This window comes from Rhizobium sp. CFBP 13726, assembly GCF_014841925.1.
Classification (GTDB): Bacteria; Pseudomonadota; Alphaproteobacteria; order Rhizobiales; family Rhizobiaceae; genus Neorhizobium; species Neorhizobium soli.
Map to the genome: position 1 here is coordinate 172,080 of NZ_JACYUU010000004.1, position 115,343 is coordinate 287,422.

The window sequence follows — 115,343 nt, forward strand, 5'->3', positions numbered from 1 at the left end:
ATCCAGAAAATGCCCGATATTACGTCCTTCACCAACGCCTGGGACCCGAGACTGATGGCCAGACCCAAAATGCCGGCGCCGGCTATGATGGGAGTGGTGTCGACCCCTAAAACCGACAGGGTCACCAGCGAGAAAATCGATCCGATGAGCCCCAGCAAGACTACACGAAGGATCGGCAGAACCGTTGTCATACGCGCAAGGTGCAACTCCGCGTCTTCCAGCGAGGTGAGAGCCTCCTTCGGCATCATGCGCGACTCTACCCATGCGTGGGTAACCGCGGCGAGCACGGCAGCGAGCACCAGCACCATAAGCGAAAAATTGATCTGCCGAGAGTATCGCGGCCAATCCTGTTGCGGGATGACCGCAAGCGTGCCGACCAGCCAGTACTCGACGATCAGCCTGAGGATGACAGCTGCCGCCAAGGCATCGATCACCACCCGCACCACGAACAGTCGACGCATCACCTCGGGCTTGCGCGACAGCTGGATCGAGAGGGCGATCGAGCGATCGAAGGCCAGCGCCAGCATAAGGGCGATCGTTGTTCCCTTGATCCCCTGGTACAGGTCAAACTGCTGCATCAGCCAGCCCCATATCCACAAGCCTGACACCAGCAGGATCATCCAGGCGGCGACCATGTGTAGCAGCGGCGTCAGGCCGTGCCGGCGCAGAAGATGCAGCAATCGAAGAGCCGCCGCCGTCATGGCAAACGCGCCGAGTATCGCCAGCAGCCGCACCGAGTTCGGCGGCATGCCGACGCGGGCGGCTGCTGCCAGAAGGCACACCATCAGGTATCCGCACGCCAGGATCACGGCGCTTCGCCGAAGTCCTTTTTCCGCTCCGCTCTCGTCCAGCGGCAGAAGCCGCAATTGAGGAGTACGGGGCGAAAAGACAATGCCGAGAAAGGTAATGGCAGACAGCCAGTAGATGACGGAAACGAGAAACTCCCTGGCAAAGCCATCCCCGAGCGGATCGGCGCTCAGCAGTCGAACGGCTATTGCGCGCCCCACCGCGATGGCGGCCAGCAATGGCACAAGGCTCCAGGCCGTCCGTTTCAAGACGGCGAGGAATGGGACGCGTTCGCGCGCGGCAGCCTCGCGTCGGCCTCTCAGACCGTAACTGCTGAGCAGAAAAATCAGCATGACGACACCGCCGGCGCCAAGGCTGAGGGCAAGAACCCTGGGCGCCGAGGTCATGGACACCGTGCCCGCCCATAACAGTTCCTGATCAAGATGTGGCAGGGCGAGCGCCGTGTCCACCAACGCCGTCTCGAGACGATCGAAGACCTGCTCTGCGCTGACGATCCAGTCCGCGACGTTGACGACAGACTGATCGGGGGCCGGGGACGGGCCTGTTGCAGTCGCGGAGACGTCCATCGTGCCAGTCCCGTTCGCACTTGCAGAGAAACTACGGCTCGCCGGGCAAACCGGCCTGGCGAGCAACCGATAGTTTCAACCATTAGGTGCGTTTAAGATGCGCATCCACCCCATGTTCATGGCGTATTCGCGGCACCGGAAACGGGCATGATGGGGTCAAGCCGGTATCCGTCGGCGCAGTTCAGAATCCGGGAGACATTCGCCATGAAACATCGCCCAAATGGTTTCAAGGCCGCATTGGCCCTTACCTATCTTGCCGTGCTGGCAGCGCCAATTTTCACGGCCGCGCCGGCGGCGGCCGTCGTGTATTGCAACGCCGTCGGCGTCCCAAAAGGCTGCGTGGTGCGCCCCCCGGCCGCGGTGGTCGTCTACTGCACGGCGCCGGGGGTTCCGCTTGGTTGCGTGGCGCGTCCCGTGGCAAGGACCGCGATCTATTGTACTGCTCCGGGCTTGCCAGTTGGCTGTGTCCGCAGGCCGGGCGTTCGCGCACCCGGTCTCGGTGTCGCGCCGGTCAATCGTGGTGGCCCGAGGAACCGTCTCGGCATCAGATAGTCCAGGCGATGGAAGTGTCTCCGCGCTCGGTTCCTATGACCTTATCCGCGCGCTCCCCGCTGGCATCAGCCCCCTTGGGTGGCTTCGGGGAAGTCGGCGGGTAGCAGCAGCGAGACCGTTGTGCCGAGCGGTGCGCTTGTGACGGACAAGGTCACATCGCAGAGGGCTGCGCGCTTTTTCATGTTGAGCAAGCCTCGGCCCTGCACCGTCCCGGCCCCATTCACCGCATCGACCGCAAAGCCGCAACCGTTGTCCCTGACGGAGATCTGGCCCCTCGCGTCGCCGTCGGGGCCAGGTATGGTCTCGATCATGATCGTCACGATCGATGCGCCCGAGTGTTTGATCGCATTGGTGACAGCTTCGTCAAGCAGCCTGATCACCTGGATAACGTGCCTTGGACGCAGGCCCGGATAGACGGGAAGTCCGTGTGACGACTGTACGCTCCAAACCAGCTGCATGTCGTGGGCGCGCAACTGGCCTGATATCCGCTCCCTCCAAGAACCAAGGGCAAGCATGAGGTCGCCATCGATCTCTTCCATTGCGTTGATGACCAGACGAAGATCGCGCAGCGCAGCGCGAGCGGCATCTCCGATTGTATTCGTTGTATCTCTCGGCTGTTCGGCAAGAGCGACGATGCTGACGAGTTGCCCGCCCAACCCGTCATGCAGGTCCCGCATCAATCGCGTCCGCTCCGAGGCCAAAGCCGCCGCCCTTGCGCGTTCTTCTTCGCGGGAAAAACTTGCCCTGAGCTTGACCTCGGCCTCCGATACTTGCTTCACCAACCGGTCGGCGAAACTGTCGGCATCATTCAAAGCCTGGACGAAACGCCAGGTCAGCCAGACTCCGATGACGATCAGGACGATCGAATAACCGAACCAGCCGATAAAGATCCGTTCACCCGGAAGGAGCCGGCTGACCGTCAGGATATCGTTCAGGGCGCATCCCAGCATGACTGAGAATACAGGCGCCATTATCAGCGCCTTTCGGTTTCCGCGCAGAGCTGCGTTGCCCAAAAGGAGGCAAGCAACGGCGGCGCAGAGAGCAATCGTTGGTGGCCCTAGCGGCAGGAAGATGGCGTGAAGTAAATCATGCTGTCCCGTAAGGCCCGCAAAGGCAATGATAATGCCCGGTACGAATGTAAGATGAAGCCATCGCGGTGGCGGCATGTCGATGAAGCGCACGATGAAGTGCAGAACCAGCGGCGCTTGCGTAACAACGGCAGCGCCGACGAGGCCGAGCGTCTGTGGTGATGCTGGCATCGAGACGAAATACTGAAAAAAACCGATCAGCATGGCGAGCGCAAGCAGCCCATAGCTGCGATCGTTCCGGCGGTTGATCCAGATCAGGCCGAGGATCGCTCCCAATGTCGCCTGTCCGGCAACAAGGATGAGGGGCAGGGTCTCGAACATGATCGACCGCTGATCGTGAACCGGTCTCAGGACCTTGTCCGGACCGGCATAAACGCTGTCCAGATAGCCGCCGACCGGCCCCCATGTGACGAGGTGAATGATCAGCTCATTGCGCCCCTCATGCAGCAGGCTTTCCGGAATCGTCGCTATGGCGGACGTATTGCGGTCGGGTCTGCGGCTCATAACATTCCGGTGCGTATCGTGGATCATTGAGCCGTTGACCTCGAATTGTACGCCCGTGGTAAAGCGCGGCACGAAAATGCTCCATGCCAGATCTTTCTGTGTGGTCGGTCCTTCGAGTGAGACGCGATAAATCGCGGAGGAGGTTGCATCTTCGGAGACGGGGCGAAAGTCCGGGAGGTCCACAGAACGGAATTGGCCTGTCGCGTCTTGAAGCTCAACGCCGCTCAGTTCATAGACCGCGGGAGGCAAGGGCGGGCCGATTTGGCGGGCCAGGATGCAAAGGACGATGATGACAGGTTGCAGCGCCAGGTACAGCAGCAGCCAGCCGATCCTGCCACGCGGTCGAGCCATCCTTCCAACTTGGTGAGCGGCAGCTTTCATCCTAAAGCTTTATCAAGCCCTGCTGCAAGGCTTCGAATACGGCCTCACCGCGGGTATTCACCTCGAGCTTGCGATAGATGTTCTTTATATAGCCGGGAACGGTCTGGCGCGAAATACCCAGATAATCCGCGATGTCGGCGTAGCTGAAACCCTTGGCGATGCCCCACAGAATGTCGATTTCGCGCGCTGTCAGCTTGGCGGTATTCAAGTCCGTCCCGACGACGGGATCCTTGACGCCTTGGGTCCGTTTGACGATGAAACGGGCTATCGAGGCCGAGATTGGCGAGTGGCCCCGCATAAGATCGCGCACCGTGTCGGCGATGTCGGTCAGCAGAGCGTCCTTCAGCAGATAGCCGTTGGCACCGAGTAAGATAGCCGAAATGACGCTTTCTTCATCGCCCAGGATGGAGATGACCAAGATCTCGGTGGTCTGGCTATGCTGCCGGACGTCGCGGATCAGGTCCATGCCATGGCCATCGGGTAGCTGGAGGTCAGTCAGAAGCACATCAGGATAACCAGACCCCAGCACTTGGCGCGCCTCCGAGAGCGTTCCCGCCTGAAGAACCGAAAATGCGGAAGCGTCGGACAGGCCGTCAGCGATACGCTGACGTGTTGGTCCATCGTCCTCGACGATGACAACGGATATAGGTCCGGCTCTCTCCGTTTGGGTGTTCAAGATAACACTCGCTTTCAGGCCTCGGCTTGGCCAGAAAGGATTATTGAGCAAATTCCCAAACCGCGCCAGCCATGAACATGGGGGTGTGGCGGGTCAAAATTGGCGGACCGCAAGGGGAAAATGCGGAGAAGAAAGCCGCAGCGGAAAAACAACGGTGCCAGCTGCGCTCAGCCAAACGGGCCAGAACGATTTCTGCAAGCCGTCGGACGCGGCCACCCGGCTCAAGAGCGTGGTTACGCTTGTCGCCATAGGCATCAATCATTCAATCCGACTGTCCGTTTCCGCATCGAACAGATGAATGTGTTCCTGCTGAAAATTTAATCCGACGGTTTGACCGCCGGTTATTGGAACCCGCCCATTTACGACGACGACACATTCGGGCGTCGTTGCCGTTGTGACGAAGGTCGTTGACCCTGTCGACTCGACCAAGGCCACTGGTGCCTCCAACAAACCCTTGCCGTCTTCGGCGATGGTAAGATGTTCGGGCCGCAGACCGACGACAAGATTTCGATTGGCCGGAATGGTTCGGTCGAGACCGATCGTCTGTGGCCGGCCAAGATCCAGGATGAGGCTTCTTCCATCCGGTCCTGTCGTTGCCGGAATGAAATTCATGGCCGGCGATCCTATAAATCCGGCAACGAAACGGTTGACCGGTCGGTCATAGAGTTCAAGCGGCCGGCCCTGTTGCTCGATCACGCCTTGGCGCATGACCACGACGTGATCAGCCATTGTCATCGCTTCGATCTGGTCGTGCGTGACATAGACCGAGGTCGCGCCAAGCCGGTCATGCAGTGCCCTGATTTCCTTGCGCATATGGACACGCAGGGCGGCGTCGAGGTTGGACAGTGGCTCATCGAACAGAAAGGCCTTGGGATTGCGGATGATGGCCCGGCTCATCGCGACACGCTGCCGCTGTCCGCCCGAGAGTTCGCGGGGATAGCGATGCAGCAGGTCCGACAGGCCGGTAATGGCGGCCACGTCCTCTGCCGCCTTCTTCGCTTCTGCCTTCTTGGTGCCGCGAATGCGCAGGCTATAAGTGAGGTTTTCCTCAACCGTCATATGCGGGTAAAGCGCATAGGACTGGAACACCATGGCCAGATCCCGCTTGCGGGGTGGTACATTGTTCATGCGGTCGCCGGCAATAACCAGGTTTCCTTCGGAAATCGATTCAAGCCCTGCGAGGGCGCGCAGAAGCGTTGATTTGCCACATCCGGACGGTCCCACCAGGGCGACGAAAGCGCCTTTGCGAATGGTGAGGTCGATGTTCTTCAGCGCGTGATAGGCACCGTAATATTTGTTGACGCCCGACAATTCGATTTGATTGGTCATTTGAGAGCTCCCGATGTGAGGCCGGAAACGATGCGGCGCTGCAGAAGGACGAAGATGGCAAGGATCGGGGTTACGTACATCGTTGCGTACGCCATGATGTTGTTCCATTCGCTGGTGTTTGGACCCATGAACGAGTTGAGACCGACACTTGCGGGCTGCAATTCGATGTTCTGGATCATCGACTTCGAATAGACGAACTCGCCGAATGCCTGCATGAAGATGAGGATGGCGCTGACAAGGATACCGTTACGGGCAAGCGGGAGCACGATGTTGAAGAAGGCACCGATGCGCGAATTGCCATCGACCAATGCGGCCTCCTCAAGCTCCATCGGCACAGCCATGAATGTCGCCCGCACGAGAACCACGAAGAACGGCATGCTCTTTGCCGCTATCGCCAGGATGACGGCAAAGCGCGGGTAGTCCAGCAAACCGACTTGGGAGAACCCGACGAAGATCGGCGTGATCATCAGCGATGCGGGCAGAACCTGCAGCATCAGAATGAGGAACAGGCCCACATCCACCCAGCGGTTACGGTACCGCGCCAGTACATAGGCACAGCCGGTACCGAGAACGGCGATGAGCGCCACCGATCCAAAGGCGATCAGCGTTGAGTTCCACAGGTAACGGCCCATGTTCCGGCTTTCCCAGACATACGCGAAGGTGCTCCACTGCGCTGTCGATGGCCAGAAGCTGGGCGGAGTGGCAAACATCTCCGAGCCCGTTTTCAGAGCTGTGACGTACATCCAGTAGAGCGGAAACAGGTAGATCGCCGCCATGATGATGGCGATGGCGAGCATCAGGCGGTTTCGGTTGGTTTCAGTCATCCGCGCACCTCATGACGGGTCGAGCGCACATAGACGATAGCCGCAAACATCACGAACACGGTCATGATGACCGAGATCGTCGCACCTTTGCCAAAGTCGTATTGCCGGAAGGAGAGGTCCCAGGCCCAGTATTGGGCGACATTGGATGAGTTGTTCGGCCCGCCATCCGTGATTGCCGCGAACAGATCGAACTGTTGCAGTGTGAAGATAAGCCCGAGCGAAATGATCGCGCCGATGGTGGAGCGCATCATGGGCAGTGTGATGGTCCAGAAGCGCTGCCAGGCGTTTGCACCGTCCAGCTCGGCTGCTTCATAGAGATCGCCGGGTATGGCGGAAAGACCGACGGACAGAAGGATCATATTGAACGATGTACCAAGCCAGATATTGGCGAGCACGACCGCCCAGAGCGAGAAATTGGGGTCTGAGCGCCAGAAGATATTGCTGTCGATCAGGCCGCTTTCGCGCAGAAAGAAGTTCAGGACGCCAAAGTCCCCCGAGAGTATCCAGTTCCAGATCGCGCCGACGACCAGACCCGGCATGACCCAAGAGACCAGAAACAATCCACGAAGCCACGATGATCCCGGAAAGTTGACCCAGAAAAACAGCGCAAGGCCAAACCCGATGAGAAACTGGCCAGCGATCGAGCCGACCACGAAAATGACGGTGTTGAAGAGAATAGGCAGGGTTTCGGGCTGCTTGAACAGATCGATGTAATTCTTGAAGCCGACGAATGGCCTGATGATGCTTCCCAGACTGAACATGTCCACTTCCTGAAAGCTCATCAGGATATTGTAGAGCAGGGGCAAGCCCGCAAGAATGAACAGGAAGGCAAAGGGAACTCCGACCAGGCCAATGTCGAAGCCGCGGCCGTCCGTGATGCTGGAAAGTATCCTTTTCATGGAAACCCCATAAGATCCGGTGTGGAGCTGTCCGCTCTTGATGAACGAGACAGCTCCTTCCGGGAGGAAAAGGTGGATGGCACGAGTGCCATCGGCTCCTGAGAAAGGCAGTCCTGCCTCAGCCTTCGATAAGCTTGATCTTCTCTGCAGCCTGATCGAGCGCGGCCTTAGGCTCCATCTGTCCGGTCAGCGCCGCCTGGACGGCATCTTGAATTGCCTTGGAAATCTTCGGCCATTCTGGCGAAGGGCCGCGTGGCTTGGCATATTTCAGCTGTTCCACGAAGGTCTTGAGGGCCGCATCCTTGAGCGCATTTCCGGTCGGCGGGATCGGCAGGTCGGAACGGGCAGGGATCTGGCCGAAATCCTTGTACATGGTGACGTCTTTGGAGGCGAAAAACTCAAGCGCCTTGAACGCCTCTTCCGGATGTTTGGTATTGGAGAAAATCGCCCAGTTGTAGTCGCCCATAGCGGAAGAGCGCTCGGCACCTTCCTGCGGCACCGGCAAGAGCGCGGTTCCCCAGTCAAACTTGGCATCGGTCACCATGCGGTCGATTTCCCAAGGTCCGGATATCGCCATCGCCGCATTGCCCGCATTGAAGGTTGCCGTGGAATCCCACTGGCTGCGCGTCAACGTGTCCGGAGATGTCATTTTGCCGTCGAGCAATTGCTTCCAGATCGTCAGCGCCCGGACAGCCCCATCACTGTTGATGGACTTGTAGGTGGCGCCGCCCATCTGTGCCCAGGGCAGGAACTGGAACGTGCCTTCCTCATTGGCTTTGGCCGAGAAGGTGATGCCGTAAACATTCTTGGATGGGTCGGTCAGCTTCTTGGCGGTCTCGAGCAACTCGTCCCAGGTCTGCGGCGGCTTTTCCGGATCCAGACCAGCGGCCTTGAACAGGTCCTTGTTGTAATAAAGCGCGATCGTATTGGTCGCTTTCGGCACGCCGTAATATTTTCCGTCCCAGGTGGCGGAGGCGAGCGGGCCGGGAAAGTAGTTTTCCGGCTTGATCGTGCTTGAACCGGCAATCATGTCGGTGAGGTCCAGAAATGCCTTGCGGGACGCAAACATGGCATGATTTGGATTGTCGATTGCGATAATGTCAGGTGCTTTACCGGTCGAATAGGCTCGCATCGCCTCGCTGACCACATCGTCGAACTGAATCTGGCGATATTCGATCTGGATGCCGTTCTTCTGCGCGTTGAATTCCTTGATGAGATTGGGGGCGGGCTGAATGTCTCGGTCGAGCGACCATAGCGTCAGCTTGACGTCTTCTGCCTGAGCGCTGAGCGCAAAGAGCGATGCAGTTGCTGCAAACGCCGTAGCGATGGCGATCGTATATGTTCGGATACCCATTTTGTCCTCCTTTGTGGTTCTCCGGAATGCACTTTCGCGCGGCGCGGCCTCCTCCTTGCCGCGCCAACATTGAACGATCTAAACCGGGTCGACGACGAAATCGCCGCCGCGCGCCTGTTTCAGGTGATTGAGACCGTGAACCTGTCCGGTCATCTCCAGCCCATCCCGATAGACCGGGTCGTGCCAGCCTTCGATGTCGATGGAGCCGGACCAGCCCGCCAGTCGCAGCTCGGAGATGATGTCCGTCCAGTTGCTGTCGCCGAAACCGGGTGTGCGCATCAAAACGAACGGATGTTTGCCGAAAATGCCATGTTCGCGAATGACGTCCCACCGAATGGTCGCATCCTTGCCGTGGACGTGAAAGATCTTCGAAGCCCATTTGCGGATCTGCGGCAGTGGGTCGATGAGGTAGACCATCTGATGGCAGGGTTCCCACTCAAGCCCGATATTGTCATCGGGGGTCTCGTTGAACATCAGCTCCCAGGCATCCGGATTGTGAGCGATATTCCAGTCGCCCGTCGCCCAGTTGCCGTCCATGGCGCAGTTCTCAAAAGCGATTTTCACACCCTTGTCCGCCGCCCGCTTGGCCAGCTCACTCCAAATCTGCTTGTAACGTGGAAGGCTGTCGGGCAGGGGCTTGTTGCGGATGCGGCCAGTAAAGCCGGCAACGCACGTCGCTCCAAAATGGTGGGCGTTGTCGATGCAATCCTTCCAACCCTGCAACGTCTGAAGGTCCATGTCGGTCTCTTCGAGCGGGTTACCGAACATGCCAAGTGTCGACATCGTAATGTCGCGATCTCCAATCGCCTCGCGGCAGCGCTTGCCGAGCTCGGCAATGTCCTGACCATTGGTCGTCTGCCAGAAAAAGGGCTCGAAACTTTCAAACCCCATGTCGGCGATCTGCGAAATGCGTTCTGCAGCCTGCCCCTTCGAGGCGCTGACCATGGTGCCGATGCGAATGGATTTTTCCTGCTGGTTGATCAATGTCACGGTCCCTATGCTGAAATGTCGACGGATTGGCCCGACTTGGCGCTTTCGATGGCGCCAAGCACCATGGCCAGACTTTTGATATTGTCGTGGTTGACTGTTTCGGGTTCGCGCCCGGTGCTGATGGCATCGAGGAAATCGGCGATCACGCTGGCGTGGCCGTGGGTTTCCTCGTCTCTGGCAGGGGCAGGGACGTCGATTGACGTAAAGCCCGGGAGGAGGCCGGGATCGTTCCCGGCAACGGCAGCCCTAAACGTATCTTCGCCATCCCAGGTCAGCATGCCTTTCGAGCCGACAATGCGCCACGCGCTTTCCCAGCTGGTGCGCTCGCCTTCGGCACACCAGGAACCTCGATAGGTAAAGACCACATCGTCCGAGAAACGGAAAATCGCATTGGCCGCAGCGCCATGGGCGTACCATGAGCCGGTCGGATTGGTTTCAACGCAATAGACCGAGAGGGGCGCCTTGCCGGACACGAAACGCGCTGCATCAAACGTATGGATCGCCATGTCGAGGAGCAGGACATTCTCCATCTCTTCTCGAAAGCCACCGAAATGTGGGCCGAGGAAGAAATCGGAATGAATGCCCGTGACCTCGCCGATCGCGCCGCTTTCGACCAGACGACGCATGCGGCGGACGCCTGCAATGAAACGTCGGTTCTGAACGACGGCATGAATACGACCCGCTGCGCTGGCGGCACGGCGCAGATCCTGCGCTTCCTCCATGGAGGTTGCCATCGGCTTTTCGCTTAAGACGTGGCAGCCATGGGCGAGGCCGGCGCTGACCACCGAATGGCGAGCGTTGGGGATGACGACATCCAACAGGATGTCTGGCCTGGTCTCCGCGAGAACAACTTCCAGATCCGTCCCGATAACCGCTTGTTGAAGGTTGAATTCGGTTGCAAGCGCCTCAGCTGTCGCTCGGTCGAGATCAACGAGGCCAACGATTTCTATGGCATCTTTGATGTGGGGCGTGTCCCGCACCGCCCGGAGCCAGCCTTTGGCCATAGCTCCGCATCCACACAAAACAGCATTGTATGTCACTGGTATCCTCCTCCTTACGGAAACCGAAACTCCTCTTCCGATTTTCCGTAAACGTTTACGGTAGTATGGACAGGAGACAGAATTTGTCAATATTGTTTTGGGCGACGCATTCGGGTCCGCGGAAAGGCAGTTCATGAAGGGCATTCGCCAGCTGGCAAATTATCTAGATATATCAATAGGAACTGTGTCCCGCGCCTTGAACGGGAAGGCGGACGTGAATGAGGAGACGCGGCGCCGGGTTCTCGAAGCGGCCACCAGATTGGGCTATGTCGCCAACCAGTCGGGGCGTTCTCTGCGCAAGGGTTCGACAGGCGTCATCGGCTTTATGATGCAGACGGGACCCGAAATTACAGGCCAGGGCGACACGTTCTTTATGAGTGTCTTTGACGGCGTGCAAACCGTCCTTGCCCGTCACAAGCTTGATCTCGTCGCGCTGCTGTGTTCATCCGACCAAGACCCGGACGCCTATCTTCAGCGCGTCGTCGCGCGTGGCTTCGCGGATGCTGTCATTCTCTCTGCCACCCGTCTCCACGATGCGCGTTTCGAACTGCTCGCTCGCCACAATATTCCCTTCATCACCTTGGGGCGAAGCCAGACCGATGTCGGCCAGCCTTGGATCGATCTGGATTTCGAGGGCATGGCGGAGGTCGCCATCGAGCGGCTTGTGAAAAGCGGTCACCGGCACATCGGCCTGATCTGGCCGAATGGTGATCTGAACCTCGGCCATCTGTTCGTTCACCGATCTCAGGAGGTTCTTGCCCGGCACAATCTGTCGCTTTCGCCGGAGCACATTTTTCGTGCCACGCCGAGCGAAACGGGTGGCTATGGCGTGGCTCGTCAGATCATGGACTGCGAAACCCGTCCGACGGCTGTTGTCCTTGTCAACGAGACGTTGGTGACCGGGCTCTACCGTGGGCTGGAAGAGGTCGGGCTGATGCCCGGCAAGGACATCGCCATCATCGGGCGGCAGAGCCCGCAGGCCCAGTTTCTCAAACCAAGCCTGACCTGCTTCAGTCTTTCTCTTCGCGATCTCGGCATAAGCCTTGCCGAGGGTCTGTTATCTGTCATGCCGGAATACAAGCTGCACTACCCTGATGCCGTCAAACGTTTGGTATGGCCCATGGACCTGATTGAAGGTGAGAGCAGCTGAGAACTGCCGCCTCTGTAGATCGGGTCGTCGATCCAAGCCAAACCAAGCAGTGGCGGTAGAATAGACAGGCGCGACGCCAATCGCGTTATGACAGACGCGAGGCGGAAGGTCGGATTCTTAGGGCACGCAGGGCGTTGAGGATGACGGCGATATCGATGATTTCCTGAAACAGTGCTCCTTGCACCGGCGTCAAATACCCCGCTGCGGCGAGGATCATCGCGCCTACCGATAGACCGATGCCCGCAAAAACACTCTGTAGCGCGATCCGTCGACAGGCGTGCGCAATCGCGATGCCCTCCACAATCCTGTCGAGCCTCTCGACCAACAGAACCGCATCGGCCGACTCGATGGCGGCAGCTGAGCCATGCGCACCCATGGCAAGTCCGATATTCGCTGCAGCAAGGGCAGGCGCGTCATTCACGCCATCGCCGATCATCATCACCGGCGCGCGTGTCTTTTCATCCTTGACGATGTCGATCTTTTGGCCTGGCGAGAGGTCGGCTCTGACCTCATCGAAAGGCAGGCCGGCGGTGATTTGGCGTGCGACAATCGCGCGGTCGCCCGTGGCCAGAATGATCCGCGTTACCCCAATTGCCTTGAAACCGTTCAACGCCGAAGCAGCTCCCGCCCTGAGTTGATCCGAAAACAACAAGATGCCGGCAAATTTCCCGTCGATCGCGACCGCTGCGGCGATGGTTCCTGGTGTGTGTGCGTCGTTGATTTCAACGCCGTAGGCCGAGGCGATGAAGTTGATGCCACCGATGGCAACCTTTCTGTCGCCAACCGTCCCGGCAATTCCTTCGCCGGGTTCCTCGCTCACCTGTTCCGGCGAAACAAGGCTCAAGTTCCGGGCATGCGCTGCATCAACCAGCGCCTTGGCGGCCACGTGACTCGATGCCTGATCGAGCGAGGCGACGAGGCGCAGACACTCGTCCTCTGGCCAAGATGTAGAAATTTCTCGCAGGGTCGGTCTGCCATCGGTCAGCGTCCCTGTCTTGTCGAGCACCAGCGTCCGGATCATGCTTAGCTCTTCAAGGATTTTTGCCCCCTTGATCAGAAGACCGGAGCTTGCCGCCCTTGAGACACCAGCAGCCCAAGCGATCGGTACGGCGAGGATGAGTGGGCAGGGTGTTGCGACCACGAGGACAGCGACGGACCTGACGGGATCCCCGGAAATCCACCAAGCCAGCAAAGCGATTGCGATTGTGACGGTCAGGAAGACCAACGCATACCGGTCTGCCATGCGGGCCATCGGCGCCTTGCTCTGCTGGGTCGCCTCAACAAGCTTCAAGATGCCCGCATAGGTACTGTCGGAGGCTGCTTTTGTGGCGGTCATATTAAAGAGGTCACCGACATTGGCGGCCCCGCTCATGACGATATCGCCCGGGCGTTTCTTGGCAGGCAGCGGTTCGCCTGTCAGTGCGGACTCGTCAAGAACAGCCTCCCCGTCGTTCACGGTACCGTCGACCGGCACCAGATCGCCACGCCGAACAACAAGGCAGTCGCCAACTGCTATGGAATCGACTGACACTTCCTCCATCTGGCTTTCACGGCGCCTCGTTGCCACATGAGGTGCACGCGAAAGAAGCGCGGTCATCTCCCGTCGGGCTCTGCCCTCGGCGACATTCTCGAGATATTGACCGCCGGAATACATCAAGGCCACGATCGTCGCCGCAAGGTATTCGCCAAAAAGAAGGGCTCCGCCCATGGAGAGAAGCGCGATGACATCCAGACCGATTTCACCGGCGCCAATCCGCGCGATGATCTGGGCAACGAGGGCGACCATGACAAGGCCGGTCGCAAGCGCCAGCGATGTGACATAGAGATCCTGAAATCCGCCGTGCCAGGCGATCAATCCAATTGTCAGCCCGATGATCGGGGCCGCGACGAGAAGGGGCCGTAACGGCCGGAGCCAGTGTTCCAGGGGCATAGTCATCCTCGTCTTCAAGCGCCTGTTGTTAAGGCAGGGGACCGTCACCGGGATCCGCTACCAGGGACCGATCGCATGATCAGGATTGCAATCTTAGATTGTGGTATTCCCACCCCGGTTGCCGCCGAGACGATCTGTATAGGATCGACCGGGTCAGCGACGCGGGAACGTGCTGGACGGACCAAGCCCTGAACCACGAGAACCATCGGGCGCGCGACGGCCATGAGGCCGTCAACGCGCCGGACGGAACGAGAGGCCCGACCGCAGCCGATGCGCCTAAGGTTCGGAGACTGTGCGTGACAGCCGCTCATCGGGCCATGAATATCGGAAAATCCGAAGATTCCAGCAAGGTTGCCGTCACACCGCCGAAGATACGTTCATGCAGCCGCGAATGGCCGTAGGCTCCCATGACGATCATGTCGCAGCCGGTCTCCAATGCATGCTGCGTGAGAATGTCCTCCGTTGCTCGGCCGCCGCTCGCCAGCTGTTCGACGACAACCTTTATGCCATGTCGCGAGAGAAATGCGGCAACGTCTGCGCCAGGCTCGCCCCCGTTTTTGAAGTAGGCACCATCCGGATCGACGAGAACGACATGCACGGCATCGGCTCGTTTCAGAATATCCAGTGCGTCCTTGGCGGCTGTTGCGGATTCCGCTCTGGAATTCCAGGCGAGAAGAACATTTTTGGGCGGAAAAGTGATGTTGCCCTTGGAAGGGATCAGCAGGATCGGCGTGCGGGCGTCAAAGGCTGCAGCCGAGACCACAAGACGTCGCAACCCTCTTTCGCGCCGGACGCTGTTGCCGAGAATGACGAGGTCGGCATACATGGCGCGTACGCCGATATTGCTCTGAAGGATGAAATTGTCGTCGTAAAAGTGATCGATATCAAAGGAAATGGCGCTCTGGCTGCACAGCGCCTCGGCGGCCGTCTTGACGTTGACCAGCGCCTTTATCTCTTCCTGCCGTTGCTCAAGCCAGGCGGTCCCCACGGGATAGTCGGACGTGATCGGTTGCAACGCCGTGCCGATGACCATGATCGAAAGATGCGCGTCTGACTCAATTGTCAGCTCGATGGCCTTGGCAATATCGGCGTTGGCGCCGTGTTCACCGACGACAGCAAGAATAGTTTTGAACGACATGGTTGGCTCCATCATTTCAGAGGTCTTGGATGAAGCAAGCCTAGAAGCCTCGGAAGAGATGGCGATGATCTTTGTCAATCGATGGGTACGAAAGCGCTTTCGGGAGACCCAACAGGTCCATTATCTTCAGACCGGCCTCGTCGCACGCGCGTTGCCCGGACTGGGGCGCTCGAAGCGGTGATCGTTGATGAAGATCAAGGACGGCCCGAGCCGCGGGTTTAACCTCCCGACAACGAGGGAGAAAAGACCATGCAGACCGTGCAATCAATCATGACGGCAGATCCGATTTCTGTTCACCCAGACGCCAAGATCTGGGAGGCGGCCGACACCATGTTGGATTGCGGCTTCAGCGGTCTGCCGGTAATCGATAATGACGAGCAGGTGCTGGGCGTGATCAGTGAAAGCGATTTCCTGCGACGCGGGGAGCTTCGGTCGCAGGCTTCGCCCGGGATATGGCGTAGGCTGTTTTCGTCACGCGGTGCGTTGGCGGAGGATTACGCGAAAGCTTTCGGGAAAGAGGTGAGCGAAGTCATGTCCTCGCCGGCGATCACGGTAGAGCCATGGATAACCGTCGAGGATGCCGCGAACCTGATGGGCGATCGCGGCATCAAACGCCTGCCGGTTGTCGAAAATAACAAGCTCGTCGGCATCGTCACGCGAGCCGACATCATGCGCACCCTGATCCGACAGATGTCAGCGTCCGCCGTCGATCGGATCGATGCGGATATCAAAGCCGGACTTGAGGCTGAATATGACCGGCAACGGTGGGGTGACACCATCACGGTGGCCGTCGACGCGACTGTGGTCACACTTGAAGGCAGGGTACTGGATGCACGCGAGAAGACGGCTGCGCGGGTCGCGGCTGAGAACACTCTGGGTGTCACCAAGGTGATCGATCAGATTCTGGTTGTCGGACTACCGGAGATGCCAGTCTCACCTCCAGGATTTTGAGCCGAACAGTGCCTGCGCAGGCGGACCGTACGAAATCGCTCGCGCATGGTCGTCTTCGTTTTGAGGGGCGGTCGCCGCCTACGCCTGCCTATTTGGACAACCGAAAGGCGTTGGACAAGGCAAACGTCGCGTCAGTGGTCCAGTGTCTCAACGCAGTTGGTTTCGAAAATCAGGCCGGCTACACCAGCAACGCTTTCTGCGACGACTTGCATGGCACGCCTTTGCGCAGGCGAGGGGACAGGGCCGAAGATCTCGACGATCGAATTCCTGACCTCAACTGTAAGTCGCTCTGGCTCGAGGCCGAGCTCCGAGCGCAGCCGCGTCAAAACTGCAAGCCGCAACGCGACATCTCCTTTTGCCACCGCATCGCGGTTTGCAGTCACGGCCCGTATGATATTGCTCCGACTGATGATCCCCACGAGCCTTTCCGACTGAAGAACGGGCAACCGTTTGATACCATGCGTCCTGACAAGCGCTGCAACATCCGCAAGCGATTGTTGTGGCGAGACGGAGATAACGTCCTTTGTCATGGAATCTGCCACGGTGGTGCCGTGCGCTCGCACGTAATTTTCGAAGAAACTATCGTCAGGGTCTTTCGGTGGAGACTGCGGGCCGAGATTGAAGACGCTCCGACTCAAGAGATCGCCTTCCGTCAGCATCCCGACGACTTGACCATCGTCGCTGATCACCGGCAGACCGCTGACCTTGTGATCGAGCATCAGCTGGATCGCATGTTTGATACTCGTGTTCGCCGACACGCAGATCGGCCTCTGTGTCATGAAGTCCCTGACCAACATCAAACAATCCTCTCGCAGCTTTTATTCACTTTGACAGATGCGATGCTGGAGACCTTTGATCTTGCGCAACGCAAGGCGCCCGAGACGCAGCCACTGCCGGAATTCACGCCTTCGCCCGTAACGCCGCCATAGGCCGGTCTAGAGATGCTGAAGCGCGTGTGCGCAGGATTGGCAGAACGGCGTGTGCGGGACGACGTCGAGACGTTGGTCGCTGATGGCATTGCCGCATTTGGCGCAGATACCGAAAGTACCTTCCTTTACCCGGTGAAGGGCGGCCTCGATCGCCAGCAGCTCCGTTTGCCCCGCCTCGCCGAGCTCATCCAGAACCTCGTCGTTGTTGCGTTCGACCGCACGATCGTCGTCGTCGCGATTACGAGGTTGTTCAAAGTCATGCTCGATTTTTTCGAGGCGCGTTTGCAGATACTGCTGTCGTTGGAGGAGGATCGCCTTGAACTTCGTCTCGCGCTGCTCCCGCTGCTCAAATGAGAATGTCGTCATCGTGTCCCCGAGTTTTAAGTGTGAGACCGGATATACTTCCACTCGCAGGAAAGGGCATTGATCGTGGTCAAGCGGACTTGGTGCTTCCGCTCAAAGCAGCCCGAGCGTGATAGGTCGGGCTGCTTCGTTTGATGCCCGGCCTCTTATCCGACCGTCTTGGAGGCTTTCCATTTCCAGTCGCGAATTTCCGGCATGTCCTCGCCATGTTCGCGGACATAGCGTGTGTGTTCCGCCAGCTTGTCCTCAAGCATCGCGATCACGCTGCCTGCCTTGTCCTTCAAACCGGGTACGCGTTCGATCGCCTCGATCGCGAGATGGAAGCGATCGAGTTCGTTCAGCACCGTCATGTCGAATGGAGTTGTCGTCGTGCCTTCTTCGATGAAGCCTCGAACATGGATGTTCTGGTGGTTGGTGCGTTTGTAGGTCAGCCGGTGGATGAGGTAGGGGTAACCGTGATAGGCGAAGATCACCGGCCTGTCGGTGGTGAACAGACGATCGAACATCTCGTCTGAGAGACCATGGGGATGCTGGTCCTGCGATTGCAGGGCGAGCAGGTCGACGACATTGACGACGCGGATGCTGAGTTCCGGGATCGCGTCCCGCAGCAGGCAAACCGCCGCCAGCGTCTCGAGCGTCGGCACGTCACCGGCGCAGGCCATCACCACGTCGGGTTCGACCGCACCGTCCTCGTTGCCAGCCCAGTCCCAGATGCCGATGCCGGCCTCGCAATGCCGGTTCGCTTCGTCCATTGTCAGCCATTGCGGTTCAGGCTGTTTGCCGGCAACGATCACGTTGACGCGGTCCCAGGTCTTGAGGCAGTGATCGCCGATCCACAACAGAGTATTGGCATCCGGCGGCAGGTAGATGCGCACGATATCCGCCTTCTTGTTGGCAACGAGATCGAGGAAGCCCGGGTCCTGGTGGGAAAAGCCGTTATGGTCCTGCCGCCAGACATGCGAGGTGAGCAGGTAGTTGAGCGAGGAGACGGGCTTGCGCCATGGCAGTTCACTCGACACTTTCAGCCACTTGGCGTGCTGGTTGAACATTGAATCGATGATGTGGATGAAGGCCTCGTAGCAGGAGAAGAGGCCATGCCTGCCGGTCAGCAGATAACCTTCCAGCCAGCCCTGGCAAAGATGCTCTGAAAGCACCTCCATCACCCGGCCGTCGCGGGACAGATGCACGTCGTAGGGCTCGATCTTCTCCATCCAGACGCGGTCGGTGACCGCAAAGACATTGCCGAGCCGGTTCGATTCCGTTTCGTCCGGACCAAAGATGCGGAAGTTCGAATTCGCGTCGTTGCGCTTCATTACGTCGCGCAGATACTTCCCGAGGATCTCCGTCGTCTGCACCATGTCGGCGCCCCGCGTCCTTACGGGAACCGCATAGTCGCGGATGTCGGGGACGATGAGTTCCTTGCGCAAAAGGCCGCCATTGGCGTGGGGGTTGGCACCCATGCGGCGTTCGCCGCCGGGCGATAGCGCCCGCAATTCCTCCTTCAGCCGGCCGTTGGCGTCGAACAGATCGTCCGGATTGTAGCTCCGCATCCAGTCCTCAAGGACCTTGCGATGCCCGTCGTCCTCGCGGCAGCCGGAGACCGGCACTTGATGGGCGCGCCAGAAACCCTCGACCTTCTTGCCGTCGACTTCCTTTGGTCCCGTCCAGCCCTTGGGGCTGCGAAACACGATCATCGGCCAGCGTGGGAAGCCTTCGGACACCGTACCGTCGCGGGCTTCGGCCTGTATCGTGCGGATGCGATCGAAAACCGTCTCGAATGCCGCAGCCATCTGCCGGTGCATATCGGCAGGCTCATGGCCCTCCACGAAAAACGGTTCGTAGCCGTGTCCGCGGAAAAGGTGCTCGATGTCTTCGTCGGCCATGCGGCCGAGAAGCGTTGGGTTGGCGATCTTGTAGCCGTTCAGATGCAGGATCGGCAGCACCGCACCGTCGCGGGCGGGGTTCAGGAACTTGTTCGACTGCCAGCTTGCGGAAAGCGGTCCGGTCTCTGCCTCGCCATCGCCGACGACGCAGGCGACGATGAGGTTGGGATTGTCGAAGGCTGCGCCATAGGCATGCACCAGAGCGTAGCCGAGTTCGCCGCCTTCATGGATCGAGCCCGGGGTTTCCGGGGCCGCATGGCTCGGAATGCCGCCAGGGAAGGAAAACTGCTGGAACAGTTTCCGCATACCTTCGGCATCCTCGGAGATGTCCGGATAGATTTCGCTATAGGTGCCCTCGAGATAGGTGCTCGCCACCATGCCGGGACCGCCATGGCCGGGTCCGCAGACATAGATCATGCTGAGATCGCGGTTGCGGATCATCCGGTTGAGATGCGCATAGATGAAGTTGAGCCCGGGCGTCGTGCCCCAGTGGCCGAGCAACCGTGCCTTGATATGCTCCGGCTTCAAGGGCTCCTTTAACAGTGGGTTGTCGAGAAGATAAATCTGCCCGACGGAGAGATAGTTTGCCGCCCGCCAATAGCGGTCGATGAGCGTCAGCTCCTCGGTGCTGATCTCGGGCGTGACGGGCAGGTTGTTACGTAGCTGCATCTTCTTGCTCCTTTGAAAGGGCGAGTGATCGAAAATTACTGTCGTGACTGGGAGCGACGCCTCCGGGGTGCCGTCAGGTGGCGGGATGTTCCCTCGCGCGAAAAACGGACAGGCACTCCTCTGCGATCATCTGTTCTTCATCCGTAGCGATGACATGAAGGGCAACGCGGCTTGCCGCGGTGCTGATCGTGGGCGCGTTGTTTTGATTGGCCGAACCGTCCAGATCTACGCCCAGCCACAAAAGCTGATCTGCAATACGCCTGCGGATCTCCGGTTGGTTCTCGCCAATGCCGGCGGTGAAGACGAGGCCGTCGAGCCCGCCGAGCGTGGATGCAAGCCTCCCGACCTCGCCGGCGATCCTCAGTGTGAAGAGATCGATTGCCTCCCGCGCTTCTTCACTGTCGTTCTCCAGGAGCTCGCGCGTATCGCCGCTAAGGCCTGAAACACCCAGCAGGCCGGACTTGTGGTAGAGCATGTCCTCCACGTCTTCGACCGACTTGCCGAGCGGCCCCAGAAAATGCAGCAGCACACCGGGATCAAGCCAGCCGGGTCGCGTTGCCATCGGGATTCCGTCCAGCGTCGAAAAGCCCATGCTGGAATCGCGGCTGAGACCGTTTTCGATGGCGCAGAGGCTGGCGCCGCTGCCCAGATGGGCGATGATGACCTTGCCGTCCGCAATACCGGGCGCCTTGGCGGCCAGTGCACCGGCGACGTAGCGATAGGACAGTCCATGGAAGCCGTACCGCTTGATGCCCTCGTCATGATAGGCGCGCGGAATTGCGAGACGCCGCACGAGGTCGGACTGTGTCGCATGGAAAGTCGTATCGAAGGAGCCGGTCTGGAATACATCAGGGCGCAGGTGCCGGACGGCTTCGATCATCCGCAGCGCCTGGGGCTGATGGAGTGGCGCAAGTGCCGTCAACGACCGAACCTTCGCAACAGTCGCGGTCGTCAGTTCCACGGGACCGTCGAAGACGTCGCCGCCATGGACGATGCGGTGACCGGCGGAGGTGACGGCGTCGAGATTGAAATGGGCACTCAGTTCCCCGAACACCTTGTCCATCAGGCCGGCAAGATCGTCGCCGGAAGCGCCTTCCAGCGACAGTTCGAACTGCGCCGGACCTTCCTTGAGATGCAGCGACACGGGGTCGCTTGCAAAATCGACCACGGCTTTGCCGATCCGCTCAGGCCTTTCACCGTCCACCCTGAAGATGCCGATTTTCACGGATGAAGATCCGGCATTGAAGGTGAGGAGAAGCTTGTCCGTCATAAAGGCGTCCTTGTTTCACGTCCTCTTGCAGCCCGCGGCTCGACACGGCGCTGTAATGGCAATCATTCAGTAGTCCTGCGACCGCATGGCTGGGCTTTGGGGCCGCGTGTTCAAAACGGTCGTTCTCGGTGGCTCGCCTCCGGTAACTCTTTCACCCGGAATGGTGCGGCTCTCATTGATAAAGCGCAATGCAACGGGGCGTTGATCGTCGAGCCATTGCGGGTCAGGCGTTTGTGGCGAAGCAGATGTTGGCAGAGGACCAGTTGAAGACCGTCGCCTGATTTCCGAGCAGGCATGCCTTCCAGGTTCATCGGGCGAATGGATAAGCACATCCTTGCGCTCTCCTTCCATCTTCACGCTACGCGCTGAAGAAGGCGCTTCAGCGTCCATATTGCGTCTTTCTTCACCCGCGCTGACCCTTCGACATCTGCAGTCGTTGCGTTGACCGCCGTCAATGCAGGCTCAGCCGGTCCACCAAAGATTATCGGTGCAACGGGGGGATGGAGATGGATGCGGACTATACGGTCAGTGCACTTCGAGCCTCGGACGTTGCTCGTGCTTACACAATTGTTCGGCATCTCTTTCCGAACATTGATCTTGCCGAGTGGCAGGCAGCGACTTCCACAGAAGACCTCCGGAGAAATTGGCTTACTGTAATCGACCCGGCAGGGGTTGTCCGCGGGATTTCCCTGGTATTTGTCAACCCGCAAAGTGGCTTGAGCAAACAGCTGGAAGTTCCTGTTCTCGCGTCCGTAAGTCTCCTCAATGAGCACAGTGTGGCAGGGCGCTTGTTGGAGTATGCGAAACGCCGCGCTGCAGAGGAAGGTTGCAATCGCATCCACGTCTGGCCCGTCGCCAAAACCGACCACTGGCTTCTGGGCGACACCTCGACTTTCAAGGTGCCGCGGGCCGGTTTAACGTATGACCTATCGCCCTCTAAGCAACCTTCGCCACGCTGACGCGTGCGGCGAACATGTAGCCGACGCCCCGGATGGAGCGAATTATTTGCGGCTGTTTGGGGTCGATCTCCACCTTGCGCCGGATCCGGACGATTTGAGCGTCGATTGCCCGATCATAGGCATCGAGATGGCGCCCTTTTGTTTCCTCTAGCAAGAAATCTCGCGACAGCACGCGTCCTGGATGGGCCACAAAGGCAGCAAGGAGGTCGTATTCGCCTGTTGTCAGATGGATACCTTCGCCATCCGCTGATGACAGCTCGCGTCGCGTAAGGTTCAGAGCCCAGCGGTCGAAATGGACGATCTTGTCGGTCTCTTGCTGCTCGGAAGGTTGCACGTTTCGCCGGCGCAGAATGGCTTTCAGCCTGGCGTGCAGCTCCCTGAGGTTAAACGGCTTCGCGAGATAGTCGTCGGCGCCCATCTCAAGCCCGATGATCCGGTCCACAACGTCATTTCGACCGGTCAGCATGATGATCGGGGTATCGGACGCCGCTCGCACCTCCCGAACAAGATCAAAACCATCGGCCCCTCCGGGCAAAGAGACGTCCAGCAGGATGAGATCGACCTCCGTGTGCGCAAGTTGCAGGCGCATCTCCTCACCGTCCTTGGCCTCGCTGGTTAAATAGCCCTCTTCGTTGAGATATCGCTTCAACATTTGAGTGATCCTCACATCATCATCGACGATGAGGATGTGAGCTGTCGCAGGATTTTGCCGCGCCATTATCCCCTCCTGTTACAATGTGTTACGCAATTCCATAGATTGTCACGGAAACAGCATCCGCCCGTCACGCCACGCGAGTCAACTGCGCGCATCGAGATTGGAGGCACGGTTATGCTCAGTACAACTCAGAATTATGAAAGTGGGACGACTGCTCTTCACGCAGTCCATCACCAAACCAGCCTTCACAGCCTGTTCTGCAAGCAGCCGTTTGAACATTTGACAGCGGGAAAAGCGCTTTTCTTTGAGAGCGACGATGCGGTCGATGTTTTCGAAATTCTCGAAGGTACCTTGAGGATTTTTCGGATCATCGCCGACGGACGGCGCGTGATTACCGGCTTCCTCTATCCAAACGATATCGTCGGCATCTCGCTTGGCGGGCGTTATCTCTACAGTGCCGAGGCGGTGACGTCTGTAACCCTTAGGCGATTGTCACGACGCCGGTTCGATGCAGCGGTGACCGAGAGTGATCACTTGCGCCCACAGCTCTTCGCTCTGGTCTCCGACGAGATGGCGGCAGCGCAGGATCAGATGGTGCTCCTGTCATCCAAGAACGCGGAGGAACGCCTTTGTTCCTTTCTGCTGGCGACACTCCGGCGCCAAGCGGCTTCCTCAGGCAACCGGACCACGCTGGAGCTTCCCATGGGGAGGCAGGACATAGCCGATTACCTTGGACTGACAATCGAAACAGTCTCGCGCACCATGACAAAGCTCATCGGCAAGGGTGCCATCCAAATCGACGGTGTGGCGGCTCGAAACGCGATAACGATCTGCCGTCCGGTTCTGCTTGCGCAGATGGCCGGAGATGAAGATGATCGTTCCCGCGAGCCCCGGTTAACGATCGTCCGCGGGGGACGGTCCCACTGAGCGTGCGATCATGGGAAAGCTATGTCATATAGAGGCAGTCGAGATGAGCTCGAACGACAGCTTTCTGCTGTTACAGGCTTGCTGGATGCGGCAAACATCATTGTTCACGGAACGGATGGTATCATCCGCAGCTGGACTGCAGGATGCGAAAACCTCTACGGATGGTCACGCATCGAGGCCGTTGGCCAAGAGGTTCACGAGCTTCTCGGCACGCAGTTCCCTGAATCTGTTGAAGAACAACGAAACCGGTTCTTGGCTGCGCAGTCTTGGAGCGGCGAAGTCATTCATCACCACAAGGATGGCCGTCCTCTCTTCATTGCGACCCACTGGGTTCTTCTGTCGCCGCTGGGCTCGGCCGAGCAGGTCGTGGTCCAGACAAACAACGATGTCACGGCAATGAAAGTGATGCAGGAAACCGTCGCCGAGCGCGAGGCCCACCAGCTTTCTATCCTGGATACCGTTCCTGACGGGATGGTCGTCATTGATGAAGCGGGCATCATCTCGTCGTTCAGCGCGGCTGCGGAACGGCTGTTCGGATACAAGGCAGCAGAAGTCTGCGGACTGAATGTCAAGGTTTTGATGCCCGACCCCGACCGAGCGGCGCACGATAGCTATATTTCCAATTACCTGACGACCGGCGAACGGCGCATCATCGGATATGGCCGGGTTGTGACCGGACGACGCAAGGACGGCTCGACCTTTCCGATGGAGCTTTCGGTGGGCGAAGCAGCAACCCGCAACAAGCGGATCTTTACGGGCTTCATCCGGGACCTGACGAGCCGACACAAGATAGAGGAAGAACTGCGCCAATCGCAGAAGATGGAGGCAATCGGCCAACTGACCGGCGGTTTGGCTCACGATTTCAACAATCTTCTGACCGTGGTCAGCGGCAATCTGGAAATGATCGACAACAAGCTTGAGGATCCAAAGCTTCGAGTGCTTCTGCGTGAGGCGCAAAGCGCGGCAGATGACGGTGCCAAACTGACAAGCCAGCTTCTCGCATTCGGACGGCGTCAAAGCCTCAATCCGAGAACGGTGGATATAGGGCAACTCGTCGGCGGCTTTTCGGACCTGTTACGCAGAACCCTTGGAGAAGCCGTTGAGCTTCGCACGGTTATATCAGGCGCGGCCATCGAGGCTTCGGTCGACGGATCGCAGCTCCAGAATGCCATCCTGAATTTGGCGATAAATGCGCGCGACGCTATGCCAAAAGGCGGAAGGCTGACGATCGATATCTCCAGCGTCAAACTCGATGCTGACTACGCGAAAACCTATCCGTCGGTAAGGACTGGTGACTTTGTCTTGATCTCAGTAACGGACACGGGTTCGGGAATGACGGCCGAGGTTCGCGAGAAGGCTTTTGACCCGTTCTTCACAACGAAGGGCCTTGGTGCCGGGACAGGTCTGGGTTTGAGTATGGTCTACGGTTTTGCCAAGCAATCCGGTGGAAACATCCAGCTCTACAGCGAGCCCGGGCAGGGAACGAGCGTCCGGCTCTTTCTGCCTTCCGCCCGGTCAAAAGCTGACGAAGAGATCACGCATTTCGACACGGCAGAAACCGCTCCGTTGCCCCGAGGCCGGGAAAAGCTTTTGGTCGTCGAAGACGATCCGAGGGTGCGTCGAGTGGTGGTCGCACGGCTTGCAGACCTCGGCTACCAAATCATCGAGGCAGCAACTGGAATTCAGGCGCTCGAACTTCTCCAAAAGCACGATGACATCTCGCTCCTCTTTACCGACATCGTCATGCCAGGCGGCATGACAGGCAACGAGCTTGCGGATCAAGTGAGGATGGCAAAGCCGACGATAAAGGTTCTGTTCACGTCCGGATACGCCGAGCCAACCATCGCAGGTAAAGAACTGGCTCAGTCAGGACGATGGTTGCGGAAACCACATACTGCTCGGGAGCTCGCGACGGTCTTACGCGAACTTTTGGATTGACTCCCCTGAACACGGCGTCTGTTTTTCTTCTGCTTTCGCATACGCTTTGAATGATCGGTCTTTCACCCCGTGTAATTCTATCCGTGACCGCAACGGCTCCCGCGGATGAAGCTTTCCACGGCGACCGGCACGGTGTTCGGGCCGTCCGGAACGGGACGTCGTGGCGGCTGGGTCTCTCTACCTGATGCAATCGCAAAACGCTTCGAGACCGCGTCATGGCAGCGGAGGCAGGCGTTGGGAAATGACCCTGAGCGCCTTCAGTTCAATGTCAGCTTCGGCCTCTAGTCGATCATCCTGACAACCGAAGGAATGAAACGGTGCGTGTGAGACTGGAAGTCCCCGCACCAGGCGATCTCGATGATCAAACCCAATGCCCCGTCGACGCTCACCATCCGATCGCCCCATGCGACGTCTGAGACAACCACGATGGAAGGATCACCAATGACAACGTCTAGACCTCTATCATTTTCCGTATCTCAACGCGTCCTGCACTGGCTTACCGCTGCGCTCGTCACTTTCAACCTCGTCCTGCCCGATGGCATGAGCGACTGGAACCGGAGTATGGAGCGAGACGGGATGGCCTCTGCCGACCAAGTGGCAAGTGCCAATATTCACGCCTATGTGGGCGTTTCTATTCTGGCTCTCGTCGTTCTTCGCCTGATCCTCCGCTTCACCCGTGGCGTTCCGGCATCCCCGCCGCAGGAACCCCCGATTTTTCGGATGGCTGCCACAGCCGCGCATGCCGCGCTCTACATTCTGCTCGTCGCAATGCCGTTGACTGGCATGGCTGCATACTATCTTGGCTACGGCAGTGCAGGGGAACTGCATGCCGATGTCCTCAAAGTCGCCTTATGGGTGCTGATCTCCGGCCATGTGCTGGGCGCTCTTGTCCACCAGTTCTATTGGAAAACAAATGTTCTGCGCAGGATGACGACTGGCTAGAAGGCTGCGCCGGCCGACACAGGTGACGCCGGCCCCGGCTCACGCCCTCGGATAGACTCGCCTAGTCAATCAAACGGCCGCTCGAGAGAGGACGACGGCTGCGTGAAGAAGGCGGGCCCCTCTTTGGTCATGTAGATGATGTCTTCCAGGCGGACGCCGCATTCCCCGTAGAGTGCCAACATCGGTTCGTCGGAAAACACCATGCCTCGAGCAAGAGGTGTCTTGTTGCCGCGAACGATGTAGGGGTCTTCGTGCATGTCCATGCCGAGCCCGTGTCCGGTCCGGTGCGGCAGGCCGGGAACCTGATAGTCGGGACCGTAGCCGGCATCGGTCAGCACCTTGCGGGCGGCAAAATCAACCTCTTCGCAGGCGATCCCGATCTTTGCCGCGTCAAAGGCGGCGCGATGGGCTTTCTGTTCGAGCGACCAGATCTCGCGCTGCCGTTCCGTCGGCTCTCCGAAGACATAAGTGCGGGTGATATCAGAGCAGTAGCGGTGGATATGCGCGCCGAGATCGATCAGCACCATGTCGCCCGCCTTCAGCGTCTGCGCATAGGGAACGCCGTGCGGATAGGCGGTCGCTTCGCCGAACTGCGCGGCGGCAAAGATGTGTTTCATGCCGAGCTTGGCATGCGCAGCGGCAATGAAATCGGTGACTTCCGTTGTCTTCACGCCCTCGTAGAGACCTTCCCAGACGGCCTTGTGAACACGAAGGCTCGCGGTCATCGCGGCCTGGATGATCGCAATCTCGTTCGCCGACTTGATCTGCCGGCACTGGGCAATCAAGTCCTTGGCGCCGGTAACCGTCAGGCGGTCGCCGAGATGCGTGGTGATTGGGCTGGAAAATGCGAACGGCGTCGCCGGATCGAAGGCCAGAATGTTCCCGTCTGCGGCAAGGCTGCAGATCAGGTCAGCGACCAAACGGGCCGGATCCTCATGCTCCTCCCAGACCCCGATCTCGCCGGGGATCGTGATTAGCGTCTGGGTCTTCGGCTCCTCGAAGGCTGGGCTGATATAGATCGGAGCGCCGCGCGAAGGGATGATCGCACCATGCATGCGTTCGCTCGCCCCGAGCGTCATGGCGGTAAAATAGGTGAGGCTCGTCGATGTATCTAGATAGACCGCCTTGACGCCTCCGTCGCGCATCAGCCCCTGCAGCTTGGCTATGCGCGCGTTCAGTTCCTCCTTCGAGATCGGCGGAACCGCGGCAGCAATATTGTCAAAACCGGCAAGCGACTGTTCGAACGATATGTAGGCAGGGGCACTCATGCTGGGACTTTCCTGAAAGCGCTGTTCGGCGGGCGGGGCCTACGCGAGGGGTGAGATCTTTGAGCGTGCGCAGTTGGCGTAGCGGTAGCGTTGGGCGATGAATATGCTGCTGGCGACGGTCGTCAAGACTTTCGTTCGAATTGCCGGACGGGCTGACGACGAGGAGAGGATGCAGTAGTGCATGAATGACAGATAAAAACTTTGTGGGTGCCGGCATGGACGACAGCAATCAAAATCATGCGCTGGAGCGCAAGAGGGGATCCGGCGCGAGGCAGGTCTATGACCTCTTGCGGGATGAAATCCTTGATCTTCGCCTCGCCCCTGGAAGTGCGATCGACGAAGTTCAACTGGCAACGCGGTTCGGCATGTCGCGCACGCCGATCCGTGAAGCTCTGGTGCGGCTTGCCGGAGAGGGGCTGATCGAGACCCTGCCGAACCGGTCGACCATGGTGTCGAACATCGACTTTCTCGGCATGCACGCCTATTTCGATGCGCTGGGTTTGATGTACCGGGTCACGACGAGGCTCGCCGCGCAGCACCACAAGGCAGGTGACCTCGACAGCATTCGAGCTCATCAGGCAGAATTCAAAGCGGCTGTCGAAGCCCAGGACGCCTTGGCCATGATCGCAACCAATGCGGACTTTCACGCGGCGATCGCTGCGGCTGGCCGCAATGAATACTATGCGCGCTTCTTTGAGCGTCTGCTGGGCGAAGGGCGGAGAATGCTGCGTCTCTACTACCAATCCTATGATGATCGGCTGCCATCCCGCTTTGTGGACGAACACGAGGAAATCATCGCGGCGATCGAAGCGCGAGACGTGGAGGCCGCGGACAGGCTCGGCCGTGCTCACAGTGAGCAGATCGAAGCCCAGATCGAGCGGTTGCTGACCCGCCATGACAGGCTCGACATCCTCCTGTAGGTCATTGTATTTTTCTTGTCGACAAGATTGAAGAAGACGCTATGCTGCTCGTCGATAGGGACAGGGGCGCGTTTCCGTGCGCCGAAACGAAGGAGCTTCCCGTGACTGCAAGCATATTTTCGGGCGTCGTTCCGGCGCTGATGACACCGTGCACCGCAAACCGCATGCCGGATTTTGACGCGCTGGTCCGTAAGGCACAGCAGTTGATCGAAACGGGCATGTCGGCAGTGGTCTATTGCGGATCCATGGGTGACTGGCCCCTGCTCACCGATGCGCAGCGCATGGAAGGCGTCTCGCGTCTGGTTGAGGCTGGCATCCCCGTGATTGTCGGCACGGGCGCGATCAACTCCGCATCTGCCGTCGCGCTTGCCGCACACGCCCAGAAGGTCGGCGCAAATGGTCTCATGGTCATCCCGCGTGTTCTGTCGCGCGGCTCCGTGATCGCTGCCCAGAAGGCACATTTCAAGGCAATCCTGTCCGCGGCACCGGACCTGCCTGCGGTCATCTACAACAGCCCCTATTACGGCTTCGCCACGCGCGCCGATCTGTTTTTCGCGCTTCGCGCGGAACACCCGAACCTTGTTGGTTTCAAGGAATTCGGCGGTCCGGCCGACATGCGCTATGCGGCCGAAACCATTACCAGCCGCGATGACGACGTTTCTTTGATGATCGGCGTCGATACGGCCGTCTACCACGGCTACGTCAATTGCGGCGCAACCGGCGCCATTACAGGCATCGGCAACGTTCTTCCCAGGGAAGTGCTGCATCTGTGCAACCTCGCGAAAGCCGCGGCCACGGGTAACGCGGATGCACGCTTGCGCGCCAAGGAACTGGAAGAAGCGCTCGGCGTGCTTTCCTCCTTCGATGAAGGCCCGGATCTGGTTCTCTACTTCAAGCACATGATGGTCCTGAAGGGCGACGCAGAATATGCGCTGAACTTCATCGAAACGGACGTGCTCAGCGACAGCCAGCGCGGCTATGTGGAAGCCCAGCTGACGCTGTTCGACACCTGGTATGCCGACTGGTGCACGCTCCCTGGCGCTGTACAGACCTGCAAGCCCTGATCTTTGCGCTCGCGGGTAAAACGGTTCCTGTTTCCGCGACGATAAACGCCGTGGCCGTGTTGAACTCAACGCGGCCCCGGCACTGCGGTGATCAAAGTCATTGTTGCCCCGAAGATTTCCGGCCGCCAGTGAACCTGCAGGATTTCAAATCAACGCGCCCTGGAGCGTAAGCGCTGCCCGCACGTCGTCGGCCGAAACTGTGGTGCTCGAGGCGCGCAATGCTGCGGCAATGCCGGCTGCATGCCCTGTTGCGAAAGCGGTTCCCATCACCCGCAGCGAACCGTAGGCTGCCTGATCGGCCCCGGCGACGCGGCCCGCGAGGAAAAGATTGGATGCTCCGGCAGCCTCGATCGATCCCATCGGGATGTCTGCAAATCCTTCTCCCCCAAGATCGGCGAAACGAACTTTTCCAGGCGCCTCGTGAACTTCCATCGGCCAGGCCGCGCGGCCGATACCGTCTTCGCGCCGCTCGCCTTTTGCCAGGGCCGCGCCGGTCAGATCGTCGCGCGACCGTGGCCGGCGCGTTTCGCGGATGCCGATCTGCGGTCCGGTCGCCGCGATGAAGGCCTTTTCAAAGCCCGGTAGCTGCCGCAACAACTGAAGGTTTCGCCACGCTTCTCGTCGTGCCTGGCGTTCCGCTGATCCAAGACTTGCGCCGCTCAAACCGTCCGTGTCGAGGTCGATCGTCATCCACCAGTAGTCGTTCGATGTCGGAAGCCGCAGCATAACGCCCCCGTCTGCACGGTGAATTTGCGTATCGCCGCTCTCGTTGTGCCTTGCAATCAGGTCTGCCATCCGCGCCCGGTCGAATGAGACCCCTGGCGCTACTCCGCCGATGCGAACCGGCATGGAGGCCGGCTGAACCTTGTCGCCTGCCATGCTGTTGACTGTCATTTCGAACCCGGCGAGCGATGCGAGCGCTGCCTCGCCACTGGCATCGACGAATGCGGCGGCAGTGATCTCGTAGCAACCGGCGTGGTCAGTCACGGTGATTGCGGTCAGGCCGTCCGAGCCGGTTGCGACGGCTGTCACGCGAGAGTGCAGCAACACGTCGATACCGGCAGCGTCGGTCATCTGGTCGAAGCCGAACTTGATTGCCTCCGGATCCAGCATGACGATCCAGTTGCCGCTGCTCGACCTGATCGGCGCGACCTCCTGGCCGAGCGTGCCGAGGGTGTGCAAGAGATCCGCACCTATGCCGCGCACGGCAAAGACCGGTTCGGGGCCTTTCTGGTAGAAGCCGCAATAGGCGAGAACCAGAGAATTTGCGGCTGCGCCGCCGAGAAATCCGTACCGCTCGACGAGCAGAACTCGTGCGCCCGATCGGGATGCGGCCACCGCCGCGCTCATGCCGGCTGCACCGCCTCCGACCACCACGACATCATATCGACCACCACGCATAATGCTCATCCTATGGTTCTCAATAGATGATGCTCACTGCGGTTGCGAGCATAAAGGCGACGATAGGCGGCCGCGGGTATTGACGCCAATACAGTTTCCGAACCAGGGTATAACCCGGATTTATAGGACGGAGACCCGTGGCGGATGCCGAACCCCAAGCTCAAGGAACGGCAGATCGAGATTTTTCGGACGATCATGGCGACGGGTTCGCTGACGGTTGCCGCAAGACATCTCGGCGTTTCGCAGCCCAGCCTGTCGACCGCGATCAAGCGTCTGGAGGACCAGCTCGGCATCGCGCTGTTTGCCCGCATCTCCGGCCGGCTGGTCCCGACGCAGGAGGCCGAACTCATTCTTGCCGAGGTCGAGCATGTTCATCAGCAGTCGGAAATACTGTCCGATGTCATCTACTCGATTGCCCGGGGCGACGCGTCCACCTTCCGCTTCGGCTCCACGCCAAGCCTTGGCGCCCGGCTGATCCCGAAGGCACTGAAGCGCTTGCAGAAGCAAGGCACCGCCGGCACTTTCTACAGCGATTCCTTGTCGCAGCGCGATGTGCGTGACTACCTCCTCTTTGGCCAAGGGGCCTGCGTCGCGACGATCGCGGAGGTTAACGATCCGGTTATCCAGACTGTCCCGATCGCCACCGCTGGCCTGGTCTGCGTGGTGCCTGCTGGCCATCCGCTGGCAGGTAGACGGTCCGTCAGGCCAGCGGATCTTTCGGACGAACAACTAATTTCGTTTGGCGCGGCCACGACGCACGGTCTTCTGATCGATCAGACCTATCAGCGCTGGGGCGAGACGCGCAAAACGGCGGTCTACGTCCATTTTGTCGACGCCGCTCTCGCCTTCGTCTCCGAACGTATCGGCATCAGCGTTCTCGATGCCTTTTCGGCAATCGACTGCGATGTCCATGGGTTGGTGGCAATACCGATCGAAAACAGCGCCAGCGTTTCCGCCTATGTTCACGTCTGCGACCGTCGTCCAAGACAGAAAGGCGTCGACAGCCTGATCACCGCGCTCCGAGAAATCGCGGCAGCTGTGACAAACACGCAAGCAGGAGCGAAAACCGATGAGTAGACCGGCAAACGCCCTGTTCCCGGGGTTCAAGGACCGTCGCGTCCAGACGGCTGATGTCGATTTCGCCGTCCTCACCTCAGGCTCCGGCCCTGCCATCCTGCTGCTGCACGGCTATCCGGAAACCCGTTCGGCCTGGCACCGGATGGCGCCCGTGCTCGCTGCTTCCTATTCCGTGGTCGTGCCCGACCTGCCGGGTTACGGCGATAGCCGGGTCACCGGGACGCTCATGGATATGGGGTCCAAGCGCCGGATGGCGAAGAGCCTGCACGAGATGATGCGAGCCCTTGGGCACGACCGCTTCGTCGTCGTCGGCCACGATCGCGGCGGAAGGGTTGCCTATCGGCTCGCGCTCGATTTCGAGGAGGAGGTGCGCGCACTGGTTTCCGTCACCGTCGTGCCGACGCCGGAAATGTGGGAAGGGGCAGGCAAGGCTTTCGGGCTTGGCGCCTGGCACTGGTTCATGCTGGCGCAACCCGCACCGCTGCCTGAAACGCTGATGGCGGCCGATCCGCGTTTTCTTATCGACTTGACGCTCGCCAAGATGGCCGGCGACATCCGCCTGATCGATCCTGCGGCGCTGGAAGACTACCGGATGGCCTTCGACAGTGACGAGGTCCGTCATGCGATGTGCGAAGACTACAGGGCTGGCGCGTCGGTGGACGAGGCAGACGACCTTGCCGATCGCAACTCCGGTCGAAAGATACAGGCGCCGGTGCTGGTGCTCTCCGAACAAGGCCGGCTCTACGGTGGCGGACGCACGCCGCTCGACATCTGGGCTGACTGGGCGGTCTCGGTAGAATGCGAGGGTCTTCCAGGCGGACATCTGCTGCCCGAAACGGCGGCTGACCAGATGATTGAGAGGTTGCTGGCCTTCCTTGGGAAAATCACCGATGCCCGCTGAGAACGACGACCACCAGCACAGGGTGCCGGCCACCACCGACGGATTGCTGAGCCTGCGCCAGATGGAGGTTTTCCATGCGGTAATGCAGGCGCGTTCGATCACCGGCGCCTCCAAGGTTCTCACCATATCGCAACCGGCGCTCAGCCGCACGATCCGCCGGATTGAGGACCTGCTTGGAATCGCGCTTTTCGCCCGTGATCGTAACGGGCTGGTGCCGACGTCCGAGGCGCTGGAAATATACGCGGAAATCGATCCGTTGATCCGCCAGCTGACCGGTGTTGGAACGCAGATCGGCCGTATCGCGCGCGGCGAAACCGCCGTGTTTCGGGTCGGTTCGACGGCCAGCGTGGCGCGGGCGCTGGTTCCGCAGGCGCTGCGGACGCTCTCCGTCGAAGTGCCGGGTATCGAGTTGTTCTTCGACGTGCTGCCGGTCGACCAGATCGAGGAATATCTGATTACCGGCCGCGGTGAAGCGGTGGTGACGATTGCTTCGCTGGACCATCCGCTGATCGAAAGGGAACATGTCGGGCGCGTCGATCTGGTGGCCGTCATTCCCAAGAGCCATAGCCTTGCGGCCCGTCCCGTCATCCATGCAGCGGATCTTGCCGACGTCGATTTCATCAGCTTTGCCGCCGGGGGTGCCCATCAGACAATCGTTGATCGTTTCCTCAGCCGCGAGAAACTGAAGGTCAACACCCGTGCCGTTGCGCGCTTTTCCGACACTGCCTTGGCGCTGGCGAACGAAGCTATGGGTATCGTCCTTGTCGACTACGTCACGACTCTCGGCCCGGTTGGCAGCAATCTTGTCATCCGGCCGATCCACAACGCACCCCAGTTCTCGATATCCGTCCTGTGGAACCGTCGTCGCTCGCACTCTGCCAACCTGCGCAAACTGATCGAGATCCTCGCCGCACGACTGTCAGCCCTGCCGCCGCTGCCCTGAGAGGCCAGGTAACATGCTCTGAAGGCATGGGAGGCATAATCATTGTTTGTTGTCTTCTGGTGCGGTGAGTGGCAATGAGGGGCACTGGCGTAACGCAACGCCGTCCTTGGAGGAGGATAATCATGAAGTTTCAAATGAACCGCCGTCAGGCACTCATCGGCATGGGTGCACTCGGCAGCGCTGCGGCTTTTGGTCTGCCTGCACGGGCTGCAACCCGTAACCTCGCCGTGCTTCACCTTGCCAGCCACGCACCGAGCTTCATTGCCTTCGAGCGCGGCTACTACAAGGACGCAGGGCTGGACATCGAACTGAAGTTCTTCGAAGCAGCGCAGCCGATGGCCGTGTCAATCGCTTCGGGTGATGCCGACTTCGGCGTTACCGCGATGAGCGGTGGCTTGATCAGCCTCGCGCAAAAGGACGCCATCAAGGTTATCGGCGGCGCGCTGACCGAACAGAAGGGCGTTACCGGCGCGATTATCCTTGCGTCGAACAAGGCTTATGAGGCCGGTCTCACCGACCCTTCGAAACTGTCCGGCAAGAGTTTCGGCATCACAACGGCCGGATCCTCCTTCCATTTCATGGCGCACAAGATTGCCACAGCCAACAACATCAAGCTGTCCGACATCCAGCTGCGTCCGCTGCAGAAGCTTGGCGCAATCGTCGGCGCCCTGACCACGGGCCAGATCGATGCCTGGGCCATTCAGCCGAATGTCGCCAAGAAGATGATCCGCGAAGGCGCTGCCAAGCAAATCGGCCTCGTGTCGGACTACGCACCGGATTACCAGGTGACGACCGCCTTTACCTCGACCAAAAACGCCGCCAACGAGCGCGACATGACAGCGTCTTTCGTCAAGGCCTATTCGCGGGCGATCGCCGACTACAACGCTGCCTTCGTCGACAACAAGGCAGATGACGCCGAGCGCGACGCCCTGGCCAAGATCGTCCACAAATATGTGGAAAGCGACAGCCCATTCGAAACGGCCAAGCAGAACCTGATCGAAGGCGCCATGCGCGTCAACGAGGGCCTCGCATTGTCGCTTGGAAGCTGTGTCGAACAGCTCGAATGGTTCAAGTCCGAAGGAATGGTCAAGGACGCGATCACCAACGAACAGCTGTTCGATACGTCCTACGTCAAGACCATCTGACCGGTCGAACCCGCGGCAGCACTGCGGCCTGCCTGGAGTACCCATGGATCTGAAGCTCAACAACATCAGCCACTCCTATGGAGCCGTCGAGGTTCTGAAGGATATTTCGCTCGACATTCCACAAGGGCAGATCATCTGCCTGATCGGACCGTCGGGCTGCGGCAAGTCGACCCTGCTTCGGTTCCTGGGTGGCCTGGAGCGGCCGACCTCCGGCAACGTGCTGCAGGTCGGCAATCCGCCGGCAGATTCGCTCAACCCGCTGACATACGTCTTCCAGCATTTCGCTCTGCTGCCCTGGCGCACGGTCGAGGGCAATATCCGGTTGGTCCTCGAGGACCATGGCCTGAGCGGGCGTCAGATGGACGAAATCGTGACGGATGTTCTCGATCGCACCCGCCTTTCCGAGTTCCGCAAAGCGCTCCCCAAGCAACTGTCGGGCGGCATGCGCCAGCGTGTGGCAATCAGCCGGGCGCTTGCGGTCCATCCCGCAGTCATGCTGATGGACGAACCGCTATCAGCCCTCGACAGCCAGACCCGCGAACTGCTGATGGATGACCTGATCTCGCTCTGGACGCGCCAGCCGTTCACCTCGGTTTATGTAACCCACAATCTCAACGAAGCGGTCCGGCTCGGGCACCGCGTCGTCGTCTTGTCCCGCCGGCCAGGCCGGATCCGCGAGATCGTCGATATCGACATTCCACTGTCGGATCGGCATCTCGGCGATCCTGTACTGGAAGAAAAACAGAAGCAGCTCTGGGATCTCATGCGTGAAGAGGCCATGGCGGCCGACAAGGAGTTGGTCAATGTCTGACGTCACCACGTTTTCCAGCCCTGTCGAGACATCAAGCAAGGGTGAAACAGGAAAGATATCGACCGTATCGTTCCGTGGTGGCGGCTTTGCGCCGATCCCCGTGCAGGGCGTCGGCATTGCCGTCTTTGTCGTTCTGATCGCGCTCGCCGAAATCGGCACCCGTAGCGGGTTCATCTCGAACCTGACGCTGCCACGGCCCTCGGCGGTCCTCGATACCTTTGTCCAGCTTTGGCAGACGGGTCTTCTGTGGAAGCATCTTCTGCCTTCACTGCAGCGGCTTTTCGTCGGTGCGTTCATGGGCATCAGCGTCGGCATAGCGGTCGGCGTGCTGATCGGTCTTTTCAGTTATGTCCGCGCCGGACTGGTCCCGCTTGTCGCGGCGCTGTTCCCGATCCCCAAGATCGCGCTCCTGCCTCTGTTCGTCATCTGGTTCGGCATCGACGAAATGTCGAAATACGCACTGATCGCGTTCGGCACGTTCACGCCGACCGTGGTTGCGACTTATGGCGCCGTCGACAACGTCGATCGCACGCTGATCCGCATGGGCCAGAGCTTCGGGCTGAACTGGTGGTCGATCGTCCGCAAGATCGTCCTGCCCGGGGCATTCCCGGCCATCCTTTCGGGTCTGCGCGTCTCGATTTCGATCGCGATCATTCTTCTCGTCGCCGCAGAGATGCTCGGTGCGCAATACGGCGTCGGCTCTTACATCCTTGAGGCCGGCTCGCTCTACGACCTGGAAAAGCTCTTTGCCGGCGTCACCATCCTGTCGGTCATGGGACTGCTCGTGAATTTTGTAATCGGGCAGGTAGAAAAGCGCTTTCTGAGCTGGCGCGGCTAAACACCTAAATATTATCGAAGGGAACGACACCATGCTGGCATTGCAAAAGGTCCGGCCCGCCAAAGGCGTGGAGTTTCGCGAGATCGGCGTGCCGGAAGCTCTTGCTCCGCGCGACGTTCTGGTCCGTGTCCATTCGGCCGGCATCTGCGGAACAGACCTGCACATCGCGGAGTGGACGCCGGGCTACGAGTCGATGGAGCGCGCCATGCCCGTCACCCTTGGCCACGAGTTTGCGGGCACGATCGAACGGGTAGGGGAGGCTTTGTCGGAAACGATTATCGGCACCCGCGTGACCGCAAGACCCTCTACCACCTGCGGCCGTTGCGATGCCTGCCTTCGCGGCGACGAAGACAATTGCACGGCGCGCAAAGGGATCGGCATTGGCCGCAACGGCGCATTCGCAGGGTTCGTGTGCGTGCCCTACGAAAACTGCCACGTCCTTCCCGACAGTCTCGACATGGATGTTGCGGCTTTGACAGAACCGATGACCGTCTGCGCCGAGGCGGTCGCGACTGCGGAGGTCCAGTCGGGGCAAACCATTCTGGTGATCGGTCCGGGTTTCATCGGACAGGGCATCGCCATCATGGCACGGGCGAAAGGTGCCAAGGTCGTAGTGATCGGCCGCGATGACGGGCCGCGGCTGGATGCACTCCGCGCGGCCGGTTTCGAGCAACTGATCGATACGGCGAAGACAGACATGGCGAGCGCCCTGGCGGACCTTGCGCCGTTCGACGCGATCATCGAGGCGGCCGGCGTACCCGCGCTCGTCAGCGCGACGCTGCCGTATCTCAAGAAGCGCGGGATCTTCACCGTTGTCGGCATCCACCCTCGGCCAGCCGAAATCGACCTCACATCCGTCGTGCGCATGCATCAGCAGATCCGCGGCTCCTACCGGGCACCTGCTGCCGACTGGGACGGCGTCATTGCCTTTCTTGACGCCAATCAGCCGCTGATGCGACAGCTGATTTCGCACACGCTCACACTGTCGGACGCGCTAACGGGGTTCCAGGCCGCGCAGGACCGTATCGCATCGAAGGTCGTCCTTCGCATGGGAGAGCCCTGATGAGCCCCGCCATTCTCGCGCTCTGGAACGATTATCCCGCCGCCATGGCGGAGGAATACGACGCCTGGCACACATTCGAGCATGTCCCGGAGCGATTGACGGTCGCCGGCATGCGTGCCGCCAGCCGATACGTTTCGGCAGCCGAAAAAGAGAGCTATTTCACCCTCTACGAGCTTGAAAGTCTCGAGGTGATCGAGCAGCCGTCCTATCTCGATCTTGTGCGAAATCCGACCCCCTGGTCTCAGAAAATGCGGCAGCATTTTTCGAGCGTGCTGCGGATCCCGGGCGAGATCGCTGTGAAAGCTGGAAGCGGTATCGGAGGCGCAACACTCGTGCAGGCCTATTCTGTCGAAAGCGGAAAGGCCCATGCATCGATACCGACGATGGAAGAAATTCTGCGCCAGCTGATGACCCAGACCCGCATAACGGGCTTCCAGGTCGTACTCGCCGAGCCCAACCAGGTGTACGAGGTTTTCGAGCAGGATGAAGCGACCGACCCTGATACGGTCAATGTTGTCATCATCGCCGAAGGAACCTCCGTCGAAGCTTTATCGGTCATGCAGGCCGCATTGACGCGGCAGATCGAGCACCGTCTCGAACCCCGCAAAAGGCTGCGCAGCGACCTGTTCAAGCTGCTGATCAGCTACCGCGGCGAAGACTTTCCCTCGCATCGGTCCGAGATCGACACCAACACGATGTGGCATAGCGGCGATCACACCTGATCCAAATCGACGTCAGAAACGGAATGGATCGACCTCTTTCGAAAGACCGATTCCGCGGTCGCTTGGTGGGTGCCGCAGCCGTGCCGATGTGACGATGAACAGGACCGGGGTTGAGTACTGCTCATCGCCTCAAGATGGCGTGATTAGCGGATGTTCTGCGTCGCCAGCAGGAGAATGACATAGGCGAGGACGGTCAGGACCAGTCCGCGGAAGGCGAACGACACGCACTTGTACTTACGGCGCGAGATCAGCGACAGGATGTCGGCGTTATCGAGATATTCGTTGAACAGGTAAGAGACATCGCGGTTCGCCGCAGCGAGCTCGAACAGCGGGCGATGATGCGGCCAGGTTCCCCAGAAGAGAGACGTCGAGCGGGGGATGTTGCGGGGGAGGACAACCAGGATTGCGCAAATGATTGAAAAGACTGACGCGCAGGCCAGTATCGCGCGAAGCAATGCCTCCGGAATGTCTGCCTTTGCATAGAGCGCCCAATCGAACACACTTCGCCCTTCCGCAGAAGAGATCAAGAAAGCCAGCATGAACGTGAAGATATAGGCGGCCTTTTGGTCGGCTATCTTGATCTGATCATAGAAGACGTCGTTGATCTTCCGGATGTGGTTTATGTACTCCTCCGTCACCTCACCGCTCGCCATGGTCAGGTCAAGCATCTCCGTAGGTGCGCTATCAAAGTCACTCACGTGAAAATTCCCCGCTTACAAAGTATCCTCTCTAATAAGACTCTGGCGGCTATTCAATAGTCTTGCTAGGGCGACTACGACACTTAGTTGCTTAAGGGTGGAGCGGCGGGGGATGCCGGATTGTAGAGTGAAACTTTTTAAGGCAGCAAAAGTGCTGTCGATGACGACGGCTGTTCTGTTATCGGCTGCACTTGAGCCTGCGGGTGCGGAGCCCGTTCCGCGCTCAGGTACTGCAGCTGGGGCCGTCATCGCACGTAAGACCGGCGAGGAAGTCCGCTTTATTGACGTGTCCGACTGGCAGTCCGTCGATCTCAAACAGGACCTGATGAGCGGCGATATCCTGCGCACGAACGAGGTCGGCCAGCTCGCCATCGTTTTCTCGGACCGTACCCAGGTCAGGCTCGGCCGCAACACCTCGATGGTCGTGAAGCAGATCACCAGTGAGACGAGTTCCGACACGGTGTTGCAGCTTCAGTCAGGAACGATCTGGGCCCGGGCCGAGCGCGGAGGGCCCGGCGTACAGGTCCAGACGGCCGCAGCGGCTGCCGCTATTCGAGGGACCGACTGGACCATGACGGTCAGCGGCAACGACACGTCGCTGACGGTCCTCGACGGGGTCGTGCAACTCGCCAATCCACAAGGCATGGTCGACGTGCGTGCGGGTGAGGCGGCAGCAGCCACCTTGGGCCAGGCGCCTCGCAAGGTGGTTATCGTCGACTCCGATGACCGCGAACAAATGCTGTTCTACCTTCCACCGCGAGAAGCGTTCGAGCGTATGCCGCCAGCAGCGGTCCCATTTGCAGACATGCGCCGAAATGCGGATCGGATTCTGGCGATTCCACCTGAGAAGCGTTCGGCCGCCGACCTGGTCGATCTGGCGGAAGCGCAGTTGTCGCTTGAAGGCCCGGCAAAGACAATGGAGATGCTTGGTGCGCTGGAGCGCACGCAGTTATCATCGACCCAACGGGACCGGCTGATCCTGATCAAGGCAATCATCGCAGCCAACCAAGCGCGATACGGTGAAGCGGCGGCCCTTTTCGCGCAGGTTTCTCACCGCCTCGATCCGCGCAGGAGAGCGATCGCACTCTGGGGTGGCTATTATGCTCGGTCGCTGGCAGATCCAAGCCGTGTCGAGCCGCTGCCACCGAGCGCTGGAGGACCGGAAGCCGCATTTCTGCGGGCCTATGCGGTCGGTTTCCTGAAGGACCTGAACGCGTCGATCGAGGCTCTTCGCGAAGCGGAGCGACAGTACCCTTCCGACCCCTCGCTTCCGGCCTATCGCGGCTGGATCGCGTTGTTGTTGAATGACCGCAAGCAGGCGGAGGAGGCGATAAACCGCTCACTGTCTCTCGATCCGCATGAGCCCACTGCGCTGGAGGCGCGATCTCATTTCAAGGCAGGGTTCCAGGGCGATAACGACGGAGCGCTGGCAGATCTCTACGAGGTTCTGAAGGTAACGCCTGGAAGCAGCACCACCTGGAATGCGATCGCCGACATCCACTCGACCAGAGGTGCCAATCGAGAGGCAGAGGCAGCGCTTCGAAAGGCGATCGAGTTGGATCCGATCGATCCTATATCGCACTCGAATCTGGCGATCTTCTATCTGGACACAAACCGGGTGAAGGAGGCGAAGCGCGAGATCGATCTCGCCATGGCTGCGGATCCGGCTCTGGATCAGGTTCTGATTGCGAGAGGTCGCTACTATCTCCAGACAGGCGAGCCCGACAAGGCGGTCGAAGACCTGCTCGCAGGCACTGTTTCCAATCCGGCGGATGCCCAGGGGCAAATTGTCCTTGGCGCGGCCTACTACCAGAAAGGGGACCGTGTCGCTGCAGAACAGGCGATCGACAATGCCGATAGACTGGATGACAACGATCCCGTCATCTCGGCGGTTCGGGCCTCGGTGGCCATTTCGGAGTATGATGCGCCGGGTGCGATCCAACATGCGCGAGACTACGTCCTGCGTGCGCGAGCGCGCGGTGGTGAGTACACGTCGCTTGGCGCAAACCAGCAGGCGGGTTCGATTCTCAACAGTGCGTTCCGCTTTCAAGGCCTGAACGCCTGGGGCGAATTCTACAGCGATGCCGTCTTCGATCCATTTTCCGGTGCTGCCTATATCGATGAAAGCATCCGTGGCAGCGTCAACCCTTTCGCGAACAGCTACCTCTATGGTGAAGACGTCATCAACAATGCCCCGAACGGGCAATTCTTTTCATCAACGCTTCAGGGGCTCCTGCTGGAGCCGACACTGATCTCGTCTCCCAGTCGCGGGTTTGACATTCTCACCCGGCCGTTCTTCGAAGTGTCTGTCGGAGGTGGCTTCACTGCGGCGGGCGGAGGCACCGGCGGGACGGGCGAGGCAGAGATTCAGGGCTATACGAACTTCCCGAACCCGACGAGCTACTACGCCAATTTCGAATGGCAGAAATCACTCGACAGCCGCGATGCCGGCTTGATCACGGATATCGGGACAGAGCTGGAGGTGCTCGGCGGCAATGTCTTCCTGACCACCAGTCCGACCTATTACGACCGCATCGTTCTCTATTACAACGACGCCAAGAGCACCTTCGACCAAGAGGTGACAAGCTCTGGAGCCTTCCCCCTTGTGAGGAATGAGATCGTCGGGAGAAGCCGCAACGGCGGCTTAGGCTGGAGCCACACATTCGCCTACGAGAATGTCATGAACGCGGCCATTCTGTACAGCGGGACAAGGCGCAATGACACCCGGTACAGCGAGATCGACTTTGGACCTCCGTTCCCGACCCTTCCATTCGCGCGGGAAAGCGATGAGTTTGAAGAAAATGCTTATATTGCCGCAGCCAGCCATACGTTCAATGCGGGTGATCTGACTTGGCGCTATGGTGTTGAAGGAGGCTGGATCTCCGAATCCCAGTCACAGACGTTAGAAGACCTTCTTAACGGGGGTGCTAGGACCGTCAGCAGCTCGGATCGCACGAGCGTCGCAAGCGTTTATGTCGATCTGCTCCACGAGATCCAGTCAAACTTGAAGGCTGAGTACGCCGTATTCGGTAACTACCTCAGCAACGACGCATCTGACGGTGTTCGCCTAGAGCCGCGTCTCGGCCTTGCCTGGTCACCTGCCGAGGGACAGTGGCTCCGCGCTGCCGTGATGCGCAGCAGCACGGATCTGTCGACGCCGACGCTGTCGCCGGTCTCTGTCGTCGGCCTGCAGCCGAATGCTTTCGACGTTGCACCCGAAGGACGTGCCGATACGGTCGCACTTCGGTGGGATGCCGAGTGGACAGACCGGTTCTTCACGGCTGCGGAGTTCCAGCACCAGGACGTGCGCGACATGCAGATCGCAGTTCCACTGACAGCCGTTCCCTTCACCACCAGCGAGGGACGCATCGATAGGGCGAGTCTGACAGGCAATCTTCTCTTAGGGCACGGCTTCGGTCTCTCGTCCACGATCGCCTACGCGGATCCGGAAGAAAAAGGCGGCAGCCTGCCCGCCGGCTCATCCTTGCCGTTCATCCCGGAATGGGCAGGCCAGCTGGCGCTCACCTATGTCAATCCGGCCAATGTCCAGGTTTCGCTGGCCGCCAACTACATTGGCGAGCGGATAGGCAGTGCCGGGACTGGCCTTGGTGACTACTGGACGCTCGACAGCAAGCTGACCTGGGAGCCTCTCGACAAGCGGATGGCGCTGATACTGGAGGCTTTCAATCTGCTCGACGAAGAGTTCGAAGTCGACGCCGGCGTTCCCGCATGGGGAAGATCCTTCAAGGGTACGTTGAAGGTTCGTTTTTAGATGTCCGGTAGTCGGTCGAATGCCCGCGGCGGGCCCATGCTCCGGTCTCGGCAGCTAAAGCTCACGGCGCTGTCACTGATAATCTACGTCGCATTGACGTTGATCGCTCAGCTTCCAGCTTGGTCGCTGCTCGACAACCGTGCGTTCGACTATCTCTCGACCCTCAACCCTTTGCCGCTTACCTCGGACAGCCCGATCGTCGTTGCGATCGACGAACCCTCTCTCGCCGAAATCCAGAGCCAGTGGCCGTGGCCACGAGGCCTGCATGCAAGACTGGTCACGGCGTTGCGCGCGGCCGGTGCCAAGACGATCGGCATGGACATCATCTTCGCGGAGCCGTCCAATCCGGGAGACGACGCCGCCCTTGCCGCAGCGCTTGGACCAGACGTCGTGCTCGCCGGTGACGAAACGCTTGTGACGTCTGCGCAGGCGGATCAGTTCGTGCGGGTTCTGCCGCTGCAAATGTTCAGTGACGCCTATGCTTTGACGGGCATTGCCTCGATTACGCTTGATCGCGACGGCGTTCTGCGTCGTCTGCCACCCTATGACGATGGCTTCGCCGCCACGGTTGCGACTGCTGCAGGTTTCGAAATTTCCGTGGGAGTGCCGAACAAACTGCTCCAGGTTTACGGGCCAGCCCGCACATACCCGACAGTTTCCTATTACCAGGCGCTCGAGCCGGAGCGGTTCCTGCCCGATGGGTTTTTCAAGGATAGGATCGTTCTGGTCGGTCTAAGCCTTCAAACCGCAGCGACGGTGGAGAAGGGCGGAGCGGACGCTTATGCAACACCCTACACCGTCCACACCGGTCACCTGACGGCCGGCGCTGAAATTCAGGCGACGATCGTCGACAACATAAGACTGGGATCTTCCGTTACAGAAGCTGACCAGGCACTGCGTCAACTTCTGCTGTTTGGTGCGGTCGTCATCGGGGCGCTGCTGGTCCGCAAGGATACGGGTTGGAAAACCGTGTTGTACAACAGTGTCGCGCTTGTCGTGATGCTGGGTGGAGCTTACGCGGCGTTGCGGTTCGGGAGGGTGTTTGTGTCTCCGGTCTCACCCGCTTTGGCGATGCTCAGCATGAGCGCTGCGCAGGCGGGGCTCGATTACGCGAAGGAGCGGGCGGGCCGTCGCCAAATCACGCAAGCGTTCGCTCAGTACCTATCGCCTGACCTTGTTTCTCAATTGGCCAGCGATCCGACCCGTTTGAAGCTTGGCGGTGAGAAGAAGAAGCTGAGCGTCCTTTTCTGCGATGTCCGCGGGTTCACCACAATCGCCGAGCAGCTAAAGGATGACCCTCAACACCTCACCGAGCTGATTAACCGGCTGTTGACGCCGCTTTCGGATATAGTGCTCTCCCATGGGGGAACGATCGACAAATATATCGGCGACTGCCTGATGGCATTCTGGAATGCGCCGCTCGACGATCCCCACCATGCCGATCACGCGGTTTCAGCCGCGCTCTCAATGCTCGCTTCAATGGAGAGCCTGAACGCCGAGCTCGCGCGTGAGGCGGAGATCGCCGGTCGAACGCATCACGAGCTGCGTATCGGCATCGGCATCAACACGGGTGATTGCGTCGTGGGCAACATGGGTTCGACCCGGCGCTTTGACTATTCCGCGCTCGGCGATGCCGTCAATCTGGCAGCACGTCTCGAGGGGGAATCCAAGAACCTCGGCGTCTCCCTATTGATCGGGGCAGGGACTGCGGCCAGCCTGGCCGACACGAGCGGTGTGAGGGAGCTCGGCCGCATCGTCGTCAAAGGCAAGAGCGAGGAAGTCTCGGTTTTCACTGTTGTGCGGTAGGAGATCGGACAGGAAGATTTTGACGGGAGAAAGCGTGCTTCGATAGAGACGAGCCGAAGAGTGTGATCCCGATCAACTGCGGCCGGAATGTCCACCGGCCGGAAGAATGAGCATTCCAATCTATGATTTGGTCGAGCTATAGTCCAATCCGCGGCGCCGCACCGTGCGGTCACCATGCGGGCCCGCCTGAATATGGGGGTTCACGTGCCGTATCACTTCCTGGAAGTCGCCGTGACGCCGAGCGTGAGAGCCGCACAGGCGGATATGGGTGCGGATCAAATATGGTTGGGCAACCACGACCGCCCCTCAGATACATTCACGGAAAACGAAATCGCCTTCATCGCGTCGCGCGACAGCTTCTACATGGCATCGGTGTCTGAAACCGGGTGGCCATACGTTCAACACCGTGGAGGGAGAGCTGGTTTTTTGAAGGTCGTCGATCATCGAACCATGGCATTTGCCGACTATAGAGGTAACCGCCAGTACATCAGTGCAGGAAATTTTGCAGCCAACGACCGGGCCTGCCTGTTCCTTATGGACTACGTCCGCCGAGCCCGGCTCAAAATCTACGCGCATGTCGAGCGGCTAACGCTCGATGCCGATCAGGCTCTTACAGATCTGGTCTCCGATCCCACCTACAAAGGCAGGCCTGAGCGGTTATTCAAGCTTCGGCTCGAGGCTTACGACTGGAACTGCCCACAACACATCATCCCGCGCTATACCGAGCAGCAGGTCGAGGAAGCGGTAGCACCCCTTCGTCAAAGACTGCATCAGCTGGAAGCCGAAAACGCGACACTGCGGGCCCGTTTGGAAGGCAAAGCCTTGTGACCGACGCTCGAACGATCGTCTAAGACTTACGCACGAGATTGCGTGGTCGGTCGCCGGGCAGAGTTGCCTCAGCCGCTGGTCTCAACGTTCGTCGCCGGATGATGGTATAGCAGGCGATCCCAGCTGTACGTGGCTCGCCCGTTCGCTGATGTGACGATCAAGGGACGCGATCATCTCTTGGGGACTGTCGCAGCCAGTGCCATATGCTCGCAACAGATAGGCAACCGCTTCCTCCCCCAACACGCTGGTCGGCTCAACGGTGTTAACGGCGCACCAGTCGAGGTGCGCGTCTCTGATCAAGTTGAGTTGCGTAACGTCAAATACACCCGCCGCCATCGTCGTCTCCATTGTCGATCTCTTCGCAGTTACCATGAGACCGTTGCGACGATAACGCATGGACGCGGTTCTTGTTGCCGGCGACGAGGCCTGTTTCTCGTGACACTGCCTCGTCCAGGAGACACGGAGAACCTCTATGACGTAGGCCCCGCGCTGAAGGATGGGCATCGCCCGCAGACTTGAACACGGCTGCTCGGCATCACATCTATTGCCAGTAAAGTCCGCTCCATCTTGAAAATCTCATCAAACTGGAACGGTAACGTTTGTTTTCTGCACGCTTCGGTGCAGACTGTCACTTCGAACGATTCCGGTTTTTACTCTTCAGTCGACTCCACGACGGGCTTACTTAACGAGGTACTCGGTGATTGATTTCTTCGGCACAACGCAAGGTTTCATGACGTTGGGAGCGCTGATTGGCGCTGGTAGCTTTGCTCTGGGATCCGCCAGTCGGTCCATCCACAAACTCGGCGTTCTCGTCCGTCCGGGACAGACAAACCGGAACGCGCGCAGCCTTGCAATGCGAACGATGCTGGCGCTCGATGACTACGTCGGGGCTGCCTACGCAGCCGTCCATGACCGGCCTGAGTTCAATCCTATGGACCAGGAGGAGTTCGCGTTCCATCTTCCCGAACCAGTGCTGATCCTTCCTGACGACGCGGACTGGCAACTTTTCGGGGCGGATCTTGGCGAAGAGATATTGTGGTTTTCAAACCGTGTTAGCAACCACGAGAACGCTCTCGAAAGCCTCGATTTGTCGAAACCCGCGCATGACGGCTTTTTCGAGCGCCGCATTGAGGGTTACGCCCGGCTTGCTGCAAGAGCGATGGATCTGATTGCTCGGATCAGCAGCGAGTTCGACCTGACCCTTCCTGAAAAACCGGACTACTATCGTCAGGCGGAAGGGCTGGCCAAGATTCTGCACGGCCTCGATAAGGCGACCGCAAACAAGCTCCAACCCGCCACCGGGAATGCAACCACGAATGTGACTCCACTGTTCCCAAAGTCAGTGTGATCTGCCGCCGGCATCTGCCGATCGACATTTCCAACGTCAGGCCATGCGATCAGGCTGAGCCTGATACGGACCTTTTTTGTCAGAACTTGTACCGGACCCCTACGACATTGGCGTTCGAGCCGCCGTGCATGTCGCCCAGCGTTCCCCATGCGCCTGAGCGATGGTGGAGCCGCCAGAACACTTCCGTGTTCGGGAGCTTGTCGCTCGAAAGGCTCAGCTCAGGCCCAAGGTAGAACAGGGTGCGGGCGTTGCCGTCCCGTTCCTGCTCGTGATCCCGCTCCCGACCTTTCTGGCTTTTGGTGACATGGCTGAGGCCGAACGTGAACGATGGCGCGACACGCACAGGACCAAGCTTGACGCCGTCATGTCGGCCCACGACACCGCCCCACACCTCGCCGCTCGTGCTCTGGCCGAACCGACCAGCAAGACCCGCCTCCAGGCCGAAGCTGAACGTCCCGAACTGGTATGGGAACACCTGGTAACCCAGCCCAATCAACGCGTTATCTTCGTACTCAGAACCGAACACGTTGGCAGCGTCGAGCATGTTCTCATCGACCATAGCGCCACCGAACACCATCACCGACTGATCCACATCAGGACGGTCTGCCCGCGCATGACCGAGACCCAACTGCAAGACGACGGCCACCAAAGCCACCCTCGGGAAGAAATTCATTCCAGCTTTCCTCCTCAGGAGTTGTTTCGCGCGCCGTAACGTTAGCAAGACAACATACGACCTGATCCGTTGTAGGCAAGACGTCATCGACTGTCGAGAGTTGTGGCAGATCCGAAACGACCGAAGGAATTCTGCCACCGTTCGTGTTCCGTTTATAACGAGAGGCGTATTTGGCTCGGCCGCACCTGGTGGCCGAAGGCCTCGATCGGCATGGGTCGCGAGAAAAGGTAACCTTGCAGCTCGTCGCATCCCGCTGCGATCAGGAACTCCCTCTGCTCCTCGGTTTCGACACCCTCGGCCGTTGTTGCCTTGCCCAATGTCCGGCTCAGACTGGCGATAGCGGAGACGATGGCGGCACCTTCTGCCTTGCAGCCCAGCAATTGGACGAAGGACCTGTCAATCTTTACGCGGTCGATTTTGAGGTCGATCAAATGGCTCAGCGACGAAAAGCCGGTGCCGAAATCGTCGAGCGCAATTCTCACCCCGCGTGACCTGAGTAGGTTCAGGTTCTCGGCCGCGCCTTCGTCGAGGTTGAAAATGGCAGCCTCTGTTACTTCAAGCTCCAAGCGATCCGGGGAAAGCCCGCAATCCCTCAGAATCGACAGAACCATCTGGGCAAAGTTGCGCTGTCCGATTTGTGACGGGGAAACGTTGACGGCAATCGAGAGATGAGCCGGCCAGGACGCAGCAGCGGCGGCCGCCGTGAGCAAGACCCATCGGCCAAGCTGGTTGATCATCCCGGCTTCTTCAGCAATCGGAATAAACTTGTCGGGCGACAGAAGCCCCCTTGTCGGGTGGCGCCATCGGACAAGAGCTTCCGCACCTGTAAGATCACCTGACCTGTCTGCCTGATGGACGCCTTGAGCAAAAACTTCCAGATGACCTACCCTGTTGTCGCTGATCACCCGTTGCGTGTCACCCGGACCTTCATCTCTTTCCAGCATGATGCGCAGTTCGTTCCGCAGTTCGGTGCGTTCGTTTGCGCGGGTGTCCAGTGAACTATTGTATTCTGCCGCGCGGCCGCGGCCACTTTCCTTGGCATCGTAGAGTGCGACGTCTGCCCGACGAAGGAGTTCCCGGGCAGTGGTAAACGCGCCCTCAGGGGCCGTGTATCCGATGGAGCCGCCGATAGAGACAACGACAGTACCGTTCACAAGATGAAACGGGTCGCTGATGCGCACCATGATCTCGTTGCACAAACCGATGATGCTTCGGTTGTGGCCGAGAGAGGGGATGAGGAGGGCAAACTCGTCGCCGCCGAAACGCGCAAGCGTGTCACCAGGCCGAAGAAGCGACTTCATCCGCTCTACGGCGATACGCAACAGCTCGTCGCCAGCGAGATGGCCGTAGACGTCGTTGACCTGCTTGAATCGGTCGAGGTCGATCAGCGCGACGACAGTCTCGCGGTCTTGTGTCCCGAGTTCGGTAAGACATTGCTCAAGTCTTGTCGCAAACAAAGCGCGGTTGGGAAGACCGGTCAGCACGTCGTGATGGGAAAGATGCCGCGCATGGGTCTCGCTCGCAGCGAGTTGTTTCAGGCTATAGCGCAGGCGCAGCAGCAGGGCGGAAAACAAGATGGTGACGACAAGTCCGGCGGCAGACAGGAAGGGCAGGAGACGCGCGATAACGCGAGAACCAGGCAGATCCGGTTTCCAGACGATAAATCCGATGGGCTCTGCCGTGCGGGTGGACGCCACCTGGAACGCGACCTCACCCGGTTCGTAATCCGCTGTGCGAGCATAACGTGCCCCCGCGAGACCCTGCTCCCTGCTCAACATATCGAGCGTCGGGCCGTCCAGGAACCGGATGGCGATCAGATAGTATTCCGCCTTCACCTTACCTGGATCATCTTGCACCTGATGAACCACCGGAACGATGCCCGCAATCGAGGGCCTGCCTTCCAGCCGGAGCAACTCCACCTGATTCTTTTGGGGAGCGGGAGCGTGCTGCCCATCGGTTTCCAGGCCTTTTGTTACGGCCGAGATCATTGGCCAAAGGACGGGACGAACCCATTTGAAACGACGCACGCTATCGGGGTCAGGCTGGAGTGCGAGTTCTCCGTCGGGCGAAATCAGAAAAACGGCGCTGTAGCCAAAGACGGATGTGGCGATCCGACCAAACGTCTGGATCGACGCGCTTCTGGATATCTCCGTGCCGCTGTCCGAAGAGCCGGGCGATAAGAATGAAGCATAGCCTTCCGCCAGCAGTTGCATATCCTGTGCAACGCGGTCGACCTGATTTTGCAGCCTGCCGTCAACCAGCTCTCGTTGCCTGTCGCGCGCCGCAGAGTCGCTTTCACTTCCGGCCCAAATGGCTGCGAGAACAACGAGCCCTAATATTGCAAGACCGGTTCCGGTCAGCAGGATCAAAACCGACTGCGACGACGAACGAGCCGACAGTCGCGTCAACAATGAAAACACCCAGTTTGAAGACACGGAATCTCCCCTCGCCCAGGGAAGTGTAGAGGGGATTAATTACGAAATGCTTTTAAAGCATGTCTCAAAATTGAAGCATTCGCGATTGATGACGAAAACACGCAATGCCGGAGACGGCCGGGGTCAAGATGAGATTCTGGTTGGCTGCTGACAAGCATGAGAGAGAAGCTCTTAATCCTTGTATGTTCTAATATTCCCGACACGGGAATCGAGCCCGGACGACAAGAAGAGAGCCAGATGCCGAAAATGAACCCCAGAGCGCTGATCACACTGTGTATAGCTGCTTCGTTGCTCCTTTTGCCCACACATAACCTTAGAGAGGCAGTCGCTGCCGACCGGGCAGGAGATCAGAAGATCAAGGTTGCGTTTGAGGGAGGCTTTCCTCCCTTCAACTACGTGGACTCCAGCGGTCAACTGCAGGGTTTCGACGTCGACATCGCCAAGGCCCTTTGTGAGACGGCACGGCTTTCCTGCGAACTGGTCGTCCAGGAATGGACCGACATGATCCCCAATCTGCTTTCGAACAAATACGACATGATCGTATCGTCCATGTCGATGAGTGCAGAGAGACGCAAACTCGTGACATTCTCGGACAAATACTACGACAGTCCCTCCGTCTTTATCGCACGCAAGGACTCTGTCTTGACCACCATATCGGACGAAAGCCTCAAGGGCCTGCGCGTCGGCATCGCGGCGGAGACCTCACAGCAGGCATACATCAAGAAGTTTTTCCCAAGCGCCGAGACAACGGTGTTTCGCTCCTCGCCGGAGCTTTACAAAGCGTTGGCAAATGAGGACGTTGACGTCATGCTCGAAGACAAGCTTGCCGTGTACGACTGGCTCACGAACACGAATGAAGGACGTTGCTGCAAGTTCGTTGGCACCGACGTCAAGGACACATCGATCTTCGGCGAAGGTGCGGGCATCGCTTTCCGCAAGGACGATGCTGCGTTGACGGCAAAGATCAATGCGGCCCTGGCGGAGCTTCAGGCTGGCGAAGTCTATGACAGCATCAACGCGAAATATTTCCCCTTCAGCATCCGTTGATGCGGGCCATCTGGCATTCCTGAAGATCGAAACAGGATGTCGGGTCGACACCCTGCCGCGAACCGGCCTAAGCCGGAATCCTGATGCAGCTCAGCGAATGTCGTAGTGGAGATCCGCTCGCGTCATTTCGGTCAGTTCCGCCCCGTTCAATAGGGCCCGTTCAGCTCTTGAGCAACCGTTTGGCAGGCGCGTGTTTGCTTTCTGTCTGGCTCGCTCACGCCCGCCAGACAGCAACCTCATACGGGCGAAGAGTGCGCTCGCCGAGCACGATGCGGATCCCGGTTGGAACCGTCCAGTCCTCCGCACCGTAGTTAAACGCGAAGACGAGCTCGCCGCGTCGCCGCATACGAACATGTTCCGGCAGCTCGAACGTGGGGATGTCCGCAGCGTCCAGAACCAGGCTCATCGTTGCGGCAAGGAGTGACTCATCCGGCCAGCAGGCCAGGTAATGGATCTTCTCCTTGCGGGTGAGGGCCGGCATGCCATCGCCGAAGCGGGCAAGAACATCGCCGCTCGCTTCTATATCTTCGCGCCAGCGGATCGCCTCTCCCGAGACCTGGCCGGTCACCGGGTGGGCAAGGCCCGGCCGCAGCGTGGCGACCTGCAACACGCGGTGGCCGGTGAGATCGGAGAGCGGACCGGGCGGCAGATTGTCGGGAATGGTGAAATTGCGGGTGCGGGATCCGGTCCGGGGGCCGATCAGGACTACACCGTCGAATTGGCGGAGTTCCCTCTCCAGATCCGCGGATGTTTCCGTGACGCAGGGCAAAATAACCAGCGCGTAGCCATCCAGCGGCGCGCCGGGGCGCACGAAGTCGATATCGACGCCGAGGCGCCGAAGGCTTTCATACCAGCGGAAGGTCAGTTCTTCGTAACGGAAGTCCTTGCCCTGCGGCTGGATCACCGTCGTCCAGTAGCTCTGGTAATCGAAGACAACAGCAACTTTAGCCGTCTGTGTTTCCGGCAGAGTTCCGAAAGTGGCGAGCTCGCTCGCTACCTGTCCAGCTTCGCGGCCGCCGGGCGAAAGTTCGTCTAGGCCGGGAAGGTTCAGACCCGCGTGCATCTGCTCCTGAGCGAAGGGTGCCTGCCGCCAGCGGAAATAGCTGACGACTTCTGCGCCATGGGCCAGCGCTTCCCAGGTCCAGAGGCGCACCATGCCGGGCTTCGGGATCGGGTTCCAGGGCGCCCAGTTCACCGGGCCGGGTTGCTGTTCCATCACCCAGAACCGGCCACGGCCCACCGCGCGATAGAGATCGTGGTGAAACGGTGCGATATCCGGATGCGACGTCTCTGCCCAGCGATTGCGCTCCGCTTCGGAGAACGGAAATTTTTCGACGAAACCGATCGGGTAGCTGTCCCAGGAGGCGAGGTCGAGATTGTCGGCCACCTGGAAATGGTCGAAATCGAGAACGAAGCCCATGAAGTTGTGGGTGATCCAGCGATCCGGCGAATGCTGGCGGATGATCTCGCACTGCATCGCGTCATAGGCTGCGACCTGATCCGACTGAAAACGCCAGAAATCGAGCCGCGTTGCCGGATTGCTTTCCGTTACGGTGAGGTTCGGCAACGCGACATCGTCGAAACTTGCGACTTCCATCGACCAGAACACCGAACCCCAGGCTTCGTTAAGCTGCTCAGCAGACTGGTAGCGCAGCCGCAGCCAGCGGCGGAATGCTTTCAGGTCTTCAGGTCCAAAAGAAAGCGTCGTGTCGTGGCAACCGTATTCGTTGTCGGTCTGCCAGCCGGCAAGGCCCGGATGTTCGCCATACCGTTTCGCGACCGCCTCGACGATGCGGGCGCTCTCGCGCCACCAGCTCTCTGAGGAAAACGTGTAATGACGCCGCGAGCCGAAACCGCGTGGACGCCCCTGTTCGTCATAGGGGAGGATGTCGGGATATGCGTCGATCAGCCATTTCGGCGGTGTCGCCGTCGGCGTACCCAGCACGATTTTGAGGCCCGCCTTTGTCAGAACGTCCATCGCCCGGTCGAGCCATGCGAAGTCGAAATTGCCGCGGCTCGGCTCAAGCCGTGACCAGGCGAATTCGCCGATGCGCACGAAGGAAATGCCGAGTTCGCGCATGCGCCGCGCATCGGTTTCCCAGCGGTCTTCGTTCCAGTGTTCCGGATAGTAGCAGACGCCAAGCATTATCGTGTGAGATCTCCATTGACGACGGCATGGCCGTCGGTATCGAACAGATGGCAGGCCCTGGCCGGAATGCCGATGCGGATAGGGTCGCCCGCCCGCTGGCTTGCAAGGCCGTCGGCCTTTACCGAAATTTCTGCACCATCGGCGAGCGAAACGAAGAACAGGGTCTCGGAGCCGAGATGTTCGGCAAGTTTCACGCGGCCGTCCAGAACGACGTCGCCCGCGCCGGTCGCATCCAGATGTTCGGGGCGAATGCCAAGCGTCATCGTTGCGCCTTTCACAGAGGCGCCATGCGTGTCGAGCGAAAGCGATGCGCCGCCGGGAAGGCTTGCGGTGACGCGGCCGTTCTCGCCGGGTGTCACGGGAACCGTCAGAAAGTTCATCTTCGGCGAACCGATGAAACCGGCGACGAACAGGTTTTTCGGCCGGTGATAGAGCTCGAGCGGCGCACCGACCTGCTCGATGCGACCTGCCGACAGCACGACGATCTTGTCGGCCATGGTCATCGCCTCGACCTGATCGTGGGTGACGTAGATCATCGTCGCCTTCAGATCCTGATGCAGGTTCGAGAGCTCCGAGCGCATCTGCACGCGCAGCGCCGCATCCAGATTGGAGAGCGGTTCGTCGAACAGGAAGACGTCCGGATTGCGGACAATCGCACGGCCGATTGCAACACGCTGGCGCTGACCACCCGACAACTGCCCCGGCTTGCGCTGCAGCAGCGGCTCAAGCTGCAGCATCTTTGCCGCATAGGCTGTGCGCTCTGCGACCAGGGCCTTCGGATGGCCCGTCATCTTCAGGCCAAAACCGATGTTTTCCGCAACCGTCATATGCGGATAAAGCGCATAGGACTGAAACACCATGGCGACACCGCGCTCGGACGGGCCGACGTCGGTCATCTCCTGGCTGCCGATCGACAGCGAGCCCTCGGAAATCTTCTCCAGGCCGGCGATCATCCGCAACAGCGTGGACTTGCCACAGCCGGACGGGCCGACGAAAACGCAGAACTCGCCATCGGCAATATCGAGATCGACACCCTTGATGACATTGACGGCGCCAAAGCTTTTCTTGACGGCGCGCAGGCTGACGTCGCTCATCGCATCTGTCTCCCATGGTTAGGTGTTAGTTCAAGAAGCAGGGCGCTTTCGGGCCGAAGCATCGGCAAGGGAAGGCCAGCAAGACCGGCATTCGCCAAATCGAAAGTGATCTCGCCCGAAAGCAGGCGCTTCTGACCGTCCGATATGCGGATGAACTCGGGCTCTTCGGGCAGAACGGTCTCGATGCGCCAGGTTCCGCGGAAGCGCGTGATCTGTTCGGGCAATCGCAGCGGAGAGGGCTGTTCGCCCACCATCTGCGGTCCCTGCGCAACGATGACGACGATCTTTTCAGCGCTGGCGGCACCCCAGACATAACGGCCGTCGATCGGCTCAAGCCGGAAATTGGCGCCGGGCGCATGCAGAAGAGGGCGAAGCCGCTTGTGGGTCTCAATACAGAGCGCCAGTTCGGCGCGCTCTTTTGCCGAGAGCTCCAGCGGGTTGAGTTCGACGCCGAAATGATAGGCCATCGCCACCAGCGCCCGGAAGCTCAGGGAATGGCGACGGTTGGTCTGGTGGTTGGGGTCTGCGGAGATGTGACTTCCGAGGATTTCCGGCGGTACGAAAACCGAGGCGCCGCGCTGGATTTCCAGCCGCTCCAGCGCATCGGTGCAGTCCGATGTCCAGACGCGATGGGTGCGGGCGAGCGCGCCATAATCGATCCGGCCACCGCCCGACGCGCAGCTTTCGATCTCGACATCGGGGTGAGCGGCGCGAACGCGATCCATCAGCGCGTAGACGGCGCGTGTCTGGGCGGCGGTCTTCGCCCTGCCGTCGCGACCGCCGCTATGGGTCAGGTCGCGGTTCATGTCCCATTTGACATAGGAAACCGCGTGGCCGCTAAGCACCGCATCAATCTTCGAAAACAGATAGTCTGAGACGTCCCGCCGGGTAAGATCGAGCACGAGCTGGTTGCGGGACGCAAGCAGTGGCCGCCCTTCGACCTGCAGCGCCCAGTCCGGGTGGGCGGTGAACAAGTCGGACAACGGATTGACCATTTCCGGTTCGAACCAGATGCCGAACTGCATGCCAAGGCTTGTCACGTGATCGACGAGCGGTTTCAGTCCGTTCGGATATTTGCGCGGGTCGATATCCCAGTCGCCAAGGCTCGTCGTGTCGTCGTCGCGTTTGCCGAACCATCCGTCGTCCAGAACGAAACGCTCGATGCCGAGTGCTTCAGCCGCAGAAGCCTGCGCCTGAAGCGAGTCGAGCTGGTGGTCGAAATAGTTGCCTTCCCAGGTGTTGAGCGTGACCGGCCGTGGGCTCATGGAGCCGCCCGGCCACTGCACAAGCTCGGTGCGGACGAAGGCATGAAATGCCTCGCTATGCGGCCCGGCATAGGCGACCGGGCTTTGGTAACTCTCGCCCGGCGCTAGAATGATCTCGCCCGGCTCGAACAGTTCGCCGAGATGGACGAGCCGCTGACCATCATCGGTACGGTCGATGGCGATCTGGTGATTGCCGCTCCATCCGAGCGTGACGCCGAAACGCTGGTCAGCGCTCTCGACGAACAGCATCGGCAACCGGTCGTGGGAGGTGCGGCCGCGGCTGTTTTCCTGCATCCACAGGCCATTGCCGAGCGTTTCACGACGGGTCTGGAATTCTCGTCCCCATGAGCCGGTAAAACTGGTGATCGTTGTCTCACCTGATGGCGCCAGGAAGCTCGCGGCCATGCAGCGGTCGAGCTGGTAGTCGCTATCGCCCGCATTGGAGAGCCGGGTTGCGATCGAGAGCACACCGGAAGCATGGTCCGTGAGCGTGATGGCGATCCCGATCCGGGCAACCGGGTCGCTTGCCGAAAGCACGGTCTGTGCTCCGTCCCGTGCTGCCGACCAGCCGCTGAACGCGAGAATGAAATCGCGGCCGGCGCGGTGGCCTGCAATCGCCGGCCAGCCGAAAAAGCCCATTCCGCCAGATGGCAGCAGGACGGCCGAGGGGACGGCGACGTCCATGCCGTTGATTCGGCTCGATCGTTCGATCTCAAACAGCGGATCGGCGGCAACCGGCGGGCGGCCGAAGGCCAGGATTTCGGGCATCCCCGTTTCGGGCAGGCGCAGGCTCAGCGCGAAATCGCCCGAGCCGACAGTTACGATGTCACTCATCCCTTGGTGGCTCCAAGCGTCAGGCCGGCAATGAAATGCCGTTGCATCAGGAAAAACATGGCGACCGGCGGCAGGGCCGCGATGATCGATCCGGCGGACACCAGATGCCAGGCGGCAACCCATTGGCCGTTCAGCGAATAGAGGCCGGCGGTGACAGGCATGGCGTGCTGGCCCTGCACGAGCACGGTCGCCCAGAAATAGTCGTTCCAGACGAAGGTAAAGATCAGAACGGACAGCGCCGCAATCGCCGGCCGCATCAGCGGCAGCACGATATGACGAAAGATCTTCCATTCCGACACGCCTTCGACGCGCGCGGATTCGATCAGCGCAAAGGGCAGGCCCTTGATGAAGTTGCGCATGAACAGCGTGCAGAAACCGGTCTGGAAGGCTGCATGGAAAAGCACCAGTCCCGTCACCGTGTCATAGAGACCGAGTTTCAGCGTCAGGTCGCGAACCGGCACCATCAGGATCTGGAAGGGAATGAAATTGCCCGCGACGAACATAAAGAACAGGACGAGATTGCCCTTGAAGCGATAGACCGCCAGCGCAAAGCCGGTCAGGCAGGAAATACCGACCGCGCCGATGACCGTTGGGATCGTCACCTTGAACGAGTTCAGGATGTAGAGACCGATCGGAGAATCCCGGAAGACGGCCGTGTAGTTCTCGACACCGGCAAAACCGGAGGGCATTCCGAAGTAATTGCCGGCTGCAAGATCGCCCGCCGGCCGCACCGAGGTGATGGCGACGCCGATCAGAGGCAGGAGCCAGAGGACGAGCGAGACAGGCAGGAGCACCTTGTAGCCGGTCCGCATCCATGGCGATGCGTTCTGAATGGGGGAGGGGAACATCAGGCGTTCCTTTCCTGGACAAGCATCCGCACGATGAAGAGCGAGATGAACACCATCATGATCAGGAACAGCACGACTGCGATGGCGGCGCCATACCCCATGCGGAAACCGTATTCCGACAATGCCTGTTCGAACATGAAGTAGGAGAGAACCTGGCTCGATCCGTAAGGGCCGCCGGCGGTCATGATCGACACGAGGTCGAAGGAGCGCAGCGAACCGATGACGGTGACGACCATCGCGATGAAAGTCGCCGGCGCAAGCTGCGGCAGGACGACGTACCAGAGAAGCTTGAGCCCCTTGGCGCCATCCATCCGCGCGGCCTCGACCTGTTCCGGATTGATGTTGTTGAGACCTGTCAGGTAGAGGATCATGCAATAGGCCGTCTGTGGCCACAGGCCGGCGATGATGATGCCGTAGTTGACGTAGCGCTCATCCGCCAGGACCGCCAGCTGCTCGCCCGTCAGCCACTCCAGCAGTTTCGAAAACGGCCCGAAATCCGGCGCGTAGAACCAGGTGAAGATCAGGCCGACCACGACCTGGCTGATGACAAACGGAAAGAAGAACAGCGATTTGTAGAGCCGGATGCCGGTGACCGACTGGTTGAGAAAAAGTGCTACGGCAAGGCCCGCAGGGATCGCCAGAAGATAGAGCAGCAGCCAGATGACGTTGTTCTTGAGGGAAACGTAGAAGGAATCGTCATCCAGAAGTTCGCTGTAGTTGCCAAGCCCGATCCAGACCTTTTCGCCAAGCCCGTCCCAGTCATGAAAGCTGATCCAGATCGACTGGAAGATCGGCAAAAGAACATAGACGATGAACATGAAAAGGCCGGGGGCGAGAAACAGCCATGGCGTGAGCCATTCCCTGTTGTTCTTCGAGCGGCGCGACGGCGGCGTTGCGGAATAGCTCACGACGATACCCCTGCAGATTTCTTCGGATTGCGGCCGGACGCAGGACCTTTCGGTCGCTGCGCCCGGTTTCCTGGGAGGAAGCGCTACTTGTAGACGCGGGTGCGGATCTTCTCGAGCCGCGCCAGGATGGCGTCGATCTTGTCCGGCTTGACCATGAACTCCTGGAAGCCTTCCATGCCGGCCTTTGCCATTTCGGCATTGGCGTCGCGGTCATAGAACTGCGCAAGACCCTGGGCGCCCGATAGCATCGTGAAGCCGGCTTCGAGGAAGACGTCCTTAGGCTTTTCAGCCTGATTGTTGACGGGCAGCTGGCCAAGCGTGGCGTTCATCGTCGACTGTGCCTGGGCCGAGCCGACGTAAGCCAGGAATTTCTTGGCGTCTTCCTTGTTCTTCGCCTTGGCCGGAATGTGGAACGTATCGGTCGGCGCTTCTTCGGCCCTCGGCAGGCCGGGGGTGATTTCAGGGAAGGGAAGGAAGCCGATCTGCTCTTCCTTCAGACCGCCGTCCTTCATCGTGGCGACGGCGAAATTGCCCATCAGATACATGGCGGCCTTGCCCTGGACGAGCTGCGGGACTGCATCCTGCCAGTCGATCGCCGCATGGTTTTCGATGAAATAGCCGGGCTTGACGAGCTCGGCCCATTTCTCGAACACGGCCTTTACCTTGGGATCGGTGTAAGGAACCTTGCCCGCCGTCAGGTCCATGTGGAACTGGTAGCCGTTGACGCGAAGATTGAGATAGTCGAACCAGCCGCCGGTCGGCCAGAGCGCCTTGGTGCCGATCGTGAAGGGCGTGATCCCCGCAGCCTTGAGCTTGGCGCTCGCGGCGATCAGCTCGGCCCAGTTCTTTGGCGGGGTGATGCCCTTTTCGGCAAAGATGTCCTTACGGTAGTAGATGCCCCACTGATAGTAGGTGTAGGGCATGCCCCACTTCTTACCGTCGATCGTCATTGACGGTACGGCAGCCTTCATCTGCTGATCGTAGCCATTGGCCGCCCAGACATCGCTCACATCGGCAAACAGTCCCGCCTTGACGAAGGGCTCCATGCGATTGCCGGCATACCAGGCGACGACATCAGGCGCGTCGGCGGTCAGGAAGTTGCGGATCGCGGCCTTGTAGCCTTCGTGGTCAAAGTTGTTCCACTTGACCTTGATGTCGGGGTTGGCCTTCTCGAAGGCCGCAATCAGATCGCCCATCGCCTTTTTCGGCACGGGATCCGAATGGTCTGAATTGACTGTGATTTCGCCCGCGAAAACCGATGGCGCAATTAGAAAAGTCGACAATACGAGGCCAAGCAGCCTCTTTCTTAGAACGGTCATGTGTTCCTCCCTTGTGACCATCGGTAACCGGATGAAGTCCTAGATTTCAGCCTTACCGATCGAGCTCCTCCAGCCCGTCTTGATGTTCCGCCACAAACCCGTAGAGTTCCACTGTATTTCAGGGAATGTTTTCCGGGATCCTAAGATGGATAAGGCCGCATCAACCATTTTAAAGGACGGATCGGTTCCGGCACATCCCGATCTCGATCCGCGGCACCCGCTTGTCGTGTTCGGCGACCATCGGTTCTGCGCGGGCGAAACTCTTGTCGTGCAGCGGATGGCTGGCCCGCATATGCACAGTCAGATCGAACTGAATTTTCTTACCCAGGGCCAGATGACCTACTGGTTCGACGGGCGGGAACTGACGATCGGCGCGGGTCGTCTCTGCCTTTTCTGGGGCATGGTACCGCATCAGGTGACGGAGATCGAAAAAGGTACGCGGTTTGTCTGTCTCTATGTTCCCATGTCCGTTTTTCTTGGTCTTGCCACTCTCAGCCGGTTCCGGGATGCCGTCTTCCGTGGTGCGGTCATCGAAGCGACCGTTATCAGGCCTTTCGATGAGGACGTCTTTCTCAGATGGCGCGAGGAACTCTTGCAGGGTGACGAGGGACTGGCAGAGATCGTCCGAACCGAGCTCACGGCCCGGGTTTTGAGGATCGAGCGGGAAGGTTGGCGGGATCTGCGCGAACACGCCCCTGCCATTGCCGGCCTCTCATCCAGTGACAGCGGGCGCGCCGGTCATGTGGAGCAGATGTTGCGCTTCATTGCCGAACACGCCCTCGGCGATATTTCCGTCGATCACGTGGCGCGGGATGTGGGACTTCATCCAAATTATGCCATGAGCCTGTTCAAGCGGGCGGTCGGCCAGACGATGAACCAGGCGATTGCCCGCCACCGGTTGGACACGGCTCGCTCGCTTTTGATCTCGACAGACATGTCGATCACGAATGTCGCCTTCGAATCCGGCTTCGGCTCGGTCTCGCGCTTCTACGAAGCTTTCACCGACCGCTTCGCCGACCGGCCATCCGCGTTTCGCCGCAGGATGCAGGCAAATGCGCGACGCGACTGACACTGCGTGATGACCAGCCGTTCTGGTTGAACGTCCGATTTCAAGTTGAATAGAGCCTTCGCAGGCAATTCCTGCAAGCCGCGCTGAGCAGCGGCCCTAACGTGGTCGTGCACGTCGATTGAGGTTGAGTTTGCATTCTGGGCGATACCTCCGTACATCGCGCAGACACAACCGCTAAGCCCTGTAGGAGTATAATTTTGCCGGAGTTCGAACAGACCCTGGGAGCGGGTACGCTCATATCCATTGCGGCTGGCGCCGTTGCGCTGCTGCTGGTTCTTATCATCCAGTTTCGCATCCACGCTTTTGTCTCGCTCATTCTCGTCAGTTTCCTGACCGCGCTCGTGACGGGAATTCCGGCAGGGAATATCCTCACCACCCTCACGTCCGCATTTGGCTCGACCCTCGGGGGCGTTGCTTTGCTTGTCGGCCTTGGCGCCATGCTGGGTCGCTTGCTGGAAGTATCGGGTGGTGCGCAGGCTCTTGCGGATGACCTCGTCCGCCGATTTGGCGAAAAACGTGCACCGCTGGCGTTGGGCATCGCGTCGCTGTTCTTCGGCTTCCCGATCTTCTTCGATGCAGGCCTCGTCGTCATGCTTCCGGTGATGTTCACGGTAGGGCGTCGCCTTGGCGGAAGCCTTCTTCTCTACGGCATCCCGGTCGCGACCGCGTTCTCGTGCATGCACGTTTTCGTGCCGCCGCATCCCGGGCCCGTCGCCGCAGCCGAACTGCTGGGCGCTGACGTCGGACTCCTGATCATCGTCGGTCTGTTGGTCGCCATCCCGACCTGGGTCGTTGCGGGCCATTTTTTCGGAAGCTGGATCGGCAAACGCATCTACCTGCCGGTGCCCGACAACGTCACTGATGAGCAATCCTCCGACGACGATAGAATCTCCCTGCCGAGCCCTGGCCTCGTCGTTGCACTTCTTCTTTTGCCGCTCGTTCTCATCTTCATGAATACCGGCCTCGACTTCGCGCGCGCACAGGAATGGGTCAGCAAGGATGCCAGCTGGTTCCAGCTTGCCCGCACCGTAGGCTCTACTCCAATCGCACTTCTGATTTCGGTTCTCGTCGCCGGCTACGTTCTTGGGCCAATGCGCGGTCGCGATCCGATCAAGGTGGAGCGCATCGTTGACTCTGCTCTTGGACCTGTCTGCTCTGTTATCCTGATCACCGGCGCGGGCGGCATGTTTGGCGGCGTTCTGCGTGCCTCTGGGATCGGCAATGCTTTGTCGGATGTGCTTGCCGATATCGGTATGCCCATACTGGTGGCAGGCTTCCTGATCTCGACAGCGCTGCGCGTTGCACAGGGCTCCGCGACGGTTGCACTCATCACGGCTGCTGGCTTGGTGCAGCCTGCGGTGCAGGCTGCCGGTTATCAGGGTATTCAGCTGTCAGCGATCGTCATCGCGGTCGCATCCGGTTCTGTCATGCTGTCGCACGTCAATGATTCCGGCTTTTGGCTGGTCGGTCGCTTCTTCAACATGGACATCAAGACCACGTTCAAGACCTGGACCGCGATGCAGACCTTGGTGGGCCTCGTTGGCTTTGCGCTTTCCGGGATCATCTTCTGGCTGGCCTAACAACCCGGTTTCATAGCCAGGCACGCTCTTGATGAAGGCGTGCCTGGCTTCCCCCGCGCTAATCGGCAAATTTCGAGACGGTCGGCAGCAAGCCGCGTTCAGACAGCGCCGTGACCGCGGTATCCATTACCGGAAAAACTTCTGCAGAGACGGCCTCAGTCGCAGGAACCCCCGATAGGCCATCTCGAACAATGGCGTGGCGGGAGGCCAGCCTGCGATGAGACCGAGCGGGCGCAAAAGGGGTATCGCCCGCCACATGGCGGCAAAGGCTGCCGCCCCCGACAAAAGCTTGCCCCCTTCTTCGGCATGAAACCGCGACAGGATCTCCACACGATCGACAGGACACGATGCCATGGGATCGCAGGCGTCGATGAAGCGGATTGCATTGCGGCGGTCCAGCCTCCGGATCATCGCGATCTCGCGCCGGCAAAGCGGACAGCCGCTGTCAAACCAGACCGTGACTTGCCCCATCATGACGTCGCAGTGTTGATGAGCATGGCTAATACCTCGAGTGCGAAGAATTCCAAACCATCCCATCTGCACAGATGTTCCGCAAGCATAGGTTACATCACAGCCTACCTGCTGGATCGGTGCCCTCTATCCCCGATATAGGGCACCTTGCGCCCACGAGCGCCCACGTATTCAACCAAGGCCGCATCCAAGATGGAAACCAGAGACGCAGCCTGATCGGCTTGCGGCGGCGGAACCTATGGGGCATTGATGGCCTCAGCCACCGCCGGAGATCGACAGACATGGCAAGACGAATACGACTGGGCATCGTCGGTGCAGGGATCGCCGGCCTGACTCTGGCCAGAGCCATGGCCGACTGTGCCGATGTCAGGATTTTCGAGAAAAGCAGAGGCGTCGGCGGACGGATGGCGACACGGCGAACCGATGCCGTGACTTTTGATCATGGAGCGCAGTATTTCACCATCAGGGACGGACGTTTCCGTGCAGCGCTGGAGACGGCGCAGGCCGACAGAGTGATTGAGCCCTGGACCGGTGCGCTTGCAACGCTGCCCGACGGCAATCTCGCGGCTTTGTCGGGGGGCGACACCACGCGTTATGTCGGGAGCCCTTCGATGAACGCGCTTGCGAAAGCGATGGCGGCAGGCCTTGATATCCAGACCGACGCGCCTGTGGAGGCGATCAGCGGCACGGCGGGTAAGTGGTTCTTGAAAATCGGCGATCGCCGCGAGGGCCCGTTCGACTGGCTGGTTTTAGCGGCGCCAGCCCCGCAGTCGGCATTGCTTCTTCCTGACGAGTTTACGCATCACGGGGCGCTGGCAAAAACCCGGATGAATGCCTGCTTCACGCTGATGATCCGCCAGACCGAGGATGCAAAGCTTCCCTTTGCTGCCGCCCGTGTCGATGATTCGGTCATCGGCTGGATCTCCCGCAACAATTCCAAGCCGGAACGGCCTGACGAGCCCTGTCTAGTGGTGAACGCGACGGCCAAGTGGTCGGACGATCATCTGGAGGAGCCACTGGAAGACGTTCGTCGGACGATGCTGGAGGCGCTCCAGCGCTATATTCCGATCTCCCCGAGTGAGGCTGAGGCTGCAACCATCCGTCGTTGGCGCTATGCCAATGTCGATCGGCCGGCCGGACAGGCTTTCCTTCTCGATGATGTGTCCCAATTGGCGGCTTGCGGAGACTGGTGCATCGCAGGGCGGGTCGAGGCAGCGTTCCTCAGCGCCGCGGCCCTTGGCGATGCGCTCAAACAGATCGTAAAGGTAGCGCCATGACAATAACCCCGCGGACCATCTCCACGCTTCTGACCTATTGCGGGGCCCTGCCGTTCTGGCTGCTGGCATTTGCCCCCTCGACCGTTCTCGGTTTTGAAACGGCACCCGCATTCCTGTCCTACGGGGCAGTCATCGCATCCTTTATGGCCGGAGCCCTCTGGGGAAGCGCTCAAACCGGCAGGGGCGACCTGGTGATCATTGTCGCCAGTAACGTGCTGGCTCTCATTGCCTTTGCGACACTGGTTGCCAGTCCTTTGCCGATAGCCCTGCTGGTACAGGTGTTGCTGTTTGCCCTTCTGCTGATCGCCGACCACAGGACCCTTTCTACGGATCCTTCACGGCAGTGGTATTGGAAACTGCGCATTCGGGTGACTGCGCTTGTCGCGCTTGCCTATGGCGTCATGCTTTTCCGCTACGTCTTTTGAACGGGTGGATGAAACTGCGCTCTCAAGCGTCATCAACTCAATAGGTTGGCGACGCCCCAAATATCTCGATGGCACACTGCCGGTGGCCGTCTCAAGACTGCTTCCGTCCTTTTCTAGCTCGCAGGCCCGGTGCGTCGTTTCCCTGAGGCTTTAAGCTCCCGGTTGATCCGATCGGCCGCATCCGCCAATGCTGTCCTGTCTGACTTTGCCCCCGACAATGCGTCATGCACTTCCTCGCCAAGGATTCGTTCGATCGCTGAATATTGCGGAATATTGGGTCGCTGCCAGGTGTGCAGCAGGTTTTTCTTCGCGAGCTGATCGACAAAACGCACGATCGGCGAACTCGCAGCCGCCTCCGGGTCCGCACTCACCGAGAAGCGCGGGGCGATCGGAAAGCCGTTCTTGACATGGGCCTTCATGGCCTCGCGCGACGCCATCCAGGCGATTGCGTCTGCGGCGAGTTCCACCCGGGCTTCGGGCAGATTGGACGGAATGCAGAAAAGGAAACCGCCGATCGGCGAAGCGCGGGTGCCGCCAGGCCCGGAGGGCTGTGGCAGGTACTCGACCCGCCGCTTGACCACGGACTGAACGTCGTACTCGAACCTTGCCGCGCGCATCGTCCAGAAATAGCCGAGACTGGCCTTTCCCTTCATGAACACGTCAAGCGTCTTGTCCCACGCCATGTTGAGAATGCCCGGCGGCGAGATCTCGATCAGGCGGCGCATGAAGTCCAGCGCGGAGAGGGCGGCATCCGACTGGATGGTACAGTGCAGTTCTTCGAGGTTCACACCCTCCAGCGTAAAGCCCGCCCGGGACTTGCGCAGTGAAATGGTCGGCTGGCCGCAAGCGCCGAGAAAGAACATGAAGCTCGACGCGATCGGCATGCCGCGGGCACCGTCCCAGACTGCGCCATACATGCCGTGCTGCGGGGCGTGGAAATGCCGGCCTGCGGCAAGCACGTCCTCGAACTTTCGCGGGAAATCCAGCCCGGCATCGGCAAACAGGTCCCGCCGGGCGGCGAGGATCTCGATCGTGCAGTAGCCCGGAACGCCATAGTCCTGGCCATCCCAACGGGCCGTCGACCAGATGGAAGGATGGAAGTCGAGCGGGTTGATACCGGTTTTCTGAATGAGGGCATCGAAGGGGCGGATGATGTCCTTTTCGGCAAACTCGCCAAGCCAGGGCATGTTGATGGCGAGAACATCGTAGTCAGAGACCGGTTTGTTGCGATTGTCCAGGATGCGGCGATAGAGATCTGGCAGTGGCAGAAGGTCGAAGTTCTTCTTCGATGCGAGGTTGTTGCGGAAGTCGGCCCACATGTTGCGCATGGACGAAAAGTAGTTGTCGTCGTTGAGGAGGAAGCGCAGTTCGATATGCGACTCGACCCGCTTCTGCACCAGTCGCATGGGCGGGATGATCTGCGATCCCAACGGGGTCCCGCCAAAGTAATAGTCTTCCTCCTGCTCGCCGCCGCGCAGGCCGAGCGTCTGGGCAAGCAGGGACTTCGTCTTTCCGGCATAAGCCTGGAAGGACTGCAGGAGCTTTTCGCTCGGTTGCAGGGAAAAGGTCTTGGCGCCGGGCCCCTTGGGGACTTTCAAAATGTAGCCACTGTCCACCATGCGATTGATCAGCCGCATGGAAGTTGCGTAGGGCAGGCCGGATTCCTGGCCGAGCGTTGAGATGGCGACAGTCTGGCTGTGGATATGGGCCTTGATGAGAAAGACCACGATTTTCCAGCCGGGGTCTTCGTCGAATCCGCCGATCACGTCGCCGAAGGGCCGCCGGGTCTTGTCCAGGAACTCAATCACCCGCAGCATTTCGTAGTCGTTCACGTCGGCCCCCCGTCCGTCGCGTCACTAGACGATGTTCGTAGCCATTGCAGCGCCTCTTGGCTAGGCGCTCCAGGTGCTGACGCGAATGTGGTGATTATTTTTCCGCTGGCGGCAGCAGACCCGCGCGGCGTTCGGACTGCTCGAACAGCACAAAGAAGTCCTTTTCAGCCAGCCCTTCCGTAAAGGCGGTCTCGTATTGCTGACGGATCATCGATGCCATGTACATCGGGATATGGTCTGCCCGGGCCGCGTCGAGGATCAGGTCGAAGTCCTTCATCATCTGCGACACCGAAAATGCCGGATCGAAATTGCGCTGGACCAGAAGGTCACGCTTATAGGCGATCAAAGGCGACGCAACTGCACTTTCGCAAATGACATTGAGCATGGTCTCAACCGAGAGGTTTCCCTTGAGGCCGAGCGTCAGCGCTTCGCCCAGCAGCGCCGATGTGGCGCCCACCAAGGCGTTGAGGACGAGCTTCAGATAGCGGGCCTCCTCGGCCTGGCCGACATAGAAGCGACGCGAGGCAAAGCAACCAAAGATAGGATCGAGGCGCTTGTAGGCGTCTTCCGGACCTGACGCCATGACCGAAAGGGTTCCCGCAGACGCGGTCGCCGTGCTGCCCGAGACCGGTGCGCGCAGGTAATGGACGCCGCATGCGCTCATGGCTTCATTCACTTCGGCGGAGATCGCGGGCGACACAGTGCTCATTTCCACCAGCGTCTGGCCGGTTTTCATGACGCTCGCAAGGCCGCCCTTGCCGAAGATGAGGTCGCGCAAAACGGCGTCGTTGGGAATAGTCAGGATCACGACGTCGGATTTCGCGGCCAGATCCTCAAGCGTGTGGGCGACATTGGCGCCTTCCGCAACGATCGTCGCCCGATTTTCGGGCAAGGGTTCATAGACGTGAAGCCGGTAACCGGCTTCCAGTACCCGGCGGCTCATCGGAGCGCCCATCTTGCCTATGCCAGCCCAGCCGACTGAAATTTCTTCGTTCATTGCGTCCTCCCGTCCCAATCGACAACAGGCTGTGACGGACCACCGATCTGGCCATCGCCTGGGGATCCATACGCCCAGCGCGCGCATCGAACAGCGCGGACCAGACATTTCCTCCCTCCAAAACACTAGGGCGACAGCTTACCGAATGCTCTCTGCAAAATATCCATTCTGGACAAAAGGAGGGCTGTGACAGGTTCCGTTATCTACTAGCCTGAAGTCGGACCGTTCAGCGTTCCGTGGGAGGAACTTAGCTGACAACAAGGATCATGGTGCGCGCTGTCGAGCGTCGTTCCCCTGTGCCGTGTGTTTCGCAGGATATGTCGAGGATCGGAGGAGGATCCGCCATGCAAGACGATCATTTCAGAAATTTGGATATTCGCCGCTAGCAAACCTCGGCAATGCGTTGGTGAGGCCACTGCCGCCATGTCGCCTCGTGACATCGGAGATTGGCGGGGCGCGGCTGGCAGCGCAGGCAGATGCAGTTATTTCGGGAAGGACAGTCAGATGAAAGCCGTTCGCTACTACACACAGAAAGACATCCGGGTGGAGGATGTCCCGGCGCCTTCGGGTCCGCTCGGGGACGACATGGTGCTGATCGAGCCGCTGGTCTGTGGCATTTGCGGGACCGACCTGCATGAATACATTGCCGGACCGATCGTCACGCCGAGCACGCCTCATGTCTATTCGGGCGCAACACTGCCACAGATTCTAGGCCACGAATTCTCGGCGCGCGTCCTCGAAGTCGGGCGCAACGTCACGCATGTTTCGCCCGGAACCCGCGTGTCGGTGCAGCCGCTCATCTCCCCACGCGACGACTACTACGGGCGCCGCGGTCAGTATCATCTCAGCGAGAAAATGGCCTGCGTCGGCCTGTCCTGGGACTGGGGCGGCATGGGCGAGCGCGCTGTCGTCAACAGCTACAACGTCTTTCCGGTCCCTGACAGCGTCAGCGACGTTCAGGCGGCCATGATCGAACCGGCGGCGGTCGCGCTCTATGGCGTCGATCGCGGCGGTGTCGAGGCCGGAAGCACGGTCCTCGTGTCCGGTGTCGGGCCGATCGGAGCTCTGGTCCTTCTGGCGACCCGCGCAGCCGGTGCGACGACGATCTTCGTTTCCGAACTCAATCCAAACCGCCGCGCGCTGGCTCAGAAGCTGGTCCCGGAGGCGATCGTCTTCGACCCGCGCGAAACGGATACGGAAAGCCTTTTCCGACAGCATACCGAAGACGGCGTCGGCGTCGATGTGGCGCTCGAATGTGTCGGCGCGGAAGCCTCTCTCAATCTCTGCGTCAAGGCCGTCAAGCGCCGAGGCACGGTCGTCCAGGTCGGCCTGCATGTCAAACCTGCCTCGATCGACGCCATGCTCTGGGCCTTGAAGGACATCACAGTGGAGGCGACGTGGTGCTATCCGGTGACGATCTGGCCACGCATAGCCCAGATGATCGGCGCCGGCATCTTTCCGGTTGAGCAGATTGTGACCGCGCAGATCTCGCCGGAGGATGTGGTCGAGAAGGGTTTCGAGGCTCTGCTCGATCCCAATGCGTCACACATGAAGATTCTGGTCAACATGCAGGGCTGACACCCTGCGCTTGCCGCGGACCGTGACAAGCGCGGCCGCCACGCAGATCCGTCCGACCAAAGGTGATTTGCGGGCGGTCTGCAGCACTTGAAACAGCCTGATCCAAGAGGGTTATCATGCATTACATCGTTCATTGCCTCGACCATCCCGGCGCCGTTGACAAGCGCCTCGCCCATTACGATGCCCATAAGGCCTATCTGGCATCTGCCAAGACAAAGACCGTAATCTCCGGTCCTCTTCTCGCCGACGACAACGAGACGATGATCGGCTCGCTGTTCCTGCTCGAGGCCGAAACGAAGGACGAGGTGGTGGCCTTCAACCAGGCAGATCCGTTCAATGCTGCCGGCGTCTGGGCGTCGGTAAACATCCATCCCTTTGCCAAGCGGGTGGACAACCGATGAGCGGCTACGAGGGAAAACCCGTCCAGGCGGCCATTGTCGGCCTTGGCTGGTGGGGCAAGAAAATGGCGACGCTGGTCAATGCGGGATGTGCTGAAATGCACTTCGTGCATGGCGTCGACCCCAACCCGGCAGAGCAGGGCTTTGCCGCGGAACGGGGCATGCGTTTCTCTTCCGAACTCGGCGAGGCGCTTGCCGATTTCGAGGTCGAGGCCGTGATTTTGGCAACGCCACATTCGCTGCACCAGAGCCAGATCGCGCAAGCGGTTGCCGCCGGCAAGCATGTGTTCTGCGAAAAGCCGCTGGCCATGACCAGGGCAAACGCCGAAGCATCGGTTACCCTCTGCCAAAATGCCGGTCTCGTGCTTGGCATGGGTCATGAGCGCCGCTTCGAGCCGCCGATCGCCGAGATTCTCGATGCGGCCTCGGGCGGTCGGCTCGGTCGCCTGCTGCAGATCGAAGCCAATTTCAGCCATGACAAGTTTCTGGGGCTCGACCCATCCAACTGGCGGCTGAATGCCGAACAGGCGCCGGCCGGCGGGATGACGGCCACCGGCATCCATCTGACGGACCTTTCGGTCAAGCTGATGGGCCCTGCTGCGGACGTTCGGGTCATCTGCGAGAACCTCGCATCAGAGATTCCGCAGGGCGACACGATGAGCGCCCATATCCGCTTCAAGGCCGGCGGGTCGGCCTATGTGTCGGCCACGCTTGCAACGCCGTTCATTTCGCGGTTTGCGGTGTTCGGCACGCTCGGCTGGATCGAGGTGCGCGACAAGGCGCATGTGGAATCGCCGGATGGCTGGATCGTCACCGAGGGCTGGAAGGGCCAGCCGATCACGGTTCGCGAAGTGGCACCGGCCGAGCCGGTCCGGGACAATCTGCGGGCTTTTGCGCGTGCCGTCCGCGGCAAGGAAACCTATCCGATCAGCGGCGAGGAGATGATCGACAATATCGCTCTGCTCGAAGCGATCATCCGGTCTGCCCGCTCGGGCTCAGTCGAGCATCTTTGAGATTGGCTTTGGGAGGAGCATCATGAAAGCCTTGGTATTCGAAGCACCGGACAAGCCTGTCATTGCCGATCTGGCCATGCCGGAAATCTCTGCCAACGAGGTCCTCGTCCGAACCTGTGCCGTCGGCATCTGTCATTCGGATTACGAACTTCTGGCCGGTCGCTACATCATCCCGATTTCCTATCCGGTGACGCCCGGCCACGAGTGGAGTGGTGAGATCGTCGAGGTCGGCCGCAATGTCACGGGCTTCAAGGTCGGAGACCGGGTGGTGGGCGAATGCGTGGTGCGCACGCCCGAGCGCCTCCACCATTTCGGCTTTTCGATGAGCGGCGCCGACCGCGAGTTCTTCGCCGTCAATCCGGAATGGCTGCACAAGCTGCCGGACGCGGTCGATGACAAGAAGGCGGCGCTGATCGAACCGTTCACCTGCGGCTTTTACGCCGTTCTGCGCTCCGGTGGCACCAATGCCAGCGAGACCGTCGTCGTCTCCGGTGGCGGAACGATCGGTTTGGTCTCGGCGGCTGCTGCGATTGGCATGGGTGCGCGCGTCATCGTGGTCGATCCGCTCGCAACCCGTCGCGATGTGGCGCTGAAACTCGGCGCAGACGCTGCGATCGATCCATCCGATGGCGGCGCGGCAGATCGGATCCGAGAGATGACCGGTGGTCATGGCGCTGATCTGGTGGTCGAAGCCTCCGGACATGATGCCTCGCTTGCGGCGGCGTTCGACTACGCAAAAGAAGACGGGCGCATGTCGATGGTCGGCATCAACATCGGCCGCAAAGTCCCTGTTGTCATCGGCCAGATCCAGATGAAGAATCTGACGGTCCGGGGCTGTATCGGCTCGCCCGGCGTCTGGCCGGCCGCGATCCGCTTCCTGGAGCGAACGGGCATCGACCTCTCGCCGATCCAGACCCATGACTATGCTCTGACCGATGCGGTGCAAGCCTTCAACTTTGGCAAGGACGCGACCAAGAGCATCAAGATCACTCTTTTGAATGGATGAGAACATGACACATCACGCTCTCATTGTCGGTGCGACCGGCATTGCCGGCAGCAATCTTGCCGAATACCTGCTGGCCCAAGGCGGCTGGGAGATTTCCGGTCTGTCCCGGTCGCAAAGCCCGATTGCCGCCGTCCGGACCCTGTCCTGCGACCTCACCGACGCTGCCTCCGTCGCTGCCGCCCTCGAGGGTATCCGGCCTACCCATGTCTTCATCACCGCCTGGTCGCGGCAGGAGACGGAATACGAGAACTGCAAGGTGAATGGTGCGATCGTCCGCAACGTTCTCGATGCCCTGCGTGGCCGAGGTGTGAACCATGTCGCCCTCGTTACCGGCACCAAGCATTATCTTGGGCCTTTCGAGAACTATGCGAAAGTCGCGCCGCAGACGCCGTTCCGCGAAGAGCAGGAGCGCCTTCCCAACCAGAACTTCTACTATGTGCAGGAAGACGAGGTCTTTGCGGCGGCAGCCCGCGAAGGGTTCACCTGGTCGGTGCATCGGCCGCACACCCTGATCGGCTATGCGGTCGGAAACACGATGAACATGGCGGCCACGCTTGGCGTCTATGCCTCTCTCTGCAAGGAAACCGGGATGCCCCTCGTGTTTCCCGGATCCGCCGAGCAATGGCAGGCGGCAACCGACGTGACGGATGCCCGCATCCTCGCAAATCACCTGTGCTGGGCCGCAACGACGCCAGCAGCTGCCGACACGGCATTCAATGTGGTCAATGGTGACGTGTTTCGCTGGAAATGGCTCTGGCCGCGGATCGCCGCCTATTTCGGCATCGAAGCCGCGGACTATCCGGGCTTTCCGCAGCCGCTCGAGACGAAGATGGCCGACGCCGCACCCATCTGGGACGCGCTCGTGAAGAAGCACGGCCTCAAGGAAAATGCGCTCTCGCGCGTCGCCTCTTTCTGGCACACGGACGCCGACCTTGGCCGGCAGGTGGAGACGTTCAACGACATGGCCCGCAGCCGCAAGGCCGGTTTCCTTGCCTACCAGGACACGACGGAATCCTTCACGGACGCCTTCGATCGCCTGCGCGCCGACCGGATCATTCCGTGATGACAGGACCACGCGACCAGCAAGGAGATCGACAGGCCATGGCGGACATCGGTTACTTTACGGAGACGAACTCGGTCGACACCGTCAATGCGCGCATGGGCGCTGACGTTGATCCGCGTCTTGCGCAAGTGATGGCGAGCCTTGTGAAGCATCTGCATGACTTTGCCCGGGAGGTCCAGCTGACGCAGGACGAGTGGGAGACGGCGATCGGGTTTCTCACCCGCACCGGCCAGATCTGCACGCAGGAGCGGCAGGAGTTCATTCTTCTGTCCGATACGCTCGGTCTGTCGATGCTGGTGGATGCGATCAACAACCGTCGGCCCGAGGGTGCAACGGAAAACACCGTATTTGGGCCGTTCCATGTCGAAGGCGCCCCGGTGAGGGAGATGGGCGCGCAGATCTGTCTGGACGGTAAGGGCGAGAGCTGCCTGTTCCTCGGCCGTGTGCTCGATCTCGAGGGCAAGCCGATCGAGGGGGCGCGGATCGACGTGTGGTCCGACAATGCCGACGGCTACTATGACGTCCAGCAGCCCGACATTCAGCCGAAATGGAACAATCGCGGCGTGTTCGTCACCGGGGCCGATGGACATTACAGCTTCATTGGCATCAAGCCGGTGTCCTACCCCATTCCCGACGACGGCCCTGTGGGGGAGATGCTGGCGCATCTGGGACGGCATCCTTATCGCCCAGCGCATATGCATTACATGGTGCGTGCCGAAGGCTACCAGAAACTGGTGACGCATACGTTTGTCGGCGGTGATGCGTATCTCGAGTCCGACGCGGTGTTTGGCGTCAAGTCGACCCTTGTGGCACCGTTCGACCGTATGGAAGATGGCGAGACGCTGTGGCGTTCGGAGTTCGATTTCATCCTCGTCCCTCCGCAACAGTCTAGATAGGAGCAAGGCGTGGATAATTTCGTCTATAATGGAAATCCGGCCCGCGTCATTTTCGGAAGCGGCACGGTATCGCGCCTGGGTGACGAAGCCGACAGGCTGGACGTCCGGCGCATCCTGGTCCTTTCGACGCCGGAGCAGGCGGAACAGGCGCAAGGGATCGCAGAGGTTCTAGGCTCCCGTTTTGCCGGGATGTATTCGAACGCGCTGATGCACACGCCCGTCGAGGTGACGCAGGATGCGATGCTAACGGTCGAGAGCCTCTCCGCCGATGCCGTGCTGTCGATCGGTGGCGGCTCGACGACAGGCCTTGGCAAAGCCATCGCATTTCGCACCGACCTGCCGCAGATCGTGGTGCCAACGACCTATGCGGGCTCGGAGGCGACGCCCATTCTGGGTGAGACCGAGAACGGACGAAAGGTCACGAAATCCGATCCGCGCATCCTGCCCGAGGTGATCGTCTACGACGTCGACCTCACTCTGACCCTTCCGGTTGCCATGTCGGTCACGAGCGGCATCAACGCGATCGCCCACGCGGTGGAAGCGCTTTATGCCCGCGAGGCCAACCCGATTGTTTCGCTGATGGCGGAGCAGGGGATTGCCGCGATTGCCCGCGCGCTTCCCATCATTGCCCGTCGACCGAATGATCCGGACGCCAGGGCGGACGCGCTCTATGGCGCCTGGCTCTGCGGCGTATGCCTTGGGTCCGTCGGCATGGCGCTGCACCACAAGCTTTGCCACACGCTCGGCGGCATGTTCAACCTGCCGCACGCACCCATGCATACGGCCCTTCTGCCGCATGCGGTCGCTTATAACGCACCGGCCGCGCCGGAAGCCATGGCGCGTATTGCGCAGGCGCTCGGTGCAAAGGATGCGGCAACGGGGCTGTTTGATTTGGCTCAAGGACTGGGGGCTTCGATGGCTCTTAAAACTATGGGCATGCCGGACGACGGCATCGATCCTGCCGTCGAGCAGGCCATGGCCAACGCCTATTGGAACCCGCGAGTGCTGGAAAAGGATGGTTTGCGCCAGCTCCTGGCCGGGGCTTACGAGGGCCAGCGACCAGAATAACGTCTTATGATGAACGGCCCTTGGGAGGGGGTAGCGATGAGCAAGTGGCTTAGTGAATACTGGCAGGTGATATCGGATTGGCTTCGTGAACTGGGCGCGGCCCACGTCGTGGACGACGGCTCATCCGAGCGAAAAGACAAGCCATGATCAGGCACATCGTCATGTGGAACGTGCGCGGCGAGACGCCCGAGGAAAAACTCGCCTCTGCGCGTCTGATCAAGACCAAATTCGAAGGCCTCAAAGGACAGATCCCCGGTTTGAGTACGATTGAGGTGGGGTTGGACATCAGCCGCATCTCCTATGCCTGCGACGTAGTTCTCTACTCCGAGTTCGACGACGAAGCCGCTCTCAAACTTTACGCGGACCATCCGGCGCACGCGAAGGTGCGGGCCGAGCTCGAGGGCATCCGGATCGCCCGCCATCAGGTCGATTATATCTGCTGACCACACGTGTCGCCTGACCGCGCGATAAGCGCTGCGCGGCCCCCCCCTTCATGCCCTTCTAGGAGACCATCGCATGACCTCCCATTCCAGCAAGACGCCGAGAATTGCTTTTCTCGGAACCGGCGCTCAGGGCGCTTCGATCGGGGCGGACTTCGTTCTCGCCGGTCATGACGTGACCTTCATCGAGCAATGGCCCGACCATGTGAACGCGATCCGTGCGAATGGCATCACCGTCAATCTGCCGAGCCGGACGATCAACGCCAGGGTCAAGGCCTTGCATCTCTGCGAAGTCGCGGAGATCAAGGAGCCGTTCGATCTCGTCTTCCTGGTGGTCAAAGCCTACGACACGAAATGGGCGACCCAGCTGATCGAGCCGGTGCTGGCCAAGGACGGCCTTGTGATCGGCCTCCAAAACGGCATGACCCACGAGGATATTGCGGCCATCGTCGGGCGGGAGCGTACTATTGGCGCCGTCATCGAAATCGCTTCCAACATGTTCGTACCCGGCGTCACCAACCGGCAGAACGACCACGATACCTCCTGGTTTGCGCTCGGCGCCCTAGACCCGCAGACCCAGGAGAGGGTGGAGTCGGTGGCCGACCTGCTGCGCTGCACCGGGACCGTCGAGGTGACGGATGATATCCGCTCCGCCAAATGGATGAAGCTCGTCGTCAACGCCGCCGAACTTATTCCGTCTGCCATCGTCAACCTGCCGCTCGGCGATGCAGCCCGCAGCACGGGAATGCTAGAGGTGATGCGGGCGGCCGGCTATGAGGCCATGCAGGCGGCGATTGCCGATGGCGCAAAGATCGTCCCGATCATCGGCATGCCACCGGTCACCACAAACCATCCGGAGCGCTACGTCGACCAGATCTTCGAGGAGGTGCTCACCGTCTTCTCGCAAGCCGATACGCTCACGACCTCGCTGCAGGACTGGCGGAAGGGCCGGCGGGCCGAGATCCAGGAGGTCAACGGCTGGGTCATCGACACGCTGAAAGCGCATGGCCGGACGGCCCCGATCAATCAGCGGGTCGTAGACCTGGCCTATGAGATCGAGGCGAACACGCTTGAGGCGAAGCCAGAAAACGCCGCTTTGCTGATCGAAACCTATGCGGCCAGCATCCCGGCGGGCTGAGGGCGCACTGATATGTTTCCCGTCTCGAATACACTTATCCAAAGCGGATATTTTCAGGGTTTTCGTAGTCTTCAAAATACATACAGTTGATCGGAAGGAGTTCGGAGGAGAGAATTTCCTGACGTATTTGAAGCGCCGGATTGCGTACTTGTTTTAGCAAGAGACGCTGACCGGTCAGAGTGACAAATTCTTGGAGGAGCAAGAATTTGGGCAATCCGCAAATCATCGTGCCTTGTGAAGTTCTGACCGCGCAGCGGTTCGGAGCCAGCTACAGGCTTGCCGAAGCTTGAGGCTGAGGCCGACGATGCCAAGGATCTGTCCAGCAGATTGCTTCCTCCAGGTATGAACCATAACCGGCTCTGGGAGGAGGACGCGATGCCTGATTTTGCTGACAAACCGACGTGTCTCTTTGCAGACTTCAAGGCGGCGTCCAGCGCCGCCGAAGAGATCGGCTTGCGCCGCCCGGCCATCGCCTCGGGTGAGGTGCGATCATCAAAAGGAGCCGACCGGTGAGTGCAGTCTCGACAATCCCCACACGGGCGGACAGCTATGCCCCAGGCCGGATGAAGCTGACGCGGAGTTTCGTGACCGTGGTCTTCTCAACCATGGTCCTTCTGATCGCCTGCCTAGTCTTTGCGCCCTCAAGCGTATCTTGGGGTGCCCTGTCAGGCAGTCTTCCGTTTGCGGCGATCATTGCCATCGTCGGCCTTGGCCAGTTGCTGGTGGTCCAGCAGGGCGGCTTTGACCTCTCGCTTCCCGGTGCCGTCTCTCTCGCCGTCGTGGTCTCGACCCATTACCCGCAGCAGAATGACGGATTGCTGTATCAGGCGGTGCTCTTGGCGCTGGCCTTCAATCTGACGATCGGCTTTCTCAATGGCGCGCTCGTCAGCATCTTCCGCCTGAACTCGATCATTGCGACGATTGGCACCAACGCACTGCTTTATGCGACCGTCTTTGCCATGTCGGGCGGGGTGCCGTCTGTTACGACGGGCCTGCTCGCCAATATTGCCGGCGGCGAAACCTTCGGCCTGGCCAATGCCGTCTACTTCGCCTTCGGCGCCACCGCGCTGGTCTCCTTCATGCTGAAAAAGACCGTGGGCGGCCGCCGGTTCGAGGCGATCGGCGCAAGCCCTGCTGCCGGAGAGGCCGCAGGCCTGCGCGTGCGCTCCTATCAGATGATGGCGTATGTCTATGCCCAGCTGTTCTATTGCCTGGCCGGCGTCCTGATTGCCGGCATCACCCGCGAACCCACGGCCTTCCAAGGCGATAGCTTGCTGCTGCCGTCGGTTGCCGTCGTCGTGTTGGGAGGCACGTCGCTGCTCGGCGGGCGCGGATTTCCCATCTCGACGGTGCTGGCGGCCTTCTTCCTCAACCAGCTGAGCCAGTTCGCGCTGTCGGTCGGTGTGCCCTATTCAGCGCAAACCATCATCCAGGCCTTGGCCCTCGGTTTCGGCATCGGCGTCTACTCGCTCCGGTGGAGCGGGAAAGTCAGAAAAACAACCTAACAATAACAAGTGGAGGAGCAGACATGAACTATGCAAATTTGAAGAAGGGCCTGGCAGTCTCGGTTGCGACTGCGGTCATCGCACTGGGAGGTGCGGGTCTGGCAAAGGCGGAGACACCGTCCTGGTGCGGGCCCAAGAAGGCGACGCTTGCCCTTCTTGACGGTTACGGCGGCAACAGCTGGCGTCAGGTGACGACGGCATCCGGCAAGCAGACCGTCGAACTGTGCCCCAGTATCACCAAGTATGAGTATGCCGACGGCCAGGGCGACACCCAGAAGGCAATCTCCGACATCAAGGGTATGGCCGCCAAGGGCGTCGATGCACTGGTCGTCTTTGGCGACGCCGGCCCGGCCATGCTGCCGGCCATCACCAGCGTCTTCAAGGCCGGAAAGATCATTGTGCCCTACCGCGTCGCTGTTGGCGGCAAGGAAGGCATGAATTATTCGAAGTTCATCGGCTCGTCCTTCGAAAACGACGGCGTCACTTGGGGCAAGTGGATCAAGGGTGTGCTTCCCAAGGGTGGCAATGTCCTGTTCCTCAGCGGACCTGCCGGCAACAGCCAGGGCCTGGATGAGCTGAAAGGCCTGAAGAGCGTGCTCGGGCCTGAGTATGTCTTCGTCAATCAGGCGCCCTTTGCCGTCACCAACTGGGATCCGGCGCTGACGCAAAAGGTGCTGACCGCCGAAATCGCCAAGAACGCCAAGATCGACGTCATCGTGTCCGATTTCGGCCCGTCGCTGGTCGGTGCTCTGCCGGCCTTCACCAAGCAGGGCAAGTCCATCCCGGCGCTTGCCACGTCGGACGGCAACTCGCTCGGCTGCTTCTGGCAGGACAATCACGCCAGCAACCCGGACTTCAAGCTGTTCACCGTCGCCACCGGTAACGACAATGTCCGGTTGGCCGTGCAGTGGGCCGTCGCGCTTGCAACCGGCGGCGAAAAGCCGAAGGAGCAGATCTTCGAGGCGCCTGCTTATGAGGATTCCGTATCGGGCAAGCCCAATGCCGTTCAGTGCCGCAAGGATCTGCCGGGCGCCATCTACATGTCCTCGGCGCTGAAGCCGGAAGACCAGGCAAAGGCCGTCGGCCAGTAACTGAAACTTACGCATCGCTGACCCCGGAGGGTTTACCTTCCGGGGCTCTGTCACCAGGACGGATTGCAAATAATGTTGGCACGAAACAGTCAAGACGTGGCGCTGGACGCTCGGGATGTGGTGATCCGCCTTTCGGGCATCTCGAAATATTTCTCGGTTGTCGCGGCACTGGCCGATGTCAGCGTGGAATTCCGGGCCGGCGAAGTGCATGCCCTTCTCGGCGAGAACGGCGCCGGCAAATCGACCCTGATGAACATCATTTCCGGAACGCTGCAGCCGACCGAGGGAGAGATTCACTTCGAAGGCCGCGCCGTACAGCAAATGACCCCGGAAATCGCCAAGTCCCACGGGATTGGCATCTGCTTCCAGCATCCTGCCATTCTGGACGATCTGTCGATCCTGGAAAACCTGCGCGTGGCCTTGCCAGCCTCGGTGTTTGCGGGCGCAAAGCCCGACGATGTGGGCCGGCGCGTGCTTGCCAAGGTCGGCCTGCATCTCCCTCTTGGCATGCGCGCCGACGGTCTGACGGTTGCGCAGAAGCATTTGCTTGAGATCGCCAAGGCGCTGGCGCTCGAGCCGAAGGTGCTGATCCTGGACGAACCCACCGCCTCGCTCGACCAGGATTCGACCGACATGCTGTTTGCCCGCATCCGCGAGGTGGCGGCCGCTGGCACATCGGTCATCTACATCACCCACCGCCTGGCCGAACTTCGCCAGATTGCCGATCGGGTCACCGTGCTTCGGGATGGTCGCGTGCGCGGCTCCGCCGTCATCGGCGAGATCAGCGATGCCGATCTGGTCGGGCTTATCGTCGGGCGTACTCTGGAATCGGCATTCCCGCCGAAAGCGTCATCGGCCGATACGGAGACCGGTCTGTCCGTGGTGGGCATCACCAACAGGGACCTGAAGAATATCAGCTTCGACGTACCGCGCGGGCAGATCGTGGGGATCGCCGGTGTCGCCGGCAACGGTCAGCCGGAACTGATGCGGGTTCTTGCAGGGCTGAGGCCTGCCGAGGGGCAGATCGTCTTACGCGGGCGCGCACTCGCCCAACCGGAACTCCTCCATGAGGCGGCCTTCATGCCGTCGGATCGCCACGTCGAAGGTGTCGCCGGCAGTTTGACCGTTCGGGAAAACGCAACCTATTCCGCGCTTGAGAAGTTCGCCGTCGGTGGCGTGATGAGCCGCAAGAAGGAACTGGCGCAGGTCGGCGCGATCTTCAGCGAACTGGCGGTGAAGACGCCGGGTATGGAAGCGCCGATCTTTGCCCTGTCGGGCGGCAACCAGCAAAAAGTGGTCATGGCGCGCGCGCTTTTGTCCGAGCCGGGATTGATCATTGCGGACGAACCGACGCAAGGGGTGGATGTCGGCGCCCGGTTCGAAATCTATCGCATCCTGCGCGAAGTCTCCGAGGCGGGAACGCCGGTTGTGGTGAACTCGTCCGATGCCGTGGAGCTCGAAGGGCTGTGCGACAAGGTCGTCGTGCTGTCGCGCGGGCATGTGGTCGAGATCCTCGAAGGTGACGACGTCACCGAAGAACGAATAGTCACTGCGGCCGTTGGAGCGGAGACGCATGGCGACAGCAGTTCGACGGTGGCACAGCCGAGTACCGGCAGCCGATGGCGCGACCTTCTGCGGTCGGACAATGCTCCAGCGGTCCCGCTTGCCATCGTGACCGTGCTTCTCGGGCTCTATGTCTATGGCCAGAACGAGAACTTCTTCTCCGTCTACAACATCTACAACATCCTGCTTCTGGCGACCGCGCTCGGCTTTATTGCCATGGGCCAGACCGTGGCGCTGCTGATGGGCGGGATCGATCTTTCGGTCGGTCCGCTCGCCGGATTTCTGGTCGTGGTCGCGTCATTTTTCATTACCGACGACAATTCCACTGCGATGATGGCGGTCGGCTTCCTCCTGATGTTTGCCGGCGCCTTTGTGACCGGGGCTATCAACGGTGTGCTGATCCGATTTGCGAATTTCACCCCGATTGCCGCGACGCTCGCCATGTATATCGCGATCCAGGGCTGCAGCTTCCTGCTGCGTGACAATCCGGATGGCTATATCAGCGCGACGGTCACCGACTGGGTCAACTGGCAATTGGGTCCTTTCCCGGTCGCCTTTCTGGTACTGGTTGTTGCAGCGGTCGGCGCCGAAACGCTGTTGCGCCGGACACGTGCAGGCTGGCGTTTGCGGGCGGTCGGATCCGACGAACAATCTGCGCGCCGGGCCGGCATTCCTGTCGAACTCACCTTCATCGGCGGCTATATCGCCTGTTCGCTGCTGACCGCTGTCGGTGCCATCATGCTGATGACGCAGATCGGTGTCGGTGACCCGCGCCAGGGCGTGAACTACACGCTGGCCAGCATCACCGCAGTCGTTCTGGGCGGAACGAGCCTTTCGGGCGGGCGGGGAACCTTCATCGGAACCCTTCTCGGAGCCGTGCTTCTGACCGAAGTGCTGAACGCGGTGACATTCCTGGGGCTGACCCAGACCTACCAGTATCTCTTCCAGGGATTGCTGGTGGTGGTGGCAGCGCTGATCTACGCAAGCGCTGGCCGGCGGAAATCGCACTGACCTCATGGTTCTGAACACGTGTACCTGCCGTCGAGCGTAAGAAGACGACCCGGGACACGCATCTTGACTGATTCCATAAATCCAGTATTCTGGATATATGGAATCAGAAGTCGCTATTCTCGCCCTTGCGGCGCTTGCTCAGCCAACCCGGCTCGAAGCTTTTCGCCTGCTTGTCAGGCATGAACCGGATGGACTGCCCGCAGGTGACATAGCGCGCGCGCTCGCGGTGCCGCAAAACACGATGTCTGCGCATCTCAACATCTTGTCACGCGCGGGTCTTGTTTCTTCGCAGCGCCAAAGCCGCGTCGTTACCTACCGTGTGGAGATGGAGACGTTACGGGAACTGGTGCTCTTCCTTCTCAAGGACTGCTGTGGCGGAAACGCAGAGCTCTGCGCGCCGCTGATTGCGGAACTCACCCCGTGCTGCCCTCCGGAAAAGGCGCTCTCATGACCGACAAGACATTCAACGTCCTGTTTCTGTGCACCGGCAACTCTGCGAGATCGATCCTCGCGGAAAGTGTTCTGCGAAAAATTGGCGCTGGGAAATTCAATGCCTACTCGGCGGGAAGCCAGCCTAAAGGCAACGTCAACCCAATGGCGCTCGATGTGCTTGTTGGCCAAAAGTTTCCCACGGAGGGACTTCGGTCAAAAAGTTGGGACGAGTTTGCGGGTGCCGAGGCTCCGCAATTCGATTTTATCTTTACGGTCTGCGACAACGCTGCTGGCGAATCCTGCCCGGTCTGGCCGGGAAAACCAATGACCGCCCATTGGGGTATCGAGGATCCTGCTGCAGTGGAGGGTACCGAGGCGGAAAAGCGCATCGCCTTCACCAGAGCGCTTCGCTACATGAAGCTGCGTATCGCAGCTTTCGCCGCGCTGCCTTTGGAAAGCCTCGAAAGGATAAGCTTGACCGCCAAGCTTCAGGAAATCGGTCAGCTTGAAGGATCGACAAACAAAAGGCCTGACGTCGCATGACTTACCCCATCGATATCGTCATCTACCACAACCCGGACTGCGGGACCTCGCGCAACACGCTTGCGATGATCCGCAACGCCGGCATCGAACCCCATGTGGTCGAGTATCTCAAAACCCCGCCAGCGCGCGCGCTGCTTAAGCAGTTGATCGACCGGATGGGAATTTCCGCGCGCGATCTTCTTCGCGAAAAGGGAACGCCATTTTTCGAACTCGGTTTGGGCGACCCTTCCTTGTCCGATGAGCAACTGGTCGATGCCATGATGGACCATCCCATCCTGATCAACCGCCCGATCGTCGTCACGCCTGCCGGTGTCAGGCTGTGCCGACCATCGGAAGCGGTGTTGGATATTCTCCCAGCTGGCCAGCAGGCTGCGTTTGCCAAGGAAGACGGCGAAGTCGTCGTCGACCAGACCGGCCGTCGCGTCGTCTGACGCACGCCATTCAAGCCGAACCCGTGCGGCCCCAGTCTTCATGGCAAGGCTGCGGACGATGTCTATCTGCCAAGGAGGCCGCAAATGCGTCCCGAAGAACCAACACTGCGTCTGTCGTTCCTCGACCGCTATCTGACCGTCTGGATTTTTGCCGCCATGGCACTGGGTGTGCTGCTCGGAACTGTCTTTACCGGCCTGCCCGCAGCGCTCGACAGCCTGTCCATCGGCACCACCAATATTCCGATTGCCATCGGCCTCATCCTGATGATGTATCCGCCTCTGGCGAAAGTGCGCTTCGAGGAACTGCCGCAGGTGTTTGCCGACAAGCGGGTTCTGGCGATCTCTCTCCTGCAGAACTGGATTATCGGTCCGGTGCTGATGTTCGCGCTGGCGGTGATCTTCCTGCGGGACTATCCGGAATACATGACCGGCCTCATCCTGATCGGTCTTGCCCGCTGCATTGCAATGGTTCTCGTCTGGAACCAGCTTGCCCGGGGCGACAACCAGTATGTCGCGGGTCTCGTTGCCTTCAATTCGATTTTCCAGATCCTGTTTTTCAGCGTCTATGCGTGGTTCTTCCTGTCCGTCATGCCTCCGCTGTTTGGTCTTGAAGGCAGTGTGATTGACGTCTCGTTCTGGACGATTGCGGAAGCGGTGTTGATCTATCTCGGTATTCCGTTCCTCGCGGGATATCTGTCGCGCCGCTTGCTGACCGCGAGCAAGGGCAGGGACTGGTACGAGAATGTCTTCCTCCCGAAGATCAGCCCGATGACTCTGGCCGCCCTTCTGTTCACGATCGTCGCCATGTTCAGCCTGAAGGGCGGAGACGTGGTCCGCCTGCCGGGCGATGTGGTGATGATCGCCATTCCGCTGACGATCTACTTTCTCATCATGTTTCTTGTCAGTTTCTGGATGGCGAGGTCGGTGGGGACAGATTATCCGCGCACGACAGCGGTTGCCTTTACTGCGGCCGGCAACAACTTCGAGCTGGCCATCGCGGTTGCCATTGCCGCGTTCGGCCTGGCGTCCCCGGTCGCATTTGCGGCCGTCATCGGCCCGCTCGTCGAGGTTCCTGTGCTGATCCTTTTGGTACAGATGGCACTGTGGATGGGCCGCAGATATTTTGCCAAATCGGCAGGAAGCCCGGCCGTGTAGCGCTCCCAGCGGGCACCCAAGGACGCACGGATCCCAGCGTACTGGTTCAGGCCGGACGGCTCGCGAGATGATCGCCAGACTTGTGGCGGCGCTCCAGTCGCGCAATCCCGACGAAGGCGACAATCGCACAGGCCCCGAGCGCTGTTGTGATGGTCAGTGACCACAGCGTACCGATATGGGCCATGGCAAACGCCAGCGCAAACGGTGCGGTCGCGGACAGGATCAATCGTGCGGCCATGACCTTGCCCTGCAGCCTGCCGTAGCCAGCGCTGCCAAACAGCATCAGCGGCAGGGTGCCGGTGACGATGCTGAAAAGACCGTTGCCCAAACCGAAGACAACGGCAAACGCCATGGCGCCTGCCACCGACGGAGCGGTAAGGGTGAGGATCAATACACCCCCAGGGATCAACGTGGCGGCAATCGTTGCCAAAGCCAGCGGCGGCAGATTGCCGCCGAGCATCATATTGGCAAACCGGCTCAGCACTTGTGACGGACCAAACAGCGTGCCGACAATGGCGGCCGTGGCCCCAAGGCCAAGACCCGACAGCAGCGGCACCATATGCACCAGGATCGCCGCACTGACGAGAGATTGCAAAGAGAACCCCACCACCATCAGCTTGAACCCGAACTGCCGGACGTCCGGGCTGAGGCACCCTTCGACGACTTGCGCCGTGCCGTTCTGTTTCTGCGACTTCCCCTGGGCAAGGCCGTAGGACAGCCAGGCGTGCAGAGGCAGGCAGACGAGCAGATTGAGCCCGGCAAACACCAGGTAGACATTCTGCCAGGACAGATGGGCGTGCAGAGCCGTTGTGATGGGCCAGAAGATCGTCGAGGCGAAGCCGGCGATGAGGGTCAGATAGGTGATGCTGCGCTGGGCGGTGCGGGGGCTTGCCTGCACCAGCAGCGCAAAGGCCGCGCCATATTGTACGAGATTGGCGGCGATCTCGATCACGATCAAAGCGGCGACGAAGCCGCTCTTGCCCGGCGCATAGGCACAAGCGACCAGCGCTGCCGCGGCAATCGCGGATCCGGCCGTCATCACCCGTCCTGCGCCAAAATGATCAATGGCCCGGCCGAGCCAGGGACCGGTCAAGCCGCCCAGAAGAAGTGCCGCCGAAAGTGCGGCAAATATCCACTCCGTCGACCAGTTCAGGTCTCGCGCCATATCGGGTGCAAGAATGCTGAAGCTGTAATAGAGAGTTCCATAGCCGATGATCTGGGTGAGGCCCAGGGCAAGGATAGTGCCGATCGGCGGCCGCTCGCTCATATCGACTTCAGATCCACGCGCTGTTCGAGCTTTGCGGCCTCTTCCTTCCTCTCGCTATAGCGGTCTGTGAGGTAGTCGGACGCATCGCGGGTCAGCAGTGTGAATTTGACCAGTTCCTCGCAGACATCGACGACGCGATCATAGTAGGCCGAGGGTTTCATGCGGCCATCCGTGTCGAACTCCTGCCATGCCTTGGCAACCGACGACTGGTTCGGAATGGTGATCATCCGCATCCAGCGACCGAGAGTGCGCAACTGATTGACCGCGTTGAAGGACTGCGAGCCACCGGAGACCTGCATGACGGCGAGCGTCTTGCCCTGCGTCGGTCGCACCGAACCGGTCGTGAGGGGGATCCAGTCGATCTGCGCTTTGATAATGCCGGTCATCGCACCGTGCCGCTCGGGGCTGACCCAGACATGGCCTTCCGACCAGAGAGAAAGCGCGCGCAATTCCTGAACCTTCGGATCCGTATCCGGTGCGCCATCTGGAAGGGGCAGACCTTCGGGATTGAAGATCTTCACCTCGCATCCAAGGTGCTCGAGGAGCCGTGCTGCCTCTTCCGCCAAAAGACGGCTGAACGAAATCTTCCGCAGCGATCCATAGAGGATCAGGATCCGCGGCTTGTGCTGCGAATAGGGTGGTCGAAGTGCCTCAAGGTCGGCCTGGGGAATGAGATCAAGCGAGGCGGCTGGCAGATCAGCCATTTGGATACTCCATCGGATGAGATTGAAACGTTCGCATTTGAGTCTGCTATGACCCAGACCCGGCGAGTTCTGTAGGCCCGCAACCGGCGTCGGATTGGCCCGAACAACAGTTCTCCATCAGGAAATGGGCGAGGCCGTTGAGGGTCTCGAAATTCGCGCTGTAGACGATGGAGCGTGACTCCCGCTGAGCGCTGATCAGGCCCGCATGTTCCAGTTCTTTGAGATGAAAGGAAATGTTGGAAGGCGACACGTTCACAGCTTCGGCAATCATACCCGCCGCCAGTCCGCCGTGGCCGGCGACGACGAGCTTGCGAATGACCTGCAGTCGGGTCTGCTGTGACAGTGCGCCGAACGCATCAAGGACCTGTCGCTCGTTCACCAGTTCATTCCTTGTCCAATAGTGACCAGGCGCGGGCGCTTGCCCGGCCTTCAAAGCCCTGTAAAGGCTATAGAACAACAATTATTCAAGACTTCAAGGATTATTGAAATATTGGTCGAAAACAATCTCCGTTACGAAGTCCGCGCGCTCGATCCCATAGCTCCATTCGGTCTCTCAAGCTGGTCGCAGGGTAGGGGCCGAGCTTTATAAAACCAAGGCTTGAAGCCGCAATGAAGCTCGCGTTCCGAACGGCTGTCCTGTCGCGTGGACGCCAAACCGTTCGGACGCTTTCCAATCAGCCTAGCGGGCTGGCGGAAATTCCAGCTTCTTTACGTCGTAGCCGAGTTCGCTCGCCTTGCGCACCATGCGGTTGAGCTTGGATTTCGATGGTACGGTTCGCGAATAGATCCACAGGTCCGACATCGACGGGTTGGCGCTGATGAACCAGGATTTATCCGGCGATTTGTAGAGCACGCGGTAGGTGAAGGTGATGAGCAGTGGATAGCGGACGCGCATCGTTGCGTTCGTCGTTCCGTAATCCTGAATCTTCCCGGTTCCATTGATTGTTTTAAGGCGCCCGGTTGGAGTATCGACACGACAACCGTCTTCGACCATGACCGTGTCAGGCGTTTTGCCCTTGCGGTAGGTGGAATAACCGGCAACACAGCCGTCGGTCAGGAACATCGGGGTCCTCCCGATTTCCAGCCATGTCCCCTGGTAGTGATCCGGCCCGACTTTGACGACATCGGGAGCGGCGAGGGCCTGCGATACGACGCCGATCGCGAAAAGGCATGTGATAAAGTGCAAGCTGAGATGTCTGATAAGATTGTGCATATGCTCATCCTGTCGGTTGCCGATCCCGCGTGATCTCGAGGCAACCGTACTCCCCGCGGAAGTACTCGCTGTTGCCAAACGGAACCACACATCAGCCGCATCCAGGGTCGCCGAGACATGCGCCACAGGCACAACCAGTTTGTTTGCTGGCCAACGATGTGGATCTATGGCTGCGACGGGCAAAATCAAGCGCGTTGCCACGCGCGAACAACTGCTCGGCTGGTCTCGATCCAATGGCGCGGCTTATCGGGTTGGCCCTATCGCTTGGTAAGCAAGATTGCTGCAAAGGGCTCCGAGTTGACGTTCGTGAGAGGTTGACTTAGGAGGGGCCGCCGTGACGCTTGATGTCCTCGTCTTGCCCCTGTCACAGCGTTGCTGCGATCAGACCTGCCTCGTGGACATCCTGTGGCCAGACCATCATAAAGCCGCGCCAGTGCAGGCGTTTGACAAGCCGGATTTTACACCATGAGTGCCCAACCCGAAGTCGCTGGTTTTTACGACGCGCGTAGCGGCAGCATCCAGTATGTCGTAAGCTGCAAGGCCACGAAGAAATGCGCCATCATCGATCCGGTTCTCGACTACGACGAGAAATCCGGAAGCACGGCCACGCGTCACGCCGATGCGCTCCTTTCACATATCCAGATGCAGGGACTGGACGTCGCGTGGATCCTCGACACGCATCCCCATGCAGACCATCTCACCGCAGCAGCATACCTCAAGTCGAAGACCGGCGCGCCGACCGCGATCGGCGCCGACGTGGTCAAGGTCCAGGCGCTATGGAAGGACATCTACAATGCGCCGGCGATGCCAACCGACGGATCCCAGTGGGACCGGCTGTTTTCGGATGGCGACCGGTTCATGATCGGTGAGATCGAGGGCCGCGTCATGTATTCGCCCGGCCACACACTGGCATCGATCACGTATCTGGTCGGTGATGCGACCTTCATCCACGACACGCTGTTCATGCCCGACAGCGGTTCGGCCCGCGCCGATTTTCCCGGAGGCAGCGCTGAAGATCTGTGGTCGTCGATCGAGGCAATCCTGAACTTGCCCGACGACACCCGGCTGTTCACCGGCCACGATTATCGTCATGGCGGGCGGGAAGCGCTCTGGGAGAGCACCGTCGCGCAACAGAAGGCGCAGAACATTCACCTCCGGTCAGGGCGTGACGAGTTTATCCAGTCCCGCATCAGCCGTGACAAAACGTTGCCGTTTCCGAAACTGATGCTGCATGCCCTGCAGGTCAATCTGATGGCAGGAGAGCTGCCGCCAAAGGAGGCGAACGGCGTGAGGTACCTGAAGATCCCGATCGACGCCTTCCCTGTGGCGGCCTGGTAAGACATTTTGTCGGCGCCAAGCGCAACCTCACGAAATAGTGCGGCCGTAGGCGGTTTGATGCTTTTCAGAAGGGGATAATGTTTGCATATTGTCTCGGCAGACGACGATACAGTCGTCGGCAACCCTCGGTATAGCTTGGAGGAGCGATTACATGAAGCGGACGTGGCCTGAGGAATTTGACTTCATACTGGATGGGGCTGAGGAGGTTTCGCTGGAGGTTCCAGTGGCCCGCAAGGGAGATGTTTCGCAGGGCGAAACGGTAACGCGCCATGCTCTTAAGGTCCGTCTCACGCAACAGGATTACGAACGTGTCTGGCCGTTGGCGGAAACACGCTATCGTCTTGGCGGTAGCCGTACTGGCAAAGCGATCACGCTGATCGCCAACAATCCGCACTACCAGCAATGGCACCCGGCCGACGGAGGTTCGGACGCAGGCGATGCCGAGGGCGGCCGATCCTATGCGACCCGCTATGTGGTCGTGTTCTTCCTGCTCGACGAAGTGCGAGAGACTGCAGACGCCTGACCTCTTGAGATCGCAGCCGGCCTAGAAACCCGACTGCACATGAGAGAAAATCTCGACAACGAGAAGATTGAGTTGGCCGCCTATGAACGGGGCGGCCACTGCCAGCGCTACAAAGACAGCAACAATTTTTGGCGCAAAGCTCAGCGTGCTTTCCTGGACCTGCGTGAGAGCCTGGAAAAGGCTGATAACCAGGCCGACTGCCATCGCGGTGAAAACCGCGGGCGCTGAAGCAAGGAGCATTGCCCAGACAGAGATCCGCAGGATCTCCAACGCGTCTGCTTCTGTCATTTCACACCAGCATTGAATGTATATTGGGCGGCGAGACCGCGTTTCGTATCTGCCTTAATACAGATTCGGCGGTTATCAGAGTTAAGTATTGTTAAGATGCGTAAAACGTCTGGACTGCGATAAAATAACGTACAATTTGCGTATTGAAGCAGAGACGTAATGCGGAGATGCTTAGCCACCGCAGCTTATATCTTGCTTGTATTACTTCTCGCTTATGTGGCGCCGGACTCGGTTCGGTCCATGAAGATACGCGATTTTATTCAATGGTGGTTGGAGGCGTTATGGACATCGGTCTGTCGGGAGAAGTTCTTCCCTTCGATGAGGGCGACGCCGCCGATCTACTGAAGGTTATGGGGCACCCCGCACGGTTCAAAGTCCTCTGTCTGGTGCAGGATCGGGAGCGCGACGTGCGTTCACTCGCAAAGGCGGTGAATCTCAGCCAATCGGCACTCTCTCAACATCTGAAGATTCTCAGGGACGCGAACCTCGTCTCGGCGCGTCGACAAGCGCAGACGGTTTTCTATCGCTCCCACGAGGAAGGTGTCCGCCAGGTTCTTGACTGTATGCAAAGCATATTCTGTCCAGTCGCAGAGACTCGCGATGCTGTGGCGGTTGCCTACGCTTAGACCCTACGAAATGACCTCGACGATGTCCCAGCTCTCTTCTGTCAATGTCGACCGCTGTCTGAGAATGCCATGAGCACGCTGCCGGTGATAGCAGCGCTCACAGACGGCACGAATTTTAAGGCAAAAACTCGTATTTTTTGCTCTATGCTTGACGATTGCCAGATATAGCCTCGGTCAAACGATGGCGCTGCTTAGATCAAGTTCTGCTACTATAGCATAGGGCGAACTATTAACGGTTTTTTATCCCCTGAATCCTAGATTTGTGGTGCCAGATAGGCGCCGTGGCGCCGCATACCCATGAGGGTTTTATGGCCGTGAAGATCAGGAACAGCCGCCACCTGACAGTCTAACACCTGTTCGGTAGACATCTGGGTTTTTGAGCCCCCTTGCTTGCCCCGCGATGGCTTCGAAGCACGCGCGCCGGTGATGGACTGCGTTCCCGTCAGCAACAGATCGCACTCGCTTTAGCGGGCAGACCAACCATGCCTTGTTACCAAGGGACCGCAGCAGGGGACATACATGAGTACGCAGAAATCAGCACAGGCAACGCTTAACGACCGACTGGACTTCGCTGGTCTTGGTGATCCACAGCGCAGGACACTCGCAGCATTGGCGCCCATCATTAACGGGTCGCTCGATAGCGCGCTCGATGTGTTTTACGCCAAGGTCCGTCATCACCCGGAAACCTCCAAATACTTTTCCGGTGAAAATCACATCACCCAGGCAAAAGGACGACAGGCTCGACACTGGGAAACGATTTCCTCGGCAAAGTTCGACGAAGCCTATGTTGATGAAGTCACCATGATCGGCAAAGCCCATGCAAGGCTTGGGCTTCAACCGCGCTGGTACATTGGCGGCTATGCGTTGATGATCGAGAACATCGTGCGCGCCGTCATCGATAACGAGCTCGGTAGTTTCCTGGTGCGCGGCAAACGCCAGAAGATCGGAGACGACGTAACGACGGTTGTCAAAGCGGCCCTCGTGGACATGGATTATGCGATCTCGGTCTATCTCGACGTCCTTGCGGAAGATAGAGCCAAGGCTGAAGCGGAGCAGGCGACGCTGAAAGCGGAACAAGACGCAGCGCTCTCAGCCCTCGAAAGTGCGTTGAGATCTCTCTCCGGCGGTGATCTGACCCGGCCCTTGGAACAGCCCCTCGCGGTCAGTTTCGACGGGCTCAAGCATAATTTCAACGATTCCGTATCGAGCCTCAACGGTGCTCTTTCCGAGATCTCAAGCACGGTCGGCTTCGTTCTCTCGCAGTCGGCCGAAATCGCCACTGCGACCGACGAAATGGCAAAGCGCACCGAACGGCAGGCCACGGCGCTTGAAGAAACAGCGGCAGCGCTAGAGCAGATCAGTTCAATCGCGCGGCAGTCTCAAACCCGGACGACAGAAGTCCAGGCGGTCGTAACGGCCTCTGCAACAGAGGCAGCAACGTCCGGAGAAATCGTAGAGCAGGCCGTCAAGGCGATGAGCGACATTGTCGAGTCATCCAAACAAATGAACGACATCATTAGTGTCATCGACGAAATCGCGTTCCAGACGAACCTCCTCGCACTCAATGCGGGGGTCGAAGCAGCCCGTGCCGGTGACCAGGGGAAAGGCTTTGCGGTGGTGGCGCAGGAGGTGCGGGAGCTCGCGCAACGCTCAGCCCGGGCCGCCAAGGAAATCAAGGATCTCATCTCGAGATCTTCTCAGGATGTCGCGCGCGGCGTCGATCTTGTGAACACAACGGGCAAGGCATTGAGAAGCATCGGCAGACAGGTGCAGACGATCGACGAACACATGGTATCGATTGCCATGTCGTCGCGCGAACAGGCGACTGGGATAGCTGAAATCAACTCTGCCGTGGGCAGCATGGATACGATCACGCAGCAAAACGCTGCCATGGTGGAAGAGACGTCTGCGGCGACGATAAAACTCTCCAACGAGGCCGAGAGACTTTCCGAGCTTGTCGCCGGGTTCAAAACGACGCCAAGCGCGGTAGGGCAAAGCAACGGTCGGGCGCATGCGCCTGCAGCTTCGCCTACGCGACAAATGATCCAGTCGCTTCCTGGCAAACTACAGCGGTCGAAGGCGGCCAATGAAGGCTGGTCGGAATTCTGAGCATGGCGACCCGGTACGCCACATCATGAGGGTAGTTTTGTGAAAATGCTGATCGCAATACCACTCGCACTGCTGGCTGCCGGGCTCTCCACCGCACAAGCGCTCGATAAACTGATCCTTTTGGTCAGGAGGAATCTTGGGCACCTGGACATCGGCAATACGGCGCAGTTCGATCTGGTATTGCTCACGTTGATTGCGGGTCGTCGAGGGTATCGGTCAAGACAGCAAGCAGCCGGGGCCGAATGGACAGAGATGACGGAAGTCGTCGAGTTTGTGACTCGTATTGTGGACGCAAACCTAGCTGGAGGTTCTTCATCCGCGAACCTCTCCATCGGGCGAGGTTGAGGCGAGGGAATGATGACAGACAGAAACTGCGACATGCAATATCGGGTGGATCTGCGGTTCTTGCCGTCACCGGCCGTCCTGCTGTGGCAATCCCCTATAGTGAATAAGGGTTAGGCCGATGCTCTCGGATGAACGGGCGGCAGCCTCACTCTTTTCCAGTGTGACACAGGGCGGAGATGGGCTGGACGGAATGTTGCAGACGCTGTTTCACATCTCTCCGCTTGCCTATGCCATTTCGACGGCCGGGCCAAACTCCGTTTATGTGCGGGTCAACCAGGCTTACATGGACCTCGTCGGGATGAACGAAACGGCACTGGTTGGTCGCAAACTGACAGATGTCGGCCTGATCGTCGATGGCTCAGACCGTGTTGCCAGGATCAAACTCCTTGACGAGGTTGGGTATTACTCCGCGCAGTCGGGCAAGATCCGGCATCGTGACGGGCGGGAAATTTCCGTGATGATCTCCGCACGCCGGATCAAGATTGGAAACGACCTCTACGATCTCGAGGCGCTGACCGATGTCACCGAACAGACGAGCGCGCAAATCAGACAGGATGAGGCGTTGCGAGCCGCGGCCGTCACCGATAGCCTGACCGGGCTTCCGAACCGTCTTGGGTTCGAGCAACGGATCGCTCACTTTATCGAAGATCGCGCCAACCATGAGGAGTTCGGGCTCGCAATCTTCGATCTCAACGGCTTCAAGATCGTCAATGACATGCACGGTCACCCGGTCGGGGACGAGTTGCTTGCGGTTATCGGGAAAAGGCTGTTGTCGTCCCTGAGAGCGGGCGAATTCGTCTCGCGGCTGGGCGGTGACGAGTTTGCCCTCCTGTTCCAGTCAGACATGGGAGACAGTGAAATGCAGGAGCAGAGGCTCGCCGTGATGATGGACACTGTGCTGGCCGCCGTCACGATCGGAAGCAAAACGCTGAGCGTCGGTGCGGCGCTGGGTTTTGGCTTTGCAAGCGAGGTCAAGTGGTCGAGAACGGCTCTTGTCGCTCTCGTAGATCGGCGCATGTATCACGCCAAACTGACGCGGCGAAGTATTGCGATCCTCGGGCCGCCGGAGGCCTTGGCAACGGCCAACGGCTGATGCCACTCATGGCGACGTGTAAAGACCCTGCCAGTTACGAACCGGCAGGGTCTGATGTCGTGGTCTAGCGGCGGACAGCCTTGACGTCTTCCGCAGTGACCGGCGGAGCGTCGTTATGCCAGGCCTGGCGCAGGAAGGTGGCAAGTGCTGCCGCTTCTTCGTCGTTCAGGCGGTCGTTATAGCCCTGCATGCGCACGCGCATGGGACGGTCCTTGGTCGAAGGCAGTTCCGCTCCGTGCAGCATGACATCCAACAGGCCCTTTGAAGACTTCGCGGTAACCAGCGAATTTTCGTCAAGCTCCGGGAAGATTTCCGCGGCACCCTTGCCGTTGACAAAGTGGCAGCCACCGCAATTGTCGAGATAGAGGCGGGGACCGAGCGGCATATCCGCTTTGGCTTCCGTCAGCATTTTCTCGGTGTCGGTAACCTCGGCCTTTTCAGGCGCCGCCGAAGGCGTTGCCGGTGCCGTGGAACCGCCAGTGCTGCCGATCTTCTTGAGGTAGGTTGCGATCGCCAGATTGTCCTCGGGCGTCATGTATTGCAGCGAATCGCGCACCACCAGCATCATCTCGCCGGTTGCCGTGGAATGCGCGTTGCGGGCAGTCGTAAGATAGGCCGCCAGCTCTTGGGTAGACCATTTCTGCGGTGCGCTTTGCGGGCCGCGCAGGTCAGGTGCCGTATAGCCGTCGATCTCGCCGCCGGTCAGGAAGGCAGCGCTGCTCTCGTCGGTACCGTCCTGCGCCATCAGCAGGTTGCGCGGGCTGTGGCAGGCGGCGCAGTGTCCGGCGCCCTGCACGAGATAGGCACCACGGTTGAACTGCTCGTCCTGCGAAACAGGTTCAAAGCCAGGCTTGCCCAGCGCCAGCCAGTTCCAGGCGCGAATGCCCCAGCGCTGGTTGAACGGGAAGGACAGTGCCGTTTCCTCGACCTTGTTGGAAACTGCAGGCACCTCGGTCATGAAATACTGGTAGAGTGCCTGGATGTCCTGTTCCGTCAGCTTGCGATAGTTTTCGTAAGGCATGGCCGGGTAGAGATGCGCACCGTCGTTGCGAACGCCGTCGTAGAGCGCCGCGCGGAAATCATCGAGCGTGTAATTGCCGATGCCGGTTTCCTTGTCCGGTGTGATGTTGGTGGCCCAGATCGTGCCCATCGGGCTGTGGATAGGCCGGCCGCCGGCGAAGGGCTTGCCGCCCTCCGCGGTATGACAGGCCATGCAGTCACCGGCCCGCATGGCGTATTCGCCACTGCCCGCCGGTGCTTTGTAATCAGCCGGGAGCTGGGCAACCGCGGCAGTGCGCTGGACCGGCACGAAGATGAAGGCGAGAAGGCCGACGACGCCGAGAACGGCGAGGATAAGAATGACGCGAAGAAAGGTTTTCATCGTTGCGCTCCTCACACCAGTGGCCGCGGATTGGACAGGTACTGCGTCCGGATCGCATGCGCCGCCCAATAGGCCAGGCCGCCGACCATGCCGGTCGGGTTGTACTGGGTGTTCTGCGGGAAGGCGCCGGCGCCCATCACGAAGATGTTGTGCTTGTCCCAGGCCTGCAGATATCGATTGATTGCCGAGGTCTTCGGATTGTCACCCATCACAGTGCCGCCCACATTGTGCGTCGTCTGGTAAGGACGCACGTCGTACATGGCGCCGTCCTTCTTGAAGCCTTCCTGCATTGAGGTCGGGTTCATCGACTTGGCGATCGGCTCCATCTTCGACTTCATGAACTGGGTCATGCGGATGTCGTTCGGCTGCCAGTTAAACGTCATGCGCATCAGCGGACGACCGTGGCGATCCTTGTAGGTCGGGTCGAGGTCGAGATAATTGCCGCGATAGGACATGTGTGAACCGTGCGAGCCGATCGACATCGAGTGGCCGTACCACTCGCCGATGCCCTTCTTCCAGCCGGCACCCCAGGTCGGCGTGCCCGCGGGGAGCGCCATGGAGCGGATCGGCTGACCGTTGGACTGGCCGGCACGCCAGTAGGCACCGCCGATAAAGCCTTCACGACCGAAGTCGATATTGTCCATGCCGAAATCATCGATCGACATGCCGTTGGCACCGGTGCCGATGAACGGATTGAACACCTCGTCCTTGAAGAACATCGTGTAGCCGCCGTTCATCTGGTAGGCATAGCTGCGACCGGTGACGCCTTCGTTCGTTGCGGGATCAAACGGCTGACCGATGCCCGAGAGCAGCATCAGATGGACGTTGTGCAACTGGTAGGCGGCCAGGATTACCAGATCCGCGGGCTGGAACACCTCTTCGCCGGCCTTTTCGTCAAAATAGGTCACGCCGGTCGCGGTTTTGCCGTCGGGCGCCATTTCGATTTTCAACACTTCCGCATGGGTGCGGTATTCGAAGTTCGGCTTGCGCTTCAACGCGTCGAGAATCGCCGTCTGCGGCGAGGATTTCGAATAGTTGTAGCAGCCGTAGCGCTCGCAGAAACCGCAGTGGTTGCAAGGGCCCATCTGCATTCCGTATTCGTTGACATAGGCCTGCGAGGCAATGCCGCCCGGGCTTGGGAACGGGTGACAGCCGGCAGCTTTCGCGGCTTCGGCAAATTTGGCTCCGTCCCAGGTCACCGGCATAGGCGGCATCGGGTATTCGCGCGAGCGCGGTGCCTCGAACGGATTGCCGCCCTCGATTTTCTTGCCATTGAGATTGCCGGCCTTGCCGGAAATCCCCGCGACATGCTCGAACCGATCGAAAAACGGCTCCAGCTCTTCGTAGCTGACGGGGTAATCCTGCAGGTTCATGTCTTCCGGAATGATGCCGGCGCCCCAGCGCTCTTCCACATGCGAGCGCAGACGGTATTCCGAGAGCTGCGGACGCCAGTTCAGGCCGTTCCAGTGCGTCCCTGCACCGCCGACACCGATGCCCGGCAGGAACGAGCCGAGGCTGCGATAGGGCAGGGCAGCTTCATCGACGTTGCGACGGATCGTCAGGGTCGAATTGCGCGGCTTTTGCATCATGCCGAGACGAACGCCGTATTTCAGCTCGTCGATCATGTTCGGATACTGAAAGTCCGGAACGGTGTTCTGGTCATGGCCGCGTTCGAGCGCAACGATCTCCAGACCCTCGTTGGCGAGTTCCATGCCGAGGATCGAGCCGGTCCAGCCGAGACCGACGATGACGACGTCCTTCTTCTTTGCAGTGCGTGCCATCGTTATGCCCTCTCACCGGAAATCGAAACGGGACCGAGCGGGTAGGCGACGTTGTGCTTCAACACCCACTCCTTGTAGCTGCCGCGGGCACCTGGGAAACCGATATATTTCCAGGCCTGCATGCCGTGATTGCCACCATACATCGGGTCTGCGAAGTAGCCCTCCTTGGTGTTCTGCAAGAGGATCGTGAAGAAGTCGCGCAGTTCGGGCTTGATCTTCATCTCGTCTTTCTGGAGGGAGGTCAGGGCCTTGTCCTGAGTTGCGGCGTCAAGCTCGGCAAATATCTTGCCGTGCGTCTGCTGACACCATGCGTCGAACACCGGGATACCCTGCTGATAGATTTGCAGCGGCGTCAAAGGCGATTGCCAGCCGCGGAACGGATGGGCTGCGGCATCGTGCGGACCTTCCATGTACCAGTCTGCCGCCTCACCGAATCCACCGGCCAGTTCCTTGTCGATAAAGACGGGGACGCGGGCCTCGATGGCACCGGGACCTTCGCCTTCGGAGGGAATGAGCCGCGCCGTGGCAGCCATAACGAAGGCCCACTCAGTGGGCTTGAGACAGACCGGCTGGTATTCTTCGATCGGTGGCGGGGCCGGCGGGGTCTCCGCCTTCGCCTGCATCACCACGCCGACGACGGCCGCACTTGCCGCCGAAGCTTTCAAAAAGCTACGGCGGGACGGTAACCCCGGGACATCTCTCATTGTATCGCTCCTTGGTGTCCCGACAGGGGGCCGGAACCGAATAGGCTGGAAACGTGAGGCACCCGTCGCTGCGACATATGGCCTCATTCGTTGCTGACCTTTAAACCCGCAAGGTTTGAGTATGCAATGCTTATGAGGTACGATTTATGAGAAAAATTTTGCGCTAATTAGCGATGATGCCATGCGTGCGCACAAATGCCTACCTCTGCGGGAAGTTCGTGGCTTGCTCGACTTCATCGAGTATTATTATCAATTGTCAATTTGCCGGCGGATCGCTGTCGGCGTTCGAAATTCAGGTGGCGGGATCCGCAGGACCGGTCCGATAAAAAAGGTGGGAGGGACACGGCCGGTTGCCGACGTCAGTGGATTGTCGGTGTTTTGCCGGAATACGCGTCCTGGAGGATCACGATCAGCCGCGAGGCAATAGCCCGTATTTCAGCTTGCTCCGATATCGAGAGATCGGCCTCGCTGCGAGCAAGAGTTTCCAGCGCTGCCGTCGTGTCGTTGACCATCCGGGCGACACCCATCCGGCTGAGCGGGCTGAGGCGCCAGTTCAGATGCCGGATGATACCGGCGAGATCGCCAAGCCGCTGAGCGCTGAAACGCATGTTCCTATCCCGTACTCACTACAATTCAGGACAAGGATGAGCGCTAACCCGTCAAAATTTGGTTACAGCGACTTGGTTACCGCGACGGCGCCAGTACGACCGGAAACGGACGCATAACGACGCGGGCTCTAATTTAGCATTAATCCTTCATTAGTTAGTTGCCTCTAAAATTCGGGTATCAGACCGTCGCGGTCGTGCCGTTGCTTCAGATGGAGGGGGTTCGTGATGAAATTCGAAGTTTGCCTGGTTACCGAAAGTGCTCTCCCATGACTTTAAAGTCTTCTGTCAGCACCCTTTCGGACCTCAACGAGATCGCCGTTCTGCGCAACAAGGCACGCGCAATCGACCGTGCGCAAGCGGTCATCGAATTTGATCTAACCGGCACGGTAAAGAACGCTAACGAGAACTTCCTTTCCCTCATGGGCTATTCGCTGGCCGAGGTGCGTGGCCGACATCACTCCATGTTCTGCGAGCCGGAGATCGTCGAAGCTCCCGAATATGCCACGTTTTGGAGTGATCTGGCGGAGGGCAAGCTCCACGACGGAGAGTTCAAGCGCATCGGACGCGGCGGACGCGAGGTGTGGATCCGGGCGAGCTACAATCCGATCCTCGACGACAACGGCGTGACCATCGGGGTGGTCAAGTACGCGATGGATGTCACAGCGACCAAGTCGGTAGAGGCGGAACTCCTGGGAAAAGTAGCGGCGATCGACCGCGCAATGGCCGTGATCGAATTCGACCTCGAAGGCCACGTCCTCGCAGTGAACGAAAATTTCCTCACCCTGATGGGATATGCTCGGGAAGAAGTCATCGGTCAGCATCACCGGATGCTGTGCGGAGCCGACCAAACCCGAACACCCGCCTACAAGGCATTCTGGCAGAGGTTGGGGCGCGGCGACTATGAGAGCGGAGAGTACCGTCGTCTCGCCAAGGGCGGAAAGGATGTCTGGATCCAGGCGACCTACAATCCCATCTTCGATCTCAACGGCAACCCCTGCAAGGTGGTCAAGTATGCCTATGACGTGACTGCCAGCAAGATCCGGAACGCCGAGTTCGAAGGCAAGGTCAACGCGATCGGCCGGGCCCAGGCCGTCATCGAGTTCGACTTGCACGGCAATATCCTTGACGCGAACGAGAATTTTCTTGCCGCCGTCGGCTACTCACTGGAGGAAGTCCGGGGCAAGCACCACCGGATGTTCTGCGACCCTGCCTTCACGCAGACAGCGGAATACGCTTCCTTCTGGGACCGGCTTGGACGTGGCCAGTTCGAAGGAGGGGAATACCGGCGCCTCACCAGAAGCGGTAACGACATATGGCTTCAGGCGACTTACAATCCGATCCTCGACCTCGCAGGCCGCCCGATCAAGATCGTAAAGTTCGCCTCTGACATCACGCAGGCGAAACTGCGCAACATCGAGTTCGAGGGAAGGGTCGACGCGATCTCGCGGGGGCAGGCGGTCGTCGAATTCGATCTCGACGGACATGTCGTTTCCGCCAACGAGAACTTCCTACGGGTCATGGGATACTCACTTCGCGAAATCATGGGGCAGCACCACAGCATGTTCTGCAGCCAGGATTACATCGTCTCGGAAGACTACCGGGATTTCTGGCTGCGTCTCAACAAGGGTGAATTCTTTTCGGGGCGTTTTGCCCGCGTTGGAAAGTATGGCCGGGAAGTGCACATTCAGGGGATCTACAGCCCGATCGTCAATCTGCGGGGCGAGACGGTGCGCGTGGTGAAGTATGCCAGCGACATCACCGATCAGGTCAAGCTCGAGCATGACATCCGTTCGAAATCGCAGCAAATGACCAGCATTGTCGGAGAACTGTCCGGATCGATCGCGGAAATCACCGCTAACACCCGCACGGCCACCACGCTTGCGTCCGAGACGCAGGGCAATGCGGAACAGGGTTCAGAAGCGCTGGGCAGCGCGATCGCGGCAATCGATCTCATCCAGAAGTCCTCCACGGAAATCTCCGATATCGTCAAGGTGATTGGCGAGATCGCCAGTCAGACCAACCTTCTCGCCTTCAACGCGGCAATCGAAGCCGCAAGGGCAGGGGAACATGGGGTCGGGTTCTCGGTCGTCGCGGGCGAGGTCAGGAAACTCGCCGAGAGAAGTTCGGAAGCTGCGCACGAGATATCCAAGCTCATCCAGGAATCGACCATGCGCGTCAACCAGGGAACGGACCGGTCGCAGCATGCGAGACTGGCTTTCGAACGGATCGTCGGCAGCGTGAACAAGACCGGCGAGTCCATCCGGGAGATTGCGCAATCGACGGATGCTCAGCAGCGTGTCTCAAGGACTGTTGTCGAGCTCATCAATGACCTGACGTCATCGACGGCGCAACAGCGCAAAGTGGGTTAACCCATGAACCAGATGGTCAGATCTCTCGCGATGCCGGAAGTGCTGAGAGGCAGTCGCCCTGCAACGCAGCAGTTCGGCCTCCTGCGCATTGGCGAGGCGATGCTTGCCATCAATGTCGAGAATATCCGAGAAGTCGTTCCGGCGCCCGGTGGGCTATCGAATGCAGGCATCGCGGCAACCGGCTTGTGCGGGTTGTTCGAATTGAGAGGCAGCACCATCCCGGTTATGGATATCCGACCGATGCTCGGCCTGCCGGCGACGGAGGCCTACGGCGCCGTGATTCTGGTCCTGCGGGTAAGACAGAGGCTGATATGCATTTTTGCTGACGAAGTGCGCGGCATCGCGACAGAAGACGTCGCGGCACTCGATGAACTGGGCGTGTCGCGACCCGCTGTACAGGGACCTTTGGTCACGCATTCATTCTTCCACAGCGGAAAGGTAATCTCGGTCCTGGCAGCGGAGCGCATCTTGGCGTTGCCGGGAATTCCGTCGGTGCAAGAGCCAGTCGCGGAGGCGGTCGCAAAGACGAGCTCGAATGCGAAGCCGCTTCTGCTGTTCACGTGCGGCGCGTTTTCTTTCGGCGTTGCGGCCGGGGTGGTCGAGGCCACCGCGCCGACCGCGCAGTTGAAGGATTCGCCGATGAAGACGGAGACCTGCCTCGGTGTCATCGATCATCATGGCACCCAGGTGCCGGTTCTTGATACGCTTCGGGTGCTTGGCATGGGCGTCCTGTCGGAACGCAAGCAGTCGTCCGTCCTCGTCCTGCGTTACCCCGACGACCGGCTGCTGGGCTTTGCGCTCGATACCGTCGTCGATATACGGCCGATACCGTTGGGCGACATTATGGCGATGCCTGATAATGCCGTAGAGACCGGGTCTGTTCTCAGCGGTGTCTATTCCGTCGACGGACGGACATTGTTTCTCGTCCTCGACGAGCGCACAATGATGAGTGACGATGTCCTGCTGATGTTTTCGCGACTTTCATCCACCAAGCCCAAGACAGCGGCGGCCGGTCGAGCGCCGGGGCAGCGCGGAGACGCGTTGCTGCCATACTTGGTCTTCAGAGCAGGGGGAGACATGGCAACGCCGGTTGCCGATGTCCGGGAGATCGTCGAGATGCCGGAAGACTACGTTTCGTTGAACAATGTCGGACGCGGCACGATGGGCCTGTTTGTCCACCGTGGCACAGCTATCCCTCTCATCTCCCTTGCCAGACGGCTCCGGTTGCCTGCAGTTCCTCCCGGCCAAGAAGGTCGCGTTCTGCTCGTGTCGGACGGCCTCAAGACGACTGGCCTGGTGGTCGACAGTCTGGCACGGATCGAAATGGCCTCGAAATGTGCGACAGGACCGGACGCTACGGACTCCAGCGGGTTCGAGCACCGGATCCTGGGAGACTTCATGGTTCGGTCAGCGGACGGGCGGCTCCTCCCATATATCGACCTCAGAAAAGCCCTCGCTTGAAAGAGCCCGACTGTTGGTTGCAAAATCCAAGGTTGAGTCTTTACCTTTTGTTAACGCTGAGACGCCAAAACTCGTGTTGTCGATCTTCCAACGGATTCTGATATGCCCGTCAGCGCGCTTTCCATTCTTGATCCAAACGCTCTCGACGACTATTGCGACCTGCGTTCGGTGCCGAAGCATCGTCATTTCGGAAAAAACGACATCGTTGACCGCCTGCGGTTGGCGGTTCCATTTGACTACATCTCCATCAGCGGTCTCGACGTCGACCACTACAGGTTCGGTCAGGGTTTTTCGATCGACACCGACATGCCTCCTGCATTCCTCGACGCCTATGACGCGGATCGCCTCTATCTGACCGACCCGTTCGTGCTAGCCGCGAAGGCCTCGAACGTGATCGTGGTCGAGAGCGAGGTCTACGCGGAAACTCCGCCGCCGCAGAGGCTCGTTTACCTCCAACGAACCTTCGGCCTGCACAACCGAACGCTTATCCCGATCCTCAGGAACGATGTCATTTACGGAGCGATCTGTTTTTCCCGCTCGACACCGTTTGACGAAAAAGAGTTGATCTTCCTTTCGCTGGTAGCGGAATCCATTCACACGGCTGTCACCAAGCCGCTGATGGATCGCTTCGCTGCCCACCAGCTTCGGCTTTCCAAGGGTGAAATTGCCTGCCTGACCCAGGCCAGTCTTGGGCTTACGAGCGAGGCGATTGCGGTCGCGACCGGATACCAGAACGATACGGTCAACAGTTACATAAAGTCGGCCGTGAAGAAGATCGGCGCGACCAACCGAACGCAGGCCATTGCCGAAGCCATACGCCGCCGGCTCATCGCCTGATCGCATCGCCGTAGCTAAAAAGCGATCTGCCACAGGGCGCGGTCATCTTTCCGACCGTAAGCGCCTGAGGCAACAGCAAAGAAGTAAGAATTGAGCGATACGTCTCGTAACGTCTCTTTCTACTCCAATTCTCATTTCAAGATTCACCTAATATAAATGCCTCCGCCCTAGAATTAAGGCGTCCACAGCGTTGAACACGCAATCGGCATGACGCCGATCTGGGAGGAGCGCAGGGTGTATTCCACCACGCATGCCCCGATGGGACGCTGGCCAATAGGCACCCCCCGTTTTGACAGCTTGTCGCGCGCGCCGCGAGTCTACTTCGTATCTTGGAGTTTCAAGTGATAAACCGCATCATGATCGCAGCCGTCATTGTCGCCGGCGCGCTGCTTCCTCTTCAGGCGACGGCGCTTGACTTGCCGAAAGGCAAGGTGGTGCTTACGGTGACTGGCACCAAGCTCGATCATCCCAACGTCGGTGGCAAAGCCCAGTTCGACATGCCTATGCTCGAAGCCCTTGCGGGCCGCACGGGTGAAATGGAGACCCCCTGGACCGAAGGCGTGGTCAAGTTCTCCGGCCCGCTTCTGCGGTCTGTACTCGAGGCAGCGGGGGCCCATGGCAACAAGCTCAAGGTCATTGCGCTCAACGATTATGCCGCTGACCTGCCGATGGAAGATGCAACCTCGCTCGACACAATGCTCGCCACGCGCATGGACGGCAAGCTGATGTCTGTCCGCGACAAGGGCCCGCTCTTCCTCGTGTATCCTTTCGATAAGGACCAAGGTCTGTTCAACGAGAAATACTTCTCCCGGTCGGTCTGGCAGATCAAGGATATCGAGGTCGCTGAATGATCACTGCCGCCCAGCAGAGTGGCGATATCATCCGGAAAGCCAGCAAGGCGACCGTCGTGCTGCAGTGCTTTGCCGTGTTGCTGTTGCTGGGCCTCGTTTTTCTGTTTGCCGATATCTCAAGGAAATACTCCGCCCTGCAGGACGGCATTCGCGAGAATGCTTTGTGGTCCGTCTACCAGCTCGACCGGGAAGCGCGCCGGTTGCACGAGACCCTGCACATCATGCTCGTTGAAAACGACCTGACTCCGGAGCGCATCAAGGCTCTCGGGACGCGCTACGACATTCTGTACTCGCGAATGAACATTCTCGACAAAACCTCGTTCGAGACAAAGTTCAAGCTGGATGCGGCTGTTGCCGAGCAGGTCACTGCCATTCGCGACGCGGTGTTCGGTCGCAGCGCAGTTTTCGACAGACTGGCCGCAGGCGACCCCGTGGATCCGGTGCAGCTAGAGACAGCAGATTCAGAGTTTGAGAGGCTGGTAGAGAATACGGAAAAACTGCTTCTCTATACGAACAGCACCGTCAGCATCGAACGGGCTGAGGCTCGGGACGCAGTCCTTGACCTTCAGATGAAATCGGCGGGTCTCGTCGCACTTCTTGTCTGCTGCGTGGTATTCCTCATTCTTACGCTGCGACGTCAGCTCAAGTCAGTTCAGCTTGCCGGTCTCAGCCTGGAGGCGATTTCGAACCAGCTGAAGGAGTCATATCTCGCGGCGGAAGCCGGGAACCGCGCCAAGTCCCAGTTCATGGCGACGATGGGACACGAGATCCGCACACCTTTGAACGCCATTCTCGGAACTGCGGAACTACTGGAGTTGTCTCCCCTACCGCCGTCAGTTGCCCCTGGCCTGCAGACCATCAGGCGTTCTGGTCAGGCTCTTCTCGAAATCATCAACGAAATCCTCGACTTCGCAAAGATCGAACACGGAAAACTGGACGTCGAGACCCGCGCGGTTGACGTTCGGGCCGTCGTCACAGCCACGGTCGAAATGGTACGAGACAGGGCAACTGAACATGGAAATCGCATTGCGCTGGAACTGCCGACCTCGTTCACCACGCCGGTCATATCATCGGACCCCACCCGTCTGCGTCAGGTTCTTCTCAACCTGTTGAGCAACGCCATCAAATTCACGAGCGAGGGCACCGTCACGTTGCGCGTGCTGGAGATTGGCGAGCCGCAAGACGCACAGCTGAGGTTTGAGATTGAAGATACAGGCATCGGGATCGACGGTGAAGGTCTTGGCAAGCTATTCCAGCCGTTCTCGCAGGTCGATGCGTCTATCAGCCGGAAATACGGTGGTACGGGACTGGGACTGACCATCTGCAAGCAGATCGTAGAGGCGCTGTCGGGAACAATAGGTGTCAACAGCCGCAAAGGCGAGGGCAGCATCTTTTGGTTCGTAATCCCTGCCAACCCGGCCGAGAAGGGTCTTGTCGACGCCTTGGCGGCAAAGGCTGCGCCCCAACAGTTTCAGGCATGGAATATCCTTCTTGTCGAGGACAACGTGATCAATCAGCAGGTCGCGGCCGGGTTTCTCGCCCATCTCGGCCAGTTGGTCACGATCGCGAACGACGGGCTGGAAGCCGTCAAACTGGCGGAGACGACCCGCTTCGATCTCGTCCTCATGGACATGCAGATGCCGAGGCTGGACGGCATAGAGGCTACCAAGCAAATTCGCGCTTCCAACGGCCTTAGCCGGAATGCTCCCATCATCGCCATGACCGCGAATGCTTCTGACGACGACAGGCGGCTTTGCGAGGAGGCGGGGATGACGGGGTTCCAGTCGAAGCCGGTCTCGATGCATCAGCTTCGGGGTATCATCGGGTCTCTGGAGGCGGCTGCGGAAACTGCTGTGGAGCCTGTCCAAAGTCCGAGCATCGATAACGCGTTCGAAACCCGGCGGTTGGAGATCGTGGAAGCACTGGGCGAAGAGACGTTCGACGAACTCCTGTCGAGCTTTTTCGAAGACGCAAGCCTACTCCTCACAGATCTTCACTCCGCCTTGGCCGTCAATGACCACCGTCATACCGATCATCTGCTGCACACTCTGAAGGGCGCAGCAAGCAGCGTCGGTCTTCAAGACGTGGCTGACCGGTCTCAGGACCTCCGTCATGCATCAATCACCCAAACCGTACTTGCAGACCTTGAAGACACAGTCACCCGCTACAGGCAGCTCCTTGTCGCATAAGGGACGTTCACATGCGCATTCTACTTGTCGACGACAATAAAACGAACCTCTCTCTCCTGACGAGACTCGTCGAGAAACTGCCGGACTGCGTCGCCATTCCCTATCTTCATCCCGAAGACGTGCTGGCAGATGCCCCGGCGCTCGAATTCGACATCGCGGTCATCGATTTCCAGATGCCTGTCTATAGCGGCATCGAGCTGTTGACCGAACTCGTTCGCTTCGAGACTTACCGCGACAAGCCCGTGGTATTTGTCACGGCTGATACCGATACGGCGACGCGCATGGCGGCGCTCAATGCAGGCGCGATCGACTTTTTGACGAAACCCGTGAACCCGCTGGAGTTCCAGGCCCGGATCAAGAACCTGGTCGCTCTCGTGGACGCGCGCAACAAGCTTGCCGACAAGGCCGAGTGGCTTCGTATCGAGGTCGAGAAAGCGGTCGTTGAGCTGCGTGCCCGCGAGGAGGAAATCATTGACCGCTTGACGATTGCAGCAAGCTACAAGGACTTCGAGACGGCCCGGCACACGCGGCGCGTAGGCCTTTATTCCGAAGCAATCGCGCGGGCCTACGGCATGGAGGCGCGGGCTTGTTCCGACATCAGGCTTGCCTCGCCGATGCACGATATCGGAAAGGTCGCCATTCCCGATGCCGTCCTCCTGAAGAACGGCAAGCTGACCGAACAGGAGTTCGCGGCCATGCAGCGACATACGGTCGTCGGCTGCGATATTCTCCGGGAATCGAAGTCGAGTCTTCTGCAGCTTGCTGCCGAAATTGCTGGCAGTCATCATGAACGCTGGGACGGGCAGGGGTACCCGTTCCGTCTTTCGGGTGAGACCATTCCGGTTTCCGGCCGCATCGTCGCCATTGCCGATAATTTCGATGCGTTGACGAGTGCAAGGCCCTACAAAGAGGCGTGGAGCGTGGATCGCGCCGTAGCACACATACGTGAAAGATCGGGGAGCCACTTCGACCCCCGCTGCGTCGCTGCCTTCGACAAGGCATTGTCCGTCATTCTCGAAATCATGGAGACCGATCGCAGGGAAAGCCTGCTTTCAGTGCCTACAAGCTGCATCCCGGTTCACGCTGGGTGCTCGCAGTCGAAGGAATCCTTTGAACGCTGCCGCCGCGCAATCAGCGATGCCCGCGTGGAGAAAAATGACGGTCCACTGACTGTTGCAATGATGACGTCACCAACAACACAGAACTACGAACTCGAAAATCAACCGACCGCTTTGCAAGGACGATGAAATGAACACTTTGCATCCTTCCAATTCTGCACGTTCCGGTGAGACCCTGGAAATCATCGCGTTCCGCCTTCACGACCAGGAGTTCTGCGTCAGGACGGTGGCGATCCGCGAAATCCGCGGCTGGGGCCCCGCGACGCCGATCCCGCATTCACCCAGAGAGGTTCTGGGAGTGATGAACCTCCGCGGTGCAGTGATTCCGATCATCGACCTCGCCTGCAAGCTCGGTATGCGGAGTACCGAACCCAATGAGCGGAGTGCGATCGTCGTGGCGGAAGTCCACGGAATGGCCTTTGGTCTTGTTGTCGACCGGGTCTCGGACATCCTCACGATTCCCGTCGAAAACATGCAGCCTGTGCCTGACATGAACGCGGGTGCCGCGACGAGCTATTCCGACGGCATCATCGTCCAGCCCACAGGAATGATCTGTTTTCTGAACCTGGAACGAATGTTCGAAGGTTTGAATACTGCCGGCCTCATCGCCGCCTGATAGCTGCGCCGTTCGCACTCATCCGCCTGGACGCTCCGTGACTGTCAGATGACGGTTCGGTGCACGACCAAACTTGGCTTGCGGAAGCAGGTACAACCTGAAACGCAACTTACGCCTCAATCGCACAACGTATGAGTATTTGATTAAGACGAATTGCTGATTTTCGCATCGTAACCACAGTTTAACGAATCTGCCCTACAAATCGAGGGAGTGGGTAGGCGCTCGTCTTTTGTCAGCGCGAGACCGATTTCAGGATTTGCACTGCCCGGTAAACGGCAACAATTTTAGTTTGGGCCAATCGTCTAGAATTCCTTTTCCGATCGACCCCTGCGGTACCGGCGAGCAAGACGCCGTGCCACTGCATACGGTCAGTTTTTCCAAAATCCACAATCTGCGACCATACTGACTTCCGGCCCGTTGTGCCGGTGGCAGGTCGATGCCCGATGAGAGGTTGAAAATGTTGATACGAACAAAGCTTCTAGCCTGTCTTTTCGTCCTCGCTACGGCGCTACTGTCGATGGCTGGTTTTGCTTTCTATGCACTCGATGAAGAAGGCAAGCTTGCCAATTCCATCGTTGAAGATCGCGTCATCCCCTTGGCGCAGTTGAAGCAGGTCGCCGACAGTTACGCGGTAAACATCGTCGATACGGTCCACAAGGCCCGCGCGAGAACGTTGACAGCCCGGCAGGCGACCGAAAACATCGAGACCGCCATGAAGGTCATCGACCTGCGATGGCGCGAATATCGCAACACGAAGATGACAGCCGATGAGTCGGCGATCGCTACGACCTTCGAGGCGTCTCGCTCAGCGGCCGATGCAAAGCTGAAAGGCCTGCTGACCCTGATTGCATCCGGCGATCTGGATGCCTTGGGACGCTTCGCCGACGCCGATCTTTATCCGACAATCGATCCGCTTGGTGGTCCCATCGACGAACTGGTGAAGCTTCAGCTTCGTGTCGCAGCCGAAACGCTCGCGACAGGAAAGGAGATGAAGGCTGGCCTGACATTGGTCATGGCGATCATTGCCTTCGCGGGTCTTACCGTCGTGGTGATTTCGGTTTGGACGGTTCGTTCTGCGGTTATCCGGCCGTTGACCGAGATGACGAGGGCCATGACCGAGTTGGCGGGCGGCAAACTTGACGTGCGCATCTTCGGCGAGGGCCGCCGCGACGAGATCGGCACAATGGCAGGCGCCGTTGGTGTCTTCAGGCAAAGTGCGAAAGATCGAGCTCGTCTGGAGGCCGAGGCCGATGCAAACCGCAGCGTTTCGGAGCGGGAGCGTATTGAACGCGACCGGATCAGAGCCGCCGAAGCCGAAGCGATGGAGTTCGCTGTCGATAACCTGAAACATGGTCTCGATCAGCTTGCGAATGGGAACCTCGTGCATCGGATCGATGCAGCATTCGTTGCGCAGCTTGATGTGTTGAGGACGAACTTCAACAGCTCCATGGAACGCCTCGAGCAGACCTTGCGCACTGTCGGCCAGAACGCGCAGACGATCGCGGCGGGTTCCAACCAGATCATGTCGGCCGCCAATGATCTTTCGAAGCGCACCGAGCAACAGGCTGCCTCTGTTGAAGAAACGGCTGCGGCCCTTGAGCAGATCACGACCACCGTTGCCGGATCGAGCAAGCGTGCCGAAGCCGCTGGTCGCCTTGTCACCGAGACAAAGGACAGTGCCGAAAAGTCTGGCGACGTCGTGCGAAAAGCGATTTCGGCAATGGGCGAAATCGAGCGCTCGTCGAACGAGATCGTCAATATCATAGGGGTCATCGATGATATCGCTTTCCAGACAAATCTGCTGGCATTGAATGCCGGCGTCGAGGCGGCGCGCGCCGGGGAGGCCGGAAAGGGATTTGCCGTCGTCGCGCAGGAGGTCCGTGAACTTGCTCAACGCTCTGCAAAGGCGGCGAAGGAGATCAAAACCCTGATCAACACCTCAGGCGAGCAGGTTCGAAACGGAGTTCAGCTCGTAGCAGAAACCGGAAAATCGCTCACTGAGATCGTCTCCCGCGTCCAGGACGTCAGCGTCAATGTCACCGCCATCGTCGAGGCGGCCAAGGAGCAGGCGGTCGGGCTCAAGGAAATCAATATGGCGGTCAATACGATGGACCAGGGCACGCAACAGAATGCGGCCATGGTCGAACAATCGACTGCAGCCAGCAACAGCCTTGCCCGCGAAGCAGATAACCTTTTCACCATGATTGGTCAGTTCACGTTGAGCAAAGGACATGACCTTCAACCTCGAACCGGAAACGCCAATGGCGCGCCCCATATGCCGTCCCCAGCCAGAACGCTGATGGCGAGAGTGAACAGCTCTTTTCCAACAAGTGCAGCTGTCGCCGAGGCGTGGGAGGAGTTTTAGCCGCGGTCTGGTAAGGCTCCCAGGTCGGCCGGGATTACAAGCTACCGATGGTCGCGGCTGAACTAGGATTTGCATTTTTTAAACCCGCGGCCACTGCTTCTCACGCTTCGTCTCTCACGCGTCGGCAAAGATAGCCGGAAATGGCGTGCTGATATCGGCGCTTCAGAGGCGGCACGTTGAAACGTAGCGGACGTATCTACCGTCTCAGCCAAGGCCGCTAAGCCTGCTACACGCCATCAATATCCATTGGTTCCATAATGCATATTATCTGATAACTGGGTGATGCTCTCTGTCGGGTGGCTCAGGTTTTCCACGTCGCTGAAACTGCATCTCCCCTTGGCTTTGACGACAGCGCACGGTATCGCTACAGCGCGCTGTCGATGTCATTCGAAGTTGCTCTAATGACCGTAATAAGGTTCACTTGAACCCCGACCACCCCGCAGCCCGCTTGTGACTAGTTTCGCTTGGCGCGCCCGGGCTGTGCATTGCTGTCTTGCAGCAAGGTCGCCTGATCGGCGACAATCGCAGACGCTTCGTTTTTCAGGACGTCCTTGGCATTCTTGCGCGCATCCTCAAGAGCGATCTCCGCACTCAAGCTACGTTCGTTTGCTTGCAGACCATCGTCTTCGCTGCCGACCAGGCCATTGTTGATCTGCTCGCGAGCCTTCAGACGACTAGCGACGGCTGCGAGTTCTGCCCGGCGTTCGGCCTCGTTGAGCGAGATGACCTTTTTCTCGCGCTGCTGCTTCAGTTCGGCAGCGTCCTCGATGAACCGCTGGAAGTCCGGGTCATCCTTGATTCGGGCTTCGTGCTGGGTCTGCAGTTGTGGCAGAACCGAAGCGACATTTCCGACTGCGGCATATTTGGCAGGCTTGATACGTGTCCATGGCAGCGCATTGTCATAGCTCGCCTCACCCAGCGTCTTCGGGTCAGAAAGGCCCGGGAGGTTGATATCCGGCGTCACACCGCGAAGCTGGGTCGTACCGCCATCGACGCGGAAGAACTGGGCGATGGTCAGTTTCAATTCGCCGTATTTCGATTCGCTGCTGCGCGTCGCCTGATCGAGATCCACGACGGTCTGCACGGTTCCCTTGCCGAAGCTGGGCTCGCCGATCACAACGCCGCGACCATAATCCTGGATAGCTGCAGCAAAGATCTCGGAGGCCGAAGCCGAACCGCGGTTGATGAGCACGCCGACCGGGCCCGCCCAAGCGGGAGCAGACCGATCGTCCTTCAGGATTTCAACCTTACCCTTGGCATCGCGCTGCTGCACGACCGGTCCCTTGCCGACAAAGAGCCCGGTGAGTTCAATCGCTTCAGACAGGGATCCGCCGCCGTTGTCGCGCAGGTCAATCAGGACGCCATCAACGTTTTCCTGTTTGAGTTCAACGAGCAGCTTGGCGACATCGCGGCTGGCGCTCTTGTAGTTCTTCTCGCCTTTGCGTCTCGCTTCGAAGTCCTCGTAAAAGGCAGGCAGAGTGATCACGCCGATGCGGCGGGCGACACCTTTGTCCTCGACCGGAATAATGCTTTTCTGGGCTGCCTGTTTTTCGAGACTAACCCGGTCGCGCACGAGGCTGATAACCCGGTGGCTTCCGGTCTCACCGGTATCTGCAGGCAGCACGTCCAGACGGACGACAGAATCCTTCGCGCCACGGATCATCTGCACAATTTCGTCGAGGCGCGTACCCACGACGTCCTTCATCGGGCCATCTTCACCTTGCGCAACGCCTGCGATGCGATCGCCGACAGCAAGCTTGCCGGAGAGCTGCGCCGGGCCGCCAGGCACGAGCTCACGGATCGTGGTGTAACCGTCACGCTCTTGCAGAACCGCACCGATACCGACGAGAGACAGGCTCATGGAGATGTCAAATTCAGCCGCTGCCCTCGCCCCGAAATAGTCCGTGTGCGGGTCGACCGACGTCGTGTAGGCAGCCATGAAAGACTGGAATACATCGTCGCTCTTATAACGGTAGGTCCGATCAAGGACGTTCTGGTAGCGCTTGTCGAGCGTCTCGCGGATCGTCGCGTCCTGGGAGCCTGCCAGTTTCAGGCGCAGCCAGTCGCTTTTCACACGCTTGCGCCACAGGTCGTTGCTTTCCTGTTGCGACTGCGGCCACGGCGCGTCGTCTCGCAGCACGGAATACTCTTCCCGCTGGGTGAAGTCGAAACCCTGCTTCAGCAACTCACGTGCATAAGTCAGGCGCTCTGAAACGCGCTGCGAATAAACGTTGAAAATCGAGAAGGGAAGCTTCAGATCCTCGTCCTCGATCGCATCGTCGATCTTCTTGCTGTTCGCGGCAAAGCTGTCGATATCGGATTTGAGAAAAAAGCTCCGGTCCGGATCCAGCGACTTGATGAAGCTGTTCATGATCTTGACCGACAGCGCGTCGTCCAGCGGTACGGGCTTGTAGCTGTAGCGGCCGAGAAACTGTGCGCTGATATTGGCCGCCTGTGCCTGCCGATCGAGCGGAGCGAGGACGGGGGGTGTGCCCGGTTCCAAGGCATAGGCTGCTGGTGCGATGGCAAGAAGTAGACCAAGGAAAGAATATCTCAGACGCATTCCGCTATGTTCCAATTGCGATGTCGGTTCGTTTTGCGCAATGGTGGTGCAACAATGATCGAGTTTTGGCAACTGTCTGGGTGTGCAATATTGCGTGTCCATCGCAAGAACCAGGACGAACGGCGTGCGCGGAGGGCCCCTGATTTCTGAAGAATGCCGTTCGCGGGCGTTCGGTCGTCAGGCTTCAATGCATGATCTTCTGAAGACCGCGCGGCAATCTATTCATGCATTCCGTGCTGTCAGAGGTCACAAGGAACTGGTCCTCGATCATCAGGGCACCAAAGCCATTCCCGTAGAAAGGCGTCTCGAGCGCCACCACCATGCCCGGCTGGATCAGTTCCTCATTTCCCATCGAGAAAAATGGCCATTCCTCGATGCCGGCGCTGCCGCCGACCGAGTGCCCGAAATGCCCACGATGATATTCGCTCAAACCCCCACGACGGATGGCGGCCGTGACAACCCGATGCACCGCGCCGAATGTATTGCCGGGCCGGATCTGCTCGAGGCCCGCTTCAAATGCCTCGAGGAGGATCTTGTCGAGATCGTTCGCGAGCGGCGACGCCTCGCCGTAGACGAAGGTTCGTGCGCTATCGGAAGAATATCCCTCCACCAGCGTTCCTACATCTGCCTTGATGAGCGCACCCGGAACAACCGTCGCGTTCGCGTCTGAAAGATCCGGGCCAACGGAGATGTAGTCCCATGACCCGGACAGGCTGACGCCCTTCCCGATTGCGAACGCCTTCGCGCCGGATTTCCAAGCGTCGGAGAGCGATTGGACAGAGGCGCCGGGCCGTATGGCCTCGACCATTCTGACAATGCCTGCCTCTGCCGCATTGGCCGCAAGACGCAATCGAGCGATCTCGACCGGCGTCTTCACCGAGCGCAGGCGGCGCAGAACCGCAGATCCATCTGTCAACAAGGCGCGGGGCAGATGGTGCTTCAGCGCGGCAAAATCGGCGGCGGGCATGAACTCCATGTCAACGCCAAGACGAGCCTCAGATAGACCGCGCTCGCGAAGCAGTTCTCCCAGCAGGCCGAAGGACACTTCGCGATCAAAGGTTTCAGGCCTTTCCCCCGTCGCCCCACCTCGGCGATAGCACTGGTCGATTTGCGCGATGGAGCCGGCGTCCGATGTATCGACGGTGTCGATCCAGATCCGATGACTGCGCAACTCGACATCATGTGCGGATTTGCGGATGCTTGGCAGGGCGTGATCGCTGACGACGGCGGCAAGCGCGAGCCCCGCATCCGCGGGGACAAAAGCGATTGCTGCCCCTGCCCTGCCCCACATCGTTGCGACGCCAGCGGGTGCGCCGATTGCGTAGCGGAATGCCTCGGGTTGGAATAGCAGCAGGCCGTCAAGATCGGCCTCTTGCATCAATCGCTCTGCCCTGTCCCGATCGATATCGCCCACTGCCTGTCCCCGTCGTCCGTAAAGATGCACCCCATGACATGGCGCACCGGACATCGGCCGGTCAAGATGCGGTGGCTCAACCCGTCGGCATATGTGTTTGTCGAACGTTCGATCCCGGTAGCGTCTGGGGATTGCGAACGTGCCGGGGATCGCGCAGCAGCGAGATCGAGCAAACGATCAGTACGAATATGCCCACGAAAATTAGACCGGGCCGAAGACGAAAACTGTTCACCGAGTATAGGCCTTGTTGCTTCTCACTCAGGCAATGATGACGAACGAAGCTGACTCCCAGCTGAAGGGTGGCCGTTGGTCTAGGGCATTCAGGTGCGTGTCAGGATCCGATGCAAATCCGTGGCAATCGAGTTCGCCGAGGATCAACCAGTGCCGATCTACAGTCTGTCCAGAACCGCACCTCCTTTCTTCCGCCCGCGGATGGGTAGCGTTACCCTGGCTGTGACAGGTGCGCTCTATCTGGCGGCCTTTACCAACCGGATGTTTCTCACGCGGGCTTTCGCCTATTTCGACAGTCACCTCGCCTTTGCTGCCTTCATACTCGGTCTCGCATGCCTTTTCGCAGCGTTGATCGTATCGTTGTCGCTCAAGTATGTCCTGAAGCCGGTTCTGGTCTTTCTTTTCGTGAGCGCTGCTGCGGGCTCCTGGTTCATGGACAGGTTCGGAACGATCATCGACGTCGACATGATCCGCAACGCCGTCCAGACGACGTCGTCCGAAGCCGGGCATCTGTTGACACCGGCCTTCGTGCTGCACATGGCTGTTTTCGGTATCCTGCCATCGCTTCTGGTCTGCTGGGTCAAGATCGAACACAGGCCGTTCTTCGGCAAAGTTTTGTGGAACAGCGCGGCAATCGTTCCACTTCTGCTGGTCGCGCTCGCCTGCGGAATGAGCAGCGCTCGCAGCATTGCCTCCGTCACGCGGCTCCACAAAGACCTGATGATGACACTCAACCCCTTCGTGCCGATCGGCAATGCCATCGGCTTTGCCATGGCGACCGGCGAGGACGAAACCGTCGTCGTGAAATCGCTCGGGACCGATGCCCGCGTCATTGCCCCGACATCCTCCGGCCGACCGCGCGTCGTGGTGATCGTTGTCGGCGAGACGGCCCGTGCCGAGAATTTTTCGCTTGGTGGCTACGGCCGCGACACCAATCCGGAGCTCGCCCGCCGAGACATTACCTACTTCAAGGAAACATCAAGCTGCGGCACGGCAACAGCGGTTTCCGTGCCCTGCATGTTTTCCAACCTGACACGGCGCGGCTATTCCCATCGTGCCGGCCTCGCGAATGAAAATCTGCTCGACGTCCTCGGTCACGCGGGTATCAAAACGGAATGGTGGGACGACAACACCGGCAGCAAGAACGTTGCAAGCCGTACCGCCTACCACTCGTTTTCCGATGCCAACGATCCCCGCTACTGCAAAGACAGGGAGTGCCTCGACGAGGGAATGGTCGCGGCACTCGATGGCTGGCTCTCGACAGTCAAGGGCGACAGCGTCCTGGTCCTCCATCAGATGGGAAGTCATGGCCCCGCCTATTCTGAGCGCTATCCCACGTCCTTTGCCCGCTTCAAGCCGGAATGCCGCAATGCTGAACTGGGCAATTGCAAAACCGATGAGATCGTCAACGCCTATGACAACACGATCCTTTACACCGACCACATCCTCGCGTCGGTTATCGACAGTCTGAAGGCG

99 protein-coding genes and 1 pseudogene (2 of these 100 cut by a window edge) are annotated in these 115,343 nt (G+C 59.5%); 57 read left to right on the top strand and 43 right to left on the bottom strand.

All coding sequences use genetic code 11. The features are described 5' to 3' along the window. Positions 1-1,373, bottom strand: the 5' portion of a protein-coding gene (locus IFT66_RS17610; protein ID WP_192078382.1) for a mechanosensitive ion channel family protein. It extends 526 nt beyond the left edge of the window; the window shows 1,373 of its 1,899 coding nt (coding positions 1-1,373); its start codon is at positions 1,371-1,373; the stop codon falls past the left edge of the window. Positions 1,374-1,577: 204 nt separating this feature from the next. Between IFT66_RS17610 and IFT66_RS17615 the strand changes: the two genes are divergently transcribed. Next, entirely contained in the window at positions 1,578-1,925 is a 348-nt protein-coding gene (locus IFT66_RS17615) for a hypothetical protein (protein ID WP_082476433.1), read from the top strand. Positions 1,926-1,990: 65 nt separating this feature from the next. On the opposite strand, the gene IFT66_RS17620 is transcribed toward IFT66_RS17615, so the two are convergent. From IFT66_RS17620 to IFT66_RS17660, 9 genes are all read right to left on the bottom strand, one after another. Then, a complete protein-coding gene (locus IFT66_RS17620) occupies positions 1,991-3,517 on the bottom strand; it encodes a sensor histidine kinase (protein WP_192078383.1) in 1,527 nt (508 codons plus the stop codon). 382 nt (positions 3,518-3,899) lie between these two features. Further along, positions 3,900-4,574, bottom strand: coding sequence for a response regulator (locus IFT66_RS17625; RefSeq protein WP_062459961.1), 675 nt, complete (start codon positions 4,572-4,574; stop codon positions 3,900-3,902). A 40-nt stretch (positions 4,575-4,614) separates the two neighbouring features. Next, positions 4,615-4,836 (bottom strand): hypothetical protein, encoded by a 222-nt coding sequence (locus IFT66_RS17630; RefSeq protein ID WP_192078384.1) that lies wholly within the window; start codon positions 4,834-4,836, stop codon positions 4,615-4,617. Further along, positions 4,833-5,903, bottom strand: coding sequence for an ABC transporter ATP-binding protein (locus IFT66_RS17635; RefSeq protein WP_192078385.1), 1,071 nt, complete (start codon positions 5,901-5,903; stop codon positions 4,833-4,835). The genes IFT66_RS17630 and IFT66_RS17635 overlap by 4 nt, the downstream gene beginning before the upstream one ends. Then, positions 5,900-6,727 carry a carbohydrate ABC transporter permease gene (locus tag IFT66_RS17640; protein WP_062577842.1) on the bottom strand — a complete coding sequence of 276 codons (828 nt, stop codon included), beginning with the start codon at positions 6,725-6,727 and terminating at the stop codon, positions 5,900-5,902. The genes IFT66_RS17635 and IFT66_RS17640 overlap by 4 nt, the downstream gene beginning before the upstream one ends. Beyond that, positions 6,724-7,626, bottom strand: coding sequence for a carbohydrate ABC transporter permease (locus IFT66_RS17645; RefSeq protein WP_062459955.1), 903 nt, complete (start codon positions 7,624-7,626; stop codon positions 6,724-6,726). The genes IFT66_RS17640 and IFT66_RS17645 overlap by 4 nt, the downstream gene beginning before the upstream one ends. 118 nt (positions 7,627-7,744) lie before the next feature. Then, on the bottom strand, positions 7,745-8,980 hold the full coding sequence (locus IFT66_RS17650) for an ABC transporter substrate-binding protein (RefSeq protein WP_113111394.1): 1,236 nt from the start codon (positions 8,978-8,980) through the stop codon (positions 7,745-7,747). 78 nt (positions 8,981-9,058) lie between these two features. Further along, positions 9,059-9,925: a sugar phosphate isomerase/epimerase family protein gene (locus IFT66_RS17655; RefSeq protein ID WP_197978140.1), complete on the bottom strand. Its 867-nt coding sequence runs from the start codon at positions 9,923-9,925 to the stop codon at positions 9,059-9,061. Between the two features lie 50 nt (positions 9,926-9,975). Continuing rightward, entirely contained in the window at positions 9,976-11,010 is a 1,035-nt protein-coding gene (locus IFT66_RS17660) for a Gfo/Idh/MocA family protein (protein WP_174197920.1), read from the bottom strand. A 133-nt stretch (positions 11,011-11,143) separates the two neighbouring features. Between IFT66_RS17660 and IFT66_RS17665 the strand changes: the two genes are divergently transcribed. Then, positions 11,144-12,160 (top strand): LacI family DNA-binding transcriptional regulator, encoded by a 1,017-nt coding sequence (locus tag IFT66_RS17665; protein ID WP_062577848.1) that lies wholly within the window; start codon positions 11,144-11,146, stop codon positions 12,158-12,160. Between the two features lie 85 nt (positions 12,161-12,245). Here IFT66_RS17665 and IFT66_RS17670 read toward each other — a convergent pair whose 3' ends face one another. Both IFT66_RS17670 and IFT66_RS17675 read right to left on the bottom strand, forming a co-directional pair. Then, the gene (locus IFT66_RS17670; protein ID WP_249406485.1) at positions 12,246-14,096 is read right to left on the bottom strand and encodes a heavy metal translocating P-type ATPase; all 1,851 of its coding nucleotides are present in this window, start codon (positions 14,094-14,096) and stop codon (positions 12,246-12,248) included. Between the two features lie 301 nt (positions 14,097-14,397). Beyond that, on the bottom strand, positions 14,398-15,228 hold the full coding sequence (locus IFT66_RS17675) for a universal stress protein (RefSeq protein ID WP_092662899.1): 831 nt from the start codon (positions 15,226-15,228) through the stop codon (positions 14,398-14,400). Between the two features lie 249 nt (positions 15,229-15,477). On the opposite strand from IFT66_RS17675, the gene IFT66_RS17680 reads away from it, so the two are divergent. Then, positions 15,478-16,179: a CBS domain-containing protein gene (locus IFT66_RS17680; protein WP_192078386.1), complete on the top strand. Its 702-nt coding sequence runs from the start codon at positions 15,478-15,480 to the stop codon at positions 16,177-16,179. Between the two features lie 131 nt (positions 16,180-16,310). Here the strand turns inward: IFT66_RS17680 and IFT66_RS17685 are convergent, their stop codons facing one another. The 5 genes from IFT66_RS17685 to IFT66_RS17705 all read right to left on the bottom strand — a co-directional run bounded on the left by IFT66_RS17685 (position 16,311) and on the right by IFT66_RS17705 (position 22,970). After that, entirely contained in the window at positions 16,311-16,976 is a 666-nt protein-coding gene (locus IFT66_RS17685; protein WP_192078387.1) for a CBS domain-containing protein, read from the bottom strand. Positions 16,977-17,114: 138 nt separating this feature from the next. Beyond that, positions 17,115-17,474: a TraR/DksA family transcriptional regulator gene (locus IFT66_RS17690; protein ID WP_092662907.1), complete on the bottom strand. Its 360-nt coding sequence runs from the start codon at positions 17,472-17,474 to the stop codon at positions 17,115-17,117. A gap of 143 nt (positions 17,475-17,617) precedes the next feature. After that, on the bottom strand, positions 17,618-20,023 hold the full coding sequence (locus IFT66_RS17695) for a phosphoketolase family protein (protein ID WP_192078388.1): 2,406 nt from the start codon (positions 20,021-20,023) through the stop codon (positions 17,618-17,620). Positions 20,024-20,096: 73 nt separating this feature from the next. After that, entirely contained in the window at positions 20,097-21,293 is a 1,197-nt protein-coding gene (locus IFT66_RS17700; protein WP_192078389.1) for an acetate/propionate family kinase, read from the bottom strand. Positions 21,294-22,229: 936 nt separating this feature from the next. Continuing rightward, entirely contained in the window at positions 22,230-22,970 is a 741-nt protein-coding gene (locus IFT66_RS17705) for a response regulator (RefSeq protein WP_192078390.1), read from the bottom strand. Positions 22,971-23,009: 39 nt separating this feature from the next. On the opposite strand from IFT66_RS17705, the gene IFT66_RS17710 reads away from it, so the two are divergent. The 3 genes from IFT66_RS17710 to IFT66_RS17720 all read left to right on the top strand — a co-directional run bounded on the left by IFT66_RS17710 (position 23,010) and on the right by IFT66_RS17720 (position 26,714). After that, positions 23,010-23,834, top strand: a complete 825-nt coding sequence (locus IFT66_RS17710; RefSeq protein ID WP_244473959.1) for a Crp/Fnr family transcriptional regulator — start codon at positions 23,010-23,012, stop codon at positions 23,832-23,834. A 21-nt stretch (positions 23,835-23,855) separates the two neighbouring features. Beyond that, positions 23,856-25,772, top strand: coding sequence for a hybrid sensor histidine kinase/response regulator (locus tag IFT66_RS17715; protein WP_092662917.1), 1,917 nt, complete (start codon positions 23,856-23,858; stop codon positions 25,770-25,772). A gap of 441 nt (positions 25,773-26,213) precedes the next feature. Further along, a complete protein-coding gene (locus IFT66_RS17720) occupies positions 26,214-26,714 on the top strand; it encodes a cytochrome b (RefSeq protein WP_062460500.1) in 501 nt (166 codons plus the stop codon). A gap of 65 nt (positions 26,715-26,779) precedes the next feature. On the opposite strand, the gene IFT66_RS17725 is transcribed toward IFT66_RS17720, so the two are convergent. Next, entirely contained in the window at positions 26,780-27,982 is a 1,203-nt protein-coding gene (locus IFT66_RS17725; protein ID WP_192078391.1) for a M24 family metallopeptidase, read from the bottom strand. A gap of 215 nt (positions 27,983-28,197) precedes the next feature. Between IFT66_RS17725 and IFT66_RS17730 the strand changes: the two genes are divergently transcribed. Together IFT66_RS17730 and IFT66_RS17735 are read left to right on the top strand one after the other, a co-directional pair. Continuing rightward, positions 28,198-28,902 (top strand): GntR family transcriptional regulator, encoded by a 705-nt coding sequence (locus IFT66_RS17730; protein ID WP_192078562.1) that lies wholly within the window; start codon positions 28,198-28,200, stop codon positions 28,900-28,902. A 101-nt stretch (positions 28,903-29,003) separates the two neighbouring features. Beyond that, on the top strand, positions 29,004-29,966 hold the full coding sequence (locus IFT66_RS17735) for a dihydrodipicolinate synthase family protein (protein WP_192078392.1): 963 nt from the start codon (positions 29,004-29,006) through the stop codon (positions 29,964-29,966). A gap of 144 nt (positions 29,967-30,110) precedes the next feature. Here IFT66_RS17735 and IFT66_RS17740 read toward each other — a convergent pair whose 3' ends face one another. Further along, complete coding sequence (locus IFT66_RS17740; protein ID WP_249406486.1) at positions 30,111-31,367, bottom strand: FAD-dependent oxidoreductase; 1,257 nt, start codon at positions 31,365-31,367, stop codon at positions 30,111-30,113. Positions 31,368-31,511: 144 nt separating this feature from the next. On the opposite strand from IFT66_RS17740, the gene IFT66_RS17745 reads away from it, so the two are divergent. The 8 genes from IFT66_RS17745 (at position 31,512) to IFT66_RS17780 (ending at position 38,867) form a co-directional block, all read left to right on the top strand. Next, the gene (locus tag IFT66_RS17745) at positions 31,512-32,444 is read left to right on the top strand and encodes a LysR substrate-binding domain-containing protein (RefSeq protein WP_192078394.1); all 933 of its coding nucleotides are present in this window, start codon (positions 31,512-31,514) and stop codon (positions 32,442-32,444) included. Beyond that, a complete protein-coding gene (locus IFT66_RS17750) occupies positions 32,437-33,345 on the top strand; it encodes an alpha/beta fold hydrolase (protein WP_192078395.1) in 909 nt (302 codons plus the stop codon). The genes IFT66_RS17745 and IFT66_RS17750 overlap by 8 nt, the downstream gene beginning before the upstream one ends. Further along, positions 33,335-34,288 carry a LysR family transcriptional regulator gene (locus IFT66_RS17755; protein WP_184655829.1) on the top strand — a complete coding sequence of 318 codons (954 nt, stop codon included), beginning with the start codon at positions 33,335-33,337 and terminating at the stop codon, positions 34,286-34,288. Before IFT66_RS17750 ends, IFT66_RS17755 begins: the two co-directional genes overlap by 11 nt. A gap of 122 nt (positions 34,289-34,410) precedes the next feature. Next, positions 34,411-35,433: an ABC transporter substrate-binding protein gene (locus tag IFT66_RS17760; RefSeq protein ID WP_062459915.1), complete on the top strand. Its 1,023-nt coding sequence runs from the start codon at positions 34,411-34,413 to the stop codon at positions 35,431-35,433. Between the two features lie 43 nt (positions 35,434-35,476). After that, positions 35,477-36,244, top strand: coding sequence for an ABC transporter ATP-binding protein (locus IFT66_RS17765; protein WP_192078396.1), 768 nt, complete (start codon positions 35,477-35,479; stop codon positions 36,242-36,244). After that, positions 36,201-37,082, top strand: a complete 882-nt coding sequence (locus IFT66_RS17770) for an ABC transporter permease (protein ID WP_342344786.1) — start codon at positions 36,201-36,203, stop codon at positions 37,080-37,082. Before IFT66_RS17765 ends, IFT66_RS17770 begins: the two co-directional genes overlap by 44 nt. 31 nt (positions 37,083-37,113) lie before the next feature. Continuing rightward, entirely contained in the window at positions 37,114-38,145 is a 1,032-nt protein-coding gene (locus IFT66_RS17775) for a zinc-dependent alcohol dehydrogenase (RefSeq protein ID WP_192078397.1), read from the top strand. After that, entirely contained in the window at positions 38,145-38,867 is a 723-nt protein-coding gene (locus IFT66_RS17780) for a hypothetical protein (protein WP_192078398.1), read from the top strand. The genes IFT66_RS17775 and IFT66_RS17780 overlap by 1 nt, the downstream gene beginning before the upstream one ends. A 143-nt stretch (positions 38,868-39,010) precedes the next feature. Here the strand turns inward: IFT66_RS17780 and IFT66_RS17785 are convergent, their stop codons facing one another. Continuing rightward, positions 39,011-39,565 carry a Pycsar system effector family protein gene (locus IFT66_RS17785; RefSeq protein WP_062459905.1) on the bottom strand — a complete coding sequence of 185 codons (555 nt, stop codon included), beginning with the start codon at positions 39,563-39,565 and terminating at the stop codon, positions 39,011-39,013. A 127-nt stretch (positions 39,566-39,692) separates the two neighbouring features. Here IFT66_RS17785 and IFT66_RS17790 point away from each other — a divergent pair, with 127 nt between their 5' ends. The 3 genes from IFT66_RS17790 (at position 39,693) to IFT66_RS17800 (ending at position 45,971) form a co-directional block, all read left to right on the top strand. Then, positions 39,693-43,337: a FecR domain-containing protein gene (locus tag IFT66_RS17790; RefSeq protein WP_342344787.1), complete on the top strand. Its 3,645-nt coding sequence runs from the start codon at positions 39,693-39,695 to the stop codon at positions 43,335-43,337. Positions 43,338-43,373: 36 nt separating this feature from the next. After that, a complete protein-coding gene (locus IFT66_RS17795) occupies positions 43,374-45,143 on the top strand; it encodes a CHASE2 domain-containing protein (protein ID WP_274604875.1) in 1,770 nt (589 codons plus the stop codon). Between the two features lie 204 nt (positions 45,144-45,347). Then, positions 45,348-45,971: a pyridoxamine 5'-phosphate oxidase family protein gene (locus IFT66_RS17800; RefSeq protein WP_192078564.1), complete on the top strand. Its 624-nt coding sequence runs from the start codon at positions 45,348-45,350 to the stop codon at positions 45,969-45,971. 81 nt (positions 45,972-46,052) lie between these two features. Here the strand turns inward: IFT66_RS17800 and IFT66_RS17805 are convergent, their stop codons facing one another. After that, complete coding sequence (locus IFT66_RS17805; protein ID WP_162728384.1) at positions 46,053-46,319, bottom strand: hypothetical protein; 267 nt, start codon at positions 46,317-46,319, stop codon at positions 46,053-46,055. 349 nt (positions 46,320-46,668) lie between these two features. Here IFT66_RS17805 and IFT66_RS17810 point away from each other — a divergent pair, with 349 nt between their 5' ends. Next, the gene (locus IFT66_RS17810; protein WP_092662941.1) at positions 46,669-47,319 is read left to right on the top strand and encodes a hypothetical protein; all 651 of its coding nucleotides are present in this window, start codon (positions 46,669-46,671) and stop codon (positions 47,317-47,319) included. A gap of 79 nt (positions 47,320-47,398) precedes the next feature. Here the strand turns inward: IFT66_RS17810 and IFT66_RS17815 are convergent, their stop codons facing one another. Next, entirely contained in the window at positions 47,399-47,992 is a 594-nt protein-coding gene (locus IFT66_RS17815) for a hypothetical protein (protein WP_192078400.1), read from the bottom strand. A gap of 152 nt (positions 47,993-48,144) precedes the next feature. Continuing rightward, the gene (locus IFT66_RS17820; protein ID WP_249406488.1) at positions 48,145-50,361 is read right to left on the bottom strand and encodes a putative bifunctional diguanylate cyclase/phosphodiesterase; all 2,217 of its coding nucleotides are present in this window, start codon (positions 50,359-50,361) and stop codon (positions 48,145-48,147) included. Positions 50,362-50,583: 222 nt separating this feature from the next. Between IFT66_RS17820 and IFT66_RS17825 the strand changes: the two genes are divergently transcribed. Further along, positions 50,584-51,474 (top strand): transporter substrate-binding domain-containing protein, encoded by an 891-nt coding sequence (locus IFT66_RS17825; RefSeq protein ID WP_249406489.1) that lies wholly within the window; start codon positions 50,584-50,586, stop codon positions 51,472-51,474. 214 nt (positions 51,475-51,688) lie between these two features. Here IFT66_RS17825 and IFT66_RS17830 read toward each other — a convergent pair whose 3' ends face one another. The 6 genes from IFT66_RS17830 to IFT66_RS17855 form a co-directional block, all read right to left on the bottom strand. Further along, positions 51,689-53,620, bottom strand: a complete 1,932-nt coding sequence (locus IFT66_RS17830) for a beta-galactosidase (protein WP_192078402.1) — start codon at positions 53,618-53,620, stop codon at positions 51,689-51,691. Then, positions 53,620-54,717, bottom strand: a complete 1,098-nt coding sequence (locus IFT66_RS17835; protein WP_192078403.1) for an ABC transporter ATP-binding protein — start codon at positions 54,715-54,717, stop codon at positions 53,620-53,622. Before IFT66_RS17835 ends, IFT66_RS17830 begins: the two co-directional genes overlap by 1 nt. After that, a complete protein-coding gene (locus tag IFT66_RS17840) occupies positions 54,714-56,816 on the bottom strand; it encodes an alpha-galactosidase (RefSeq protein WP_192078404.1) in 2,103 nt (700 codons plus the stop codon). The genes IFT66_RS17835 and IFT66_RS17840 overlap by 4 nt, the downstream gene beginning before the upstream one ends. Then, a complete protein-coding gene (locus IFT66_RS17845) occupies positions 56,813-57,664 on the bottom strand; it encodes a carbohydrate ABC transporter permease (protein WP_062459888.1) in 852 nt (283 codons plus the stop codon). Before IFT66_RS17845 ends, IFT66_RS17840 begins: the two co-directional genes overlap by 4 nt. Beyond that, entirely contained in the window at positions 57,664-58,572 is a 909-nt protein-coding gene (locus IFT66_RS17850) for a carbohydrate ABC transporter permease (protein ID WP_446737924.1), read from the bottom strand. Before IFT66_RS17850 ends, IFT66_RS17845 begins: the two co-directional genes overlap by 1 nt. Positions 58,573-58,655: 83 nt before the next feature. Beyond that, complete coding sequence (locus IFT66_RS17855) at positions 58,656-59,891, bottom strand: ABC transporter substrate-binding protein (RefSeq protein ID WP_113166533.1); 1,236 nt, start codon at positions 59,889-59,891, stop codon at positions 58,656-58,658. A gap of 145 nt (positions 59,892-60,036) precedes the next feature. Here IFT66_RS17855 and IFT66_RS17860 point away from each other — a divergent pair, with 145 nt between their 5' ends. Continuing rightward, positions 60,037-60,960, top strand: coding sequence for a helix-turn-helix domain-containing protein (locus tag IFT66_RS17860; protein ID WP_062459882.1), 924 nt, complete (start codon positions 60,037-60,039; stop codon positions 60,958-60,960). 197 nt (positions 60,961-61,157) lie between these two features. Further along, a complete protein-coding gene (locus IFT66_RS17865; protein WP_192078405.1) occupies positions 61,158-62,540 on the top strand; it encodes a GntP family permease in 1,383 nt (460 codons plus the stop codon). 126 nt (positions 62,541-62,666) lie between these two features. Here the strand turns inward: IFT66_RS17865 and IFT66_RS17870 are convergent, their stop codons facing one another. Continuing rightward, positions 62,667-63,014 carry a DCC1-like thiol-disulfide oxidoreductase family protein gene (locus tag IFT66_RS17870; protein WP_192078406.1) on the bottom strand — a complete coding sequence of 116 codons (348 nt, stop codon included), beginning with the start codon at positions 63,012-63,014 and terminating at the stop codon, positions 62,667-62,669. Between the two features lie 278 nt (positions 63,015-63,292). Between IFT66_RS17870 and IFT66_RS17875 the strand changes: the two genes are divergently transcribed. Together IFT66_RS17875 and IFT66_RS17880 are read left to right on the top strand one after the other, a co-directional pair. Further along, on the top strand, positions 63,293-64,288 hold the full coding sequence (locus IFT66_RS17875) for an NAD(P)/FAD-dependent oxidoreductase (RefSeq protein WP_192078407.1): 996 nt from the start codon (positions 63,293-63,295) through the stop codon (positions 64,286-64,288). Continuing rightward, positions 64,285-64,713 carry a DUF3429 domain-containing protein gene (locus IFT66_RS17880; RefSeq protein ID WP_062577910.1) on the top strand — a complete coding sequence of 143 codons (429 nt, stop codon included), beginning with the start codon at positions 64,285-64,287 and terminating at the stop codon, positions 64,711-64,713. The genes IFT66_RS17875 and IFT66_RS17880 overlap by 4 nt, the downstream gene beginning before the upstream one ends. A 113-nt stretch (positions 64,714-64,826) precedes the next feature. On the opposite strand, the gene IFT66_RS23585 is transcribed toward IFT66_RS17880, so the two are convergent. Then, entirely contained in the window at positions 64,827-66,545 is a 1,719-nt protein-coding gene (locus IFT66_RS23585; RefSeq protein ID WP_062577913.1) for an extracellular solute-binding protein, read from the bottom strand. Between the two features lie 94 nt (positions 66,546-66,639). Beyond that, positions 66,640-67,542, bottom strand: coding sequence for an NAD(P)-dependent oxidoreductase (locus tag IFT66_RS17890; RefSeq protein WP_062459871.1), 903 nt, complete (start codon positions 67,540-67,542; stop codon positions 66,640-66,642). A gap of 504 nt (positions 67,543-68,046) precedes the next feature. Between IFT66_RS17890 and IFT66_RS17895 the strand changes: the two genes are divergently transcribed. From IFT66_RS17895 to arsB, 17 genes are all read left to right on the top strand, one after another. Next, a complete protein-coding gene (locus IFT66_RS17895) occupies positions 68,047-69,120 on the top strand; it encodes a 2,3-butanediol dehydrogenase (protein WP_062459869.1) in 1,074 nt (357 codons plus the stop codon). A gap of 116 nt (positions 69,121-69,236) precedes the next feature. After that, on the top strand, positions 69,237-69,521 hold the full coding sequence (locus tag IFT66_RS17900) for a YciI family protein (protein ID WP_192078408.1): 285 nt from the start codon (positions 69,237-69,239) through the stop codon (positions 69,519-69,521). Beyond that, a complete protein-coding gene (locus IFT66_RS17905) occupies positions 69,518-70,531 on the top strand; it encodes a Gfo/Idh/MocA family protein (RefSeq protein ID WP_192078409.1) in 1,014 nt (337 codons plus the stop codon). Before IFT66_RS17900 ends, IFT66_RS17905 begins: the two co-directional genes overlap by 4 nt. Before the next feature lie 22 nt (positions 70,532-70,553). After that, positions 70,554-71,537 carry a zinc-dependent alcohol dehydrogenase gene (locus IFT66_RS17910; RefSeq protein WP_192078410.1) on the top strand — a complete coding sequence of 328 codons (984 nt, stop codon included), beginning with the start codon at positions 70,554-70,556 and terminating at the stop codon, positions 71,535-71,537. Positions 71,538-71,541: 4 nt separating this feature from the next. Further along, complete coding sequence (locus IFT66_RS17915) at positions 71,542-72,600, top strand: SDR family oxidoreductase (RefSeq protein ID WP_192078411.1); 1,059 nt, start codon at positions 71,542-71,544, stop codon at positions 72,598-72,600. 38 nt (positions 72,601-72,638) lie between these two features. Continuing rightward, the gene (locus IFT66_RS17920) at positions 72,639-73,496 is read left to right on the top strand and encodes an intradiol ring-cleavage dioxygenase (protein WP_192078412.1); all 858 of its coding nucleotides are present in this window, start codon (positions 72,639-72,641) and stop codon (positions 73,494-73,496) included. A 9-nt stretch (positions 73,497-73,505) separates the two neighbouring features. Further along, on the top strand, positions 73,506-74,564 hold the full coding sequence (locus tag IFT66_RS17925) for an iron-containing alcohol dehydrogenase (protein ID WP_192078413.1): 1,059 nt from the start codon (positions 73,506-73,508) through the stop codon (positions 74,562-74,564). Between the two features lie 143 nt (positions 74,565-74,707). Continuing rightward, positions 74,708-75,007, top strand: coding sequence for a Dabb family protein (locus IFT66_RS17930; protein WP_113165358.1), 300 nt, complete (start codon positions 74,708-74,710; stop codon positions 75,005-75,007). Between the two features lie 73 nt (positions 75,008-75,080). Beyond that, complete coding sequence (locus IFT66_RS17935; RefSeq protein ID WP_192078414.1) at positions 75,081-76,142, top strand: ketopantoate reductase family protein; 1,062 nt, start codon at positions 75,081-75,083, stop codon at positions 76,140-76,142. Positions 76,143-76,418: 276 nt separating this feature from the next. Continuing rightward, positions 76,419-76,655: a hypothetical protein gene (locus IFT66_RS17940; protein ID WP_062459851.1), complete on the top strand. Its 237-nt coding sequence runs from the start codon at positions 76,419-76,421 to the stop codon at positions 76,653-76,655. After that, entirely contained in the window at positions 76,652-77,647 is a 996-nt protein-coding gene (locus tag IFT66_RS17945; protein WP_199864870.1) for an ABC transporter permease, read from the top strand. Before IFT66_RS17940 ends, IFT66_RS17945 begins: the two co-directional genes overlap by 4 nt. A gap of 23 nt (positions 77,648-77,670) precedes the next feature. Further along, positions 77,671-78,738: a substrate-binding domain-containing protein gene (locus IFT66_RS17950; protein ID WP_062459847.1), complete on the top strand. Its 1,068-nt coding sequence runs from the start codon at positions 77,671-77,673 to the stop codon at positions 78,736-78,738. Between the two features lie 72 nt (positions 78,739-78,810). Beyond that, complete coding sequence (locus IFT66_RS17955; RefSeq protein ID WP_192078415.1) at positions 78,811-81,312, top strand: ATP-binding cassette domain-containing protein; 2,502 nt, start codon at positions 78,811-78,813, stop codon at positions 81,310-81,312. Positions 81,313-81,409: 97 nt separating this feature from the next. After that, a complete protein-coding gene (locus IFT66_RS17960; protein WP_092662990.1) occupies positions 81,410-81,763 on the top strand; it encodes an ArsR/SmtB family transcription factor in 354 nt (117 codons plus the stop codon). Then, positions 81,760-82,287 (top strand): arsenate reductase ArsC, encoded by a 528-nt coding sequence (locus IFT66_RS17965; RefSeq protein ID WP_192078416.1) that lies wholly within the window; start codon positions 81,760-81,762, stop codon positions 82,285-82,287. The genes IFT66_RS17960 and IFT66_RS17965 overlap by 4 nt, the downstream gene beginning before the upstream one ends. Next, positions 82,284-82,718: an arsenate reductase (glutaredoxin) gene (gene arsC / locus IFT66_RS17970; protein ID WP_192078417.1), complete on the top strand. Its 435-nt coding sequence runs from the start codon at positions 82,284-82,286 to the stop codon at positions 82,716-82,718. Before IFT66_RS17965 ends, arsC begins: the two co-directional genes overlap by 4 nt. Before the next feature lie 84 nt (positions 82,719-82,802). After that, entirely contained in the window at positions 82,803-83,873 is a 1,071-nt protein-coding gene (arsB, locus tag IFT66_RS17975) for an ACR3 family arsenite efflux transporter (RefSeq protein WP_062459837.1), read from the top strand. Between the two features lie 46 nt (positions 83,874-83,919). Here arsB and arsK read toward each other — a convergent pair whose 3' ends face one another. The 4 genes from arsK to IFT66_RS17995 all read right to left on the bottom strand — a co-directional run bounded on the left by arsK (position 83,920) and on the right by IFT66_RS17995 (position 87,057). Then, positions 83,920-85,140, bottom strand: coding sequence for an arsenite efflux MFS transporter ArsK (gene arsK / locus IFT66_RS17980; RefSeq protein ID WP_192078418.1), 1,221 nt, complete (start codon positions 85,138-85,140; stop codon positions 83,920-83,922). Further along, positions 85,137-85,844, bottom strand: a complete 708-nt coding sequence (gene arsH, locus IFT66_RS17985; RefSeq protein WP_192078419.1) for an arsenical resistance protein ArsH — start codon at positions 85,842-85,844, stop codon at positions 85,137-85,139. Before arsH ends, arsK begins: the two co-directional genes overlap by 4 nt. A gap of 46 nt (positions 85,845-85,890) precedes the next feature. Further along, a complete protein-coding gene (locus IFT66_RS17990) occupies positions 85,891-86,223 on the bottom strand; it encodes a metalloregulator ArsR/SmtB family transcription factor (protein ID WP_192078420.1) in 333 nt (110 codons plus the stop codon). Between the two features lie 300 nt (positions 86,224-86,523). Next, positions 86,524-87,057 (bottom strand): lipocalin family protein, encoded by a 534-nt coding sequence (locus tag IFT66_RS17995; RefSeq protein ID WP_062459829.1) that lies wholly within the window; start codon positions 87,055-87,057, stop codon positions 86,524-86,526. A gap of 465 nt (positions 87,058-87,522) precedes the next feature. On the opposite strand from IFT66_RS17995, the gene IFT66_RS18000 reads away from it, so the two are divergent. Then, positions 87,523-88,395: an MBL fold metallo-hydrolase gene (locus IFT66_RS18000; RefSeq protein ID WP_192078421.1), complete on the top strand. Its 873-nt coding sequence runs from the start codon at positions 87,523-87,525 to the stop codon at positions 88,393-88,395. A gap of 151 nt (positions 88,396-88,546) precedes the next feature. Beyond that, positions 88,547-88,918 (top strand): hypothetical protein, encoded by a 372-nt coding sequence (locus tag IFT66_RS18005; protein WP_062459825.1) that lies wholly within the window; start codon positions 88,547-88,549, stop codon positions 88,916-88,918. A gap of 21 nt (positions 88,919-88,939) precedes the next feature. Here IFT66_RS18005 and fliQ read toward each other — a convergent pair whose 3' ends face one another. Continuing rightward, positions 88,940-89,206, bottom strand: a complete 267-nt coding sequence (gene fliQ / locus IFT66_RS18010) for a flagellar biosynthesis protein FliQ (protein WP_192078422.1) — start codon at positions 89,204-89,206, stop codon at positions 88,940-88,942. 281 nt (positions 89,207-89,487) lie between these two features. Here fliQ and IFT66_RS18015 point away from each other — a divergent pair, with 281 nt between their 5' ends. The 4 genes from IFT66_RS18015 to IFT66_RS18030 all read left to right on the top strand — a co-directional run bounded on the left by IFT66_RS18015 (position 89,488) and on the right by IFT66_RS18030 (position 93,379). Further along, positions 89,488-89,832: an ArsR/SmtB family transcription factor gene (locus IFT66_RS18015; RefSeq protein WP_192078423.1), complete on the top strand. Its 345-nt coding sequence runs from the start codon at positions 89,488-89,490 to the stop codon at positions 89,830-89,832. 519 nt (positions 89,833-90,351) lie between these two features. Next, the gene (locus tag IFT66_RS18020) at positions 90,352-91,941 is read left to right on the top strand and encodes a globin-coupled sensor protein (RefSeq protein ID WP_192078424.1); all 1,590 of its coding nucleotides are present in this window, start codon (positions 90,352-90,354) and stop codon (positions 91,939-91,941) included. Positions 91,942-91,980: 39 nt separating this feature from the next. Then, positions 91,981-92,286 (top strand): hypothetical protein, encoded by a 306-nt coding sequence (locus IFT66_RS18025; protein ID WP_192078425.1) that lies wholly within the window; start codon positions 91,981-91,983, stop codon positions 92,284-92,286. A 118-nt stretch (positions 92,287-92,404) separates the two neighbouring features. After that, positions 92,405-93,379 (top strand): GGDEF domain-containing protein, encoded by a 975-nt coding sequence (locus IFT66_RS18030; RefSeq protein ID WP_192078426.1) that lies wholly within the window; start codon positions 92,405-92,407, stop codon positions 93,377-93,379. Positions 93,380-93,443: 64 nt separating this feature from the next. Here the strand turns inward: IFT66_RS18030 and IFT66_RS18035 are convergent, their stop codons facing one another. The 4 genes from IFT66_RS18035 to IFT66_RS18050 all read right to left on the bottom strand — a co-directional run bounded on the left by IFT66_RS18035 (position 93,444) and on the right by IFT66_RS18050 (position 97,853). Beyond that, positions 93,444-94,760: a cytochrome c gene (locus tag IFT66_RS18035; protein ID WP_192078427.1), complete on the bottom strand. Its 1,317-nt coding sequence runs from the start codon at positions 94,758-94,760 to the stop codon at positions 93,444-93,446. 11 nt (positions 94,761-94,771) lie between these two features. Further along, positions 94,772-96,541: a GMC family oxidoreductase gene (locus IFT66_RS18040; RefSeq protein ID WP_062459814.1), complete on the bottom strand. Its 1,770-nt coding sequence runs from the start codon at positions 96,539-96,541 to the stop codon at positions 94,772-94,774. Between the two features lie 2 nt (positions 96,542-96,543). After that, entirely contained in the window at positions 96,544-97,245 is a 702-nt protein-coding gene (locus IFT66_RS18045; protein WP_062577964.1) for a gluconate 2-dehydrogenase subunit 3 family protein, read from the bottom strand. 359 nt (positions 97,246-97,604) lie between these two features. Continuing rightward, entirely contained in the window at positions 97,605-97,853 is a 249-nt protein-coding gene (locus tag IFT66_RS18050; RefSeq protein ID WP_062459810.1) for a hypothetical protein, read from the bottom strand. A 266-nt stretch (positions 97,854-98,119) separates the two neighbouring features. On the opposite strand from IFT66_RS18050, the gene IFT66_RS18055 reads away from it, so the two are divergent. The 8 genes and pseudogenes from IFT66_RS18055 to IFT66_RS18090 all read left to right on the top strand — a co-directional run. Next, a complete protein-coding gene (locus tag IFT66_RS18055) occupies positions 98,120-100,222 on the top strand; it encodes a methyl-accepting chemotaxis protein (RefSeq protein ID WP_192078428.1) in 2,103 nt (700 codons plus the stop codon). Between the two features lie 3 nt (positions 100,223-100,225). After that, positions 100,226-101,683, top strand: a complete 1,458-nt coding sequence (locus tag IFT66_RS18060; protein WP_092663013.1) for a chemotaxis protein CheW — start codon at positions 100,226-100,228, stop codon at positions 101,681-101,683. 102 nt (positions 101,684-101,785) lie between these two features. After that, entirely contained in the window at positions 101,786-102,520 is a 735-nt protein-coding gene (locus IFT66_RS18065) for a helix-turn-helix transcriptional regulator (protein ID WP_062459805.1), read from the top strand. A gap of 341 nt (positions 102,521-102,861) precedes the next feature. Beyond that, complete coding sequence (locus IFT66_RS18070; protein WP_342344788.1) at positions 102,862-103,371, top strand: molybdopterin-dependent oxidoreductase; 510 nt, start codon at positions 102,862-102,864, stop codon at positions 103,369-103,371. Continuing rightward, on the top strand, positions 103,368-105,560 hold the full coding sequence (locus IFT66_RS18075) for an ATP-binding protein (RefSeq protein WP_192078429.1): 2,193 nt from the start codon (positions 103,368-103,370) through the stop codon (positions 105,558-105,560). The genes IFT66_RS18070 and IFT66_RS18075 overlap by 4 nt, the downstream gene beginning before the upstream one ends. A gap of 11 nt (positions 105,561-105,571) precedes the next feature. Further along, entirely contained in the window at positions 105,572-106,807 is a 1,236-nt protein-coding gene (locus IFT66_RS18080) for an HD-GYP domain-containing protein (RefSeq protein ID WP_113165377.1), read from the top strand. Between the two features lies 1 nt (position 106,808). Beyond that, positions 106,809-107,294: a chemotaxis protein CheW gene (locus tag IFT66_RS18085; RefSeq protein ID WP_192078430.1), complete on the top strand. Its 486-nt coding sequence runs from the start codon at positions 106,809-106,811 to the stop codon at positions 107,292-107,294. 457 nt (positions 107,295-107,751) lie between these two features. Then, positions 107,752-109,398: pseudogene (locus tag IFT66_RS18090) on the top strand (HAMP domain-containing methyl-accepting chemotaxis protein); the annotation flags it as partial. 715 nt (positions 109,399-110,113) lie between these two features. Here the strand turns inward: IFT66_RS18090 and IFT66_RS18095 are convergent. Further along, a complete protein-coding gene (locus tag IFT66_RS18095) occupies positions 110,114-112,222 on the bottom strand; it encodes a carboxy terminal-processing peptidase (RefSeq protein WP_192078432.1) in 2,109 nt (702 codons plus the stop codon). A gap of 184 nt (positions 112,223-112,406) precedes the next feature. Beyond that, positions 112,407-113,636: a M24 family metallopeptidase gene (locus IFT66_RS18100; RefSeq protein ID WP_192078433.1), complete on the bottom strand. Its 1,230-nt coding sequence runs from the start codon at positions 113,634-113,636 to the stop codon at positions 112,407-112,409. Between the two features lie 432 nt (positions 113,637-114,068). Between IFT66_RS18100 and IFT66_RS18105 the strand changes: the two genes are divergently transcribed. Next, positions 114,069-115,343: the 5' portion of a phosphoethanolamine transferase gene (locus tag IFT66_RS18105; RefSeq protein ID WP_192078568.1), read on the top strand. Its footprint extends 345 nt past the window's final position; the window shows 1,275 of its 1,620 coding nt (coding positions 1-1,275); its start codon is at positions 114,069-114,071; its stop codon lies off the right edge, out of view.

Excerpts from the sequence above, each read along its gene's own strand:
- IFT66_RS17615 (WP_082476433.1), top strand. The coding sequence starts at position 1,578 with ATGAAACATCGCCCAAATGGTTTCAAGGCCGCATTGGCCCTTACCTAT.
- IFT66_RS17620 (WP_192078383.1), bottom strand. The coding sequence starts at position 3,517 with ATGAGCCGCAGACCCGACCGCAATACGTCCGCCATAGCGACGATTCCG.
- IFT66_RS17630 (WP_192078384.1), bottom strand. The coding sequence starts at position 4,836 with ATGATTGATGCCTATGGCGACAAGCGTAACCACGCTCTTGAGCCGGGT.
- IFT66_RS17635 (WP_192078385.1), bottom strand. The coding sequence starts at position 5,903 with ATGACCAATCAAATCGAATTGTCGGGCGTCAACAAATATTACGGTGCC.
- IFT66_RS17640 (WP_062577842.1), bottom strand. The coding sequence starts at position 6,727 with ATGACTGAAACCAACCGAAACCGCCTGATGCTCGCCATCGCCATCATC.
- IFT66_RS17645 (WP_062459955.1), bottom strand. The coding sequence starts at position 7,626 with ATGAAAAGGATACTTTCCAGCATCACGGACGGCCGCGGCTTCGACATT.
- IFT66_RS17650 (WP_113111394.1), bottom strand. The coding sequence starts at position 8,980 with ATGGGTATCCGAACATATACGATCGCCATCGCTACGGCGTTTGCAGCA.
- IFT66_RS17655 (WP_197978140.1), bottom strand. The coding sequence starts at position 9,925 with ATGGTCAGCGCCTCGAAGGGGCAGGCTGCAGAACGCATTTCGCAGATC.
- IFT66_RS17665 (WP_062577848.1), top strand. The coding sequence starts at position 11,144 with ATGAAGGGCATTCGCCAGCTGGCAAATTATCTAGATATATCAATAGGA.
- IFT66_RS17670 (WP_249406485.1), bottom strand. The coding sequence starts at position 14,096 with ATGACTATGCCCCTGGAACACTGGCTCCGGCCGTTACGGCCCCTTCTC.
- IFT66_RS17675 (WP_092662899.1), bottom strand. The coding sequence starts at position 15,228 with ATGTCGTTCAAAACTATTCTTGCTGTCGTCGGTGAACACGGCGCCAAC.
- IFT66_RS17680 (WP_192078386.1), top strand. The coding sequence starts at position 15,478 with ATGCAGACCGTGCAATCAATCATGACGGCAGATCCGATTTCTGTTCAC.
- IFT66_RS17685 (WP_192078387.1), bottom strand. The coding sequence starts at position 16,976 with ATGTTGGTCAGGGACTTCATGACACAGAGGCCGATCTGCGTGTCGGCG.
- IFT66_RS17690 (WP_092662907.1), bottom strand. The coding sequence starts at position 17,474 with ATGACGACATTCTCATTTGAGCAGCGGGAGCAGCGCGAGACGAAGTTC.
- IFT66_RS17695 (WP_192078388.1), bottom strand. The coding sequence starts at position 20,023 with ATGCAGCTACGTAACAACCTGCCCGTCACGCCCGAGATCAGCACCGAG.
- IFT66_RS17700 (WP_192078389.1), bottom strand. The coding sequence starts at position 21,293 with ATGACGGACAAGCTTCTCCTCACCTTCAATGCCGGATCTTCATCCGTG.
- IFT66_RS17705 (WP_192078390.1), bottom strand. The coding sequence starts at position 22,970 with ATGGCGCGGCAAAATCCTGCGACAGCTCACATCCTCATCGTCGATGAT.
- IFT66_RS17715 (WP_092662917.1), top strand. The coding sequence starts at position 23,856 with ATGTCATATAGAGGCAGTCGAGATGAGCTCGAACGACAGCTTTCTGCT.
- IFT66_RS17720 (WP_062460500.1), top strand. The coding sequence starts at position 26,214 with ATGACAACGTCTAGACCTCTATCATTTTCCGTATCTCAACGCGTCCTG.
- IFT66_RS17725 (WP_192078391.1), bottom strand. The coding sequence starts at position 27,982 with ATGAGTGCCCCTGCCTACATATCGTTCGAACAGTCGCTTGCCGGTTTT.
- IFT66_RS17730 (WP_192078562.1), top strand. The coding sequence starts at position 28,198 with ATGGACGACAGCAATCAAAATCATGCGCTGGAGCGCAAGAGGGGATCC.
- IFT66_RS17740 (WP_249406486.1), bottom strand. The coding sequence starts at position 31,367 with ATGCGTGGTGGTCGATATGATGTCGTGGTGGTCGGAGGCGGTGCAGCC.
- IFT66_RS17745 (WP_192078394.1), top strand. The coding sequence starts at position 31,512 with ATGCCGAACCCCAAGCTCAAGGAACGGCAGATCGAGATTTTTCGGACG.
- IFT66_RS17750 (WP_192078395.1), top strand. The coding sequence starts at position 32,437 with ATGAGTAGACCGGCAAACGCCCTGTTCCCGGGGTTCAAGGACCGTCGC.
- IFT66_RS17755 (WP_184655829.1), top strand. The coding sequence starts at position 33,335 with ATGCCCGCTGAGAACGACGACCACCAGCACAGGGTGCCGGCCACCACC.
- IFT66_RS17760 (WP_062459915.1), top strand. The coding sequence starts at position 34,411 with ATGAAGTTTCAAATGAACCGCCGTCAGGCACTCATCGGCATGGGTGCA.
- IFT66_RS17765 (WP_192078396.1), top strand. The coding sequence starts at position 35,477 with ATGGATCTGAAGCTCAACAACATCAGCCACTCCTATGGAGCCGTCGAG.
- IFT66_RS17775 (WP_192078397.1), top strand. The coding sequence starts at position 37,114 with ATGCTGGCATTGCAAAAGGTCCGGCCCGCCAAAGGCGTGGAGTTTCGC.
- IFT66_RS17780 (WP_192078398.1), top strand. The coding sequence starts at position 38,145 with ATGAGCCCCGCCATTCTCGCGCTCTGGAACGATTATCCCGCCGCCATG.
- IFT66_RS17795 (WP_274604875.1), top strand. The coding sequence starts at position 43,374 with ATGCTCCGGTCTCGGCAGCTAAAGCTCACGGCGCTGTCACTGATAATC.
- IFT66_RS17805 (WP_162728384.1), bottom strand. The coding sequence starts at position 46,319 with ATGGAGACGACGATGGCGGCGGGTGTATTTGACGTTACGCAACTCAAC.
- IFT66_RS17815 (WP_192078400.1), bottom strand. The coding sequence starts at position 47,992 with ATGAATTTCTTCCCGAGGGTGGCTTTGGTGGCCGTCGTCTTGCAGTTG.
- IFT66_RS17825 (WP_249406489.1), top strand. The coding sequence starts at position 50,584 with ATGAGAGAGAAGCTCTTAATCCTTGTATGTTCTAATATTCCCGACACG.
- IFT66_RS17830 (WP_192078402.1), bottom strand. The coding sequence starts at position 53,620 with ATGCTTGGCGTCTGCTACTATCCGGAACACTGGAACGAAGACCGCTGG.
- IFT66_RS17835 (WP_192078403.1), bottom strand. The coding sequence starts at position 54,717 with ATGAGCGACGTCAGCCTGCGCGCCGTCAAGAAAAGCTTTGGCGCCGTC.
- IFT66_RS17840 (WP_192078404.1), bottom strand. The coding sequence starts at position 56,816 with ATGAGTGACATCGTAACTGTCGGCTCGGGCGATTTCGCGCTGAGCCTG.
- IFT66_RS17845 (WP_062459888.1), bottom strand. The coding sequence starts at position 57,664 with ATGTTCCCCTCCCCCATTCAGAACGCATCGCCATGGATGCGGACCGGC.
- IFT66_RS17855 (WP_113166533.1), bottom strand. The coding sequence starts at position 59,891 with ATGACCGTTCTAAGAAAGAGGCTGCTTGGCCTCGTATTGTCGACTTTT.
- IFT66_RS17860 (WP_062459882.1), top strand. The coding sequence starts at position 60,037 with ATGGATAAGGCCGCATCAACCATTTTAAAGGACGGATCGGTTCCGGCA.
- IFT66_RS17870 (WP_192078406.1), bottom strand. The coding sequence starts at position 63,014 with ATGATGGGGCAAGTCACGGTCTGGTTTGACAGCGGCTGTCCGCTTTGC.
- IFT66_RS17875 (WP_192078407.1), top strand. The coding sequence starts at position 63,293 with ATGGCAAGACGAATACGACTGGGCATCGTCGGTGCAGGGATCGCCGGC.
- IFT66_RS17880 (WP_062577910.1), top strand. The coding sequence starts at position 64,285 with ATGACAATAACCCCGCGGACCATCTCCACGCTTCTGACCTATTGCGGG.
- IFT66_RS17890 (WP_062459871.1), bottom strand. The coding sequence starts at position 67,542 with ATGAACGAAGAAATTTCAGTCGGCTGGGCTGGCATAGGCAAGATGGGC.
- IFT66_RS17895 (WP_062459869.1), top strand. The coding sequence starts at position 68,047 with ATGAAAGCCGTTCGCTACTACACACAGAAAGACATCCGGGTGGAGGAT.
- IFT66_RS17900 (WP_192078408.1), top strand. The coding sequence starts at position 69,237 with ATGCATTACATCGTTCATTGCCTCGACCATCCCGGCGCCGTTGACAAG.
- IFT66_RS17905 (WP_192078409.1), top strand. The coding sequence starts at position 69,518 with ATGAGCGGCTACGAGGGAAAACCCGTCCAGGCGGCCATTGTCGGCCTT.
- IFT66_RS17910 (WP_192078410.1), top strand. The coding sequence starts at position 70,554 with ATGAAAGCCTTGGTATTCGAAGCACCGGACAAGCCTGTCATTGCCGAT.
- IFT66_RS17915 (WP_192078411.1), top strand. The coding sequence starts at position 71,542 with ATGACACATCACGCTCTCATTGTCGGTGCGACCGGCATTGCCGGCAGC.
- IFT66_RS17920 (WP_192078412.1), top strand. The coding sequence starts at position 72,639 with ATGGCGGACATCGGTTACTTTACGGAGACGAACTCGGTCGACACCGTC.
- IFT66_RS17930 (WP_113165358.1), top strand. The coding sequence starts at position 74,708 with ATGATCAGGCACATCGTCATGTGGAACGTGCGCGGCGAGACGCCCGAG.
- IFT66_RS17935 (WP_192078414.1), top strand. The coding sequence starts at position 75,081 with ATGACCTCCCATTCCAGCAAGACGCCGAGAATTGCTTTTCTCGGAACC.
- IFT66_RS17950 (WP_062459847.1), top strand. The coding sequence starts at position 77,671 with ATGAACTATGCAAATTTGAAGAAGGGCCTGGCAGTCTCGGTTGCGACT.
- IFT66_RS17955 (WP_192078415.1), top strand. The coding sequence starts at position 78,811 with ATGTTGGCACGAAACAGTCAAGACGTGGCGCTGGACGCTCGGGATGTG.
- IFT66_RS17960 (WP_092662990.1), top strand. The coding sequence starts at position 81,410 with ATGGAATCAGAAGTCGCTATTCTCGCCCTTGCGGCGCTTGCTCAGCCA.
- IFT66_RS17965 (WP_192078416.1), top strand. The coding sequence starts at position 81,760 with ATGACCGACAAGACATTCAACGTCCTGTTTCTGTGCACCGGCAACTCT.
- arsC (WP_192078417.1), top strand. The coding sequence starts at position 82,284 with ATGACTTACCCCATCGATATCGTCATCTACCACAACCCGGACTGCGGG.
- arsB (WP_062459837.1), top strand. The coding sequence starts at position 82,803 with ATGCGTCCCGAAGAACCAACACTGCGTCTGTCGTTCCTCGACCGCTAT.
- arsK (WP_192078418.1), bottom strand. The coding sequence starts at position 85,140 with ATGAGCGAGCGGCCGCCGATCGGCACTATCCTTGCCCTGGGCCTCACC.
- arsH (WP_192078419.1), bottom strand. The coding sequence starts at position 85,844 with ATGGCTGATCTGCCAGCCGCCTCGCTTGATCTCATTCCCCAGGCCGAC.
- IFT66_RS17995 (WP_062459829.1), bottom strand. The coding sequence starts at position 87,057 with ATGCACAATCTTATCAGACATCTCAGCTTGCACTTTATCACATGCCTT.
- IFT66_RS18000 (WP_192078421.1), top strand. The coding sequence starts at position 87,523 with ATGAGTGCCCAACCCGAAGTCGCTGGTTTTTACGACGCGCGTAGCGGC.
- IFT66_RS18005 (WP_062459825.1), top strand. The coding sequence starts at position 88,547 with ATGAAGCGGACGTGGCCTGAGGAATTTGACTTCATACTGGATGGGGCT.
- fliQ (WP_192078422.1), bottom strand. The coding sequence starts at position 89,206 with ATGACAGAAGCAGACGCGTTGGAGATCCTGCGGATCTCTGTCTGGGCA.
- IFT66_RS18015 (WP_192078423.1), top strand. The coding sequence starts at position 89,488 with ATGGACATCGGTCTGTCGGGAGAAGTTCTTCCCTTCGATGAGGGCGAC.
- IFT66_RS18020 (WP_192078424.1), top strand. The coding sequence starts at position 90,352 with ATGAGTACGCAGAAATCAGCACAGGCAACGCTTAACGACCGACTGGAC.
- IFT66_RS18030 (WP_192078426.1), top strand. The coding sequence starts at position 92,405 with ATGCTCTCGGATGAACGGGCGGCAGCCTCACTCTTTTCCAGTGTGACA.
- IFT66_RS18035 (WP_192078427.1), bottom strand. The coding sequence starts at position 94,760 with ATGAAAACCTTTCTTCGCGTCATTCTTATCCTCGCCGTTCTCGGCGTC.
- IFT66_RS18040 (WP_062459814.1), bottom strand. The coding sequence starts at position 96,541 with ATGGCACGCACTGCAAAGAAGAAGGACGTCGTCATCGTCGGTCTCGGC.
- IFT66_RS18045 (WP_062577964.1), bottom strand. The coding sequence starts at position 97,245 with ATGAGAGATGTCCCGGGGTTACCGTCCCGCCGTAGCTTTTTGAAAGCT.
- IFT66_RS18050 (WP_062459810.1), bottom strand. The coding sequence starts at position 97,853 with ATGCGTTTCAGCGCTCAGCGGCTTGGCGATCTCGCCGGTATCATCCGG.
- IFT66_RS18055 (WP_192078428.1), top strand. The coding sequence starts at position 98,120 with ATGACTTTAAAGTCTTCTGTCAGCACCCTTTCGGACCTCAACGAGATC.
- IFT66_RS18060 (WP_092663013.1), top strand. The coding sequence starts at position 100,226 with ATGAACCAGATGGTCAGATCTCTCGCGATGCCGGAAGTGCTGAGAGGC.
- IFT66_RS18065 (WP_062459805.1), top strand. The coding sequence starts at position 101,786 with ATGCCCGTCAGCGCGCTTTCCATTCTTGATCCAAACGCTCTCGACGAC.
- IFT66_RS18075 (WP_192078429.1), top strand. The coding sequence starts at position 103,368 with ATGATCACTGCCGCCCAGCAGAGTGGCGATATCATCCGGAAAGCCAGC.
- IFT66_RS18080 (WP_113165377.1), top strand. The coding sequence starts at position 105,572 with ATGCGCATTCTACTTGTCGACGACAATAAAACGAACCTCTCTCTCCTG.
- IFT66_RS18085 (WP_192078430.1), top strand. The coding sequence starts at position 106,809 with ATGAACACTTTGCATCCTTCCAATTCTGCACGTTCCGGTGAGACCCTG.
- IFT66_RS18095 (WP_192078432.1), bottom strand. The coding sequence starts at position 112,222 with ATGCGTCTGAGATATTCTTTCCTTGGTCTACTTCTTGCCATCGCACCA.